Annotated in this window: 103 protein-coding genes and 1 tRNA gene (1 of these 104 cut by a window edge); 76 read left to right on the top strand and 28 right to left on the bottom strand. The window is 70.8% G+C overall.

Annotation, left to right across the window (positions count from 1 at the left end):
- The first annotated feature begins 97 nt into the window (after positions 1 to 97).
- Entirely contained in the window at positions 98 to 274 is a 177-nt protein-coding gene (locus WFI00_RS04725) for a hypothetical protein (RefSeq protein ID WP_336630327.1), read from the top strand.
- Here WFI00_RS04725 and WFI00_RS04730 read toward each other — a convergent pair.
- Positions 263 to 892, bottom strand: a complete 630-nt coding sequence (locus tag WFI00_RS04730; protein ID WP_336630328.1) for a TetR/AcrR family transcriptional regulator — start codon at positions 890 to 892, stop codon at positions 263 to 265. The two genes, WFI00_RS04725 and WFI00_RS04730, sit on opposite strands and share 12 nt — an antisense overlap.
- A 133-nt stretch (positions 893 to 1,025) precedes the next feature.
- On the opposite strand from WFI00_RS04730, the gene WFI00_RS04735 reads away from it, so the two are divergent.
- The 8 genes from WFI00_RS04735 (at position 1,026) to WFI00_RS04770 (ending at position 13,576) form a co-directional block, all read left to right on the top strand.
- Positions 1,026 to 3,269, top strand: a complete 2,244-nt coding sequence (locus tag WFI00_RS04735; RefSeq protein WP_336630329.1) for a beta-glucosidase family protein — start codon at positions 1,026 to 1,028, stop codon at positions 3,267 to 3,269.
- A complete protein-coding gene (locus WFI00_RS04740; protein ID WP_336630330.1) occupies positions 3,266 to 4,546 on the top strand; it encodes an MFS transporter in 1,281 nt (426 codons plus the stop codon). Before WFI00_RS04735 ends, WFI00_RS04740 begins: the two co-directional genes overlap by 4 nt.
- Before the next feature lie 273 nt (positions 4,547 to 4,819).
- Positions 4,820 to 5,830 carry a LacI family DNA-binding transcriptional regulator gene (locus tag WFI00_RS04745; RefSeq protein ID WP_336630331.1) on the top strand — a complete coding sequence of 337 codons (1,011 nt, stop codon included), beginning with the start codon at positions 4,820 to 4,822 and terminating at the stop codon, positions 5,828 to 5,830.
- Positions 5,831 to 5,990: 160 nt separating this feature from the next.
- A complete protein-coding gene (locus tag WFI00_RS04750; RefSeq protein WP_336630332.1) occupies positions 5,991 to 8,186 on the top strand; it encodes an alpha-galactosidase in 2,196 nt (731 codons plus the stop codon).
- The gene (locus WFI00_RS04755) at positions 8,183 to 9,133 is read left to right on the top strand and encodes a carbohydrate ABC transporter permease (RefSeq protein WP_336630333.1); all 951 of its coding nucleotides are present in this window, start codon (positions 8,183 to 8,185) and stop codon (positions 9,131 to 9,133) included. Before WFI00_RS04750 ends, WFI00_RS04755 begins: the two co-directional genes overlap by 4 nt.
- Positions 9,134 to 9,181: 48 nt before the next feature.
- On the top strand, positions 9,182 to 10,105 hold the full coding sequence (locus tag WFI00_RS04760) for a carbohydrate ABC transporter permease (RefSeq protein ID WP_336630818.1): 924 nt from the start codon (positions 9,182 to 9,184) through the stop codon (positions 10,103 to 10,105).
- A 71-nt stretch (positions 10,106 to 10,176) separates the two neighbouring features.
- Positions 10,177 to 11,541, top strand: coding sequence for an ABC transporter substrate-binding protein (locus WFI00_RS04765; protein WP_336630334.1), 1,365 nt, complete (start codon positions 10,177 to 10,179; stop codon positions 11,539 to 11,541).
- A gap of 103 nt (positions 11,542 to 11,644) precedes the next feature.
- Positions 11,645 to 13,576, top strand: a complete 1,932-nt coding sequence (locus tag WFI00_RS04770) for a phosphoenolpyruvate carboxykinase (GTP) (protein ID WP_442928298.1) — start codon at positions 11,645 to 11,647, stop codon at positions 13,574 to 13,576.
- A 12-nt stretch (positions 13,577 to 13,588) separates the two neighbouring features.
- Here WFI00_RS04770 and WFI00_RS04775 read toward each other — a convergent pair whose 3' ends face one another.
- Complete coding sequence (locus WFI00_RS04775) at positions 13,589 to 14,338, bottom strand: FadR/GntR family transcriptional regulator (protein ID WP_336630336.1); 750 nt, start codon at positions 14,336 to 14,338, stop codon at positions 13,589 to 13,591.
- 122 nt (positions 14,339 to 14,460) lie between these two features.
- Here WFI00_RS04775 and WFI00_RS04780 point away from each other — a divergent pair, with 122 nt between their 5' ends.
- Both WFI00_RS04780 and WFI00_RS04785 read left to right on the top strand, forming a co-directional pair.
- The gene (locus WFI00_RS04780) at positions 14,461 to 16,236 is read left to right on the top strand and encodes an L-lactate permease (protein ID WP_336630337.1); all 1,776 of its coding nucleotides are present in this window, start codon (positions 14,461 to 14,463) and stop codon (positions 16,234 to 16,236) included.
- Positions 16,237 to 16,282: 46 nt separating this feature from the next.
- Positions 16,283 to 17,545 (top strand): alpha-hydroxy acid oxidase, encoded by a 1,263-nt coding sequence (locus tag WFI00_RS04785; protein ID WP_336630338.1) that lies wholly within the window; start codon positions 16,283 to 16,285, stop codon positions 17,543 to 17,545.
- A 64-nt stretch (positions 17,546 to 17,609) separates the two neighbouring features.
- Here the strand turns inward: WFI00_RS04785 and WFI00_RS04790 are convergent, their stop codons facing one another.
- Positions 17,610 to 18,347, bottom strand: a complete 738-nt coding sequence (locus tag WFI00_RS04790) for a DUF1345 domain-containing protein (RefSeq protein ID WP_336630339.1) — start codon at positions 18,345 to 18,347, stop codon at positions 17,610 to 17,612.
- Positions 18,348 to 18,403: 56 nt separating this feature from the next.
- Positions 18,404 to 18,802 carry a ribonuclease inhibitor gene (locus WFI00_RS04795; protein WP_336630340.1) on the bottom strand — a complete coding sequence of 133 codons (399 nt, stop codon included), beginning with the start codon at positions 18,800 to 18,802 and terminating at the stop codon, positions 18,404 to 18,406.
- 54 nt (positions 18,803 to 18,856) lie between these two features.
- Here WFI00_RS04795 and WFI00_RS04800 point away from each other — a divergent pair, with 54 nt between their 5' ends.
- On the top strand, positions 18,857 to 20,353 hold the full coding sequence (locus tag WFI00_RS04800; RefSeq protein WP_336630341.1) for an SDR family NAD(P)-dependent oxidoreductase: 1,497 nt from the start codon (positions 18,857 to 18,859) through the stop codon (positions 20,351 to 20,353).
- Positions 20,354 to 20,393: 40 nt separating this feature from the next.
- On the opposite strand, the gene WFI00_RS04805 is transcribed toward WFI00_RS04800, so the two are convergent.
- Complete coding sequence (locus tag WFI00_RS04805; RefSeq protein WP_336630819.1) at positions 20,394 to 20,774, bottom strand: NUDIX hydrolase; 381 nt, start codon at positions 20,772 to 20,774, stop codon at positions 20,394 to 20,396.
- Between the two features lie 240 nt (positions 20,775 to 21,014).
- Here WFI00_RS04805 and WFI00_RS04810 point away from each other — a divergent pair, with 240 nt between their 5' ends.
- The gene (locus tag WFI00_RS04810; protein WP_336630342.1) at positions 21,015 to 23,936 is read left to right on the top strand and encodes an aminotransferase class III-fold pyridoxal phosphate-dependent enzyme; all 2,922 of its coding nucleotides are present in this window, start codon (positions 21,015 to 21,017) and stop codon (positions 23,934 to 23,936) included.
- A 62-nt stretch (positions 23,937 to 23,998) separates the two neighbouring features.
- Positions 23,999 to 26,158, top strand: a complete 2,160-nt coding sequence (locus tag WFI00_RS04815) for an HAD-IA family hydrolase (RefSeq protein ID WP_336630343.1) — start codon at positions 23,999 to 24,001, stop codon at positions 26,156 to 26,158.
- A gap of 183 nt (positions 26,159 to 26,341) precedes the next feature.
- On the opposite strand, the gene WFI00_RS04820 is transcribed toward WFI00_RS04815, so the two are convergent.
- Entirely contained in the window at positions 26,342 to 27,256 is a 915-nt protein-coding gene (locus WFI00_RS04820) for a DUF808 domain-containing protein (protein ID WP_336630344.1), read from the bottom strand.
- A gap of 126 nt (positions 27,257 to 27,382) precedes the next feature.
- Here WFI00_RS04820 and WFI00_RS04825 point away from each other — a divergent pair, with 126 nt between their 5' ends.
- The 4 genes from WFI00_RS04825 (at position 27,383) to WFI00_RS04840 (ending at position 31,041) form a co-directional block, all read left to right on the top strand.
- On the top strand, positions 27,383 to 28,888 hold the full coding sequence (locus WFI00_RS04825) for an MATE family efflux transporter (protein WP_336630345.1): 1,506 nt from the start codon (positions 27,383 to 27,385) through the stop codon (positions 28,886 to 28,888).
- A gap of 65 nt (positions 28,889 to 28,953) precedes the next feature.
- Positions 28,954 to 29,256, top strand: a complete 303-nt coding sequence (locus WFI00_RS04830; RefSeq protein ID WP_336630346.1) for a DUF427 domain-containing protein — start codon at positions 28,954 to 28,956, stop codon at positions 29,254 to 29,256.
- A gap of 34 nt (positions 29,257 to 29,290) precedes the next feature.
- The gene (locus WFI00_RS04835) at positions 29,291 to 30,088 is read left to right on the top strand and encodes an alpha/beta fold hydrolase (protein ID WP_336630820.1); all 798 of its coding nucleotides are present in this window, start codon (positions 29,291 to 29,293) and stop codon (positions 30,086 to 30,088) included.
- Entirely contained in the window at positions 30,085 to 31,041 is a 957-nt protein-coding gene (locus WFI00_RS04840) for a Gfo/Idh/MocA family protein (RefSeq protein ID WP_336630347.1), read from the top strand. Before WFI00_RS04835 ends, WFI00_RS04840 begins: the two co-directional genes overlap by 4 nt.
- A 58-nt stretch (positions 31,042 to 31,099) precedes the next feature.
- Here WFI00_RS04840 and WFI00_RS04845 read toward each other — a convergent pair whose 3' ends face one another.
- Positions 31,100 to 32,104 carry a ketose-bisphosphate aldolase gene (locus WFI00_RS04845; protein WP_336630348.1) on the bottom strand — a complete coding sequence of 335 codons (1,005 nt, stop codon included), beginning with the start codon at positions 32,102 to 32,104 and terminating at the stop codon, positions 31,100 to 31,102.
- A 115-nt stretch (positions 32,105 to 32,219) separates the two neighbouring features.
- On the opposite strand from WFI00_RS04845, the gene WFI00_RS04850 reads away from it, so the two are divergent.
- From WFI00_RS04850 to WFI00_RS04890, 9 genes are all read left to right on the top strand, one after another.
- Positions 32,220 to 33,608: an FGGY family carbohydrate kinase gene (locus WFI00_RS04850; RefSeq protein ID WP_336630349.1), complete on the top strand. Its 1,389-nt coding sequence runs from the start codon at positions 32,220 to 32,222 to the stop codon at positions 33,606 to 33,608.
- Between the two features lie 72 nt (positions 33,609 to 33,680).
- Positions 33,681 to 34,436, top strand: a complete 756-nt coding sequence (locus tag WFI00_RS04855) for a DeoR/GlpR family DNA-binding transcription regulator (RefSeq protein WP_336630350.1) — start codon at positions 33,681 to 33,683, stop codon at positions 34,434 to 34,436.
- A 282-nt stretch (positions 34,437 to 34,718) separates the two neighbouring features.
- The gene (locus tag WFI00_RS04860; protein WP_336642275.1) at positions 34,719 to 35,996 is read left to right on the top strand and encodes an ABC transporter substrate-binding protein; all 1,278 of its coding nucleotides are present in this window, start codon (positions 34,719 to 34,721) and stop codon (positions 35,994 to 35,996) included.
- 74 nt (positions 35,997 to 36,070) lie between these two features.
- The gene (locus tag WFI00_RS04865) at positions 36,071 to 37,015 is read left to right on the top strand and encodes a carbohydrate ABC transporter permease (protein WP_336630352.1); all 945 of its coding nucleotides are present in this window, start codon (positions 36,071 to 36,073) and stop codon (positions 37,013 to 37,015) included.
- Positions 37,016 to 37,017: 2 nt separating this feature from the next.
- Entirely contained in the window at positions 37,018 to 37,857 is an 840-nt protein-coding gene (locus tag WFI00_RS04870; protein WP_336630353.1) for a carbohydrate ABC transporter permease, read from the top strand.
- A gap of 44 nt (positions 37,858 to 37,901) precedes the next feature.
- Complete coding sequence (locus tag WFI00_RS04875; RefSeq protein WP_336630354.1) at positions 37,902 to 38,825, top strand: class II fructose-bisphosphate aldolase; 924 nt, start codon at positions 37,902 to 37,904, stop codon at positions 38,823 to 38,825.
- A gap of 123 nt (positions 38,826 to 38,948) precedes the next feature.
- On the top strand, positions 38,949 to 39,386 hold the full coding sequence (locus WFI00_RS04880; RefSeq protein WP_336630355.1) for a hypothetical protein: 438 nt from the start codon (positions 38,949 to 38,951) through the stop codon (positions 39,384 to 39,386).
- 90 nt (positions 39,387 to 39,476) lie between these two features.
- Positions 39,477 to 40,166, top strand: coding sequence for an acyl-CoA synthetase (locus tag WFI00_RS04885; RefSeq protein ID WP_336630356.1), 690 nt, complete (start codon positions 39,477 to 39,479; stop codon positions 40,164 to 40,166).
- Positions 40,163 to 40,495, top strand: a complete 333-nt coding sequence (locus WFI00_RS04890; protein WP_336630357.1) for an amino acid transporter — start codon at positions 40,163 to 40,165, stop codon at positions 40,493 to 40,495. The genes WFI00_RS04885 and WFI00_RS04890 overlap by 4 nt, the downstream gene beginning before the upstream one ends.
- 48 nt (positions 40,496 to 40,543) lie before the next feature.
- Here WFI00_RS04890 and purB read toward each other — a convergent pair whose 3' ends face one another.
- Positions 40,544 to 41,932, bottom strand: coding sequence for an adenylosuccinate lyase (gene purB / locus WFI00_RS04895; protein WP_336630358.1), 1,389 nt, complete (start codon positions 41,930 to 41,932; stop codon positions 40,544 to 40,546).
- A gap of 31 nt (positions 41,933 to 41,963) precedes the next feature.
- Complete coding sequence (locus WFI00_RS04900) at positions 41,964 to 42,470, bottom strand: low molecular weight protein-tyrosine-phosphatase (protein WP_336630359.1); 507 nt, start codon at positions 42,468 to 42,470, stop codon at positions 41,964 to 41,966.
- A gap of 161 nt (positions 42,471 to 42,631) precedes the next feature.
- On the opposite strand from WFI00_RS04900, the gene WFI00_RS04905 reads away from it, so the two are divergent.
- The gene (locus tag WFI00_RS04905; RefSeq protein WP_336630360.1) at positions 42,632 to 42,916 is read left to right on the top strand and encodes a hypothetical protein; all 285 of its coding nucleotides are present in this window, start codon (positions 42,632 to 42,634) and stop codon (positions 42,914 to 42,916) included.
- Between the two features lie 2 nt (positions 42,917 to 42,918).
- Positions 42,919 to 44,262 carry a hypothetical protein gene (locus WFI00_RS04910; protein ID WP_336630361.1) on the top strand — a complete coding sequence of 448 codons (1,344 nt, stop codon included), beginning with the start codon at positions 42,919 to 42,921 and terminating at the stop codon, positions 44,260 to 44,262.
- Here WFI00_RS04910 and WFI00_RS04915 read toward each other — a convergent pair.
- Positions 44,228 to 44,626, bottom strand: coding sequence for a phage holin family protein (locus tag WFI00_RS04915; RefSeq protein ID WP_336630362.1), 399 nt, complete (start codon positions 44,624 to 44,626; stop codon positions 44,228 to 44,230). The genes WFI00_RS04910 and WFI00_RS04915 overlap by 35 nt on opposite strands.
- A 67-nt stretch (positions 44,627 to 44,693) precedes the next feature.
- On the opposite strand from WFI00_RS04915, the gene WFI00_RS04920 reads away from it, so the two are divergent.
- Complete coding sequence (locus tag WFI00_RS04920; RefSeq protein WP_336630363.1) at positions 44,694 to 45,758, top strand: histidinol-phosphate transaminase; 1,065 nt, start codon at positions 44,694 to 44,696, stop codon at positions 45,756 to 45,758.
- A gap of 502 nt (positions 45,759 to 46,260) precedes the next feature.
- On the opposite strand, the gene WFI00_RS04925 is transcribed toward WFI00_RS04920, so the two are convergent.
- The 6 genes from WFI00_RS04925 to WFI00_RS04950 are packed head-to-tail and all read right to left on the bottom strand — an operon-like array spanning position 46,261 to position 54,120.
- Entirely contained in the window at positions 46,261 to 47,538 is a 1,278-nt protein-coding gene (locus tag WFI00_RS04925; protein ID WP_336630364.1) for a glucoamylase family protein, read from the bottom strand.
- Positions 47,535 to 49,265, bottom strand: a complete 1,731-nt coding sequence (locus WFI00_RS04930) for an ABC transporter ATP-binding protein (RefSeq protein WP_336630365.1) — start codon at positions 49,263 to 49,265, stop codon at positions 47,535 to 47,537. The genes WFI00_RS04925 and WFI00_RS04930 overlap by 4 nt, the downstream gene beginning before the upstream one ends.
- Positions 49,265 to 50,290 (bottom strand): ABC transporter permease, encoded by a 1,026-nt coding sequence (locus tag WFI00_RS04935; RefSeq protein ID WP_336630366.1) that lies wholly within the window; start codon positions 50,288 to 50,290, stop codon positions 49,265 to 49,267. Before WFI00_RS04935 ends, WFI00_RS04930 begins: the two co-directional genes overlap by 1 nt.
- Before the next feature lie 16 nt (positions 50,291 to 50,306).
- Entirely contained in the window at positions 50,307 to 51,293 is a 987-nt protein-coding gene (locus WFI00_RS04940; RefSeq protein ID WP_336630367.1) for an ABC transporter permease, read from the bottom strand.
- A gap of 3 nt (positions 51,294 to 51,296) precedes the next feature.
- Entirely contained in the window at positions 51,297 to 53,009 is a 1,713-nt protein-coding gene (locus WFI00_RS04945; RefSeq protein ID WP_336630368.1) for an ABC transporter substrate-binding protein, read from the bottom strand.
- A 49-nt stretch (positions 53,010 to 53,058) separates the two neighbouring features.
- Positions 53,059 to 54,120 carry a LacI family DNA-binding transcriptional regulator gene (locus WFI00_RS04950; protein ID WP_336630369.1) on the bottom strand — a complete coding sequence of 354 codons (1,062 nt, stop codon included), beginning with the start codon at positions 54,118 to 54,120 and terminating at the stop codon, positions 53,059 to 53,061.
- Between the two features lie 221 nt (positions 54,121 to 54,341).
- Here WFI00_RS04950 and WFI00_RS04955 point away from each other — a divergent pair, with 221 nt between their 5' ends.
- The 14 genes from WFI00_RS04955 to WFI00_RS05020 all read left to right on the top strand — a co-directional run bounded on the left by WFI00_RS04955 (position 54,342) and on the right by WFI00_RS05020 (position 70,318).
- Positions 54,342 to 55,922, top strand: coding sequence for an alpha-amylase family glycosyl hydrolase (locus tag WFI00_RS04955; RefSeq protein WP_336630370.1), 1,581 nt, complete (start codon positions 54,342 to 54,344; stop codon positions 55,920 to 55,922).
- Between the two features lie 354 nt (positions 55,923 to 56,276).
- Positions 56,277 to 57,407 (top strand): thiamine pyrophosphate-dependent enzyme, encoded by a 1,131-nt coding sequence (locus tag WFI00_RS04960; protein ID WP_336630371.1) that lies wholly within the window; start codon positions 56,277 to 56,279, stop codon positions 57,405 to 57,407.
- The gene (locus tag WFI00_RS04965) at positions 57,404 to 58,405 is read left to right on the top strand and encodes an alpha-ketoacid dehydrogenase subunit beta (protein ID WP_336630372.1); all 1,002 of its coding nucleotides are present in this window, start codon (positions 57,404 to 57,406) and stop codon (positions 58,403 to 58,405) included. Before WFI00_RS04960 ends, WFI00_RS04965 begins: the two co-directional genes overlap by 4 nt.
- A gap of 12 nt (positions 58,406 to 58,417) precedes the next feature.
- Entirely contained in the window at positions 58,418 to 59,797 is a 1,380-nt protein-coding gene (locus tag WFI00_RS04970; RefSeq protein ID WP_336630373.1) for a dihydrolipoamide acetyltransferase family protein, read from the top strand.
- A 462-nt stretch (positions 59,798 to 60,259) separates the two neighbouring features.
- On the top strand, positions 60,260 to 61,258 hold the full coding sequence (locus WFI00_RS04975; protein ID WP_336630374.1) for an ABC transporter substrate-binding protein: 999 nt from the start codon (positions 60,260 to 60,262) through the stop codon (positions 61,256 to 61,258).
- 89 nt (positions 61,259 to 61,347) lie between these two features.
- Positions 61,348 to 62,196 carry an ABC transporter permease gene (locus tag WFI00_RS04980; RefSeq protein WP_336630375.1) on the top strand — a complete coding sequence of 283 codons (849 nt, stop codon included), beginning with the start codon at positions 61,348 to 61,350 and terminating at the stop codon, positions 62,194 to 62,196.
- Positions 62,196 to 62,969, top strand: coding sequence for an ABC transporter permease (locus tag WFI00_RS04985; protein ID WP_336630376.1), 774 nt, complete (start codon positions 62,196 to 62,198; stop codon positions 62,967 to 62,969). The genes WFI00_RS04980 and WFI00_RS04985 overlap by 1 nt, the downstream gene beginning before the upstream one ends.
- A gap of 5 nt (positions 62,970 to 62,974) precedes the next feature.
- A complete protein-coding gene (locus tag WFI00_RS04990) occupies positions 62,975 to 63,790 on the top strand; it encodes an ABC transporter ATP-binding protein (RefSeq protein ID WP_336630377.1) in 816 nt (271 codons plus the stop codon).
- The gene (locus WFI00_RS04995) at positions 63,787 to 64,530 is read left to right on the top strand and encodes an alpha/beta fold hydrolase (protein WP_336630378.1); all 744 of its coding nucleotides are present in this window, start codon (positions 63,787 to 63,789) and stop codon (positions 64,528 to 64,530) included. The genes WFI00_RS04990 and WFI00_RS04995 overlap by 4 nt, the downstream gene beginning before the upstream one ends.
- Positions 64,531 to 64,605: 75 nt before the next feature.
- Positions 64,606 to 66,357, top strand: coding sequence for a dihydroxy-acid dehydratase domain-containing protein (locus WFI00_RS05000; protein ID WP_336630379.1), 1,752 nt, complete (start codon positions 64,606 to 64,608; stop codon positions 66,355 to 66,357).
- Entirely contained in the window at positions 66,354 to 67,736 is a 1,383-nt protein-coding gene (locus WFI00_RS05005) for an FAD-dependent oxidoreductase (RefSeq protein WP_336630380.1), read from the top strand. Before WFI00_RS05000 ends, WFI00_RS05005 begins: the two co-directional genes overlap by 4 nt.
- A 25-nt stretch (positions 67,737 to 67,761) precedes the next feature.
- Positions 67,762 to 69,105 (top strand): aconitase X catalytic domain-containing protein, encoded by a 1,344-nt coding sequence (locus WFI00_RS05010; protein ID WP_336630381.1) that lies wholly within the window; start codon positions 67,762 to 67,764, stop codon positions 69,103 to 69,105.
- A gap of 8 nt (positions 69,106 to 69,113) precedes the next feature.
- Positions 69,114 to 69,518 carry an aconitase X swivel domain-containing protein gene (locus WFI00_RS05015; protein ID WP_336630382.1) on the top strand — a complete coding sequence of 135 codons (405 nt, stop codon included), beginning with the start codon at positions 69,114 to 69,116 and terminating at the stop codon, positions 69,516 to 69,518.
- Positions 69,515 to 70,318, top strand: coding sequence for an SDR family NAD(P)-dependent oxidoreductase (locus WFI00_RS05020; RefSeq protein WP_336630383.1), 804 nt, complete (start codon positions 69,515 to 69,517; stop codon positions 70,316 to 70,318). The genes WFI00_RS05015 and WFI00_RS05020 overlap by 4 nt, the downstream gene beginning before the upstream one ends.
- Before the next feature lie 24 nt (positions 70,319 to 70,342).
- Here WFI00_RS05020 and WFI00_RS05025 read toward each other — a convergent pair whose 3' ends face one another.
- On the bottom strand, positions 70,343 to 71,374 hold the full coding sequence (locus WFI00_RS05025) for an IclR family transcriptional regulator domain-containing protein (RefSeq protein ID WP_336642276.1): 1,032 nt from the start codon (positions 71,372 to 71,374) through the stop codon (positions 70,343 to 70,345).
- On the opposite strand from WFI00_RS05025, the gene WFI00_RS05030 reads away from it, so the two are divergent.
- The 17 genes from WFI00_RS05030 to WFI00_RS05110 all read left to right on the top strand — a co-directional run bounded on the left by WFI00_RS05030 (position 71,373) and on the right by WFI00_RS05110 (position 88,825).
- Positions 71,373 to 71,966: a PadR family transcriptional regulator gene (locus WFI00_RS05030; protein WP_336630385.1), complete on the top strand. Its 594-nt coding sequence runs from the start codon at positions 71,373 to 71,375 to the stop codon at positions 71,964 to 71,966. The two genes, WFI00_RS05025 and WFI00_RS05030, sit on opposite strands and share 2 nt — an antisense overlap.
- A gap of 73 nt (positions 71,967 to 72,039) precedes the next feature.
- Positions 72,040 to 73,419: a protocatechuate 4,5-dioxygenase subunit alpha/beta gene (locus tag WFI00_RS05035; protein WP_336630386.1), complete on the top strand. Its 1,380-nt coding sequence runs from the start codon at positions 72,040 to 72,042 to the stop codon at positions 73,417 to 73,419.
- A 12-nt stretch (positions 73,420 to 73,431) separates the two neighbouring features.
- Positions 73,432 to 74,220 carry an alpha/beta fold hydrolase gene (locus tag WFI00_RS05040; RefSeq protein ID WP_336630387.1) on the top strand — a complete coding sequence of 263 codons (789 nt, stop codon included), beginning with the start codon at positions 73,432 to 73,434 and terminating at the stop codon, positions 74,218 to 74,220.
- A gap of 73 nt (positions 74,221 to 74,293) precedes the next feature.
- Positions 74,294 to 76,759 carry a phosphoketolase family protein gene (locus WFI00_RS05045; protein ID WP_442928299.1) on the top strand — a complete coding sequence of 822 codons (2,466 nt, stop codon included), beginning with the start codon at positions 74,294 to 74,296 and terminating at the stop codon, positions 76,757 to 76,759.
- 233 nt (positions 76,760 to 76,992) lie between these two features.
- Positions 76,993 to 77,931: a metal ABC transporter solute-binding protein, Zn/Mn family gene (locus WFI00_RS05050; protein WP_336630388.1), complete on the top strand. Its 939-nt coding sequence runs from the start codon at positions 76,993 to 76,995 to the stop codon at positions 77,929 to 77,931.
- Positions 77,928 to 78,791 (top strand): metal ABC transporter ATP-binding protein, encoded by an 864-nt coding sequence (locus tag WFI00_RS05055; protein WP_336630389.1) that lies wholly within the window; start codon positions 77,928 to 77,930, stop codon positions 78,789 to 78,791. The genes WFI00_RS05050 and WFI00_RS05055 overlap by 4 nt, the downstream gene beginning before the upstream one ends.
- On the top strand, positions 78,788 to 79,648 hold the full coding sequence (locus tag WFI00_RS05060) for a metal ABC transporter permease (RefSeq protein ID WP_336630390.1): 861 nt from the start codon (positions 78,788 to 78,790) through the stop codon (positions 79,646 to 79,648). Before WFI00_RS05055 ends, WFI00_RS05060 begins: the two co-directional genes overlap by 4 nt.
- 1,102 nt (positions 79,649 to 80,750) lie before the next feature.
- Positions 80,751 to 81,197 carry a Fur family transcriptional regulator gene (locus tag WFI00_RS05065; protein ID WP_336630391.1) on the top strand — a complete coding sequence of 149 codons (447 nt, stop codon included), beginning with the start codon at positions 80,751 to 80,753 and terminating at the stop codon, positions 81,195 to 81,197.
- Positions 81,198 to 81,285: 88 nt separating this feature from the next.
- On the top strand, positions 81,286 to 82,236 hold the full coding sequence (locus WFI00_RS05070; RefSeq protein WP_336630822.1) for a permease: 951 nt from the start codon (positions 81,286 to 81,288) through the stop codon (positions 82,234 to 82,236).
- Positions 82,237 to 82,303: 67 nt separating this feature from the next.
- A complete protein-coding gene (locus WFI00_RS05075; protein WP_336630823.1) occupies positions 82,304 to 83,125 on the top strand; it encodes a TIGR03943 family putative permease subunit in 822 nt (273 codons plus the stop codon).
- On the top strand, positions 83,115 to 84,530 hold the full coding sequence (locus WFI00_RS05080) for a hypothetical protein (RefSeq protein WP_336630392.1): 1,416 nt from the start codon (positions 83,115 to 83,117) through the stop codon (positions 84,528 to 84,530). Before WFI00_RS05075 ends, WFI00_RS05080 begins: the two co-directional genes overlap by 11 nt.
- Positions 84,527 to 85,333 carry a DNA-3-methyladenine glycosylase gene (locus tag WFI00_RS05085; protein WP_336630824.1) on the top strand — a complete coding sequence of 269 codons (807 nt, stop codon included), beginning with the start codon at positions 84,527 to 84,529 and terminating at the stop codon, positions 85,331 to 85,333. The genes WFI00_RS05080 and WFI00_RS05085 overlap by 4 nt, the downstream gene beginning before the upstream one ends.
- Positions 85,334 to 85,474: 141 nt before the next feature.
- Positions 85,475 to 85,711 carry a 50S ribosomal protein L28 gene (gene rpmB, locus WFI00_RS05090; protein WP_005051771.1) on the top strand — a complete coding sequence of 79 codons (237 nt, stop codon included), beginning with the start codon at positions 85,475 to 85,477 and terminating at the stop codon, positions 85,709 to 85,711.
- Positions 85,711 to 85,881: a 50S ribosomal protein L33 gene (gene rpmG, locus WFI00_RS05095; RefSeq protein ID WP_005051772.1), complete on the top strand. Its 171-nt coding sequence runs from the start codon at positions 85,711 to 85,713 to the stop codon at positions 85,879 to 85,881. Before rpmB ends, rpmG begins: the two co-directional genes overlap by 1 nt.
- A gap of 4 nt (positions 85,882 to 85,885) precedes the next feature.
- Positions 85,886 to 86,191 (top strand): 30S ribosomal protein S14, encoded by a 306-nt coding sequence (rpsN, locus tag WFI00_RS05100; RefSeq protein ID WP_336630393.1) that lies wholly within the window; start codon positions 85,886 to 85,888, stop codon positions 86,189 to 86,191.
- 263 nt (positions 86,192 to 86,454) lie between these two features.
- Entirely contained in the window at positions 86,455 to 86,733 is a 279-nt protein-coding gene (locus tag WFI00_RS05105; RefSeq protein WP_336630394.1) for an HU family DNA-binding protein, read from the top strand.
- 106 nt (positions 86,734 to 86,839) lie between these two features.
- The gene (locus WFI00_RS05110; protein WP_336630395.1) at positions 86,840 to 88,825 is read left to right on the top strand and encodes a cytochrome c oxidase assembly protein; all 1,986 of its coding nucleotides are present in this window, start codon (positions 86,840 to 86,842) and stop codon (positions 88,823 to 88,825) included.
- Between the two features lie 18 nt (positions 88,826 to 88,843).
- On the opposite strand, the gene WFI00_RS05115 is transcribed toward WFI00_RS05110, so the two are convergent.
- On the bottom strand, positions 88,844 to 89,941 hold the full coding sequence (locus WFI00_RS05115; RefSeq protein WP_336630396.1) for a hypothetical protein: 1,098 nt from the start codon (positions 89,939 to 89,941) through the stop codon (positions 88,844 to 88,846).
- 35 nt (positions 89,942 to 89,976) lie between these two features.
- Between WFI00_RS05115 and WFI00_RS05120 the strand changes: the two genes are divergently transcribed.
- Positions 89,977 to 91,362 carry an ATP-dependent DNA helicase gene (locus WFI00_RS05120; RefSeq protein WP_442928300.1) on the top strand — a complete coding sequence of 462 codons (1,386 nt, stop codon included), beginning with the start codon at positions 89,977 to 89,979 and terminating at the stop codon, positions 91,360 to 91,362.
- Between the two features lie 16 nt (positions 91,363 to 91,378).
- Here the strand turns inward: WFI00_RS05120 and WFI00_RS05125 are convergent, their stop codons facing one another.
- From WFI00_RS05125 to WFI00_RS05145, 5 genes are all read right to left on the bottom strand, one after another.
- Entirely contained in the window at positions 91,379 to 92,032 is a 654-nt protein-coding gene (locus tag WFI00_RS05125; RefSeq protein ID WP_336630398.1) for a biliverdin-producing heme oxygenase, read from the bottom strand.
- Between the two features lie 31 nt (positions 92,033 to 92,063).
- On the bottom strand, positions 92,064 to 92,900 hold the full coding sequence (locus WFI00_RS05130; protein ID WP_336630399.1) for a ChbG/HpnK family deacetylase: 837 nt from the start codon (positions 92,898 to 92,900) through the stop codon (positions 92,064 to 92,066).
- 14 nt (positions 92,901 to 92,914) lie between these two features.
- Entirely contained in the window at positions 92,915 to 93,763 is an 849-nt protein-coding gene (locus WFI00_RS05135) for a PRD domain-containing protein (protein WP_336630400.1), read from the bottom strand.
- Between the two features lie 91 nt (positions 93,764 to 93,854).
- Positions 93,855 to 95,765, bottom strand: coding sequence for a glucose PTS transporter subunit IIA (locus tag WFI00_RS05140; RefSeq protein ID WP_336630401.1), 1,911 nt, complete (start codon positions 95,763 to 95,765; stop codon positions 93,855 to 93,857).
- A 209-nt stretch (positions 95,766 to 95,974) separates the two neighbouring features.
- Positions 95,975 to 96,286 (bottom strand): DUF2470 domain-containing protein, encoded by a 312-nt coding sequence (locus tag WFI00_RS05145; protein WP_336630402.1) that lies wholly within the window; start codon positions 96,284 to 96,286, stop codon positions 95,975 to 95,977.
- Between the two features lie 105 nt (positions 96,287 to 96,391).
- Between WFI00_RS05145 and WFI00_RS05150 the strand changes: the two genes are divergently transcribed.
- Together WFI00_RS05150 and WFI00_RS05155 are read left to right on the top strand one after the other, a co-directional pair.
- Positions 96,392 to 97,645, top strand: coding sequence for a serine hydrolase domain-containing protein (locus WFI00_RS05150; protein WP_336630403.1), 1,254 nt, complete (start codon positions 96,392 to 96,394; stop codon positions 97,643 to 97,645).
- A complete protein-coding gene (locus WFI00_RS05155; protein ID WP_336630404.1) occupies positions 97,642 to 98,535 on the top strand; it encodes an EamA family transporter in 894 nt (297 codons plus the stop codon). The genes WFI00_RS05150 and WFI00_RS05155 overlap by 4 nt, the downstream gene beginning before the upstream one ends.
- 12 nt (positions 98,536 to 98,547) lie before the next feature.
- Here the strand turns inward: WFI00_RS05155 and WFI00_RS05160 are convergent, their stop codons facing one another.
- Together WFI00_RS05160 and WFI00_RS05165 are read right to left on the bottom strand one after the other, a co-directional pair.
- Positions 98,548 to 99,177, bottom strand: a complete 630-nt coding sequence (locus WFI00_RS05160) for a peptidase M23 (RefSeq protein WP_442928295.1) — start codon at positions 99,175 to 99,177, stop codon at positions 98,548 to 98,550.
- 44 nt (positions 99,178 to 99,221) lie between these two features.
- Entirely contained in the window at positions 99,222 to 99,893 is a 672-nt protein-coding gene (locus tag WFI00_RS05165; protein WP_336630406.1) for a metal ABC transporter ATP-binding protein, read from the bottom strand.
- Between the two features lie 54 nt (positions 99,894 to 99,947).
- Here WFI00_RS05165 and aztB point away from each other — a divergent pair, with 54 nt between their 5' ends.
- The 5 genes from aztB to WFI00_RS05190 all read left to right on the top strand — a co-directional run bounded on the left by aztB (position 99,948) and on the right by WFI00_RS05190 (position 105,406).
- Positions 99,948 to 100,814, top strand: coding sequence for a zinc ABC transporter permease AztB (aztB, locus tag WFI00_RS05170; RefSeq protein WP_336630407.1), 867 nt, complete (start codon positions 99,948 to 99,950; stop codon positions 100,812 to 100,814).
- 89 nt (positions 100,815 to 100,903) lie between these two features.
- On the top strand, positions 100,904 to 102,130 hold the full coding sequence (locus WFI00_RS05175; RefSeq protein WP_336630408.1) for an ABC transporter: 1,227 nt from the start codon (positions 100,904 to 100,906) through the stop codon (positions 102,128 to 102,130).
- Position 102,131: 1 nt separating this feature from the next.
- On the top strand, positions 102,132 to 103,070 hold the full coding sequence (gene aztC, locus WFI00_RS05180) for a zinc ABC transporter substrate-binding protein AztC (protein ID WP_336630409.1): 939 nt from the start codon (positions 102,132 to 102,134) through the stop codon (positions 103,068 to 103,070).
- A 39-nt stretch (positions 103,071 to 103,109) separates the two neighbouring features.
- A complete protein-coding gene (gene aztD, locus WFI00_RS05185) occupies positions 103,110 to 104,327 on the top strand; it encodes a zinc metallochaperone AztD (RefSeq protein WP_336630410.1) in 1,218 nt (405 codons plus the stop codon).
- A gap of 140 nt (positions 104,328 to 104,467) precedes the next feature.
- Complete coding sequence (locus tag WFI00_RS05190; RefSeq protein ID WP_336630411.1) at positions 104,468 to 105,406, top strand: PrsW family intramembrane metalloprotease; 939 nt, start codon at positions 104,468 to 104,470, stop codon at positions 105,404 to 105,406.
- Between the two features lie 52 nt (positions 105,407 to 105,458).
- Here the strand turns inward: WFI00_RS05190 and WFI00_RS05195 are convergent, their stop codons facing one another.
- Both WFI00_RS05195 and WFI00_RS05200 read right to left on the bottom strand, forming a co-directional pair.
- On the bottom strand, positions 105,459 to 106,391 hold the full coding sequence (locus WFI00_RS05195) for an ADP-ribosylglycohydrolase family protein (RefSeq protein ID WP_336630412.1): 933 nt from the start codon (positions 106,389 to 106,391) through the stop codon (positions 105,459 to 105,461).
- Positions 106,392 to 106,577: 186 nt separating this feature from the next.
- Positions 106,578 to 106,651 (bottom strand) — tRNA-Gly (locus WFI00_RS05200).
- A gap of 188 nt (positions 106,652 to 106,839) precedes the next feature.
- Between WFI00_RS05200 and WFI00_RS05205 the strand changes: the two genes are divergently transcribed.
- From WFI00_RS05205 to WFI00_RS05230, 6 genes are all read left to right on the top strand, one after another.
- A complete protein-coding gene (locus tag WFI00_RS05205) occupies positions 106,840 to 107,007 on the top strand; it encodes a hypothetical protein (protein WP_336630413.1) in 168 nt (55 codons plus the stop codon).
- Positions 107,008 to 107,225: 218 nt separating this feature from the next.
- Positions 107,226 to 108,212 (top strand): ABC transporter substrate-binding protein, encoded by a 987-nt coding sequence (locus WFI00_RS05210; protein WP_336630414.1) that lies wholly within the window; start codon positions 107,226 to 107,228, stop codon positions 108,210 to 108,212.
- Between the two features lie 147 nt (positions 108,213 to 108,359).
- Positions 108,360 to 109,196, top strand: a complete 837-nt coding sequence (locus WFI00_RS05215) for an ABC transporter permease (protein ID WP_336630415.1) — start codon at positions 108,360 to 108,362, stop codon at positions 109,194 to 109,196.
- Positions 109,193 to 110,017: an ABC transporter permease gene (locus WFI00_RS05220; protein ID WP_336630416.1), complete on the top strand. Its 825-nt coding sequence runs from the start codon at positions 109,193 to 109,195 to the stop codon at positions 110,015 to 110,017. The genes WFI00_RS05215 and WFI00_RS05220 overlap by 4 nt, the downstream gene beginning before the upstream one ends.
- Positions 110,010 to 110,813, top strand: coding sequence for an ABC transporter ATP-binding protein (locus WFI00_RS05225; RefSeq protein ID WP_336630417.1), 804 nt, complete (start codon positions 110,010 to 110,012; stop codon positions 110,811 to 110,813). Before WFI00_RS05220 ends, WFI00_RS05225 begins: the two co-directional genes overlap by 8 nt.
- Complete coding sequence (locus WFI00_RS05230; RefSeq protein WP_336630418.1) at positions 110,810 to 111,655, top strand: PaaX family transcriptional regulator; 846 nt, start codon at positions 110,810 to 110,812, stop codon at positions 111,653 to 111,655. The genes WFI00_RS05225 and WFI00_RS05230 overlap by 4 nt, the downstream gene beginning before the upstream one ends.
- Positions 111,656 to 111,682: 27 nt before the next feature.
- Here the strand turns inward: WFI00_RS05230 and WFI00_RS05235 are convergent, their stop codons facing one another.
- On the bottom strand, positions 111,683 to 113,383 hold the full coding sequence (locus WFI00_RS05235; RefSeq protein ID WP_336630419.1) for an AMP-binding protein: 1,701 nt from the start codon (positions 113,381 to 113,383) through the stop codon (positions 111,683 to 111,685).
- Between the two features lie 103 nt (positions 113,384 to 113,486).
- Between WFI00_RS05235 and WFI00_RS05240 the strand changes: the two genes are divergently transcribed.
- Positions 113,487 to 114,505, top strand: the 5' portion of a protein-coding gene (locus WFI00_RS05240; RefSeq protein ID WP_336630420.1) for a GH92 family glycosyl hydrolase. 2,494 nt of this gene lie beyond the right edge of the window; the window shows 1,019 of its 3,513 coding nt (coding positions 1-1,019); it begins with the start codon at positions 113,487 to 113,489; its stop codon lies beyond the right edge, outside the window.

Consider the following 114,505-nt stretch of genomic DNA (forward strand, 5'->3'; position numbering starts at 1 on the left):
GCCCGCCGGATCGCCCGCGGCTTCACCAACTACGACAACTACCGGCTCCGCATGCTCCTGATCGCCGGCGGACTTGACCCCCTCACCCCCACCTAGAATGCGCAGAGCCGGATACCTCGACCTGCCGGGCCTCGACCCCGCGGCGATCGCCGCAGGCTACGGCGTCGAGAGCCGCCGCATCGACGATCTGGACGAGCTGGAGGAGTTCGTGCGGGCAGCGGGCTCGGCCGACGGCCCGCGGCTCGCGGTCGTGCCGCAGCTGTCACAGCGCTGAGCCCTCCCGCGGCGCGGGGGAGACGATGTCCGCGGCGAGCTGATCCCACGCAGACGTCAGGTCGAGGTCGTTCTCCGAGCGCAGCCAGCGCAGCTGGAGCCCATCCATCAGCGAGAGCGTCGCCAGGGCGGCCCGGCGGGGGTCGGTGAAGCCAGCCGTCTGCGCGGCGCGTTCGAAGATGCCGAGGGCCCAGGACTCCCGACGCCGGAAGTAGGCGCTCGCGGGGTGGTCGGGATCGAGCGACTCCGCCTCGAGCGTGGCGTAGAGCCGGACGATCTCGGGCTGCCGCGCGTTGCGCTCGACCAGTGCCCGGCACAGGTCGGCGAGGGGAACCGGGAGCGGGTCGGCGTCGAGCGCCGCGACGTCGATGCCCAGGTTCGCGGCCAGAGAGGTCATGTCGACCTCGTCGCGATGCTCGAGGACCGCGATCAGCAGGCCGTCCTTCGAGCCGAGGTGGTAGAGGATGCCGGCCTCGGTGATCCCCGCGTGGGCCGCGATGTCGCGCAGAGCCGTCCCGCGGAATCCACGCTCGCTGATGAGCGCGGTCGCCGCCTCGAGGATGTCGGCGCGCCGCTCCGCCACGCTCTTGCGCGTGCGGCCGGTTCCGTGCGGTGCCATGACTCTCCTCCCGTGCGAGTGTAGGCGCCCCGCCGGCTCGCGTCGTCTCTTGCGGGGCGACCCGTCCGGCTTCTAGAGTACGTTACTGAACACTCATTTAGTGTTCAGTAACCTCGTTGAAGGAGACGGGACGATGAGCGAAGAAGCACGCACGACACTCGACCACGACGCGGACCTGCCGGCGCCCGCAGTCACCGCGACGGCCTTCCCCCGGGCGGTGGATCGCGTTCGGAACGGGGCATCGCCGGGTGTCGAGGCGGCCGCTCTCTACGCCGCGTTGACCTCGGACGAGAAGCTCGGCCTCCTCGACGGCGACGAGGACTTCTGGCCCGCCATGCGGAGCTTCGTCGAGGAGGGGTACAACCTCACGCCCTACGTCATGGGCTCCGCCGATCGGCTCGGAATCCCGGGCATCCGCTTCGCGGACGGTCCGCGCGGGTGCGTCGTGGGGTCCTCCACCGCGTTCCCCGTGTCGATGGCACGCGGCGCCACGTGGGACCCTGAGCTCGAGGAGCGCGTCGGGGTGGCCATCGGCCGCGAGATCCGGGCGCAGGACGGGAACTTCTTCGGCGGGGTGTGCATCAACCTGCCGCGCCACCCCGCATGGGGTCGCGCACAGGAGACCTACTCGGATCAGCCCGTCCTGCTGGGAGCCATGGGAGCGGCGCTCTCGCGCGGTGTGCAGCGCAACGCGATGGCCTGCATGAAGCACTTCGCGCTCAATTCGATGGAGAACGGACGCTTCACGGTCGACGTCACCGTCGACGAGGCCACCCTCCACGAAGTGTTCCTGCCGCACTTCCGGACGGTCGCCGCGGCCGGTGTCGCGTCGGTGATGAGCGCCTACAACTCGGTCAACGGCACCTGGGCGGGTCAGAACCCCCAGCTCCTCACCCGCACGCTCCGCGAGGACTGGGGCTTCGACGGGTTCGTCATCAGCGACTTCATCTGGGGTCTGCGCGACGCGGCGGACTCGCTGCGCGCCGGCCTCGACGTCGAGGCGCCGTTCCGGCAGCAGCGCGGCGAACGCCTGCGCGCGGCCCTCGACTCCGGCCGTGCGACCTGGGCGGACGTCGACCGCTCCGGGCGTCGACTGATCGCGGCTCTTCTGCGACACCACGCCCAGACCGAGCACGCCGCCGACGTGGAGGTCGCCGGCCCCGAGCACGTCGCGCTCGCCCGCGAGGCGGCGACGCGGGCCATCGTGCTGCTCAAGAACGAGAGCGTCACGGGCGGTGCCCGGCCGCTCCTGCCGCTCGAGGCGACCGCTCTCACCCGGATCGCCGTGGTCGGTGCGCTCGCCGACCGGGCCAACACGGGTGACCACGGCTCGTCCGACGTCCGTCCGCCCTTCGTGACGACGCCCCTCGCGGGCATCCGTGCGGCACTCCCCGGTGTCGAGGTCGTCGCGACGGGGGACGACCTCGACGAGTCGGCCCGCCAGGCCGCCGCGGCGGACGTCGCCGTCGTGGTCGTCGGCTTCACCGCCGAGGATGAGGGCGAGTTCCTCGACGGATCGCTCGCCCTGCGCGACGACCTCCGCGCCACCTATCCGGAGCCGCGGAACGACGCCGAGCGCGCCGACCAGGTCACAGTCGAGGCCGCCTTCGGCAGCGGCGTCAGCATGGTCGGTGCCGAGAGCGCCGGAGGCGACCGGCGCGACCTGCACCTGAAGCCCGCGCACGTCGAACTGATCCGGGCGGTCGCCGCGGCCAATGCGCGCACCGTCGTCGTGCTCGTCAACGCCGGGGCCGTCCTCGTCGAGGAGTGGCAGGCCGAGGTTCCCGCACTGGTCGTCGGGTGGTACGGCGGGATGGAGGCCGGCACGGCGCTCGCCGACGTGCTGCTCGGCCACGCCGACCCCTCCGGTCGGATGCCCTATCCGATCCCGGCATCCGCCGCCGACCTTCCGCCCCTCGACATCGACGCCACCGCGATCACCTATGACCGGTGGTACGGGCAGCGGCTCCTCCAGCGCAACGGCGTCGACGCGCTGTTCCCGCTCGGCTTCGGACTCAGCTACACGGAGTACGCGATCGACACGGTCGAGGTGGCCGACGTCGACCGCGACACCGGAACCGCCCGCGCCACCGTGACCGTGCGCAACACCGGCGGCCGCGACGGTCGCCACGTCGTGCAGGTCTACGGCTCGCGCACCGACGGAGACCGCCGCGGGGAGCGCGAACTGCTCGGGTTCCGGTCCGTTCCACTCGCCGCCGGCGCCACGGAGACCGTCGAGGTGGCCCTCGACCTCACCGCGCTCGGTGTGTGGGACGCCGCGGTACGGCGGATCGCCGTCCCCGCGGGCGGTGTCGTGATCGAGGCGTCCTCGTTCTGGGGCGACTCCGACGCAGCCGTGACGGAGGTGACCCTGTGAGCCCGACCGCTCCGGCGACCGCGGCGGGTGCCGGGTCGTGGTCCGGCGTCGTCACGGACGGCCAGCAGCCTCGCCGTCCCGTGCGAATCGGCATCGGGCTCGCCCTCGGCGTCGTGCTGTGGCTCGCGCCCTACCTGGGCGTCAATGCGGTACTTCTGCCCGCCAAGGTCGCAGAGCTCGACCCCGACGGCAAGGCGGGCGTCATCGCCCTGCTCGCCACGAGCGCGATGATCGTCGCGACGATCGCCAACGTGTTCTTCGGCGCCCTGTCCGACCTCACGCGGTCGCGCTGGGGGCGGCGGACGCCATGGATCGTCTTCGGCTCCGTGGCATCCGCCGTCATGCTCGTCGTGGTCGGCGCGATGCCGACGGTGACGCTCCTGGTGATCGCGTGGTGCGTGTACCAGTTCTTCCTCAACGCCATCGTGGCGCCCCTGATTGCGGTCATCGCCGATCGGGTGGCGCCGCGCCACCGGGGGACGATCGCGTCGATCTACGCGCTCGGCTACTCCGCGGGGCTCTACGGCGGGCAGATCGTCGGGGCGCAGTTCCTCGGTGCGCTGACCGTCGGGTTCCTGCTGATGGCGGTGCTGACGCTCCTGTCGGGACCGGTGGCGGCGTTCGTCATCCGCGAGCCGTCGAGCCTCGGGATGCCCCGACGCCGACTGGACCGCGACATGCTCCTCGAGAACTTCACGTTCCCGCGTCACCGCGCACGGGACTACTACCTGGCGCTGTTCGGGAAGTTCCTCGTCATGGCGGCGACGTTCGGCGTCTCGAGCTATCAGCTGTACATCCTCACGGACTACATGGGCCAGGATGAGGACGGCACGAAGGCCTACATCTCGCTCATCTCCCTGTGTCTCATGGTGACGGCGCTGCTCATGGCGGCGGTGGCGGGCCCGGTGGCCGACAAGATCCGGCGGATCAAGCTCCCGGTCGTCGTAGCATCTCTCCTGATCGCGGTGGGCGTGCTCATCCCCGCCTTCGCCGCGCAGCCGTGGACGCTCATCGCGTACGGCGTGATCGCGGGCATCGGCATCGGCGCGTTCAACGCCGTCGATCAGGCGCTGAACGTCGAGGTGCTGCCCAATCCGGGGACGGCGGCGAAGGATCTCGGCATCCTGAACCTGGCGAACACGGGTGGTCAGATCCTCGGCCCGCTGCTGGCCGCGGCGGCGATCTCGATGGCGGGCTACCAGGCGATCTTCCCGATCGCGTGCGTGCTGGCTCTCGTGGGCGCCGGGCTGATCACCCTGATCCGGAGCGTGCGCTGACGGCTCCAGGCCCCGCCCCGACGGCGTCGCCCCTCGGGGCGGCGCCGTCGCCGTGTCGAAAGCAAGCCGGACCGGACGTGCGGGGCCCCGGGGGGCGTCCGCACGGCGGTTCGGCCTGCTTTTCGCACGCCGAGCACCCCAGCCCAGGCCACTTGCCCAGCCCAGCCCACGCCCAGCACCGCCCCCTGCCCAACCCCCCCCGCCCCAAGTCCCCCAGGCCCGGACGGCTGACCCGACGACGCCGTTGAACAACGTTTGCACTACGGTCGAAGGGTGCCCACACCCCGCAAGCCGCCCGGACTGGTCGATGTCGCCGCCCAAGCGGGCGTGAGCGTCTCGACGGTGTCGCGCGTGCTGACGGGACGGACTCCGGTGAGCGAGAAGCTGCGGGCCAAGGTCCAGGCGGCCGTCGACGAGCTCGGCTACCGCCCGAACGCGGCGGCCCAGACCCTCGTCAGCGGAAGACGGTCCACCATCGCCGTGCTCGCGCGCAACACCGCCCGGTTCGGATACGCGGCGACCCTGCAGGGCATCGAGGAGGCCGCACGCGCCGCCGGCTACGTCGTGATGATCGGGGTGATCGAGTCGGGCGATCCCGGCGACATCGCCCGTGCGATCGACGTGACGCTGTCGCAGGCGCTCGCGGGCGTGATCGTGATCGAGTTCGACGAGGTGGGCGTCGCGACGCTGGAGGCGCTGCCCGACGTGGTCCCCGTGGTCGCCGCTGCGGGGGCGCGACGGAAGTCGGGGTCGTGCCCGCACGCCTTCCTGGACGACGAGGCCGGCGGGCGCGAGGCGACCGAGTACCTGCTCGCCCTGGGGCATCGCACGGTGCACCACGTCGCGATCCCGGCGACCCGCCGCCGTAGTGGGCGCGAGTGGGGGTGGCGCATGGCGCTCGAAGCGGCCGGAGCACCCGTGCCCGAGGTCGTCCAGGCCCTCTACTCCCCGACCTCCGGCTACGACGCGGCACAGGCGCTGGTCGACGACCCCGAGGTCACGGCCATCCTCTGCGGCAACGACGAGCTCGCGATCGGTGTCGCCCGGGCGCTCGCCGAACGCGGGCGACGCGTGCCGGAGGACGTCAGTCTCGTCGGCTTCGACGATCAGCCGTTCGCGCAGATGTGGGTGCCCGCCCTGACGACGGTGGCGCAGGACTTCACCGACCTCGGTCGCCGCACCTTCGGCCTGCTCGATGAATGGATGCGTACGGGCGAGCGGCCCGCGGACTCCGCGGTGCACCCCCGGCTGACCGTGCGGGAGAGCGCCGCCGCCCCGTCCTGAGCGCGCACCTCGTCGGTCCCCGCTCCTTCGTGACCCGGTGGATCGACCTCGGCGACGACCTTCTGACCAACGTTTGCAGATCGTCGCGTCGGCGTGCTAGCTTTTGACCAACGTTTGCAGGATCGCCGAGGACGGCCGACCTTCGAGGGGCGAAGAAGCTTTGAGTACCGCAGGAACCCACGCGCAGCACGCATCGGATGCAGACGGCACCGCCTGGCCGGAAGCGGTGCGACTGGCCGCCGCGGGTGTCGCGCTCGTGCTGGCCCTTCCGACGGACTCGCTGCCGGTCGTCACCCACTGGGGCGCCGACCCGGGCGCTCTGACCGACGCGCAGGCGGCGGTCGTCGCCGCCGCCGCACGCGCCCCGCGGGCGACGAACGGGGTGGATGTCGAGGTCACGGTCTCGGTCCTGCCGGAAGGCAGCCGCGGCTGGGTCGGGACGCCGGGGGTCGACGGCCACCGGGCGGGCGCCGCATGGTCGCCCCGGTTCATCCCGGCGGCGATCCGGACCGTCCAGACCGAGGAGGGTGGATTCGTCGAGGTCTCCGCGATCGACGCCGACGCGCTCCTGGCCGTGCGGCTGCTGATCGAGATGCTGCCGACCGGCATCGTCCGGCTGCAGGCGACGCTCACGAATCTGGGCGAGCGGGACTACTCGGTCGGAGCGGTGCAGCTCGCGATGCCGGTGCCGACGCGGGCGAGCGAGCTGTGGGACTTCGCCGGCCGCTGGGCGAAGGAGAAGGTCGTCCAGACCCGTCCGTTCACGGTCGGGACCCACGCGCGCGAGGGGAGGCACGGCCGCACCGGCGCGGATGCCGCGACGCTCCTCACCGCCGGCACCGCCGATCTCGGGTTCGCCTCCGGTGAGGGCTGGGGCCTGCACGTGGCGTTCAGCGGCAACCACCGCGTGATCGGCGAGCGGGCGTTCTCCGGCGAACGGCTCCTCCTCGGGGGCGAGCTTCTGCTCCCGGGCGAGGTCGAGCTGCGCCACGGCGAGCAGTATGAGACGCCCCGGATCTACGCGGTGTACGGCGCGGGGCTCGACGGGATCGCCGCGCGTCTGCACCGCCACCTGCGTGACCGCCCGCAGCACCCCCGATCGCCGCGCCCCGTCGTCATGAACGTGTGGGAGGCGGTCTACTTCGACCACGACCTCGAACGGATCCTGGACCTCGCCCGGCGTGCCGCCGCCGTCGGTGTCGAGCGCTTCGTCCTCGACGACGGCTGGTTCGGCGACCGCCGCGACGACACCGCGGGGCTCGGCGACTGGGTCCTGTCGGAGGAGGCCTGGGGTGACGGTCGCTTCCGCACGCTCGTGGACGGGGTGCGCGGGCTCGGCATGGAGTTCGGGCTGTGGTTCGAACCCGAGATGGTCAACCTCGACTCGGACCTCGCCCGTGCGCACCCGGAGTGGATCCTGCAGGTCGAGGGTCGGATGCCGGTCGGATTCCGCCATCAGCAGGTGCTCGACATCAGTCATCCGGGCGCGTTCGCCCGCGTGCGCGACCAGATCATCGCGCTCGTGCGGGAGTACGGCATCGACTTCATCAAGTGGGACCACAATCGCGACCTCATCGATGCGGGCTCCACGCGCACCGGTCGCGCCGGCGTGCACGCGCAGACGCTCGCGCTCTACCGACTCCTCGACGAGATCCGTACCGCGTGCCCCGGCCTCGAGATCGAGTCCTGCTCGTCGGGCGGCGCGCGCATCGACCTCGAGATCCTGGAGCACACCGACCGGGTCTGGGCCTCGGACTGCATCGACGCGCACGAGCGTCAGCAGATCCAGCGCTGGACGGCGCAGCTGCTCCCGCCGGAGCTCGTCGGCAGCCACGTCGGCGCCGAGCGGGCGCACACGACCGGGCGCCGCCTGGATCTCGACTTCCGCTGTGCGACGGCGCTCTTCGGACACTTCGGCATCGAGTGGGATCTCACCGAGGCATCCGACGCCGACACCCGCCGCCTGGCGGAGTGGGTCGCGTTCTACCGTCGCTCCCGCGCCCTCCTCCACTCCGGCACGGTGGTGCGCCGCGAACTGGAACAGGGCGACCTGTGGCTGCACGGAGCCGTCGCTGCCGACCGCACGGAGGGGCTCTACCTGGTCACGCTCCGCGAGCGACCTGTCACCTGGCCCGCGGGCCGCGTCCTCCTCCCGGGACTGCAGCGCGACGTCGACTACCGGCTCGTCGCGGCCGGACCGGGCTCGGACGCGCCGTACGACGAACGAGTCCATCCGACCTGGTGGACCGAGGGGATCACCCTCTCGGGCGCCGTGCTCGCCGACATCGGCGTGCACGTGCCCGCTCTCGGTCCCGATCAGGCGACGCTCCTGCACGTGAAGGCGGTCAGCTCATGACGACGACACCCGCCGCCCCCGCACGGGGCGCACGCCCGGCGCACGCCCCGCGGCGAGCCGCGGCGACCCGGCCCGCGCGACGCCGCGGCGACCTGCGCGTCGCGCTCCTGTTCATCGCGCCCGCTGCGATCGGGTTCCTGGCGTTCTATCTGGCACCCGCGCTGCGCGGCATCTGGTTCAGCTTCACCGACCAGAACCTCGTGGGCTCGGGCGACTTCATCGGCATCGAGAACTACCAGAAGATGATGGGCGATCCGCTCTTCTGGAACGCCCTGCTCGTCACGCTCTGGTACGTCGTGATCAACATCGGCGTCCAGACGGTCCTCGCGATCGGCATCGCGGTGCTCATGCACCGGCTCACGCGGTCGGCCCTGATCCGCGGCATCATCCTGCTGCCGTACCTCGTGGCCAACGTCGTGGTCGCCCTCGTCTGGTTCTGGATGATGGACTACTCGACGGGCATCATCAACGTGGTCATCGACGCCCTCGGCGGCGATCGGGTCGCGTTCTTCGGCAACGAGGCGCTGGCCATCCCGACGATCGCGCTCATCAACGTCTGGCGCTACGTGGGATACACGGCCCTGCTGATCTTCGCCGGGCTGCAGACGATCCCCAACGAGCTGTACGAGGCAGGCGCGCTGGACGGTGCCTCCGAGACTCGGATGTTCCGCTCGATCACGCTGCCGCTCCTGCGTCCGGTGCTGGCGCTCGTCCTCGTCATCACCGTCGTCGGATCGTTCCAGATCTTCGACACCGTCGCGGTGACGACGACCGGCGGGCCCGTCAACTCGACGCGGGTCATCTACTACTACATCTACCAGCAGGCGTTCGAGCGGTTCGACCTCGGCTACGCGTCGGCGATGTCCGTCTTCCTGCTCGTGGCGCTCGCGATCGTCGCGTACTTCCAGCTGAAGATCATGCGCTCCAACCAGTCGGACCTGGCGTGAGGAACCCCCATGACGACTCTGCTCACCCCCGCCGGCGACGGTGACACGATGACCGCGGCCGACCTGGCCGAGACCCCGCGCCCGGCGCCGCCGCGCCGCCGCATCCGATGGGGACGGATCCTCGCCTGGACGGCCCTGGGCGTCCTGCTCTTCGTCACCCTCTTCCCCTTCTACTGGATGCTGCGCACGGCGCTGTCCACGAACACGGCGCTCTACACGAACGCGGGCAGCCTCCTGCCGGTCGACTTCAGCTGGGGAGCCTTCCGCCGCGTCCTCGGCCTCGCCAGCCCCGCCGAGGCCGCCGCCGAGGGCGGGACGACCGGATCGATCGACTTCTGGCTGTACCTGCGCAACTCGGTGGTCGTGGCGACGGTCATCACCGTCGGCCAGGTCTTCTTCTCGGCGATGGCCGCGTACGCGTTCGCGCGGCTCCAGTGGAAGGGGCGCGACGCCGTCTTCTTCCTCTTCCTCACCGCGCTGATGATCCCGCCGATCTTCGTACAGCTGCCGAACTTCATCCTCATCCGCGACCTCGGCCTGCTGAACACCCTGGCGGGCATCATCCTGCCGTTCTTCTTCATGACGCCCTTCGCGATCTTCTTCATGCGGCAGTTCTTCCTCGGGATCAGCCGCGAGGTCGAGGAGTCGGCCAAGATCGACGGCGCCGGACACATCCGGATCTTCTTCCGCATCATCCTGCCGATGTCCACGACGCCGATCTTCACCCTCGCGCTGCTGACCTACATCACCGCGTGGGGCGAGTACTTCTGGCCGCTGCTCGTGGGCCGTGCCGACCAATCGCGCGTGCTGACGGTGGCGCTCGGCATCTTCCGGTCGCAGACGCCCCAGACCGGGCCCGACTGGGCGGGGCTCATGGCGGGCACCCTCATCGCCGCGCTGCCGGTCTTCGTCCTGTTCGTCCTGTTCGGCCGAAAGCTCATCGACAACCTCGGCTACTCCGGAATCAAGTAGCCCCGCCCCCGTCGTCGCCCGACCGGCGCCGAGTGCCCCGCACACCACCCGAGAAAGAGAGAGGTTCTGCAATGAAGAAGACACCGCACCACCGCGGTCGCGCCGTCGCGATCGTCGCCGCCGCCGTCGCCATCCCCGTCGTCCTGACCGGATGCGCCGGCTCGGGGGACGGCTCCGCGTCCGGCTCCGACGGGATCACCTACTGGCTCTGGGACTCGAACCAGCAGCCCGCCTACCAGCAGTGCGCCGACGCGTTCACCGCCGACACGGGCATCCCGGTCAAGATCGAGCAGTACGGCTGGGCCGACTACTGGCAGGGGCTGACCACCGGGTTCGCCTCCGGAACGGCGCCGGACGTGTTCGCCGACCACCTGTCGTACTTTCCGCAGTTCGCCTCGCAGGGCCAGCTGCTCGACATCGGCGACCGCGTCGAGAAGGACGGCATCGACCTGTCGATCTACCAGGACGGCCTCGCCGATCTGTGGGTCGGTCAGGACGGCCAGCGTTACGGCCTGCCGAAGGACTTCGACACGGTGGCGCTCTTCTACAACGAGAAGATGGCGCAGGACGCCGGCTTCACGCCCGAGCAGCTCGAGACGCTCTCCTGGAACCCGAAGGACGGCGGCACCTACGAGCAGCTCATCGCCGCCCTCACGGTGGATCAGAACGGTGTGCGCGGCAACCAGCCGGGCTTCGACAAGACGAAGGTCGCCGTCTACGGTCTGGCGCTGAGTGGCAACGGGCTCAACGCCTCGGGCCAGCAGACGTGGGCGCCCTACGCCCTGAGCAACGACTGGTACTTCGGCGACAAGACGCCGTGGACGACGGAGTGGAACTTCGGCGACGCGAAGCTCGTCGAGAGCCTCACCTGGTACAAGCACCTCATCGACGCGGGCTACATGCCGTCCGTCGACATCGCCCTGAGCGAGCAGGACCCGCTCAACGGATACCTCGCCGGCCGCTACGCGACCGTCACCGACGGCAGCTGGATGAACTCCTCCTACCTCGGGCAGAGCTCCGTGGCGACGAAGGTCGCACCGACGCCCGTGGGTCCGTCCGGCGAGCGCGCCAGCCTGTTCAACGGCCTCTCGGACGGCATCTGGGCCGGAACGAAGAACCCGGACACCGCGTGGAAGTGGGTGTCGTACCTGGCGTCGACCGACTGCCAGGATGTGATCGCCGAGTCCGCCGTGGTCTTCCCGGCGATCAAGACCTCGACGGCCAAGGCCGAGGAGGCCTTCGCCGAGAAGGGCTGGGACGTCTCGGGCTTCACCGTGCAGGTCGAGGACAAGACGACGGTGCTCCTGCCGATCGCCGACCACTGGTCCGAGCTCAACGACACCATGACCGCCGCCGTGGAGTCGTTCCTGAAGGGGACGGGCGACGCCGCGTCGCTCGCCACGGCGAACGACTCCGTCAACGCCCTCTTCCGCTGAGGCCGACGGCGTCGCCCCTCGGGCGACGCCGTCGTCGCCGTGTCGAAAGCAGGCCGGATCGGACGTGCGGGGGCCCGGGGGGGCGTCCGCAGGGCGATCCGGCCTGCTTTTCGCACGCCCGGGGCGCGTACGCGGCGCCGCGAGGCGGACCGTCGGCTTCCGTCCCCGGCGGCGGGCGGAGGATACTCGGAGCATGAACACACCGGAGTGGATCACCAACGAGGAACTGGTCGCGTGGGTCGGGCAGATGGCGCAGCTGTGCACGCCGGACGACATCCACTGGTGCGACGGATCGGACGCCGAGTACGAGGCGCTGTGCGCCGAGCTGGTGGAGGCGGGCACCTTCATCCGCCTGAACGAGCAGAAGCGTCCCCGCAGCTATCTCGCGCGCAGCGACGCGAGCGACGTCGCCCGCGTCGAGGAGCGCACGTTCATCTGCTCGCGCAGCGAGGAGGATGCCGGCCCCACCAACAACTGGATGGAGCCGCGCGAGATGATGGCGACCCTCCGCCCGCTGTTCGCGGGGTCGATGACGGGGCGCACCATGTACGTCGTCCCGTTCAGCATGGGGCCGCTCGGATCGCCGATCGCCCAGCTGGGCGTGCAGATCACCGACTCCCCGTATGCCGTCGTCAGCATGAAGATCATGACGCGCATGGGGCGTGCCGCCGCCGAGCAGCTCGGGCCCGACGGCGAGTTCGTCCCGTGCATGCACAGCGTCGGCGCTCCGCTGGAGCCGGGCCAGGCGGATGTCCCGTGGCCGTGCAACCCCGACGAGAAGTACATCGTCCACTTCCCCGAATCGCGGGAGATCTGGTCCTACGGATCCGGTTACGGCGGCAACGCCCTGCTCGGCAAGAAGTGCCTCGCCCTGCGCATCGCGTCCTCCATGGCCCGCGACGACCGCTGGCTCGCCGAGCACATGCTGATCCTCGGCGTCACGGATCCGCAGGGGGAGAAGACCTACGTCGCCGCGGCCTTCCCGAGCGCGTGCGGCAAGACGAACTTCGCGATGCTCGTCCCGCCGGCGCACTTCCAGGAGGAGGGGTGGAAGGTCACCACCGTCGGCGACGACATCGCGTGGATCAAGCCCGGCGACGACGGACGCCTCTACGCGATCAACCCCGAGGCGGGCTACTTCGGCGTCGCGCCCGGGACCTCCTACGCGACCAACCCGAGCGCCATGGAGTCGATCCGCTCCGACACGATCTTCACGAACGTCGCCCTCACCGACGACGGCGACGTCTGGTGGGAGGGGATGGGCGAGGCCCCCGCGCACCTGATCGACTGGCAGGGGCGGGACTGGACGCCCGCCTCGGGTACGAAGGCCGCTCACCCGAACTCCCGGTTCACCTCGCCCGCGATCCTGAACCCGGCGCTCGACGACGCGTGGGACGACCCGACGGGTGTGCCGATCAAGGCGTTCATCTTCGGCGGTCGCCGCGCCGGCACCATCCCGCTCGTCACGCAGAGCTTCAACTGGGCGTACGGGGTCTACATGGCCGCGACGATGGGGTCGGAGACGACGGCGGCCGCGGCCGGTCAGCAGGGCGTCGTGCGGCGCGACCCGTTCGCGATGCTGCCCTTCGCCGGCTACCACATGGGCGACTACATCAATCATTGGCTGGCCTTCGGCCGCAGCATCCGCAACCCTCCGCGCATCTTCCAGGTGAACTGGTTCCGTCGCGACGTGGACGGGAACTTCCTGTGGCCGGGCTTCGGCGAGAACATGCGCGTGCTGCAGTGGATCGTCGCCCGCTCGCGTGGGCGCGCGTTCGCGATCGAGAGCCCGCTCGGCTGGATGCCGCAGTATCAGGACCTCGACTGGACGGGGCTCGACTTCTCCGAAGAGGACTTCTTCGCGTGCATGGCGATCAACCGGCGCGACTGGACGGCAGAACTGCTCGATGTGGAGGAGCTGTTCATGAAGCTCTACACGCGCCTGCCCAAGGAGATGGAGATGATCCGGTCCCTTACGACGAGCGCGCTGTGGCGCTCGCCGAAGAACTGGGAGATGAACTCGGACCCGACCTGATCGGAGGCGGCGTCAGTCCTGCGGAGCCGCGAGGCCGAACAGGACCGACGCGGCGCGCCTGATGTGCGCTTCGGCGAGGTCGGCCGCGTGCTCGACCTCGTGCGCGTCGATCGCGGCGAAGATCGCCCGGTGCTCCGCCCGCAGCCGCGTGGACTCGCTCTGCCACTGCTCGGTGCGCTCGGCCGCGCGCAGGATGGGCACCTTCATCGCGCTGCGGATGGCGGCCGTCAGCGCGGCGGAGAGCGAGCTGCCCGAGGCCTCGGCGATCGCGAGGTGGAAGGCGGTGTCGGCCTCGTTGAACGAGTCGCGGGAAGCGTGCGGCTCGTCCATGCGGTCGAGGGCGGCGACCATCGCCGCGCGCGAGGCGGGGTCGAGCCGGCGGGCGGCCGACGCGGCGCTCGCCCGTTCGAGGATGACACGGGCGTCGGTCACGTCCTGGATCGTGAAGTTCGACAGAGCGACGTGCAGGCGGAGGAAGCGGGTGAGGGCTTCGCGGGGAAGCGCCGCGACGAAGGTTCCGGCCGCCGCGCCCGCCCCCGGCTGTGACCGCAGCACTCCCTGAGCCTCGAGGACGCGCACGGCTTCGCGGACTCCCGCTCGGCTGACCTCCAGGCTCGTGGCGAGCTCGCGCTCGGGCGGCAGGGCGTCGCCGACGTGCAGGGCGCCGGAGAGGATCCGATCCTCGATGGCCTCGATCACCAATTCGTGGGCGCGGGCCTTTTTCACCGGCTGCCACGGGGGGTCGGATGCGTCGTCCGTCATCGGATCCGCGCCGCCTTTCTGAATTCTCTTGACACCTTAGCGGTCTGTCGAATACCGTGCATTAGCGGTCTGACCTCTAAGAGGTTGATGTTTCGCACAACGGCGTACGAAAAGAGAACCCCGTGTACACACCCGAACTCGCCCCGGTCGGCGGCAGTCTGGCTCTGTCGGCCCTGGTCGCCAGCCTTCCGTTCCTCACGGTGTTCATCGCCCTCGGTGTCCTGCGCTGGAAGGCCCATTGGGCGGGCCTCACCGGACTCGCGGTGGCGCTGCTGGTCGCGGTCCTCGGATTCCGGATGCCCGTGGACCTCGCGCTCCTCGCGTCGACCCAGGGATTCGTCTTCGGCCTCTTCCCCATCATGTGGATCGTGCTCAACGCCATCTGGCTCTACGAGCTGACCGTCCGCAGCGGGCGCTTCGAAGACCTCCGCCGCGTGATCAACGCCCTCTCCGACGACCCGCGGATCCAGGCCGTGATCATCGCGTTCGGCTTCGGCGGGCTGCTCGAAGCGCTCGCCGGCTTCGGCGCCCCCGTCGCCATCACGGGCGTGATGCTCATGGCGGCCGGCTTCTCGCCGATGCGCGCCGCCGTGATCGTCCTGCTCGCCAACACCGCCCCGGTCGCCTTCGGCGCCATCGGCATCCCGATCATCACGGCGGGCGCCCTCACGGGCATCGACTACCGGCACATCGGGGCGATCGTCGGCCACCAGACGCCGGTCATCGCGGTGTTCGTGCCGTTCATCATCGTGCTGCTCGCGGACGGCTGGAAGGGCCTGCGCCAGACGTGGCCCGCGACCCTCGTCTTCGGCGTCGTGTTCGCCGTCGCGCAGTGGGTGAGCGCGACGTGGATCTCGGTCGAGCTCACCGACATCATCGCCTCGCTGGCCGGCATGGCCGCCGCGGTCATCCTGCTGCGCTTCTGGCGCCCCGCGGGAACCGAGCAGGCGCGCGAGCGGCTGCTGCAGGGCGCGGCCGTCGACCTGCTCGCGACCGAGAAGGCCGCGACGGGGAGCATCCGCACACGGTCCGGATCGCGCACCTCCGCCGCGTCGGGCGCCTCGCGATCGTCGGGCTCGACGGCGGCCGGGTCGTCGGCGCCGGTGCGGCCGGCGCCGACGGGACCCGTCCCGACGTCGGATGCCCCGCTGAACGCGCGCACCGTCTTCCTCGCGACCTTCCCGTACCTGCTCGTGATCGTGGTCTTCTCGCTCGCGAAGCTCGTGCCCGACCTCAAGGCGGCGCTCGGATTCACGGATGTGAAGATCCCCTGGCCGGGCCTGGACGGCCACATCCTCACGGCCGCCGGCACGCCCTCCAGCGCGACGGTCTACACCCTCCCGTGGCTCTCATCCGCGGGGAGCCTCCTGGTCCTGTGCGGGATCGTCGTCTCGCTCGTGTACCGGCTGCCCCTGCGTGAGGCGGCGCGCACCTGGGTGCAGACCCTCGTGAAGCTCCGCTTCTCGCTGCTGACCGTCGGCGCCGTGCTCGCGCTCGCGTACCTCATGAACATGTCGGGGCAGACGCTCACGATCGGCGCCTTCATCGCCGGGACCGGCGCGCTGTTCGCCTTCCTCTCCCCGATCCTCGGCTGGTTCGGCACCGCCGTCACGGGCTCCGACACGAGCGCCAACGCGCTGTTCGCGACCCTGCAGCAGAGCGCCGCCCTGAAGGCGGGCCTCGACCCGGCGCTGCTCGTCGCCGCGAACACGTCGGGAGGGGTCATCGGCAAGATGATCAGCCCGCAGAACCTCGCGATCGCCGCCACCGCCGTCGGGCTGGTCGGCCACGAGTCCACGATCCTCCGCCGCGTGATCTGGTGGAGCCTGGGCATGCTCGTCGCGATGTGCCTCCTCGTGGGCTTGCAGTCCTCCGTCCTGTCGTGGATGCTGCCCTGACCGGCCGTGCCCCTACCTCTCCCTCCTTCTCCTCGAAAGGACACCCATGTCGTCCGTGAAGCGTCAGCTGCCCAAGATCCCCGAGCTGCTCGAGCTCATGCAGTTCAAGAAGCCGGAGCTGGATGCGCGCAAGCGCCGCCTCGACGGCGCGCTCACGATCGCCGATCTGCGCGCGATCGCGAAGCGCCGCACCCCGAAGGCGGCGTTCGACTACACCGACGGGGCGGCGGAGGGCGAGCTCTCGCTCGCCCGTGCCCGGCAGGCGTTCGAGGACATCGAGTTCCACCCCGACATCCTGCGCCCCGCCGCCGATGTCGACACCTCGGTCGAGATCCTGGGCGGCCGCTCGGCGCTGCCGTTCGGCATCGCGCCGACGGGCTTCACGCGGCTCATGCAGACGGAGGGCGAGACCGCCGGTGCGGGGGCCGCGGCCGCCGCGGGCATCCCGTTCACCCTCTCGACCCTCGGCACCACCTCGATCGAGGACGTCAAGGCGGCGAACCCGCACGGTCGCAACTGGTTCCAGCTCTACGTCATGCGCGAGCGGGAGATCTCCTACGGCCTCGTCGAGCGCGCCGCCGCGGCCGGCTTCGACACGCTGCAGTTCACCGTCGACACCCCGGTCGCCGGAGCGCGTCTGCGCGACAAGCGCAACGGATTCTCCATCCCGCCGCAGCTCACGGTCGGCACGATCATCAACGCCATCCCGCGGCCGTGGTGGTGGATCGACTTCCTGACGACCCCGAAGCTCGAGTTCGCGTCGCTCTCGACGACGGGCGGCACGGTGGGCGAGCTGCTGAACGCGGCGATGGACCCCACCATCAGCTACGACGACCTGGAGGTCATCCGCGGCCTGTGGCCCGGGAAGATCGTCGTCAAGGGCGTCCAGAACGTCGAGGACTCGGTGAGACTGATCGACCGGGGCGTCGACGGCATCATCCTGTCGAACCACGGCGGTCGTCAGCTCGACCGCGCGCCCGTGCCGTTCCACCTCCTGCCCGAGGTGGTGCGCGAGGTCGGGCGGGACGCCACCGTCATGGTCGACACCGGGATCATGAACGGCGCCGACATCGTCGCCGCCGTCGCGCTGGGGGCGAAGTTCACCCTCATCGGCCGGGCGTACCTCTACGGACTGATGGCGGGCGGACGGCAGGGCGTGGATCGCACGATCGAGATCCTCCGTTCGGAGATCGAGCGGACGATGAAGCTCCTGGGGGTCTCGACCCTCGACGAGCTCGAACCGCGTCATGTCACCCAGCTGGAGCGGCTCGTTCCCCGCGGCGTGCAGCCCGGGGTCGTACGCGTCTGATCGGGGCCGGCTCGGACGCGGCGGGCGGCTGGCGAGGGGACCCGTCGCCCGCGACGGTGTGGGCTCAGGCCCCCGCGCCGAGGAACAGCACGGTGATCAGCATCGCGATGATCACCGTGTTGAAGGCGAAGGACACGAGCGTGTGCCCCGTCACGATGCGCCGGGAGCCCGTGTCCAGCAGCGACACGTCCGACGTCGAGAACGTCGTCTGCACCTGGACGGCGAGGTAGAGGTAGTCCGCGAAGAGACGGTCCGTGCTGTCGCCGGGAAAGCCGAGGGTCTGCGTCGAGGCGTCGTAGCGCGCGTAGTGGACCGCGTAGGCGACCACGGTCACCGACCAGGATGCGGCGACCACGAGGACGCTGAAGAAGACGGTGGCCGGCTCGCGCAGAAGGCCGGGCCACAGCGTGAAGGCGAGCACGGCGGCGATGGCGATGACCGACCACTGCACCGCGATCGTCGGCCCAGTGCCCGACACCGCCGCCTCGACCTGACCGAGCCGCCCGCGGGGCGTGCTCGCCGCCAGCAGGGCGCGCAGCCGCGCCGCGTCCGCGCGGCCGAAGACCCGGATGGTGTGCACCGTGTAGGCGATCGACGACACGGCGGAGAAGGCGAACAGGCACTGGGCGACGAGGTCGCCGAGCGGTTCGTGGCCGCGGGCGAGCACGACCACGAGGACCGTGATCCAGATCGCGTTGACACCGGCGATGAGTGCGGAGCCGAGACGGACGATGTCGAACGCCGAGCGCGGGATGCGCCCGCCCGCCGGTTCGGCGGGCTCGGCGGGCTCGGGGGTCGTCATGCGACCAGGATGCCAGACGGCTCGGCCCGCGTCAGCGACCCGCGACGCGGCGGCGTTCAGCCGAGCACGAGGCGGATACCGGGGTGGTCGGCGAAGACCCCGAGCACGAGGTCGTAGTAGGTCATACCCGTTCCGGCATCCAGCTCGTCGAGCGCCGCGCGGAAGCGCGCGGTGTCGAACACGTCCGGCCGATCGAGCTTGGAGAGGTAGTAGTCCCGGGTCGTGCTCACGCCCAGGACGTCCCGCAGGAGGACGTGATCGCGCAGCACCACGGTGGGCGCGTCGATCCCGGACAGCTCCCCGATGCCGCCGTAGAGGAGATCGTCCAGGGCGTCGAGGCTCGGTCCGAGGGTCCATTCCTCGTGCGGCATGAAGACGCGGTTCGCCTCGGCGTAGAACGAGGGGATGTCCGACACGCGGCTCCCCTCCACGATGAGGGTGCGTTCGGTGACCACGTCGTCAGGCTATCCGTTCGGGCATCCGTTCAGCCCCGCTCGGTACACTCTCCTGTGCCCGAAACGCCCTTCCCCTCCGACGCCGAGGCCGACGCCCCAGCCGCGTCGACCCCGATCGATCCGGCGGAGCTCGAGATCGCCCTGCGGGTGATCGCGGCCGCGGCGGACCTCGACCGCGAGGACCCGGCCTTCATCGCCCTGAGGCGCCAGACCGGCAAGCTCTACAAGGACGTCAAGCGGCAGGCGCGCAAGGACAAGCGGCAGCGGATCGCCGACGCCGATCGCGCCGTCGTCGCGGCCACCGCGACCGGCGCGCCCGACCGCATCGACGACGAGACGCGCGGGATCCCGCTCGCCACCCGTACCGCCGCGCCCACCGCGGGCGAGTTGATCAAGCCCCGCGCCTGCTACATCTGCAAAGAGCTCTACACCACGGTCGACGCGTTTTACCACCAGCTGTGCCCGTCGTGCGCGGCGATGAGTCACGAGAAGCGCGATGCGCGCACCGACCTCACCGGCAGGCGGGCGCTCCTCACGGGAGGTCGCGCCAAGATCGGCATGTACATCGCGCTGCGGCTCCTGCGCGACGGAGCGCACACGACCATCACGACGCGCTTCCCCCGCGACGCCGTGCGGCGTTTCAGCGCCCTCCCCGACAGCGCGGACTGGATCCATCGTCTGAAGATCGTCGGCATCGACCTGCGCGACCCCGCCCAGGTGATCGGTCTGGCGGATGCCGTGGCCGCCGACGGCCCGCTCGACATCCTCATCAACAACGCGGCCCAGACGGTCCGCCGCTCGACGGGTGCGTACAAGCCGCTGGTCGACGCCGAGCTCGCCCCGCTGCCCGCGGGCCCGCTCCCGGAGCTGCTGACCTTCGGCCACACCAACGACGCGCACCCGCTCGCGCTCGCGCAGTCGGTGTCGAGCCATCCGATCCTGGCCGCCGCGGCGAGGACGGCGGACGAGCTCACCGCCGAGGCGATGGCCGCGGGCTCGTCCTCGCTCGAACGCCTCGCGGCCGGGACGGCGATCGACGCGGGCGGACTCGTGCCCGACGAGAACCACATCAACAGCTGGACCCAGTCGGTCGACCAGGTCGAGCCGCTCGAGATGCTCGAGGTGCAGCTGGCGAACATGACGGCGCCGTTCCTGCTCGTCTCGCGGCTGCGCCCCTCGATGGCGGCATCGCCCGCGCGCCGGACCTACGTCGTCAACGTCTCGGCGATGGAGGGGGTGTTCGGCCGCGGATACAAGGGGCCCGGGCATCCGCACACGAACATGGCCAAGGCCGCGCTCAACATGCTCACGCGCACGAGCGCGCGCGAGATGTTCGAGACGGACGGCATCCTCATGACGGCCGTCGACACCGGCTGGATCACGGACGAGCGCCCGCACTACACGAAGGTGCGCCTCGCGGAGGAGGGCTTCCACGCCCCGCTCGACCTCGTCGACGGCGCCGCGCGCGTGTACGACCCGATCGTCCGCGGCGAGGCCGGCGAGGACCTCTTCGGCGTGTTCCTGAAGGACTACCGCAAGAGCTCCTGGTGAGGCCGCGCCCGGCGAAGCCCTCGTGCGGGCGGAGTCGGGCTCAGCGCTCCGGGAGGAAGTGAGCCGCCGCGAGCGGCGCCACCTCGATGTCGGACGCCTCGGCGCGGGTGATCCAGCGCAGTTCGGCGATCTCGGCATCCGGCACCGGCGTCTGGTCGCCGATGCCGACGCGGAAGACGTCGGCGACGACGGTGAAGCCCGGCTCGTTCGCGGCCTGCGCGCGGAACTCGCCGAGGGGTGCGAGCTCGTCGGGCGACAGGACGAGCCCGATCTCCTCCGCGAGCTCCCGGACGAGCGTCTGCGCGGGGGTCTCGCCCGCCTCGGGCTTGCCGCCGGGCTGCATGAAGGCGGTGGTGCCCGACTTCCGGACGAGCAGCAGTCGACCCGCCGCATCCGTGATGACCGCGGCGGAGACCCGGATCTCGCGCGCGGGCTGGGCGGGGGAGGCGGCTGCGGCGTCGTGGGCGGGGGCGGCGGGGTCGGCGGACACCCCCGCACGCTAACACCTCTCGCCGCGCCGTCGCGGACCGGTCGGAGTGATCGGAGGGTGCCGGCGCACCGGACGAACCGACCGGCGCGCCCGCGCCGCGCATCCGGCAGAATCGTCCTGCGCCGGGCGCCGATGGCGACGGCTTCGCCCTCACCCGAAGGACGCGCCCCGATGACCGAGAACTGGCTCCTCGCCCGACCCGATGTCGACCTCGCCGAGGTGCGCGCGCTCGCCCGCGACGCGTACGGCGTCGACGGTGCGCTGACCGAGCTCGGCAGCCAGCAGGATCGCAACTTTCTCGTGCGCTCCGACGCCGGGGCGGCGATCCTGCTGAAGATCTTCCACCCGACGGTGGATCGGGCCGCGGTCGAGCTCCACATCGCGGCGTCCGACCGGCTCCGGTCCGAGGGCGTGCTCACTCCCGAGGTCCTGCGCACGGCCGGCGGCGCCCGCACGACGTCGATCGCGTGCGACGGGGACGCCACCGCCCTCGTCGCGGCGTTCGAGGTCGTCGACGGCGTGCCGCTGTCCGACGTCACGGAGGCGGACGGCGCGCAGGCGGAGGAGCTCGGCGAGCTCGTCGCCGAGGTCGCGAGCGCGTTCGCCGGAATGGACGCCGAGGACACCGACCGGCAGCTGCAGTGGGAGCTCGGCAACGCCCTGTCCGTCGTCGAGCACCTGATCGGAGACCTGCCGGACGAGCGCAGAGAGCTGTGCCTGGCCGCCGCACGTCGCGCCGCGACCGAGCTCGCCGACGTGGCCGCCGACCTCCCGCGCCAGCTCATCCACGGCGACCTCACCGCCGACAACGTCATGCGCGATCGGCGCGGCCGGCACTGGGTCATCGATCTCGGCGACACGGCGACGTCGTGGCGCGCCGCCGAGCTCGCGATGCTGCTCGCCGACCTGTTGGGGCGCACGGGCGACCTGGCGATCGTGGCCCGGGCCGTCGCGGGGTTCGATGCGCGCACACCGCTGACGGACGACGAGCTGCAGGCGCTCTGGCCGCTCGTCGTGCTGCGCGGGGCGGTTCTCGCGGTCAGCGGGTGGAGCCAGCTGCGCATCGATCCGGGCAACGACTATGCACGTGAGCGCGTCGAGCACGAGTGGCAGGTGTTCGCCCGTGCGCACGGGCTCCCCTCGGAAGAGGTCGAGGCTCAGCTGCGGCTCGCCACCGGTCGGCCGCACCGGCGCGGCCTGGTGTACCGACCGGTCCTTCCGGACGGCGCCGAGGTGCTCGACCTCGGCATCCGCAGCCCCCTGCTCGACCGCGGTCGGTGGACGACCCCCGGCTCCGAGATCGATCTCGTCCGCGCCGCGCTCTCGCACTCCCCGGTCGCGGTCCTCCGCTTCGGCGAGGCCCGGGGGACGCGGGTGTCGACGGACGTGACCCGGCCCGCCGCGGCGCGCGCCCGGTGCGTGGATGTCTGGGCGCGCCCCGGATCCGCCGTGCGGGCCCCGTTCGCCGGCATCCTGTCGATCGTCGTCCCCCTCGTCGACCCGGCCTCCGCGGCGACGGGGGCTGAGGCATCCCCCGTCGTCGAGGTGAGCGACGGCGGCGTGGTCGTGCGCTTCGCGGGGCTCGATCCCGTCGCCGTCGCCGGCCCGGTCGAGGCGGGCGCCGTCCTCGGCCGGATCGCCGAGAGCGCGCCGGGACTCGGCCGGCTGCGCGTGACACGCCGCATGCGGGACGCCGCCCCCGACGCCGCGTTCACGACCGCGGACGGCGAGGCCGAGACGCCCGGCGCGACCGATCCGTCGCCGATCCTCGGCGTCGAGCGGGCCGCCGACCCCGTGCGGGCGACCCGCCGGGCGCGCCGGACCCGGGAGGCCGTGATCGGCGCCGCCGCGGAGCGCTTCTACGCCGAGCCGCCGCAGATCGAGCGTGGCTGGGGCGCGCTCCTGATCGACACGCGCGGACGCGCCTACGTCGATCTCGTCAACAACGTGTCGGCGATCGGGCACGCCCATCCCGTGTTCGCCGACCGCGTGGCGCGCCAGCTGCACCTGCTCAACACGAACTCGCGCTTCCTGTACGACGCGTACGCGCAGTTCGCGGAGCGCCTGATCGCACACGCCCCCGACCCGTCGCTCGACACCGTCATCCCGGTGAACAGCGGCTCTGAAGCGGTCGACCTGGCGCTCACCCTCGCCCGCGTCGCCACCGGACGCCGTGACGTGATCGCCCTGCGCGAGAGCTACCACGGCTGGACCAGCGCGGCCGACGCAGTGAGCACCTCGGCGTTCGACAACCCGTCCGCGGCCGCATCGCGCCCCGCGTGGGTGCACCTCGTCGACGCGCCCAACGCCTACCGGGGCCGCCACCGCGGGCCCGGTGCCGGCGCCGCCTATGCGGCGGAGGTCGCCGACCTCGCACGCGCCCTCGACGAGGCGGGGACGCCCGTGGGCGCCGTCATCTGCGAGCCGGTCCTCGGCAACGCCGGCGGGGTGATCCCGCCGGCGGGGTACCTCGCCGCGGTCGCCGACACCGTCCGTTCTCGGGGCGGGCTCGTGATCGCCGACGAGGTGCAGGTCGGCTACGGCCGCCTCGGCGACGCCTTCTGGGGGTGCACCCTGAACGGCGTCGTGCCCGACATCCTCGCCGTCGCGAAGGCCGCCGGCAACGCCTACCCGCTGGGCGCCGTGCTCACCCGGCGCGAGATCGCGGATGCGCTGGCGCGCGAGGGCACGTTCTTCTCCTCGGCCGGAGGAACCCCCGTGAGCGCCGTTGCCGGGTCGGCGATCCTCGACATCATCGATGCGGAGGGGCTGCAGGCCAACGCGGCCCGGGTCGGCCGCGTGATCGCCGACGGGGTGCGCGGGCTCGCCGACAGGCATCCCCTGATCGGCACCGTCCACGGGTCGGGGCTCTACCTCGGCATCGAGCTGGTCCGCGACCGGGAGAGCCTCGAGCCGGCCCGCGCCGAGGCGGCGGAGGTGTGCGAGCGGCTGCTCGACCACGGCTTCATCGTCCAGGCCGCATCGGAGCGGCAGAACGTGCTCAAGGTCAAGCCTCCGCTCACCCTCACCGAGGCCGACGCCCGACGTTTCATCGGCGCGCTCGACGCCGTCCTCAGGGGGATCGGGGACTGACCGCGCCCCTCGATGACGACGGGGACGTGCCCTCCGGCGCCGACGAACCTACAGTGGGAGGGATGACTTCCACGCCGCAGAACCCGCGTCCCGTGTCGTTCCCGCCGCTCGAGCGGCGCGCCCCCGAGGAGCTCGGCCTCCCGGCCCCGGCCCTGCTCGCGCTCGCCGATCGGCTGCAGGAGGAGGGCCTCGACCCGCACGCGCTCCTGATCGCGCGCGGCGGTGTGGTCGCGTTCGAGACGGCCTGGGAGCCGTACCGCCTGGATCTGCCGGCGCTCGTGTACTCGGCGTCGAAGACCTTCACCTCGCTCGCGATCGGATTCCTCGCGGACGAGGGCCGCCTCGGTCTCGACGACCCGGCCGGCGACCTCCTCGGCGTCGCGGACGCGCAGGCGATCACGGTGCGCCATCTGCTGACGATGAACACCGGTCACACCCCCGCGCAGATCGAGCGCATCGGCTTCGACCCCGCGGCGCTTCTGACGACGGCTCCGGAGCACGCTCCGGGCAGCCGTTTCGCGTACAACTCGCCCGCGACCTACACCCTCTCCGCGATCGTCACCGCGCTCACCGGCGAGCAGCTCACCGCCTACCTGCGACCGCGTCTGCTCGACCCGCTCGGGATCGGCGAGCGCTGGATGAGCTCCGAGCACGGGATCGAGCTCGGAGCATCCGGGTTCCACGTGACCGTCGAGGACCTGGCCCGCACGGCGACCATGCTCGGCGCCGGCGGAGCATTCGGCGGCGTGCAGGTGGTGCCCGCCTGGTACGTGGACGAGCTCAGCCGGCCCTGGTCCGACTCCGCCGTCTTCGACGGACCCCCCGCCGCAGAGGGCGAACAGGGTGACTGGGCGATGGGCTACGGCTACCAGGTCTGGCGGGGACGGCACGGGTTCCGCCTGGACGGCGCGGCCGGTCAGTTCGGTCTCGTGATCCCCGAGCACGACCTCGTGATCGCCTATCAGGGCGCGACCCTCGACACCCAGGCGACCCTGCGCGCCTTCTGGGCCTTCGTCGACGCCGTCGCCGTCGCCGAAGCGGCCGGGGGCGCCGCCGGGTCCGGTGGGGTCGGCGCCGGCGTCGACCGGCCTTCCGAACTCGTTTCCGCCGCGGCCGGGGAGGCCGTTCCCGCCCGCGACAGCTGGGGCGGGCGTGCTCTCTTCGCGCTGATGCGCGAGGCCCGGTTCGACACGGAGGGCCTGGCCCTCGCCGACGCCGGGGCCGGGGCGGATCCCGGGTGGGTTCTGACTTTCCCGGGCGTGGGTACGCTCGCGGTGACCACCTCCTGGCGCGCCGTCGTGTGCGAAAAGCAGGCTGAAGCCGCACCCGCCGGCGGCGGCGAGCCCGTGGAGGTCGATCCGGCCTGCTCGCGGGACGCCGAGCCGCGCTACCTCCGGCTCGCGACGCGCGGCGAGCGGCGTGGCGACGGCTCCGTGCTCGTCCACGTGGTCGACACCACCTCTCCGCACCGCGCGATCATCGAGCGCGACGTCGAGGGGCGTGTCGCGGCGGGGTGGCACATCCCCCCGCTCGGCGGCGGCTGGGACGCCCTCCGCGTGCCCGAGTCGGTGACCCGCGTCGTCGCGCCCGCCGCAGCGCTCCTCCTCGACATGGACGGCACCCTCGTCGACTCGCACGCCGTGGTGGAGCGGCTCTGGACCCAGTGGTCCCTCGATCACGGTGTCGACCCCGAGCGGACGCTCGCGGTGATCCACGGGCGGCAGGGCCAGGAGTCCATGGCGATCCTCCTCCCGGACCGCCCGCACGAGACGAACATCGCCGAGAACGCCGCGCTGCTGGCCGCCGAGACCGCCGAGACCGCCGGCGTCGTGGCGATCCCCGGAGCGGCCGAGCTCCTGGCATCCCTCGAACGCGACGGCGTCCCCTACGCGCTGGTGACCTCGGCGACGATCGAGCTCGCGACCGCGCGTATGCGGGCCGCCGGGCTGCCGCTGCCCCCGGTCGTGATCGCGGCGGCGGATGTCGAGCGCAGCAAGCCCGACCCCGAGGGCTTCCTGGCGGGGGCGGCGGCGCTCGGCGTCGACCCTGCGCGCTGCATCGTCGTCGAGGACTCGGCCAACGGCATCGCCGCGGGTCTCGCCGCAGGCATGCGCGTCATCGGGGTCGGCCCCCACGCCGCCGAGGCGTCTCCGACCTGGGTCGCCCCCGATGCCTCCGCCATCCACGTCTCCGCCGGCGCCGTCCGCATCTCCCTCTGCTGAGCCCCGCCCCGGCGCATCCGTGTCGCTTCTGGTCGCTCTGGCGGGTCCGAAGCGACGGTTCGTGACACGAATCCGGGCGCGCGGCGACCACGCGCGACCCCGAACCTGCGAGACGGATGCCGCAGGGGCTGCACCTGGGGCGGGGAGCGCCGCGCGGCCCGCGCCTCACGCGCGGGGCGAGGATCAGTGCTCGCCGGGCTGCCGGTGGCCCTCGCTGAAGCTCAGGCTCTTGCCGAAGGCCTTCCCGATGATCAGGGCGACGCCGACGATCACGAGGCCGATCGCGAGACCGGCGACGGCGGACACGAGGGTGTCGCCCACCCAGACGACGACCGGCCCGGCGGGCTCGAGTGCGTGCTCCACCGCGTGCAGCAGGTCGACCGGCGCGTGCCAGCCCACCTCGCCGAGGTTGGCCAGCACGAGGTGACCGCCGACCCACAGCATCGCGACGGTGCCGACGATCGAGATCACCCGGAAGACGCCCGGCATCGACCGCACGATACGCATCCCGGTGTGCCGCACCCGGGATGACGGGCTCTTGGCCATCCGCAGGCCGATGTCGTCGATCTTGACGAGCAGGGCGACCGCGCCGTAGACGAGGGCCGTCATGGCGAGGGCGATGACGGCGAGCACCGCGAGCCGCAGCCAGAAGTCCAGGTCGGGGTCGACGTTCGACAGCCCGATGAGCATGATCTCCGTCGAGAGGATGAGGTCGGTGCGGACGGCTCCGAGCACGAGCCTCTTCTCGTCGCGCCCGCCCTCGTCCTCGGGGCCCGCGTGGTGGAATCCGAACCACTCGAGCACCTTCTCGGCCCCCTCGAAGCACAGATACGCGCCGCCGACGATCAGCAGCCACGGCAGCACCCACGGGGCGAACGCCGTGAGCAGCATCGCGAGCGGGATGATGATGAGGAACTTGTTCGCGAGCGACCCGAGCGCGATCCGCCCGACGACGGGCAGCTCCCGCGCGGGGCTCAGGCCCTGCACGTACTGCGGGGTGACCGCGGCATCGTCGATGACGACGCCGGCGGACTTCGCGGATGCCTTCAGGGCGGCACTGAGGATGTCGTCGACGACGGCGAGCAGACCCACGGACATGCGTGCAACAGTACCGGCCGCCGAAGCGGCGTCTGCGCGACTTGCGCGGCCCGAATCGATTCGATACGGTGGACCCGTGGCGCTCCGTCGGGGGGCGCCCTTCGTCGTTTCCCGAAGAGTCTCCGCATGTCCCGCACCCTCACCACCGGAAGCCCCTGGCGGGTCATCCTCGCCTTCTCCGTGCCGCTGCTCATCGGCAACGTCGTCCAGCAGCTCTACCAGTTCGCCGATGCGATCGTGGTGGGCCGCCACCTCGGCGTGGACGCCCTCGCCGCCGTCGGCGCGACGGGCAGCCTCCTGTTCCTCCTGCTCGGCTTCGCCTGGGGGATGACGAGCGGCTTCGCGATCCCGACGGCGCAGGCCTTCGGCGCGCAGGACCACGCCGCCGTCCGCCGCTCGGTCGCGGCGGGCACGATCCTCACCGTCGCCACCACGGTCCTGCTCACCGTCGTCGCTCCGCTTCTCTCCGAGCCGGCTCTCGTGCTCCTGCAGACCCCGCCGCAGCTGCTCGCCCAGGCGACCGTGTTCGCCCAGATCAGCTTCCTCGGCGCGGGCGCCATCATGGGGTTCAACTACCTCTCCGCGATCATCCGCGCGATCGGCGACTCCCGGACGCCCCTCGTGTTCCTCACGATCTCGTGCGCGCTGAACGTCGCGCTCGTCGTCACGATGGTCGGGCCGCTCGGCTGGGGCGTGGCCGGTGCCGCCCTCGCCACGGTCGTGGCGCAGGCGGTCTCGGTCGTCCTGTGTCTCGAGTACGTGCGTCGGCGGGTGCCGGTGCTGCACGTCGGGCGCCGCGACTGGCGCGTCACGCGTGCCGAGCTGGCCGAGCACCTGCGCCTCGGTCTGCCGATGGGATTCCAGGCGTCGATCATCGCGATCGGCACCCTGACCGTCCAGGTCGCCCTGAACACGCTGGGTGCGGATGCCGTCGCGGCGTACACGACGGCGTCGCGCGTCGACGGGCTCGCCGTCGCGCTCCTGCAGTCCCTCGGCCTCGCCGCGTCGATGTACGCCGCGCAGAACCTCGGCGGTCGCCGCCCCGATCGCATCCGTCGCGGCGTGCGCCAGGCCATCTGGATGGCGCTCGCCGTCGGAGCGGTGCTGGGCGTGCTCATGATCACCCTCGGCGCGACGCTCGTGCGCCTGTTCGTCGGGGATGCGGCTCCGCAGGTCGTCGACATGGCGGCCCTCATGCTCCACATCAACGGAGTCAGCTACTGCGCCCTCGCGGTGCTGTTCATCCTCCGCGGCGCGCTGCAGGGGCTCGGATCCACCGTGATCCCGACCGTCACGGGCATCGTCGAGCTCGCGATGCGGGTGGGGGCCGCGGTCGTGCTCGGCCATGTGCTCGGATTCACCGGCGTCGTGTGGTCGAACCCGCTCGCGTGGATCGGAGCGTGCGTGATCCTGGTGCCCGCCTACGTCCGCGCCCACCGGAGGCTCGCCCGGATGCCCGTCGACCCGCGGGAGGTCACCGCCACGACCACGTTCCCCGTGATCGGACCCACCGACGGGTCGATGGCGGTGGACGCCGTCGTCACCGCGTCGGTCCCGGTGGTCTCCCGGCCGCGCGCGGGCAGACGCGCCCGCGTGGGCGGCGGCGGCCACCGCACCCGCTCCCGGGGGTAGCCTGGCGTGGTCGGCGGGCGCCCCGCCCGACCGCAGACGGGACGACCGCCCACGAGGAGGCAGCCATGAGAGCCGTTCTGGACGACATCGTGATCGCGGAGGCTCCGCGCGAGGAGCTCCTGTCGATCGAGGGCAACTGGTACTTCCCGCCGTCGAGCGTGCACGAGGAGTACCTCGTGGCCTCGCCGACGCCGTACACCTGCCCGTGGAAGGGCGAGTGCCAGTACTTCACGGTGAGGGCGGGCGGCCAGGAGCTCGCCGACCGGGCGTGGAGCTACCCCCACCCCTATCCGTCGGGAATCGAGCGCGTCGGCGCGGACTTCTCCGACTACGTCGCCTTCTGGAAGGAGATCCGTGTCGTCGACTGATGCCGTGACCCCGGCGGTGGCGCAGCTCACCGAGATGCCCGAGCCGCAGTTCATCATGGTCGGCGACGGGCTGCGCATCGCGACCTACTCGTGGACCCGTGACGACGGACTCGACGACCCGGTCGTGGTGGTCGTCCACGGGTTCGCCTCGAGCACGAAGGACAACTGGGTCGCCACGGGCTGGGTGCGCGATCTGCTGCGTGCCGGCTACCGCGTCATCGGGCTCGACCAGCGCGGGCACGGCGCGAGCGACAAGCCGCACGATCCGCACGACTACGACCTGCGCCAGCTCGCGGGCGACGTGGAGAGCGTCCTCGACACCTACCTCGTCGACGAGGCGCTCTACGTCGGGTACTCGCTCGGTGCCCGAGTCGGGTGGGAGGTGATCCAGGACATCGCGCACCGCATCCCCCGCGCGGTGCTCGGCGGCGTGCCGGACGGCATCCCGCTCGCGCGCCTCGACATCGGCCAGGTCCGCGCGCTCGTCGAGCACGGCACGCCGGTGACGGATGCCGTCACGCAGAACTACATCCGCCTCACCGAGCGCGTTCCCGGCAACGACCTGCGGGCGCTCCTCGCGATCGCGGGCGGCATGCGCGACTCGAAGACGATCGACCCCGACCCCGATCCCGCGCACGCCCCGCAGCAGCCCGTCCTGTTCGCGACCGGGTCGCTCGACGCCATCATCGACGGGTCGCGGGCGCTCGCCGCCGCGTGTCCGCAGGGCCGGTTCCTGGAGATCCCCGACCGGCATCACTTCAACGCACCCGGCTCGCGCGTGTTCCGGGCGGATGCGATCGCGTTCCTCGGCGGGGAGCGGGGAGCCGCATGATCCGGCTCGCGACGATCGGCTCGAGCGCCATCACCGAGAGGTTCGCCGACGCCGTCGCGCGCACCGAGGGCATCCGCATCGACGCCGTCTTCTCCCGGGACGCCGAGCGTGCCCGCGCCTTCGCGGATCGACTCGGCGTCGCCGGGGCGAGCGACGACCTCGACGCACTCCTGAGGTCGGGCACGATCGACGCCGTCTACGTCGGGTCGCCCAACGGGGCGCACGCCGCGCAGGCGCGGGCGGCGATCGAGGCGGGAGTGCACGTCTTCCTCGAGAAGCCGGCGACGCCGACCTCGGCGGAGTTCGCCGATCTCGTCGCCGCGGGCCGCGAGAACGGCGTCGTCGTGTTCGAAGGCATGCGCAACGTCTACGATCCGGGCATGGCCCTCGTGGCGAGCCTCCTGCCCGAGGTCGGCCGGGTCCGTCTGGTCTCGTTCGGGCAGTCCCAGTACTCGGCGCGGTACGACCTGGTCCTCCGCGGCGAGACGCCGAACATCTTCGACCCCGCTCTCGCCGGCGGCGCTCTCTTCGACCTCGGCGTCTATCCGCTTAGTGCGATCGTGCACCTTTTCGGAGCGCCCGAGTCGGTCGTCGGCTCCACCGTCACGATCGCGACGGGCGCCGACGGTGCCGGCGCGGCGGTCCTCTCCTACCCCGAGCTCGTGGCGCAGGTCTCCTTCTCGAAGATCGGGTTCTCCGCGCGCCCCAACGAGATCCAGGGCGAGCGGGGGACCATCGAGATCGACGAGATCACCGCTCCGCGCGAGGTGTCGGTGACCCTCCGGGACGGATCCCGCACCGTGCACGCGGTCGACGGCGACGAGAACAACATGGTCTACGAGGTCGCGCGGTTCGCGACTCTCGTCCGCGGCGAGGCGGATCCGTCGCCCGACCAGGAGCGCAGCCTCGCGGTCCTGCTGGCCGTCGAGGCGATCCGCCGTTCCGGGCTCTGACCGGTCCGGGACGACGGGCGGCCGTCGGGTGCGGCCGCCCGTCTGCCGGGGGGAGTCGTCAGGACAGCGGAAGCGCCGCCGGGCGGCGGAACGGCACCGGGACGTAATCGCCGCTGCGTCCCGCCTGCCCGAACACGACCATGCGCTCGGCGACCATCTCCGACATCGCCTGGCGCCCGGCGGAGGCCGCGGGTGCGGGGTCGGCGCCGAGCTTGTCGGCGAACATGCGCTGACGCATCGCGGCCGAGTACGCCATGTGCGAGTCCATCCCCTGGTTGATCTTCGTCACTCCCAGCTGCGTGGAGCGTGCCTTCTCCTCCTCGGGGACGCCCCACGACTCCGGGAGCCCGCCCCCGTGGGCGTTGATGATCTCGCGCAGGTGCGCCGGGAGCGAGGAGGACCCGTGCATCACCAGGTGGGTGTTCGGGATGGTCGACGCGATCTCGGAGATGAGGTCCATGTGCAGCACCGATGCGTCGGGCGGCGTGAGGAACTTGTACGCGCCGTGCGACGTGCCGATCGCGACCGCGAGCGCGTCCACGCCGGTGCGCTCGACGAACTCCTTCGCCTCCTGCGGATCGGCGAGGACGATCTCCGCGTGCGACGCGCCGTCCTTCGAGCCGCCGATCGTGCCGAGCTCGCCTTCGACCGACACGCCGCGCTCGCGCGCGTAGTCGGCGACCTCGATCGTGAGGGCGATGTTCTCGTCGAAGGAGTTGACGCGCCCGGTGGCGTGGTCGATGCTCCCGTCGATCATCACGCTCGAGAATCCCGCGTCGATCGCTCGCCGGCACGCCTCGGGCGTCGGGCCGTGGTCGAGGTGGACGACGATCGGCACGTCCTCGTAGTGGTCGACGGTGCGCAGCATCAGGTCCCAGAACAGCTCGTCGGAGGCGAAGGCGGATGCTCCGACGATCGTCTGGACGATCACGGGGGACTGGGTGCGACGGGCCGCGTCCAGCACCGCCTCGACCTGCTCGATGTCGGTGACGTTGAACGCGCCGATGCCGTAGCCGCCCGCCCGCGCGTGGTCGAGGGCCTGACGGAGTGTGATGAGGGTCATGGTCGTGCAGCCTTCCGCTTGATCGAGACCTCCCAAACAATAACAGAACGAGACTCATTTACTTTCTTTTTGTTTCGGTTTTCTCGACAATGGGCGCAAGAGACAGGGAGGCGCTGTGGATCAGCAGGTCGTCGTGGGGATCGATTTCGGAAGCTCGCGGATCAAGGCGGCGGCGTATCGTCGCGACGGCCGCGTCGTCGGCGCGCTGTCGGCCGCGACGCCCCTGGCCGTCACTGCGGAGGGGGACGACTTCCTCGTCCTGCGGATGCTGGAAGAGGCCGCATCCCTCGTGCGCGGTCTGGACCTGCCGCGCGGCGCGGTCGCCGGCGTCGGACTGAGCTCGATGGGGGAGGTGGGAACGATCCTCGCCGACGGCGTGCTCGCGGACATCGCGTTCCCGTCGTGGTACGACGGCCGTGGTGCGGAGGTCGTCGCCCTCCTCGAGCGACGCTGGGGCGCGGATGAGCTTCGCCGCGCCACCGGAAACCACGCGCGTCCCGCGTCGACGGTCGCCAAGCTGGGGCATCTCGCCGGTCGGGAGCGACTGCCCGAGGGGATGTTCCTCGGGCTCTGCGGCGCCTTCGCGTGGCAGCTGACCGGCAGGCCCTGGCAGGAGGCGGGCTTGGCCGTCACGAGCGGCGTCTACGACGACGGCCGTGCGGGCTACCTTCGGCACGTATGGGAGGACGCGGGACTGAGCGGCATCGAGCTGCCGCCGGTCCGCCCGGCGGGCCATGCGGAAGCCGCATCCACACCGCTCGCACTCGACCTCGGACTCGCGGACGGCGCGCCCGTCGTCATCGCGGGGCACGATCACCCCGTCGCGGCCGTCGGCGCCGGAGTCCGCCGCGGGGAGGTGGCGGACTCGATGGGCACCGGCGAGGCTCTGATCGCGGTCGTCGACGCGGCCGACGACCCACGTCACCGCGATGCCGCTCTCGCCGCCGATCCCTACATCTCCTTCGAGGTGTGGCCCCCCACCGGTGAGCCGCTCGTCGTGTGGGAGCGGATGCGTCCGGGGCTGGCCATGCGCTCCTTCGTGGAGCACTCCGGGACCGATCGCGCCAGCCTCGAGGCGCACGCTCCGGCGAGCGCGTCGACCGGTGCCGTCGATGAGGCGGTGTCACTGGCGCTGGAGCGCGGCGAGGACGGCGGGCTGGCGCCCACGGCGGCGTCGTGGGCGGCGATCATCGAGTACTACGTCGCACTCGCGAACCGGGGCCAACGGATCGTGCGGGAGATCGCCGGCGCCGCCGGCCCGACCGTGCTGACGGGAGGGGGGCTGCGATCCCCGCGGTGGCGACGCGCCAAAGCGCTGCGGGGGCGCGCGCCGATGGTGGTCTCGACGATCGAGGAGACGGTCACGCGGGGCTGCGCCGCCATGGCGGGCGCGGCGGCCGGGTGGTGGACGGACGCACAGTCGATGCCGGGCGCCGAGCGCGTCTCGATCGGCGTCCATGCCGTCGCCGACATGGACGCGGCGGTCGCCCGCATCGGTAGCTGAGCCGACAGAAGACGCGGAGATCGAAAGGCGGACGGCTCCGGGTGGATCCGATCCGGGTGATAGTGTCGCCTCGTGTTCGCATCAGAGCGTCGGGCGGCGATCCTCGCCACCATCCTCGAGCACGGGAACGCCCGCACGGCGGACCTCGCCGCGGGGCTCGGCGTCTCCGAGGTGACGATCCGCAACGACCTCGAGGTGCTCGAGCGGCAGGGGCGGGTGGCCCGCGAACACGGTGGTGCGACCTTGCCGGAGGCGCCGATCGTCGGCTTCGACGCGCGGGTGTCGCAGGCGGTCGAGGCGAAACAGCGGATCGCGGCGGCGGCGGCTCGCCTCGTCACCGACGACATGACGATCATCCTCGACTCCGGGACGACGATCTTCGCGCTCGCCCGGCAGCTGCCCGCCGTCTCGGACCTCGTCGTCCTCACGCCCGGCATCAATGTGGCCCTCGCCCTGATGGACGTGTCGGGCATCGAGGTCCGGCTGCTGGGCGGACGCCTCGTGCCGCGCATCTCGGCGACCGTCGGCTCGGTCCGTCAGCAGGGCCTCGCGGGGGAGATCGCCCACATCGCCTTCCTCGGCGCGGGGGGCATGGACCTCGACCACGACGTCGTCGAGGGCACGATGGACATCGCCGAGTCGAAGCGGTCCCTCGCGGCCGCCGCGCGCAAGCGCGTGCTGCTCGCCGACTCGACCAAGTGGTTCAGCGTCGACCGGCACAAGGTGATGAACGTCTCGGGATTCGACATCGTGATCACCGACTCGGACATGCCCGACGAGGTCCAGGATGCCATCCGCGCGTCCGGTCCTTCGCTGATCGTGGCCTGAGCGCGCGCCCCGTCGCGGGCGCCCTCACCCGCCGAGCGTGCGGCGTCGTCGTGCGCCCGCCGCCCGCATCCGCCGGCTCTGCACACCGCGGCGACGCGGCTCGGTCGATGACCGTGACGTAAAAGATATGAAAAGAAAGCCTTATGCTTTCGTTTACTGTCGTATACAGTGGGCGACAGCCGCTCCGGCGGTGGTGGCGGATCCCCACTGCAGGGTCGCCAGAGGAACAGCACGACCACGGTGACATCCCGGGACGTGTCCATCTCAATGAGGAGAGGCAATATGAAACGCAAGGTGCTGGCGCTTGCCAGTCTGGGTGTTGCGGCAACGCTGGTTCTGAGCGGATGCACGGGTGGTTCGGGCGGTTCGGGCGGAGCGTCCGATGCGGGCGGCGACGTCACCCTCGACTTCAGCCAGTGGTGGGAGGTCGAGCTCAAGCCGGGCGTCATGCGCGACCTGATGGATCGCTTCGAGGCGGAGAACCCCGGCATCAAGGTGAACCTGATCTCCAACCCGTACTCTGCGACGGTCGATCTGCAGACCGCGGGCGCCGCGACCGGCACTCTCGCCGACATCGTCGCGATCAACGGTGCGAGCGTCTACGACCTCAAGACGCAGGGCGCCATAGCGAACCTGTCGACGCTGATGGACGACGCCGGCTTCGACCCCTCGGAGCTCGTGAGCAACGACCAGATCGACGGGGCGACCTACATGGTGCGCGCGCTCAACTTCGTCTACCCGATGTACTTCAACACGGATCTGCTCACCGCCGCCGGGGTCACGAAGATCCCGACGACGCGCTCGGAGTTCACGGCCGCGGCCGCGGCCGTGACCAACCCGTCGAACAACGTCTACGCGTGGTCGCTCCCGATCAACGTGCAGTCGCCGGCGGGCTTCGACTCGCAGGCGTGGCTGTGGGCCGCGGGCGGACGCTTCCTCAAGGACCGCCAGCCCGACTTCGAGACGCCCGACGTCAAGGACACGCTGTCGTTCCTGCAGGCGCAGTACCAGGCGGGCTACGTCGCCCCCGGGGCGTTCACGCAGAAGGAGGAGAACAAGGTCGAGGAGTTCACCGCCGGGCGCAACGCGATGATGATCGCATCGCTGGCGCACATCAACGGCATCCGCCAGTCGAACCCCGACCTGCACTTCACGATCGGAGCCGTGCCCACGGCGGACGGGTACACCGGCAAGCAGGGCATCGCCGGTGCGAGCTGGGGTCTCGGCGTCGCCGAGAACAGCGAGCACAAGGATGCGGCGTGGAAGCTCATCCAGTGGCTGGTCAGCACCGACATCAACTCCGAGCTGGCCACCGACGCGACCGGCTTCCCGGGGAACAAGAACTCCGTCCCCGGCTTCGTGGAAGGCGATGAGCTGTTCCAGAAGGCGTTCGACGTCTACAGCAACAGCGAGCTCGTCACCGAGCTCGAGGGCCTGCCGAAGGCGCTCGACCTCAACCGCAACCTGAACGAGAACCTCGTGAAGCTGCTGGAGGGCGACCAGAACGTCGACCAGACGGCCACCGCGCTGCAGGACTACTGGACGCCGATCCTCAAGTAGCAGGTCCGCACCGTCCGAGGGTCCGCCCGCAGCATCGCGGCGGGCGGACCCCCATCCCCCCGTGAGGAACAACCATGACCTCGACATCGACATCGGCACCGGTGGCGCCGGCGAAGGCGCCGACGCGACCCGGTCAGCGACGTCGGCGGGCGCTCGACAACGTCGCCGCGTACTCCTACATGTCGCCCACGCTCATCGTGATGTCCATCATGATGGCCGTCCCCATCGTGCTGGTGTTCGGCTACTCGATGCTCAGCAACGTCGTCACCGAGAAGAACCCGACGTTCGTCGGTCTCGACAACTTCGTCACGCTGCTCACCGACCCGGCGTTCCTGCAGGCCATCGGGAACACCCTCGTCTTCACGGTGATCTCGGTGTTCTTCCATCTCGCGCTCGGCCTCGCGTTCGCGCTGCTGCTCAACAGCCGTCTCATCCCGCGGTTCGCGACGACGATCTTCCGCACGATCTACATCCTGCCCTGGGTCTTCACCGCCTCGATCGTCGTGATCCTCTGGCAGCTCATGCTGAACCCGAACGGCGTCGTCAACTACCTGCTCGAGTCGATGCACCTGATCGACCACAAGGTCGAGTGGCTCTCCGATCGCGACCTCGCTCTCGGCACCGTGATGTTCATCAACATCTGGGCGGGCTACCCGTTCTTCATGGTCAGCATGCTCGCCGGCCTCCAGGGCATCTCGGCCGATCTCTACGAGGCCGCCAAGGTCGACGGCGCCGGAGCGGTGTCCCGATTCCTGCACATCACGATCCCGCAGCTGCGTCCGATCATCATCGCGATGGCGATGCTCGACTTCATCTGGAACATGCAGCAGTTCTCGATCGTGTGGCTCGCCACCGGCGGCGGCCCGGCCAACGCCACCGAGACGATCGCCACGTACACCTACAAGCTCGCGTTCTCGAAGTACGAGTTCGCCCTCTCGTCCACCAGTGGAGTGATCCTGTTCGCCATCTCGATGATCGTCGCGCTCGTGTACGTGCGCCACCAGACGGCGAGGGACTGACCATGTCGCGCTCGACCCGTCGCCTCATCGCCGCGATCGCGGTCTTCGTCGCCCTGCTCATCGGAGCGTTCTACGCCGGATTCCCCGTCGTGTGGATGATCTCGAACTCCGTCAAGCCCAACACGGAGATCTTCGCCTACCCGCCGAGCCTGATCCCGCAGACGTTCACGTGGGACGCCTACGTGTCGGTGGTCACCGACCCGAAGAAGATCCGCTTCTTCGTCAACAGCTACGTCGTGTCCGCCGGCGTGGTCGTGTTCACGCTGTTCGCGGGCATCATGGCCGGCTACGCCCTGAGCCGCTTCGACTTCCCGTTCAAGAAGACGCTCAACTCGGTCATCATCTCCGTGCAGGCCGTGCCTCCCATCACGCTCCTGATCCCCTACTTCGGCCTGGTCGTCGCGCTGCGCCTGTACGACACCTACTGGGCGCTGATCCTCACCTACATCGTCGCGACCATCCCGTACGCGATCCTCATGATGACCGGGTACTTCAACACCATTCCGCGAGAGCTCGACGAGGCGATCAGGATCGACGGCGGCGGTACTCTGCGCACGCTCTGGCAGGTGCTGGTCCCGGTCGCCACCCCGGGCATCGTGTCGGTCGGCACGTACACGTTCATGGTCGCGTGGAACGAGTACCTGTTCGCGCTCGCGCTGACCAAGAACGGTGACATGCGCACCGTGCCGGTCGGCATCCAGCTGCTCATGGGCGAGCACTCGTTCAAGTGGAGCGAAATGATGGCCATGAGCGTTCTGGGATGCCTCCCCGTGCTCATCGTCTTCATGCTGTTCCAGCGGCAGTTCGTCGGTGGGATGACCGATGGTGCGGTCAAGAGCTGATGTCCCCCCACTTCTTCATCACCCCTCAGGAAGGCAGTAGATAGATGCTCGTCAGCGGAAAGCACATCGTGGACACGGCGTACCGGCACGGGTTCGCGGTCCCCGCGTTCAACATCAGCGACTACGGGATGCTGCGCGCGGCCCTCGCCGCGTGCGAATCGGCGGGCTCGCCGATGATCGTGTCGATCCACCCCGCCGAGTGGGAGCTGATGGGCGACGAGTTCCTCGCGTCGACCATCGCGCTCGCGCGGGCCGCCGCGATCCCGGTGGCGATCCAGCTGGACCACGGCGCGACGTTCGAGCAGGTGATCGGAGCGATCCGCCTCGGCTTCACGTCGGTGATGATCGACGGCTCGCTCCTGCCGTACGAGGAGAACGTCGCCCTCACGCGCAAGGTCGTGGAGGCGGCGCACATCGTCGGGGTGTCGGTGGAGGGCGAGATCGGCACGATCGGCCCCCGGGACCCGAAGACGGCGGAAGAGCTGGCCGACATCGTCTACACGACCCCCGAGCAGGCGGCGCGGTTCGTCGCCGACACCGGCGTCGACTACCTCGCCGTGGCGGTGGGAACATGCCACGGCGTGTATCCGGCGGGTGTGGCGCCCAAGATCGAGGTCGACCTCGTCGCGCGTCTGCGGGACGCGACGCCGGTCCCGCTCGTCCTGCACGGCGGCTCGGGCGCTCCCGACGACGAGGTGTCCGAGGCGGTCACCCGGGGCGTGGCCAAGGTGAACATCTCCGCCGACATGAAGCTGGCGTACTTCGCGCGGTTGCGCGAGGTGCTCGAGGATCCTCGTCAGCGTGAGCCCCACGACATCTACCCGCCCGCCCTCGAGGCCGTCGAGGACGTCGTCCGCCACAAGGTGGAGGTCTTCCGCGCCGCGGGGGGCGCGCGTCACTACGGCCTGCAGACGGAGGCGGCGCCGGCGGCTCCGCGCTGGGAGGGCGCGCCCGTCCTGGAGCACTGAGTACCGAGCGCGGACGCGGCGATCGGCCTAAGGTGATCCGCAGGGATGCCCGCGCTGTGCGGGCATCCGTCGTCGCCGGTCCGCGCACGGCGCCCGGCGACACGACCTGCGAGGAGTGTCCAGATGGCCGACACGGGCAACGGATTCAGCGCCGAGGAGCGCGCCGCGATGGCGCAGCGCGCCGAAGAGCTGCGCTCGACGAAGGGCCTCAAGGGGGCCGCGAAGCTCGCGCGCGAGCTCGAGGCGTGCGCCGAGGCGATCGACGCGCTCGCCGGCGTCGACGGCGAGCTCGCCCGGGCGGTGCACCGCATCGTGGTCGAGGAGGCTCCGCACCTGGATCCCAAGACCTTCTACGGCTTCCCGGCGTACGCCGCCGACGGCAAGGTCGTCGTGTTCGTGCAGCCGGCGTCGAAGTTCGACACCCGATACCCCACCGTGAACTTCACGGAGGATGCGCATCTCGACGACGGCGACCTGTGGGCGACCTCGTTCGCCGTGGTCGCGGTGACACCGGCCGTGGAGGACAGGGTGCGCGATCTCGTCCGGGCCGCGGTCGCCTGACGGCGGCCACCCCCTCCGGTCGAGCGTGGCCGCCGGGGGGACGACCTAGACTGGGAGGGTTCCGTTTTCTCCTGCCCGGATGAGCCTGCCGTGACCGACGTCGCCTCCCGCACCTTCGAGGTGCGCCACCTGCAGCTCGCGCGCGCCCTGCTCGCGGCGATGGCGGCGGTGATGATCACGTTCTCGGCCGATCACTCGGCCGCCGTCGGGCTCGCGGTGTTCAGCGGATTCGCGATCGCGACGGGTCTCGTCCTGCTGCTGGCCGCCTGGCTCGTGTACCGGCCCGGATCGCGCGCAGCCGCGGTGCTCCTGGGCGTCGTGTGCCTGGTCGCGGGCATGGTCACGGGCATCCCGCCCCTGCGGACGACGGCGCTCTTCTTCGTCGTCGTGATCACGTGGGCCGCGATCACCGGCGTCGCCGAGCTCGTCGCGGGGCTGCGCGCCCGCCGCACCGGTGACCCCACCGCTCGCGATGCGATCCTCATCGGCGCGGTGACGATCGCCCTGGCGATCGGCCTCCTCCTCGTGAACCCGGCCTACAGCCTCGAGTACGTCATCCGCGAGGCCGGCCCGAACGGGACGAGCTACACCCTCACCGGCATCACGATCGGCGTCGGCGTATTCGGCGGGTACGCGGCCATCGTCGCCGTGTTCCTCGGCATCGCCGGCTTCTCGCCGCGCCGCGCCCCCGGGGTTCCCGTTCCGGAGGCCGCGAGTGCGGTCATCGACCCTCGTCCCGCCGGCGCAGCGCCGACCCCGCCCGCAGGAGAGACCGCATGAGCGATCATCGCCCGACCCGACGCGACCTGATGAAGCCCGTGCAGCTGCTCGGCTTCGCGTTCGCGGCGGCCGCCTTCGGCGGGATCATCGCGCTCGTCTCGATGGGGTTCTTCCAGGACCTCGGCGGGGACGCGCGCGCACAGGTCGTCGTCGTCTCGCTCGTGGTTGCGGGGATCTCCTTCATCGCGACCCTCGTGATCATCGCGCTGCTGATGCTGGCGGTCGATCCCGCGCAGGTCACCAAACCGGTCGACCGTCCCGTGCTGATGGACGGCGAGACGCCCGACCCGGACGCTCCCCGCTCCGGGACCCCGCGCCGCGGGCACTGACCGGCGATACCGGCGCGCGGACGCGAGGACGAGAGGTCCGCCCGGGCGTCAGAGCTCGTCGACGAGAGCGTCGGCGAGACCGATGTACGTCGCGGGCGTGAGCGCGATGAGCCGCGCCTTCGCGTCGGCGCCGATGTCGAGACCGTCGACGAACGCGGCGAGCTCCGGCGCCCCGACGCGGCGTCCACGCGTGAGGTCCTTCAGGAGGGCGTAGGGGTCGGTGATCTGCGAGCGGCCGGCGACGATCTCGGCGCGCACCACGGTCTGGATGGCCTCGGCGAGCACCTCCCAGTTCGCATCGAGGTCGGCCAGCAGCACGTCGCGGGCGAGCAGGATCTCCGTGAGGCCCCGCTGCAGGTTGTCGAGGGCGAGCAGCGAGTGACCGAAGGCGACGCCGATGTTGCGCTGCGTCGTCGAGTCGGTGAGGTCGCGCTGCATGCGGCTCGTGACGAGGGTGGTCGCCAGCGTCTGGAACAGGCCCCCGGCGATCTCGAGGTTCGCCTCGGCGTTCTCGAAGCGGATGGGGTTGATCTTGTGCGGCATCGTCGACGACCCGGTGGCACCCGCGACGGGGATCTGGGCGAAGAAGCCCATCGAGATGTACGTCCACACATCCGTCGCGAGGTTGTGCAGGATGCCGCCCGCGTGCCGCACCCGGTCGTAGAGCTCGACCTGCCAGTCGTGCGACTCGATCTGGGTCGTGAGGACGTTGAACTGGATGCCGAGGCCCTCGATGAACGACCGCGACAGCGCCGGCCAATCGACGTCCGGGGCGGCGGCGAGGTGCGCCGACCAGGTGCCGGTCGCTCCGGAGAACTTCGCGAGGTACTCGCCGCCCTCGATCTGCGCGGCGACGCGCTCCAGACGCCACGCGAAGACGGCGATCTCCTTGCCCATGGTCGACGGCGTGGCCGGCTGTCCGTGGGTGCGCGACAGCATCGGCGCATCGCGGTGCTCGCGGGCGAGGTCGCCCAGGGCGCCGATCACGGCGCGCAGCTTCGGCAGCCACACGTTCTCGACGGCGCGCCGGACCGTCAGGGCGTACGAGGCGGAGTTGATGTCCTCGCTCGTGCAGGCGAAGTGGGTCAGCTCGGCGACGGCGTCCAGCCCGAGGGACGACAGCCGGTCGCGCACGAGGTACTCGACGGCCTTGACGTCGTGACGCGTCACCGCCTCCTTCGCGGCGAGCCAGTCGATCTCCGCCTGACCGAACCCGAGATAGAGGGCGCGGAGGGCATCCTTCTGCGCATCCGTCAGCGGCGCGGAACCGAACAGCGACCGGTCGGTGAGCGCGATGATCCACTCCACCTCCACCTCGACCCGCGCGCGGTTGAGTCCCGCCTCGGACAGGTAGTCGGCGAGGCCGGCGACGGCGGCGCGGTAGCGGCCGTCGAGGGGGCTCAGCGGCTGCGGGGGAAGCGAGGTGGCAGAGGTCAAGACGCGGGCTCCGATCGGTGACTGCGGGCGCTCAGGACGTCGGACGGATCGCGGGTTCGAGTTGCCGGAAGAGCGCCCGGCTCGCACTCTCGATCATAGCGAGCACCTCGTCGAACATCTGCGGGCCGCCGTAGTACGGGTCGGGCACGTCCAGGGCTCCGTCGGCGGACTCGTCGAACGAGAGGAGGAGGGCGAGCTTGTCGGCGTCGTCCGAGCTTCGCGCCCAGCTGGTCAGGATCCGCTCGTGCGAGCGGTCCAGCGCGACGATCAGGTCGTGGCGGTCGAAGTCGTCGAGCGAGAACTGCCGTGCCCGGTGGTGCTCGCCGTCGTAGCCGCGTCGGGCCAGCGCATCGATCGTCCGGGCATCCGCTCGCTCGCCCACGTGCCAGTCGCCGGTCCCCGAACTCGTCGACGTGACGTACGCGTCCAGACGCGCACGCTCCGCGAAGTCGCGGAACACGATCTCCGCCATGGGGGACCGGCAGATGTTGCCGGTGCACACGAAGGCGACGCGGAAGGGCTCGGCACGACGTGGCATCCCCTCATTCTGGACGAGTCGCGGTCGTGAAGGATAGGTCCTCCCGATATGTCCGGCCCGTTCCGCGCGTCTCCTCCTCCCCGACGGCGGTCTCGCCCGAACCGTCCACCGATCGCGGGATCGCCCGCCCGTGCGCCGGGGTGAGCGGGCAGGGTCGGAACATGGACCCGCCGCACGACCCCGCGACCGCCGAACGGATCGACGCGGCCCGACGGCTCCTGGAGGATGCCCGGGGCAGGGGCGTACTGCTGCGCGACCGCATCGCGTCCCTGTCCGAGGCGACGGCCTGGCGGGCACGGGCCATGGAACGCTTCCGCGAGGGGATGGCCTGCCTGGAGGACGACCTCCTCCGGATGCTGCGGGGGATCGACGCGGCGGAGCGCGATCTCGGGCGGCCGGGAGGTGTCGGCGACGTCTCGGCACTGTTCGGGAGCGGGGGAGGGTAGGCGTGTCGGATGACACCGGTTCGACGGCCGAGGGCGACCTCGAGATCCGCAGCGGAGGGATCGTCGTCGTCGACACGGCGACCCTGCGGTCGGTGGCGGCGGGACTGCTCGCCGCCGCCGCGGAGTGCGGCGACGTGCGCGAGATCCTCGAACGAGCGCGCTGGGCGCTCGGGGAGTCGGGGGTGTGGATCTTCCCGCCCGGCGGCGCCGCCGCGGACGCCCAGGACCGCTGCCGTCGCCTCGCCGCGGATCTGCACACCATGGCCGACACGTACGAGGTGGCCGAGCTGCTCGCCGCAGCCGCAGCGGCGGACGCCGGGGGCGACGCCGGGCTCGCGCGAACGATCCGCTCGCGCGCCCGTGCGATCGTCGCGGCCGATCCGGCCATCGCGCTCCGGCTCGCCGCGGCGACGGTGACGTGGCGGATCGAGACGGCGGCCGCTCTCGGCGATCAGTACCGCGCGCCCGGGTCGATCGGGGCCTCCTCGCCGTGGGGTGCGGATGCGCTGGCCTCCCTCGGCGTCGGCGCGGTCGGGCTTCTGGGACTCGGCGCCCTCCCCGCGGGCTCCCGGCTCACCGGACCCTCCGCGTCGACCCACGTCCGTCGCCTCGGCGGCGGTCGCACCACCGCGCCCACGTCGCTGACGCAGATCGTCGACCGCATCCCGCGCGGCGAGGGCCGCGTGCGCGTCGAGCGGTACACGATGGACGGCGGCCGTCGGCGGTTCGTCGTCTACGCCGCCGGCACCGCGCCCGGCGGGCCGGCCGAGGAGGCCTGGGACGCCCGGTCGAACATCGAGCTGTACACCCGGACGCGGAGCGCGTCGTTCGACGCGACGATGGCCGCCGCCGCGGAGGCGGGGGCGCGCAGCGGCGATCGCGTGATCCTGGTCGGCTACTCGCAGGGTGCGATGGTGACCTCGTTCGTGGCGCTCTCCGGAGAGTTCGACGTGCCGTTGCTGATCACGTTCGGCGACCCGGTCGAGGCGGCGGTCGACCCGGGCACGCTGAGCGTCGCGGTGCGCCATCTCGATGACCCGATCTCGGCGCTCGCCGGGGGAGGCCTCGACACCGGCACGGGCGCCGCCGGGAGCTTCGTCGCCTCGCGGGCATCGCCCGGGACGGCCTTCGACGGCGACGGGATGTGGGGGCAGCACGGCCTCGACGCCTATCGGGACACGGCCCGCCTGCTGGATGCGTCGGGTGATCCGCGGATGGACGCCGTCCGCGCCCGGTGGGGTGAGCTCGCGCGGGCCCGATCCGTCGAGGCGTTCGTCTACGGTGCCGCACGCGGCACCGCGCCCGGGAGGGCTAGCGGCGGCGCGACGTCTGGGGGCGCAGGATGATCCCGAACACCCAGTTGATCAGCGAGATCAGGAGGGCGGCGACGACGGCGAGCCAGAAGTCGCCCACGCTCAGGCCCCAGCCCCACCATCCCGTCGACCACGCGGTGATCCACAGGAGCAGGCCGTTGACCAGGAGCGAGATGAGGCCGAGGGTGAGGATGTAGAGCGGGAACGCGACGACTCTGATGACGGTGCCGATCACCGTGTTGACGAGGGCGAACACGGCCCCGACGGCGAGGAGCGTCAGCACGAGCTGAAGGGTCTCGCCCGGCGGGAACGGGGTGACCACGACCTCCAGGGCCGTGATCAGGGTCACGACCCAGATGGCGAAGGCGTTGACGACGACGCGGACGATGAATCGCATGGTGCGCCCAGTCTCCCACGGGACGCCCCGGGCGTCACGGGGCGTCGGTCATCCGTAGACTCGCGGTGTGACCGATCTGCCCGTCCGCATCCGTCCCGAGATCGCCGCGCTGCCCGCCTATCGGCAGGGCAAGCAGGCCGGCGACGACGCGTTCAAGCTCTCCAGCAACGAGAACCCGTTCCCCCCGCTGCCGAGCGTCGTCGCCGCCGTCCAGTCCGCGATCGCCTTCAACCGCTATCCGGACGCCTCGTCGCCGCGACTGCGGGCGCGCCTCGCGGAGCGCTTCGGGGTGTCCGACGATGCCGTGCACATCGCCGCCGGGTCGGTGTCGATCCTGTTCCAGCTCGCCCAGGCGACGAGCGGGCCGGGCGACGAGATCCTCTTCTCGTGGCGCTCGTTCGAGGCCTACCCGGGGCTCGCGGTGGTCGCCGGGGCGACGGCGGTCACCGTGCCCAACACCGCCGGAGGCGCCCACGACCTCGAGGCGATGGCGGACGCCGTCACCGACCGCACGAGGCTGATCATCGTGTGCACGCCGAACAATCCGACGGGCCCCACCGTGACCCAGGCGGGTTTCGAGGCGTTCCTCGCCCGTATCCCGACGGATGTCCTGGTCATCCTCGACGAGGCGTACACGGAGTTCGTCACCGACCCCGACGCCGTCGACGGGCGCACGATCGTCTCGGCGGGGCATCCGAACGTCGTCGTGCTCCGCACGTTCTCGAAGGCGTACGGACTCGCCGGCCTGCGCGTCGGCTACGCGGTCGGCCACCCCGGCATCCTCGCCGCGGCGCGCAGCACGGGCATCCCGCTGTCGGTGACGGCTGCGGCCGAAGAGGCGGCGCTCGCCAGTCTCGACGCCGAGGACGAGCTGCTCGAGCGCGTGCGCGACATCGCCGGGCGGCGTGACGCCCTCGTCGCGCGGCTGCGCGAGACCGGGTGGGATGTCCCCGACGCGCAGGGCAACTTCGTCTGGCTCCCCGCCGGGGACCGCGCGCTCGAGGTCGCCGCCGCGTTCGAAGAGGCCGGGCTGATCGTGCGGCCGTTCGCGGGCGACGGCGTGCGCGTCTCGATCGGCGAGCACGAGGCGATCGACGACATCGTGCGTGTGGCCGCTCTCACCGCTTCCTGACCCGCGCCCCCGGGGGTCTGCTCTGGGTGGGTTTCGCCCTGGTGGGTTTCGCCCTGGTGGGTTTCGCCCTGGTGGGTTTCGCCCTTCGGGTTCGGGGTCGCGTCTGGTCGGTGTTCTGCCCGAATGGCGACCTGAGGCGACCCCGAACCTGCGCGGGGGCGACCACAAGCGACCCCGAACTTGCGGAGCGCCCGGTCTGATGACCACACGTCACCCCGAACTCGAACGGGGTGACCACACACGACCCCGAACCTGTGGGGTCTTTCCCTGGGGGGCACAAGTCAAGTTCGGGGTCGCGTCTGGTCAGTGTTCTGCCCGAATGGCGACCTGAGGCGACCCCGAACTCGGATGGGGGTGACCTCAGGCGACCCCGAACCGGGGCGGGGTGACCTTATGCGACCCCGAACCTGCGGCGCGCGACCCCGACCCCACCCCGACCACGGCCCCGAGCCACCCCGACCCCGAGCCACACCGACCCCGACCCCTGCCCGCGGCCCCGCGGTCACGCGCGCGTGAATCCGAGGCGCTCGGCGCCCCGGGCGATCCAGGGATGCCCGGCGAAGGCGTCCCAGACGAGCGTCGAGCCCAGCGCCGCCGCCCCGAGCAGGGCGGTCGCGCCCTTGTTGAGGCCGTAGCGCGGCGCCGCGTACCAGGGCGTCTCGCCTTCGAGGTTGATCCCGTCGGTCGCGCCCCACTCGTTCCAGGCATCCGGATGCTCGTCGCGCAGCACCCGGAGCGCGGGTGCCACGGCCTCGGGGGCGAGCGCCAGCGCCCCGAAGAGCGAGACGGGCGGCACTGTGCCGTCGCACCGGGGCTCCTCCGCCGACGGGCGGGCGCCGTTGACGACGTATCCGCTCGGTCCGAGCCCTGCGGCCGGACCCCAGAGGCCCGCTGCGAACGTACGGAAGCGCCCGGCCTCGTCGGCGCACCACGCCCGGGAGGCGAGCGACGCCTCGCGTGCGTTGCGCCACCAGTCGCGCCCGTCGAGGTCGCGCACGCGCTGGAAGGGGTAGAACGCGAGGGGGAAGTGATAGGTGAACAGCGTCCCGCCGGGCTCGTAGACGCATTCGTGGCCGCCGTACTCGCCGACGGGCTTGTCGAAGCCGCGCCACAGCGCCTGCGCGAGCTCGGCGGAGACGTCCGGATGCCCGGCGGCGAGCAGATACATCGGCAGCTGCTCCGCCGTCATCGACCAGGCGCTCACGAAACCGCCCTCGTCCGCGCCGTCGGCGTAGTCGTCGCCGCTGCTCTCGACCCACGCCATCCTCAGGACGGTCCGGCCGTCGCGCTCCGCACTGAGCCAGCGCCAGTCGATGCGCTCGAGAAGCCGGTCGGTGCGTGCGGACACCTCGGCGTCGTCGAGGATGGACGCCGCCGCGACGGCTCCGCACAGTGCCAGCGCCGTGTCGATCGTCGAGTACTCCGACCCCCCGCGGCGCGCGCCGGTGTCCGCGTCGACGAAGTGGGCGAGGAAGCCGTGGTGCTCGGGCACCGACTCCTCGAGGGTGCGCAGCGTGCCGCGGACGCGTTCCAGGACGGCCGTCCGGGTGAGGATGCCCCGTTCGATGCCGACGCACCATGCGGCGAGCGCGAACCCGGTGGCGGCGACGGTGGCGACCCCCGGCAGATCGTCGCGGTCGAGCACGAGGCCGCAGCCGGGGCTGCGGGGGTCGGCGGTGGCGTGCTCCCAGAGCCACCGGATGCTGGCATCCACCTCTGTCTCGGTCAGGGTGCGGATGTCGGCGGGCAGGTCGATCTCGACGGAGACGTCGGTCGTCATGCGGCGGTCCTCTTCTCGAAGGGGTTGGGGATGGCATCGCGCAGCTGCCGGGTGTACTCCGCGCGGGGGTTGTCGATCACCTCGTCGGCGGGCCCCGACTCGATGAGCTCGCCGTCGCGCAGCACGAGCGCGTGGTTGGCGAGCGTCTTCGCCGAGAGCAGGTCGTGGGTGATGTAGAGCATGCCGACGCCGTGGTCCTTCACGAGCGACTGCAGCACCTCGAGGATCTCGGCCCGGATCGAGACGTCGAGGCTCGCGATCGGTTCGTCGGCGATCACGAGGCGCGGCTCGGCGGCCAGAGCCCGCGCGATGACGACGCGCTGGCGCTGTCCGCCGGACAGTTCGTGCGGCAGCCGGCCGAGGAAGCGGCCGGCGGGAGTGAGGCCGACGTCCTCGAGGAGGCTCGCCGCGCGTTCGATCGCCTCGCGCGGGCGCACGTTCAGGAAGTTGACGAGCGGCCGGGACAGGGCGTAGCCGACGGTGAGGGTCGGGTTCAACGCGGCGTACGGATCCTGGAACACGTACTGCACGTTCCGCTGGTACTCCCGGGCGAGCCGGCCGTGCAGGCGGGTGATGTCGTGCACGCCCCCGCCGCGCTTCTCCCGGGCGTGATAGCGGACGGTGCCCGAGCTCGGGCTGTCGATCCGGGTGAGGATGCGGGCGATGGTGGACTTCCCGGATCCTGACTGGCCGACGAGGGCGGTCACCTCGCCTTCGGCGAGCGTGAACGACACGTCCTTCACGGCGTCGACGTACTCGGTTCGCAGGCCGTGCCGCTTCTCGAAGCGCCGGTTCAGTCCCTCCACCTCGAGCACGGGCGGGTGCGATGTCGGCGCCTCCGCGGTGACCTCGCGGGGCCGCTCCAGCTCGGCGCCGGCGTAGCCCGGCACGTCCTCGCCCAGGAGCTCCGCATACGAGCCCACGAGATGGATCGAGTACGGATGCCGGGGGCCGCCGCCGCCCTCGCCCGTGTCGACCGCCGCCGCCGCGCTCATGTCCTCGACGATCTCGCCCTCGTACATGACCGCGATGCGGTCGGAGAAGTCGAGGAGGGTGCCCATGTCGTGGGTGATGAGGATGGCTCCGAAGCGCTCGCGCTCCTGCAGCTCGCGGATCTTGTCCAGGATAGACTTCTGCACGACGACGTCGAGACCCGTGGTCGGCTCGTCGAACAGCACGAGCTGCGGGCGCAGCGCGAGGGCGAGCGCGAGGTTCACCCGCTGCCGCATCCCTCCGGACAGCTCGTGCGGGAACATGTCGAGGAATTTCGCGTCGACGCTCACGAGGTCGAACAGCTCCTCGGCGCGCTGTCGCGCGGCCTTCCCGTCGGCGCCGTCGTGCTCGTGCAGGACGTCTTCGAACATCCGCCGCACCCGGACGACGGGGTTCAGGGAGTTCATGCTCGACTGGAACACCGTCGAGACGTAGCTCCAGCGGAGGGGCCGCAGCGCGTCGTCGTCCATCTCCGTGACGTCGGTGTCGCCCCAGCGGACGCGGCCGCCGACGATGTGCCCCGGGCTGCGCAGGAGCTTCAGCACCGCCTGAGCGAACGTGGTCTTGCCCGACCCGGACTCGCCGGCGAGTCCGACGAACTCGCCGGGCGAGACCTGCAGAGAGGCCTTCTTCACGGCATCCACCGGCGCGCCGATCTTCGGCGTGTACCGGACGGACAGGTCCTCGACCGAGAGGACCGGCCCCGTGCTCGGGGTCTGGTTCCGGATGTCCATCACTTCTCGTCCTCTCGCAGGTGCGGGTTGCTGAGCATGTCGACGCCGAAGTTCACGAAGGTGAGGGACGTCATGAGGAGCGCCAGCATGATGCCCGGCGCCACGAGCCAGATCCACAGGCCCTGCACGAGCGCCCCGTTCGCATTGGCCTGGGCGAGCATCTGCCCCCAGCTGACCGTGTTCGGATCGCCGAAGCCCATGAACGACAGCCCGGCCTCGGCGGCGATGGCGCCGGTGGCGGCGCCGATGAACCCCGACACGATGAGCGAGGACATGTTGGGCATGATCTCGCGGAACACGATCCGGAGCATCCCGTCGCCGCCGAACCGCGCCGCGGTGACGTACTCGCGGTTGCGCATCGAGATGATGAGCGAGCGCATCTCCCGCGACGCTCCCGCCCAGCTGGTGATCGCGACGACGAAGACGAGCAGGAGCAGCCCGCGGGTCTCGCTGTACGCGACGATCACCATCATGAGGGGCAGGACGGGCACGACGAGGGCCAGGTTCGTGAGGAACGACAGCCCGTCGTCGAGGGGCGACCCCTCCGTGTACCCGGCGATGAGGCCGATGACCAGGGCGATGAGGATCGTCGCCAGGCCGCCGAGCACGCCGATGGCCAGGGAGAGCCGGGTGCCGTGGACGAGCTGGGCCCAGATGTCGTAGCCGAGCGAGTTGGTGCCCATCCAGTGCTCCGGGCTGGGGTCCTGCACGGGCGCGAAGCTCGCATCGGTCGGGCTGTGCATGCCGATCACGTCGGCCAGCAGCGCGATCAGCAGGAAGGCCGCGAGCATGAAGATGCCGATCCGGGCCTTCCGGCTCGACCAGATCACCGCGTACCAGCGCGGAGGCCGGACGATCGCGACGACCTCGCTCGTGGAGGCATCCTCGCCGGTGACGCGCCGACGATACGTGCGCGTCGGACGGGTCATCGGGTTCTCGTCGTCGGGAGCGCGGTCGAGCCCGACCTGGGCGACGACTTCGGGCGGCAGCTCGGACTGACGCGGCATGGAGTTGTTGTCGGACATCCCTGTCACCTGCCTTTCAGGCCTTGGCCTTGCGTGCGCGCGGATCGATGAGCGGATAGAGGAGGTCGACGACGAAGTTGGCCGTCAGGACGATGACGATCGTGGCGAAGAGGATCGCCTGCATCAGCGGGAAGTCGCGGTTCGAGGTCGCCTCGCCCATGAGCCTGCCCATGCCGGGGTAGTCGAACACCGTCTCGATGAGGATCGATCCGCCCATCAGCACCCCGAGCGACAGCGCGAAGCCCGTGATGACGGGCAGCAGCGCGTTGCGGGCCGCGTAGCCGATGGCGAGGGTGCGCTCCTTGAGGCCGGCCGCCATGCCCAGGCGGATGTAGTCCTCGCCGAGGACCTGCACCATCGTGTTCCGCATCGAGAGGATGAACCCGATCGGCGCGGTCACCATGAGGGTGAGGGCGGGGAGGAAGCCGTGCGAGATGACGTCGGCGATGTGGAGCGGCGTGAAGCCCTGCTCGGTGTAGCCGTAGCCGCCGGACGCGGGGAACCAGCCGAGTGTGTAGGCGAAGACGAACAGCACCATGAGTCCGATCCAGACCGACTGCAGGTTGCCGATGAACGTCGAGCCGATCGAGATCGAGGTGTCGAAGCGACTGTTGCGCTTCCAGGCCGCGACGGCGCCGAGGAGGGTCCCGAGCAGGAACGACAGCACCTGGGTGAGCCCGACGAGCACCAGGGTCCAGGGCAGCGCCTGCCCGATCACGTCGACGACCGGGTACGGGAAGTAGGTGAACGAGATCCCGAAGTCGCCGCGCACCAGCTGCCCCAGATACTTGCCGTAGGCGACGAAGATGTTGTCGTCTCCGTAGCCGAGCATGGTGCGGATCGCGGCGACCTGAGCCGGGTCGACCTCCCCCTTGCCGCTGATCTGGCGCACCATGATCTCCGCGGGGTCGCCGGGCTGCAGGCGCGGGATGATGAAGTTGAGGGTGGCTGCCGCCCACAGGGTCAGCAGGAAGTAGCCGGTCTTGCGCACGTAGTACTTCACGGCTCAGTCCTCTCCCGACGTCGATCCGCCGTCGCCCGCGCTGTCCGCGGTGCCAGGAGGCCGAAGCGTCGTCGCGAGGCGCAGCAGCTGGTCGACCGGGTAGGGGTTGTCCTCGCTCGGCCAGCCCACCGCGTTGTCGGTGCGATAGATGAGGCGGCTGGGGGCGTACTGGAGCGCGATGTAGGGGAACTGCGTCATGAAGACGTCGATCACCTGGTCCTGGATCTCCTTCGCGCGCGCGGGGTCGGTCGTGTTGGCCCATTCGGCGACGAGCTCGTCGACGGCGGGGTCCGCGAAGCGCGACCGGTTGAGCAGCAGCTCTTTGTCGTGCGAGATCTGTGCCGAGTTCAGCCGCGATCCGAGGTCCTTCGCGCGCTGGCATCCGCCGCCGACGAAGTCGAGCAGCATGTCGAAGTCGCCCGACCGCTGCATCCCGTCGACCGCGTTCGGATCGGTCGCGACCATCTTGGCCTGCACGCCGACCGCGCGGAGGTTCCGCACGATCACGTCGGCCATCGCGATGAAGTCCATCCAGCCCGCCTGGACGCTGAAGACGAACGAGAGCGGCTGGCCGTTCTCATCCACCCGCCAGCCGTCGGCGTTCTTGGCATAGCCCGCCTCGTCGAGGAGGCGGTCGGCCTCCGCCGGGTCGTAGGGGATGAACTCCCGGCCCTTCCACTTCTCCGGCACCTCCGCCTCCTGGAAGGGGAGGAGCAGCATCGTCTGGCTGGCGGGGCTCATGATGCCGAAGCTCGCCCGCTCGGCGATGGCCTCTCGATCGATGGCATACGCGATCCCCTGACGGAAGGCCGGGTCGCTCAGCACCGGGCGCTCCGTGTTGATCGCGATCACCGTCGAGGCGTCCGGCGGGAAGAAGAAGTGCGCGTTCTCGGGGTCGGCGGCCACGATCGAGCGAGGCGGGTTCGGGATGTCGCCGCGATAGAGGTCCAGCGCGCCCGAGCGGATCTTCAGCGCGCCCGAGTTCGCGTCGTACTGCCCTTCGAGGGAGATCTGCTGGATCTTCACCTCGTCGGCGTTCCAGTAGGTCGCGTTGCGCTCCAGCACGAGGCGGCGTCCGTTGTAGGCGGCCGGGACGAACGGCCCCGTGCCGATCCCCTCGGTGTCGATGAACTGCGTGGGATCGCCCTGGTCCGCGTAGATGTGCGCGGGGAGGATCTTCGTCGTCTGCAGGATCTCGTCGGTCTTGGGCACGGCGGGCCCCGCGAAGCGGAACTCGACCGTGTGGTCGTCGAGGGCGGTCACCGCTTCGGCCGGTGCGCCGAAGTAGTCGCCCCACAGGCCGGCCTTGTCCGCGGCCGGGAACTCCTTGCCCGCGGTGAACGTGTAGACGACGTCGTCGGCGGTGAACGGCTCGCCGTCGCTCCATGTCACGCCGTCACGCAGGTGCACGACCATGCGGTCGGTGCCGTCCCACTCGTACGAGGTCGCGAGGTAGGGCACGGCGTCGCACGTGAACCGGTCGCGGATCATCAGCGGCTCGTACACCCAGGTCTGCACCGTCGCGTTCGGGGACAGGTAGTTGTAGTTCTTGAGGCCCTGCACCGACCCGCCGGCCTCGGAGGGCATCCGCAGCTCGGGGATGAATCCCTCGGGGGCGTCGGGCGGGGCGCCCAGCCCGACGTTCGCGCAGGCGGAGGATGCCAGGACGGCGGCAACCGTCAGGGCGCCCACGACGACTCTCGTGCGCTTTCTCATCGGAACCTCCTCGTTCCTTCGGGGCCGGTCGGCGTCGACCGGCGGGTTCTCAGCGGTCCGCCTCCTGCGGTGGGGCGGATGCGTCGGTCTCCGTGCATCCGCACGATTCGCGGATGACCAGGCGTGTGGGCAGCACCGTGCGCTGCGGGAGACCGCCGTCGTCGGCGAGGGCGTAGGCGGCGGCGCGCGCCCCCAGGTCCTCGATGGGCTGGTGGACGGTGGTCAGGCGGGGAGAGGCGATCTCGGCGAGGGCGTGGTCGTCGAAGCCCGTGATCGCCACGTCCCGGGGGATCCGGTGGCCGAGCCCGGGGAGCGTCGCCAGCAGGCCGATCGCGAGCTCGTCGTTCGCGCAGACGAGCGCATCCGGGAGCACGCCCGCGTCGTGGAGCTCGCGCGCGGCCAGCCCCCCGGAGCGGACGTCGAGGCCGAGGCGCAGCGGCTCGCCCGCCTCGACGAGGTCGTGGGCGGCGAGCGCGTCGGTGAAGCCCTCGTATCGCGCCGCGGTGTCGGGCGAGCCAGCGGGCTCGCCGACGAAGCGCAGGCGTCGATGCCCGTGGATCTCGATCAGGTGGGCGGTGAGCTCGGCGGCGGCGGTACGCCCGTCGACGGCGACGGTGGGGATGCTCTCGTGGTCTCCGGCGACCAGGACGACCCGCCCCGCGGAGGCGAGCGCGGCCAGCTCTGTCGCCGGCAGCGTGCCGCCCGCGATGATGAGACCGTCGGTGCGTTCGGCGAGCTGACGGACGGAGGCCGCCGCATCCGGGCGCAGGTGGGTGCCGAGGACGTTGATCGCGACACCGCGCTCGACGGCGACCGACTCGGCTCCCTCGATCAGGGCGGCGAAGTACGGGCCGCCGAGACCCGGCAGCACGATGCCGAGAGTGTTGGTGCGCCGGTAGGAGAGGGCCCGGCCGAGCGCCGACGGGCGGTAGCCGAGGCGATCGATCGCTTCCTGTACGCGCTCCTTCGTGGCGCGGGTCACGCGGGGGTCGTCGTGCGTCACGCGGGAGACGGTGGCGACGGAGACGCCCGACGCGCGGGCGATGTCGCGGATCGTCGGCTTGGTGCCGGGCGCGGAGGGGGAGCCGGGGGTGGGGGTCGGGTCGTCCATGTCGCCTCCTCGCGTGGGGTCATCGTGGCCGTCGGGGGGAATCCTCCGCCAGGGGTTGACGGGGCTCTGCCGAGCGGGTTCCGGGGTCGTTCCGGATGGCTTCCGGAATCGTTCCGATCGGATGTAACCGGATACATTGGCCACGATAGCTCAATGTAACCGGTTACATCAAGTAGTCTTCTCGGACGGCGCCGCAGGACGGCGATGGCGAGGAGGCGACGATGCACCCGGAGAAGACCGCGACGAGACTCGATGAGCTGGTGCTGTACCAGGTGTACCCGCAGAGTTTCGCGGACGCCGACGGCGACGACATGGGCGATCTCGACGGCGTCGCGGCGCGGCTCGACTACCTCGCATGGCTCGGCGTGGACGCGGTGTGGATCTCGCCGTGCTTCGTCTCGCCGATGCGCGACGCCGGCTACGACGTCGCGGACTTCTCGCGCATCGACCCGCGCTACGGCGGCGATGCCGCGCTGGACCGGCTCGTCGCCGAGGCCGATCGCCGCGGCATCGCGATCCTCCTCGATCTGGTCGCGGGGCACACCTCCGACACGCATCCGTGGTTCCGATCCGCGTGCGACGATCCGACCGATGACCGCTACGTCTTCAGTCCGGACCCGCACGCGGGATTCGTTCCGGTCGACGGCGCACGCGGAGGCTTCTACCGGCCGAACTTCTTCGCGTTCCAGCCCGCGCTGAACTTCGGCTACGCCCGACCCGATGCGACGGAGCCCTGGCGTCAGGGCGTCGACGCCGACGGCCCGCGACGCAACCGCGATGCCCTCGTGGACATCGTCACCGGCTGGTACGACCGCGGCATCAGCGGGTTCCGCGTCGACATGGCCGCATCCCTGGTGAAGGACGACCCCGGGCACGTCGAGACGGCGAAGCTGTGGCGAGACGTGCGCGGCAGGATCGAGCGGACCCACCCCGGCCGGCTCCTCGTGTCGGAGTGGGGCGACCCGGCCCGCGCCGTGCCCGCGGGCTTCGACGTCGACTTCTTCCTGCAGTTCGGGGGCGACGACGACGGTCTGCCGCTCAAGTCGCTGTGGAACGACGGCGCCGGCACCGTCCACGACGCGTGGGAGCCGCGCGTGCCGTGGGCGGATGCCTCGGGGGCGGGCGACGCCGGCGACTTCGTCGCGGCCTGGCGCCGCGCGCACGATGCGATCGAGGCATCCGGCCGCAGCGGCGTGGTCGGCCTGCCGACCGCGAACCACGACTTCACCCGACTGGTGAGCGGGCCGCGCAGCGCGGACCAGGTGCGTCCGGCGCTGCTGCTCGCCCTCACCTGGCCCGCGCTGCCGTGCATCTACTACGGGGACGAGATCGGCATGCGCTACGTGCCCGATCTCCCCTCGCTCGAGGGCTCGTCCCTCGGCCCGCGCTACGAGCGCGCGGGGTCCCGCACGCCCATGCAGTGGGGCGCGGTGCCGGATGCCTGGCCGCCGGCATCCGCCTCGCACTACCTCCCCGAGGACCCCGACCCCGCCCGCCCCACGGTCGCCGCCCAGCTGGCCGATCCCGATTCCCTCCTGTACTTCGTGCGCGAGGCGATCGCGCTCCGCCGTCGCGATCCCCGCCTCGGCGCCCGCGGGGTCGTCGACGTCGTCTCGACGGGCGCGCCCTTCGTGTTCCGTCGGGAGGGGCTGCTCGTGGCTCTGAACCCGGCGGGCGCCGCGCGTGAGGTCGCCCTGCCCGCGGGGGCGCCCGCCGAGATCCTGCTGTCGTCGTCGGCTGTGCTCGACGGCGGCACCCTGCGCCTGGCCCCCTTCGGCTGCGCCGTCGTGGACCTGGGTTAGGGGGTCTCGCCCCCGCGGGGGGCCTCGCTCTCGCTCTCTCTCGCCCGCTCTCGCCCTCGCTCTCTCTCGCCCGCTCTCGCCCGCAGGTTCGGGGTCGCATCTGGTCGGTGTTGCGCCCGGGTGGCGACCACACGCGACTCCGAACCCGTGGGGAGGCGACCTCACGCGACCCCGAACTCGCGGGGTGGCGACCACAGGCGACCCCGAACCTGGGGGAGAGGCGGGCCGAGGGCCGAGGGCCACGGGCCACGGGCCAAGGGCCAAGGCCCAAGGGGCAAGGGCCAAGGGGGAAAGGTAGCCCGCACGCCGCGCCTCATGCAGACCCGCGCATGCACGCGGGTCTAGCGTGGAGGGATGACCACGCCCGACGACCCGGCACTCGTGCGCGTTCTGGCCTCCGACGGGACGTTCGCCCCCACGGCCGAGGCCGAGCGCTACCTGCCGCTCATCGATTCCCTCACGGATGCGGACCTCGAGACGTTCTACCGCGACATGGTGGTCGTCCGGGCGTTCGATCGCCAGGCCACGAACCTCCAGCGCCAGGGCCAGCTCGCCCTCTGGCCCCCGTCCTTCGGTCAGGAGGCGGCCCAGGTCGGATCCGTGCGCGCCGCCCGCCCGCAGGACCACCTGTTCCCCTCGTACCGCGAGCACGTCGTGGCCACCACCCGCGGCGTCGACCCGATCGACATCATCCGGGTCATGCGCGGGCTCACCCACGGCGGATGGGACCCGACCGACCCGAAGAACGGCAACACCCACATCTACACCCTCGTCCTGGGGTCGCAGACGCTGCACGCGACGGGGTTCGGGATGGGCCTCGTCTTCGACGGGAAGTGCGGCACCGGCGATCCGGAACGCGACACCGCCGTGATCGTCTACTACGGCGACGGAGCCTCGAGCCAGGGCGACGTGCACGAGGCCATGGTCTTCGCCAACACCTACCGCACCCCGCAGGTGTTCTTCCTGCAGAACAATCATTGGGCCATCTCGGTGCCCGTCGCGACCCAGTCGCGGGTCCCGCTGCACCGTCGGGCGGCGGGGTACGGGATGCCCTCGGTGCTCGTCGACGGCAACGATGTGCTCGCCAGCTACGCGGTCTCCAAGCTCGCCCTCGACGAGGCGCGCGCGGGAGAGGGACCGCGCGCCATCGAGGCGCTCACCTATCGGATGGGCGCCCACACGACCAGCGACGACCCCACGAAGTACCGCACCTCGGGCGAGGAGGAGTCGTGGGCGCGTCGCGATCCGATCGCCCGCATGCGCACCTATCTCGAAGGGCGGGGAGCGTCGGCGGCGTTCTTCGACGAGACGGATGCCGAGGCCGCAGCCTTCGCCGACGACGTGCGCGTGCGCACGAACGAGCTCGGCGGCCTCGAGGCATCCGCGATGTTCGCGCACGTCTACTCCGAGCCCCATCCCCTCGTCGCCGAGCAGGAGCGCTGGCTCGCCGACTACGAGGCGTCGTTCGAAGGGGGTGCCGCATGAGCACCGCATCCAACGCAACCGGCACGGTCGCGATGCCGTTCGCCAAGGCGCTCAACGCGGGACTGCGCGCGGCGATGGCGGCCGATGACCACGTGCTGCTCATGGGAGAGGACATCGGCAAGCTCGGCGGCGTCTTCCGCGTCACCGAGGGGCTGCAGGCCGAGTTCGGCGACCGACGGGTCCTCGACACCCCGCTCGCCGAGTCGGGCATCGTCGGCACGGCGATCGGACTCGCCATGGCCGGGTTCCGTCCCGTGATCGAGATCCAGTTCGACGGCTTCGTCTTCCCCGCGTTCGACCAGATCACGACGCAGCTCGCGAAGCTCACCAACAGGCTCGAGGGCGCGGTGTCCTTCCCCGTCGTCATCCGCATCCCGTACGGCGGCCACATCGGGGCCGTCGAGCACCACCAGGAGAGCCCGGAGGCGTACTTCGCGCACACCCCGGGTCTGCGCGTCGTCTCGCCGTCGACGCCGAACGACGCCTACTGGATGATCCAGGATGCGATCGCGTCGGCGGATCCGGTGATCTTCCTCGAGCCGAAGGCCAAGTACTGGCTCAAGGGCGACGTCGACACGGCGCAGCGCGCACTGCCGCTGCACGCGTCCCGCGTGGTCCGTCGCGGAACCGACGTGACCCTCGTCGGCCACGGCGCGATGGTGACGACGCTGCTGCAGGCGGCCGCGCTCGCCGAATCCGAGGGCACCAGCTGCGAGGTCGTCGACCTGCGCTCCCTCTCGCCCATCGACTACGGTCCGATCCTCGACTCCGTGCGCAGGACCGGGCGCATGGTCTACGCGCAGGAGGCGCCCGGCAACGTGTCGGTCGGATCCGAGGTCGCGGCCACCGTCATGGAGCGCGCGTTCTTCGCCCTCGAGTCGCCGGTGCTGCGCGTGTCGGGGTTCGACGTGCCGTTCCCGGCCGCCAAGCTCGAGGGCACGTACCTGCCCGATGCCGACCGCATCCTCGAGGCCGTCGACCGCGCCCTCGCCTACTGACCGGAGAACCGCATGAGCACGCAGACCTTCCACCTGCCGGATGTCGGCGAAGGGCTCACCGAGGCCGAGATCGTCCAGTGGCACGTGGCGCCCGGCGACACGGTGGCGGTCAACGACGTCCTCGTCGAGATCGAGACCGCCAAGTCCCTCGTCGAGCTGCCGTCGCCCTTCGCCGGGACGGTGGGCGAGCTGCTCGCGCCCGAGGGCGAGACGGTCACGGTCGGAGCCGCGATCATCACGATCGCGGGGGCCGCGGCGCAGCCGGATGCCGCGTCGGGCCTCTCCGCGCACGGCGAGCCGGCCGCCCCCGCCGAGGACGATGCCGCCGGCGCCGTCCTCGTCGGCTACGGCACGGGCGGTGCCGTCTCGTCGCGGCGCAAGCGTCCCGCCGAGCGCGGCGCGGCCGTCCGGGCATCCGTCGGCGTCGTCGCGAAGCCCCCGGTCCGCAAGCTCGCCCGCGACCTCGGCGTCGATCTCGCACAGGTGACGCCCAGCGGTCCGGCCGGTGAGGTCACGCGCGACGACGTCGTGGCCCACGCCACCCAGGCGAGCGTGTTCCGCAACATCGCGACCCCCGCCGCCCCCGCCGTGCGTGAGCACACCATCCCCGTGACCGCGGCTGCCGGGGCGGAGGTCCGGTCGACGCCCGCGCCGGCGACGACCGCCGCCCGTCCGCACGGCGCCGACGACCGCGAGGAGATGATCCCGGTCAAGGGCGTGCGCAAGGCGACGGCGTCCGGCATGGTGCGCTCGGCCTACACGGCTCCGCACGTGTCGGTGTGGACCGACGTGGACGCGACCCGCACGATGGAGCTCGTCAAGCGCCTCAAGGCGTCGCCGGACTTCGCCGACATCAAGGTCTCGCCGCTGCTGATCATGGCGCGTGCCGTCATCTGGGCGTGCCGTCGGACGCCCCTCGTCGGCGCCGCGTGGGTCGAGGGCGAGAACGGATCGGCCGAGATCCGCGTCCGCAACTACGTCAACCTGGGCATCGCCGCCGCGACGCCGCGGGGTCTGCTCGTCCCGAACATCAAGGACGCGCAGGATCTCAGCATGCGGGGCCTCGCCCAGGCTCTCGAGAAGCTGACGCTGACCGCCCGCGAGGGCCGGACGTCGCCCGCGGATCAGCAGGGCGGCACGATCACGATCACGAACATCGGCGTGTTCGGGATGGATGCCGGGACGCCGATCATCAACCCCGGCGAGTCGGGCATCGTCGCGATGGGCACGATCCGCCAGAAGCCGTGGGTCGTCGACGGCGAGGTGCGCCCGCGGTTCGTCACGACCGTGTCGGGATCGTTCGACCACCGCGTCATCGACGGCGACGGCATGAGCCGGTTCATCGCCGATGTGGCGTCGATCCTCGAGGAACCCGCACTCCTGCTGGACTGAGACGGGGCGTCCCTGAAGATCTGCGCTCCCTCCTGACGCCGCGTCGGCCGCCTGAGGTCGGTCGAGACCCGCGGAGATGATCCGGCGGCCGACTGCAGATCCGGGTCGGTGCTGCGTCGGATCGATCGCCTGCGCGCGACGCGAGACTCAACGGAACGACGGCGTCGTCCTGACCGTCGCGTCGACCCGCCTTTGCTCGTCCGTCGGCGAAGCGACCCCGTTCTTAACGGACCGTGTGTAAAGAGAGCCGGACCATCGGTCGATGTCGCCCCCCGCCTCGCTCACACGCAGACCCCGGATGCGCGCCTGGGGTCATTGAGGCTATCCAGGCCGGCGAATCATCGATCGCGAAGTGAACGCCTTGCGGGCAACTGTACGCTTAGTGTACATTTCGATGGTCGGCACATAGTGTCGGCTGACGCGGCTTCGGTCGCGAGACCCCTATTCAAGGAGGAATAGAGAGTGAAGCACCCGAATCGCAGACTCCTGGCCGGCGCAGCGCTCATGGCCGCGGCGTCCCTCATGCTCGCCGGATGCGCCGGTACCTCGTCGAACGGACCGGCATCCGGTGATCCGCTCGAGAAGGTCACGATCGAAGTGGGCGTCGTTCCCGTCGTCGATGTCGCAGCGATCTACCTCGGCGTTCAGGAGGGCCTCTTCGAGGAGCAGGGCCTCGACGTCAACATCAATGTCGGGGCGTCCGGCGCCGCAGTGATCCCGTCCGTGGTCTCCGGCCAATACACCTTCGGCTTCAGCAACATGGTGTCCCTGCTCCAGGCGAACGACCAGGGTCTGCCCATCAAGATCATCGCTCCGGGTTCGGCGTCGACCGCCAAGGAAGGCGCCGACGTCACAATGATCGAGGTCGCTCCCGACAGCGGAATCGAGCGTGCCCGCGATCTGGAAGGCAAGAAGGTCACGGTCAACGCCCTCAACGGCCTCGCCCAGATGCTCGCGTCCATCGCGATCACCGAAGACGGCGGCGACCCTGCCAAGGTCACATGGGTCGAACTGCCGTTCCCGGACGAGCTGCCCGCCCTCCGTTCCGGACAGGTCGATGCGATGGTCGGCTCCGAGCCCTTCGGAAGCGCGGCTATCGCGGAGGGGTTCAGAGCCATCTCGACTCCGTACCTCGCCATGTCGGACGAGTCGATCGTGACGAGCGCCTACTACACCTCGGATGCCCAGCTCGCGGCCAACCCCGAGCTGTTCACGCGCATCGGCGCCGCTATCTCCGCGTCGCTCGAGTTCGCGAGTGACAACCCCGATGCCGTGCGGAAGATCGTGCCCGAGTTCAGCGGACTGTCTCCCGAGCAGGCGGAGGGCATCACGCTGTGCACGTTCCGCCCGGACCTTCCGGAGGAGTCGATCGACCTCTTCGCGAAGTACACGCGCGAGTACGGAATCGTCAAGAGCGAGGTCACGTACGACGACCTCGTCTGGAGCGAGGTCCCGCGCTAGACAGTGCTCCGTCCGTCGGACAGTTCAGCGGTACGTGCCGCTCCTCGAAAGCTCGGAGAGCGGCACGTACCGCAAGAGAAGGAACCCACATGACAGCAACGATGCAGTCGACGGCGACGAGTGCGACACCCGACGCCCGCTCCCGCTCTCCGCGTCGCGCGGACCGCGGCCTCCTGAGCCGACTCAATGCGCTCACCGGCTTCGTGCTCCTGATCGTCGCCTGGGAGCTCGTCGCCCGCGTGGGCCTCATCGACCCCCACGTCTTCGCTCCGCTGAGCGAAATCGTGCTGCGCCTCGGGCAACTCGCCACCACGCTCGAGTTCTGGGGCATGATGATGAGCACTGTCCGCACCTGGGCCCTCGGCCTCGCGATCGCGGTGGTCGGCGGCTTCGTGCTCGGACTGCTCATCGGGCTCATCCCGGGTGCTCGCGCGTTCACGCACTCGACCATCGAATTCCTTCGGCCCATCCCGTCGGTCGCGCTCGTTCCCGCCGTCATCCTGCTGGTCGGCGGCGGATTCCAGTCCGGCCTCATCCTCATCACCTACGCGGCTCTCTGGCCGATGCTGCTGCAGACGCTGGCCGGACTCGATGACGTGGACCCTGTTGCACGCGAGACTGCCCGCAGCTTCCGCTTCGGCCGGTGGATGACGGTCACGGACCTCGTGTTGCCCTCGGTGCTGCCCCACCTCTTCACCGGGTTCCGCATCTCCGCCTCGATCGCGCTCGTGCTCGCGGTCACGAGCGAGATGGTCATCGGCACATTCGGTCTGGGGCAGGGCATCGCCCTCGCCCAGAGCGCCGCTGACACCACCAAGATGTACGGCCTGGTCATCGTCGCCGGCCTCCTCGGCGTCGCAGTGAATCTCGGCACACGCACCCTCGAGAAGCGTGCTCTCCGCTGGCACGCCACCGTCCGGAATGCAGAGGCCGCCTGATGACGACAGCCCTGAAACGCGCCACCCTCGTCGTCGCGCTGCCCGCACTGCTCTTCGCGCTGTGGTGGTTCACGAGCGCCGGATCCACGAACTTCTTCCTTCCGCCGCTCAGCAAGATCGTCGAGAGCTTCGGCACCCTCTGGCTGGGGCCGCGTTTCTTCACCGACATCGTGCCGAGCGTCGGAAGGCTCCTGCTCGGCTACGCCATCGCCGTCGTCGTGGGCGTCTCGCTCGGGACCGTCCTCGGGCTCAACGCGCGGGTGAGGCAGGCGGCCGAGCCGGTGCTCGAGTTCTTCCGCGCGATCCCGCCGCCGGCGCTCGTCCCGATCTTCCTGCTCGTCATCGGCATCGGCGACGAGACGAAGCTCGTCGTGATCGCGACCGGCGCCGTGTGGCCGATCCTGCTGAACACCGTCGAGGGCGTGCGCGGCTATGACAGGGTGCTGAGCGACACCAGCGCGACGTTCGGCATCCGCGGATGGCGCCGCCTCAGCGAGTTCATCCTCCCGGGAGCGCTTCCCAACATCGTCGCGGGGATGCGCACGGGTCTGTCGATCGCCATCATCCTCATGGTCATCAGTGAGATGTTCGCGCCGACGACGGGCCTCGGCGCGTCGATCATCCTCGCGCAGCGCAGCTTCGCGATTCCCGACATGTGGAGCGGCGTTCTCGTGCTCGGTCTCATCGGATTCGCGCTCGCGATGCTCTTCCGACTCTTCGAACGCCGGGTGCTCGGTTGGTATGAGGGCCTCAAAGGCCTGGAAAGAGGGTAGTCACAATGCAGACGAACACTCGGATGGCGCAAGCGGTCGTGGAAGTCGACCATCTCAGGAAGGTCTACGAGTCCCAGGGCCGCCGCGTCGAGGCGATCGGCGACCTGGACTTCACGGTGCAGCGCGGCGAGTTCACGTGCATCGTCGGGCCGTCGGGCGCGGGCAAGACCACACTCCTGAAGTGCCTCGCGGGTCTCCTCGCGCCGACATCGGGCTCCGTGACCGTGGCGGGGACGAGAGTCGACGGGCCGCCTGAGGCGATGGCCGTCGTGTTCCAGGAGTACGGTCGCAGCCTGTTCCCCTGGAAGACCGTGCGCGGAAACGTCGACCTCCCACTGAAGACGAAGAAGCTGCCGAATGCAGAGAGACGGGCCCGCGTTGCCGACGCTCTCGAAGCCGTAGGACTGACGGATGCAGCCGACGCCTATCCGTGGCAGCTCTCCGGTGGGATGCAGCAGCGTGTCGCGATCGCCCGCGCCGTGGCGTACCAGCCCGAGGTCCTGCTCATGGATGAGCCGTTCGCGGCCGTCGATGCGCAGACCCGCGCCGATCTCGAGGATCTGTTGCGCCGGCTGTGGGCCGACCGCGACCTCACGGTGATCTTCGTCACCCATGACATCGAAGAGGCCGTGTACCTCGGGCAGCGCGTGCTCGTGCTCTCCTCGTCGCCGACGTTCGTCCTCGACGACGTGCCGGTGCCGATTCCCGAGCCGCGCGATCAGGCGACGACGCGTGTGACGCCCGAGTTCGGAGACCTCCGCACCCGCGTCTACGACGGCATCCAGCGAGCGAAGACGAACGCGAAAAAGGTGTCGGTATGACCCCACTGCCGCGCACGTGGCACGGCTCTGCCGAGGGCCCCGCGCTCGTGTTCGTCAACTCCCTCGGCACGACGCAGTCGATGTGGGACGGGGTCCTCGAGCAACTCGGCTCCGGGATGCGCGCGCTGACCTACGACCTGCCGGGTCACACGGGCGGTGCGATCGAGCCGTTCACTTTCGACGATCTCGTGGCGGAGTCGATCGCAGTGATGGACTCCGAGGGCGTACGCGCGGCGACTCTGGCAGGTGTCTCCCTCGGGGGCGCCATCGGCATCGAGATCGCGGCGCGTCGCCCGGATCTCGTCGAAGGACTCGTCGTGGTGAACGCTCCGATCCGTCAGGCGTCGTCGTCGTTCTGGACAGAGCGCGCCGACACCGTCGAGCGCGAAGGTCTCGCTGCTCTTTCTTCGGGTCTCCGGGAACGGTGGTTCCCGGAGGGGGGAGCGGGGACTGAAGCCGTGGTCGCCGAGTTCGCCGCGCTCGACCCCGCAGGATACGCCGCAGCGTGCCGCGCACTCGCTGATCTCGACGTCACCGCAGCGGCGCAGGCCGTGACCCTACCCACCCTCGTCGTATCCGCCCGTGACGATGCGTCGGTGGCTCCGACGAACTCCGACGAGCTCGCGGCCTCGATTCCCGGTGCCGTGCTCGAAGTTGTCGATGAGGGCGGCCACCTGCTGCCGGTGACCCGGCCCGGACTGCTCGCGGAGTGGCTGATCTCCGCACTGCACGACCGCTGACGCGGCAACCTCATCACCCCTACTTGGACAGCACGTGCTGACGCACGGCGGGCAATCGCACGGAAGGCATACGAAATGCACATCCCCACCTCGGAACTGCGCAGCAACTTTCCGGTCGATTCGATGCGCGCGCTCACTCGCCGAGCCGAGTGGAGCGCCCTCGGAATCCCCGCGGAGCACCTCGACCGCCCCAAGGTCGCGATCGTCAACTCCTCCAACGATCTGGCCGCGTGCTACGCCCATCTCGATGACATCGTGCCCGTGCTGAAGGAGGAACTGCGGGCGCTCGGCGCGCTGCCGTTCGAGATCCGCACGACGGTCCCCTCGGACTTCATCACGAGTGTCGGCAAGGCCGGGCGCTACATCCTGCCGACCCGCGATCTCGTGGTGAACGACATCGAGGTGGTGGTGGAAGGCGCCCAACTGGACGCGATCGTCGCGCTGAGCTCGTGCGACAAGACCACGCCCGCGCACCTCATGGCTGCCGGCAGGCTCAACGTGCCGACGATCATCATCCCGTGCGGCTATCAGCACAGCGGCCTCGCCGATCACGGCGGGGCCGACATCGAGGACGTCTTCCTCACCACCTCGTTCCCTTCCGCCACCGGCGGCGACCAGGCCGCTATGGAGGCGCTGGCGGATGATGCCATCCTCGGCCCCGGAGTCTGCGCGGGACTGGCCACCGCCAACTCGATGCACGTCGCCGCCGAGGCACTCGGCATGACGGTCCCGGGAGCGGCTCCCGTCCGTGCCAACAGCGAGCGGATGTGGGACACCGTCCGCCGGTCGGCCCGCGCCATCGTCGAGGCGATTGATCGCGATATCCGCCCGCGCGATGTGATCACAGCATCTTCGGTGCGAAACGCCGTTGTGGTGATGCTGTCCGTCGGCGCATCGATCAACTCGATCAAGCACCTCCAGGCTGTGGCGGTCGAGGCCGGCGTCGACATCGACGTGTGGGAGGCGTACCGCGAACTGGGGCGGAAGGTGCCGCTCGTCGCGTCGGTGCGACCCAACGGCCCCCATCTCATCGAGCAGTACGAGGACGCGGGCGGCGCCGCCACGACGCTGCGGGAGCTGCTGCCGTTCCTCGACGGCGAGCACCAGACGATAACGGGTCAGACCGTCGCCGAGCGCGCCGTCGGCGCCGCCCCGGCGGACGGCATCGTCATCCGCCCGACCAGCGATCCGTTCTCGACCCGCCCGTCGATCGTCGTCGTGCGGGGCACGCTCGCCGAGGAGGGTGCGGTTCTCAAGCGGCCCATTCCCGACCTGGGACCGTACACGTTCACCGGGCCCGCTCGGATCTTCCACTCGCGTGAAGAGGGGATCGCGGCGATCTCGAACCACGGTATTCAGCCCGGCGACGTCGTCGTGCTCCGAGGGCTCGGCCTCGTCGGCGGGCCGGGGATGGGCTTCGTGTCGGCGTTCATCTTCGCGCTCGCCCGGTCGGGGCTCGGCGACAGCGTCGCGTTCATCACGGACGGGCAGTTCAGCGGTCTCGCCAACACCGGCATCATGGTCGGCGAGGTATCCCCCGAGGCCGCGACGGGCGGCGCGATCGGCCTGATCCGCGACGGCGACCCGATCGCGATCGACCTCGATGCGGGCACCATCGATGTGCTCGTCGATGCTGCCGAACTCGCCGCGCGACCGGCTTTCGTCCCTGTGCGCGAGGCGCAGGTGGACACGACGGGATGGCTCGACGTCTACCGCGAGACCGCGCAGTCGCTCCGCTGCGGGGCCGTGCTGTGCGCTCGACCCGGGAACACCGGTGCGTGTGCCGCTCAGGATCTGAAGAACACGAAGGAAGGAGCGGCCTCATGACCGCCCACAACAACACCATCGACCTCCCGGCATCTCGCGTCCCCGTCATCGGGGAGTACGACGTCGTCGTGATCGGCGGTGGGCCCGCCGGCCTGATGGCCGCCGTCGCCGCCTCGCGAGCCGGACGCTCGACGCTGCTCGTCGAGCGCTATGGCTTCCTCGGCGGCGCCAGCACGATGGGTGGTCTCTCGACCTACTGCGGGATGCACGCGCGCGTGCACGGCGAGGACCGTCAGGTCATTCACGGCTACGCCGACGAGCTCCTCGATCGCATCGACTCCATGGGCGGCTTGAACGCTCCGCACCTCACGATCGAGGACAAGATCCAGGCGATCGCCTTCGACATATCCGTCGCGAAGAAGGCCGCCGATGATCTCGTGATGAGCGGGGGCGGCGAACTGCTGTTCCACGCCATGGCGACGGGTCTCGTGATGAAGTCCGAGACCGAGATCGAGGCCGTGATCCTCGAGTCGAAGTCGGGGCGCCAGGCGGTGCGCGGCCGAATCTTCATCGACGGCTCCGGCGACGCGGACCTCGCGGCCTGGGCCGGCGTGCCCTACGAGGTGTCGGAGAAGCTGCTCTACCCGTCACTCATGTTCCGGATCAACGGCGTCGACCCGGTGGCGGCGGGCGCAGCATGGCGCACGGTCGGCCGGCTCATGGTCGAGGCGGAGACGGCGGGTACCCACACGTTCCCCCGCAAGAAGCCGATCGTGCGTCCGCAACGCAACCCCATCGAGTGGCGGTCGAACCTCACCCAATTGAGCAACTCGGACGGCTCGCCGATCGACGGCACGGACGTGCGCCAACTCACCTACGGCGAGGTGCAGGGGCGCCGGCAGTCGTTCGACACCTTCCAGTTCATCAAGCAGGTGACGCCGGGGTTCGAAGACTCCTACATCGTCGACCTCGCCCCGCAGATCGGTATCCGGGAGACCCGCCGCATCATCGGGACGTACCAGCTCGATGAATCCGACATCCTCGACTGCGTCGACTTCGACGACACGATCGGCGTCAACGGATGGCCGGTCGAAGCCCACGTCGAGGGCGACGTGACCTTCCGATTCCCGAACGCCGAGGACACCCGCGGCTTCAACCAGTTGCCGTTTCGGATGATCGTGCCTCAAGGCGTCGAGAACCTCTCCGTCGTCGGTCGTTGTGCGTCCATGACGCAGTGGGGTCAGTCCTCTGCCCGTGTCTCCGGACCCTGTTTCGCGATGGGTCAAGCAGCCGGGACGGCGGCAGACATCGCTCTCGCCGCGGGCGTCGCATTCGGCGACGTCGACGTGCCCGAGCTCCAGCGTCGGCTTGTCGCCGACGGGGCGTACCTGGGTACCGACCTCGCTCCCGACCGCATCCGCGCCTCTGCGGGCCTCTGATCCTCCACGACGAAGAAGGAAAGACATGCCGACCCAGCTCGACGCCCCGGCCTTCGAGGCGTTCGCCCCCCATCGCCCTCCGTCCAGTCCTCACGGCAGCATCCGGCTGACCGACGCTGAGCTCGCCATGGCCGACGGCAGCAAAGGCGAGACCGTCGCCGCGGCCATGGACCTGCTCGTGCGCTACGCCGATATCCTCGGCGCCGAGCGGTTCGTAGAGACCGACAACGTGTGCGGCGCGAACATCTACGGACCTCGGCACAGCACAGTGCTCGGGTCGGGAGATCCGGCGTCCCTTTTCTCCGAGTTCTCCCTGGACTCCAGGAAGGTGCTCGACGTCACGCCTGTCGTGACCCATGCGTGTCAGCTCATCGGCCCGCGCGATCATCTCGAGTGGGAGTTGCAGGGGCTCGACGCGGCGACGAACGAAGAGATCGTGCGCAGCGAGGAGTACCTCGCATCTCTCGGCGTCAGCATCCTCAACACCTGCACGCCGTATCAGGTCGGAAACGTGCCGACCCGCGGGGAGCACTGCGCGTGGATGGAGTCGTCGGCGGTGCCGTACATCAACTCCGTGCTCGGCGCGCGTACGAACACCGAGGGCCGGGAGTCGACCGCGGCCGCGATGCTCACCGGCCGTATCCCCTACGTGGGTCTGCACGTGCCGGAGAACCGATTCGCGACCCACCTCGTGACGAGTGACATCCCCGTCGACTCCATGTTCGACTGGAGCGTCTTCGGCTATCACCTCGGCACGCTCATGCGCGATGACATTCCCGTCATCTCCGGGATCCGCGGGCCCGTGGACCCCGTCAAGCTCAAGCAGTTCGGCGCCGCGGTCAACTCGTCGGGCGACGTCGAGCTGTACCACATTCCCGGGGTGACGGCCGAGGCTGTGAGCGTCGAGCACGCCCTCGACGGCAAGGCGCCGATCGAGGAGATCCGCTTCACGCAGAAGGACTACGATCGCGTCGTCGAGCACCTCAACTCGACCGCGACAGGGGACGACATACAGTTCGTGATGATCGGCTGTCCGCACGCCTCGATGGACCAGATCCGTGAGGTCGCCCGGATGCTCGAGGGCCGCAGGGTCCACTCGACGGTGCGCCTCTGGATCTACACGCCGTCGGCGACGCGGGAGATCGCCCGACGCAGCGGCTGGGTCGAGACGATCGAACGCGCCGGCGGGAAGGTCATGGCCGACACGTGCCCCGCGATCGGGCAGTTCGTTCCGCCGGGGACTACGCGTTTCGCGACGGACTCCGCGAAGCAGGGTCACTACCTTCCGGCGATCATGAAGGTGGAGGGCCGCTTCGGCACGACGGCCCAGTGCATCGACGCGGCTATCACGGGGCGGTGGGCTGCGTGAGCATCCACATGGCTCGCATGCTCATCGGGGGAACCGCCTCGGGCGAAATGCTCGTCTGCACGAGTCACATCCCCGGCTGGGGAGGAATCGACTACCGCTCCGGCGCGATCGTCGAAATCGGCCACCCGCAGTTCGGTGAGAGCATCGCCGGGCGCATCCTCGTGATGCCCGGGGCCAAGGGGGCCTCGGGCTGGTCGGGCAACTTCCATCTCGCGCGGGTCAACGGCGTCGGACCCCTTGCCGTCGTCACGCGCGACCTCAACACGAAGCTCGCCGGCGGTCTCGCGATCCTGGGCGTCCCCGCGCTGATCGACGTGCCGGACGACGCGTATCGTGAGATGGAAACGGGACGGTGGGCGACGGTGAGCGACGGAGTACTCCTCCTCGGAGAAGATGCTCGGGTGGACGCATGAGCGGCGAGCTCGAGGGACGCACGATCCTCATCACCGGAGCCGCGAGCGGCATCGGTGCCGCGTACACCGACGTGAGTGCACGCAACGGCGCCAGGCTCGTCCTCATCGACCGCGATGGGGAGGGGGTCGAGGCGAAGGCCGCCGCCCTCCGCGCAGGAGGCAGCGAGGTCGCGACGTTCTCCGCCGACATCAGCGATCCCGCACAGGTCGACTCTGTGTTCGACGAGATCCAGGCCCGATTCGAGGTCGACGGTGCGTTCCTGAACGCCGGTGTCAACGGCACCGTCTCGCCGCGTCTTCCGGACGGCGAGATCGATGTCGCGTCGCGTGAGATCTGGAATCGCGTGATCGGCATCAACCTCGACGGCTTCTTCTACACGCTGCAGCGCACCGCCGGAATGATGAAACCTCGTCGTCGCGGGACGATCGTCGTCACCGGGTCCACCTCGGGTGTGCGAGCGGAGCCTCTCATCGGATACGCCTACATCGCGTCCAAATCGGCCGTGCACGCCGTCTCACGTCAGGCGGCGCTCGAACTTTCGAAGTACGGCATCCGGCTCAACGTGATCGCCCCGGGGTCCTTCCGCACCAACATCGCGGGACCGGGCACCCCCGACCCGGCGAAGGTCGAGATCTGGAACAGGGGAATCCCGCTCGGACGCCACGGCGAAACCCCGGAACTCGAGGAGCTGGCGTTGCTGCTGATCTCCGAAGCGCGTTCGTCGTTCATGACGGGAGGCGTCTATGTCGTCGATGGCGGTGCATCGGTGCTGACGCAGATCACCACCGATCTCCTCTGATCGGTCACGGCCCAAGAGCTGCGTTCACCGATGTGAGAGGTTCTTCGGGGGATGCGGGTTGCCCAGCTGGAAGATGCGCGAGATCTCATCGGCCGTCGTCGTCAGAAGCGGAACCCCCCGCTCGATGAGTTCCGCAATGCTCATCCGGGCGGTCGTCGAGGTCGTGCCGAGCGCGGCGATCGGGACGCGGTCGAGCAGGATGGGCACGGCGATAGCGATCATGCCCGCATCGAGTTCCTGCGCACTCGCTGCGAAGCCGTTGACTCGGGCGGCCGCGGCCCGGGCACGGATCGCGGAGGGCTCGACGACGGTCTGCCCCGTGTAGGAATCGAGACGGGCGGCGGCGAAGAACGAGGCGAGCTCAGCCTCGTCCAGGCCGCCGAGCAGCACGGAGCCGAGCGCCGTCGCGTGTGCGGGTAACCGGGTCCCGATCTTGATGCCGTCGGGAACGATGCGCTCCACTTCGGCCCGCGCGAGCTGCACCACGTCACCGCGGTCGTAGATCGCGATGTTGCACGTCTCGCCGAGTTCATCCGACAGGTCTCGCAACAGGGGCTGGGCGACCTCCGCGAGGGAGGTGTCGACGAAGTACCCCGAACCGATCTCGAGCACGCGGGGCGTCAGCACCCAAGTCGAGCCGTGCTGCTCCGTGTAGCCCAGCGACTCCAGTGTCAGCAGCATCCGGCGAACGGTCGGACGCGACAGCTGTACGGCTTCGGCGATCTCGGCGATCGACAGCTCACGTCGCTTTCTGGAGAAGGTGCGAAGCACGAGGAGACCGCGCTCCAGGCTCCGCACAACATCTCTCTCGGAGTGCTCGGTGGACGCCACTACCCGACAATATCGAACAATGGCCACTGAGCGTACAACGATGGCGACGACGATCGTGGCCCGCGCCAGGGCGGCGTCCAGTTCGTCAGACAGTGGGCAGTGATCGACTAGTCTCACCACGTATCCGCACCGTCTATCCGCGCCGACGTCGTCGACAACGCGAGCGGCGCGTGGTCGCGAAAGCTCGCCGCACGCAGGTAGCGGGAGCGTGTGAAGGAGGACCATGAGTCTGCGATACGCCCTGTTGGCGGTTATCCGGATCGGACCGCTGTCGGGTTATGACCTCCAGAAGCACTTCAGCCAGTCGGTCGGGCATGTGTGGCACGCCCCCGACTCCCAGATCTACCCGGAACTGCGCAAGATGGAGGCGGAGCGCCTCATCGAGGGGGAGAATCAGGCTCGTGGTCAGCGCGGGACGCGACGTCTCTATCACGTGACCGACGTCGGGGAACAGGCGTATCAGGAATGGATGACATCTCCTCTGGAGTACCAGCGGGTTCGCGATCCGGCCCATCTCCGCGCCGCCTATCTCGAGACGACCACTCCGGACGCCGCGCGGGCCTTCCTGTTGCGCCATATCGAGCAGTGGCGGGGCGAGCTGGCCCAGTGGGAGGGCGAACTCGTCCAGATCGCAGCGGTATCGAACCCCATGCTGGTGCGTCGGATTGCGACCATCGATTCCGAGGTGGAGCGGGAGCGGGCCATCGCTTTCAAGCGATTCACGTATGAAGGCCTGGTCGAGCGCGCTCGGGGTGAGATCGCGTGGGCGCAGCGCGGACTCGAGCTCGTCGACGACCTGTACGGCCGAGTTCCATAGATCGCTCAGGTATTTACCTATTGCCGTTACCTATGATGTTAGGTAAATTGAGAGCTCTCCAAAGGAGGAGTACATGGCTCTCGATAGGTCATACAGGGACATCCCGGGCACGACGGTCTTCGATGCCGATCAGGCCCGGAAGGGCTTCCACCTCAATCAGTTCTCGATGTCGCTGATGAAGCCGGAGAACCGGGAGCGTTATCTCGCCGACCGGGAGGGGTACCTCGATGAGTGGCCGCTGTCGCCGGCGCAGCGTCAGGCGGTGCTCGACCTCGACTTCAATGCCATGATCACCGAGGGTGGCAACATCTACTTCCTCGTCAAGATCGGCTCTGCGCAGGGCCTGAGCGCGCAGCAGATGGCGGGCTCGATGACGGGGATGAGTGAGGCTGCGTATCGGGACATGATGATCGGTGGTGGTCGCCGTCCCGAGGGTGTGCGCCTCAAGGACCTCGACGGGTGGACGCCGCCGTCGAACGAGAAGTCCGAGGTGATGCGTCCGGATGCTCCGGCGCGGTTCACGTCGGCGCTGTTCACGTCGCATGTGCCGGCGATCGGTGCGGCGATGGATCTCGGTAAGACCGAGGAGCCGTATTGGAAGAAGGTGTTCTCGGGGTATGAGTGGACGCGGACGTGGGCGAAGGAGAACACGCCGGATGTCATCATCCTCGTGTACAACGACCACGCGACGGCGTTCGATTCGAACATCATCCCGACGTTCGTGCTCGGGACGGGGTCGCACTATCCCGTCGCGGATGAGGGGTACGGCCCCCGGCCCGTGCCGGATGTGAAGGGGTATCCGGAGCTCGCCGCGCACATCGCGCAGTCGGTGATTCAGGACGACTTCGATCTGACCTTGGTGAACGAGATGGTGGTGGACCACGGGTTGACGGTGCCGTTGTCGCTCGTGTTCGGGGATGTGGAGGAGTGGCCGTGCCGGGTCATCCCGCTGCCGGTGAACGTGGTGCAGTATCCGGTGCCGTCGGGGCGCCGGTGCTACGAGCTGGGCAAGGCGATCCGTCGTGCGCTGGACAAGTGGGACGGTGAGCCGCTGAACGTGCAGATCTGGGGCACGGGTGGGATGAGTCACCAGCTGCAGGGGCCGCGCGCGGGCCTGATCAACGAGGAGTGGGACAACGCGTTCCTCGACCACCTGATCAACGACCCGCTGGGTCTGACGGAGTGGCCGCACATGGAGTACGTCGACGAGGCGGGCTCGGAGGGTATCGAGCTGGTCGACTGGCTGATCGCGCGCGGCGCGATGGACGACCAGTTCGGCGGCGGGGCGCCCGAGGTGAACCACCGGTTCTACCACGTCCCCGCATCCAACACCGCCGTCGGCCACCTCGTCCTCGCCAACCCCACCGCCGTGCGCGAACGCGCTGCAGAAGCTACCGACCAGGCCGCGCCCTTCGAAGCCACGTCGGTCGCACGCTCTCTCTCGAAAGGCTAAGGCTCCTCATACATGAACGACAGACGATCTGCCCTCGTCCTTGTACACGGCGCCTGGGGCGGCGCATGGGTGTGGCGGCGAGTGCTCGAGCCACTACGTGCCGCCGGACACGAGGTGCACGCGGTCACCCTCACCGGGGACGGGGACCGCGCGCACCTTCGCCGTCCGGACATCTCGCTCCGTACCCACATCGACGACGTGCTCGCACTCGTCCACGCCGAGGAGCTCGACGATGTCGTGCTCGTCGGTCACAGCTACGGCGGAATGGTGATCACCGGCGCAGCAGCAGCCTTGGAGGGGGAGCGGCCGGGGCGGGTGACCGGCCTGATCTATGTGGACGCGATGGCGCCGTACTCGGGCGAGGGATGGGGAGTCGGTCACGCCCCTGATGTAGCCGCTGCTCGCCTCGCCCTGGCTGCTCAGCACGGGAACGCTCTTCCGCCGCCCGATCCGTCTCAGGGCTTCGGCCTCGACGCTGCCGACGCGGAATGGCTCCGTCGGCGCCACGTGGCACACCCGTTCGGAATGTATCGCGAGCCTCTCGAATACGACGAGGAGCTGCTCGCCGCCGTCCCTCGGCAATTCATCGACTGCAATCACCCCGGGTATCCGAACATCGAGCCGATTCGCCGACGTGTGCGGGAGACGCCGGGCTGGAATGTCGCCGTGATCCCGACCGGCCACTTCCCCATGGTGACGGAGCCCGAGGCTCTGGTGCACAACATGCTCTCGTTCATGGACGGTCGCACTCGGGGCGGGGAGGTCCTGGCGCGATCGCGTCGCGTGGTGAGTCCGGACTGATCACGACCGTTCCGGTTTTCCCCGGTCCTCGGGCTTGCCGGGGCGACGGGCGGGTGTCAGTCTGTTTGTTGTGATAGGCAACATTTCGACACAGCCCTGGAGTGCATCCGACCGTCCGGCGTCGGCGGAGGAGCTGCGCACGATCGACCTGTGGTGGCGCACCGCCAACTACATGAGCGTCGGCCAGATCTACCTGAAGGACAACCCGCTGCTGCGGGAGCCCCTCACCCGTGACCACGTCAAGCCTCGCCTCGTGGGGCACTGGGGGACCACCCCCGGGCTGACCTTCATCTACGCGCACCTCAACCGAGCGATCGCCCGGCGGCTGCAGCCGACGATGTACATCATCGGTCCGGGGCACGGCGGACCGGGACTCGTCGCGGCATCCTTCCTCGACGGCACCTACACCTCGACCTACAACAGCATCTCGAATGACGAGGCCGGGCTGAAGCGGCTGTTCACGCAGTTCTCGTTCCCGGGCGGCATCCCCTCTCACGTCGCCCCCGAGACGCCCGGCTCGATCCACGAGGGCGGCGAGCTCGGCTATGCGCTGTCGCACGCCTACGGCGCCGCATTCGACAACCCCGACCTGCTGGTCGCGGCCGTCGTCGGCGACGGTGAGGCGGAGACGGGACCGCTCGCCACCAGCTGGCACTCGAACAAGTTCATCGACCCCGCGACCGACGGTGTCGTGCTGCCGATCCTGCACCTCAACGGCTACAAGATCGCCAACCCGACGGTGCTCGCGCGCATCCCCGAAGACGAGCTCGTCGCCCTCATGACCGGGTACGGTCACAAGCCCTACGTGTTCACCGCGGGCTTCGACGACGAGGACCACCTCTCAATCCACGGGCGGTTCGCCGCGATGCTCGACGAGGCCCTCGACGAGATCGCCCGCATCAAGGCCGAGGCCGCGACGAACCCCGGCATGGACCGCCCCGCGTGGCCGATGATCGTGATGCGGACGCCCAAGGGCTGGACCTGCCCGCCGGAGATCGACGGCAAGCGCACCGAGAACTCGTGGCGCGCGCACCAGGTGCCGCTCGCCTCTGCGCGCGACACCGACGCGCACCTGAAGGTGCTCGAGGGATGGCTGCAGTCGTACCGCCCCGAGGAGCTGTTCGACGAGGCCGGCGCGCCACGGCCCGAGGTGACGGCGCTGACCCCTCCGGGCGACCTGCGGATGAGCGCGACGCCGCACGCCAACGGCGGCCTGCTCCTGCGCGACCTCGTGCTGCCGGACTTCCGCGAGTACGGCGTCGACGTGCCCGACCCCGGAGCGACGATCGCCGAGGCGACCCGCGTGCTCGGCGGATGGCTCGAAGCGGTCATGGCCGCGAACCTCGACAACTTCCGTGTGTTCGCGCCCGACGAGCTGGCATCCAACCGCATCCAGGCCGTGCTCGACGTCACCGACAAGAGCTGGAACAACGGCCTCGACAGCGACGACGAGCACCTCGGCAAGCGGGGCCAGGTCGTCGAGATGCTCTCGGAGCACCAGTGCCAGGGGTGGCTCGAGGGCTACCTGCTGACCGGCCGGCACGGTCTGTTCACGTCGTACGAGGCCTTCATCCACATCGTCGACTCGATGTTCAACCAGCACGCGAAGTGGCTCAAAGTGTCGCGCGAGCTGCCGTGGCGGCGTCCGATCGGAAGCCTCAACTACCTGCTCTCCAGCCACGTCTGGCGCCAGGACCACAACGGCTTCTCGCACCAGGACCCGGGGTTCATCGACCACGTCGTCAACAAGAAGGCCGAGGTCGTGCGGGTCTACCTGCCGCCGGACGCCAACACCCTCCTGAGCGTCTACGACCACTGCCTGCGCTCGCGCGACTACGTCAACGTCGTCGTCGCCGGCAAGCAGCCGCAGGCGTCGTGGCTCACGATGGACGAGGCGGTCGACCACTGCACGCGCGGTGCGGGCATCTGGGAGTTCGCCTCCAACGTCCCCGCCGGGGAGGAGCCGGATGTCGTGCTCGCCGCGTGCGGCGACGTGCCGACGCTCGAGGTGCTGGCGGCGATCGACATCATCCGCGAGGAGCTGCCCGACCTGAAGGTGCGGATGGTCAACGTCGTCGACCTCATGCGCCTGCAGCCCGAGTCGGAGCATCCGCACGGCATGAGCGACCGCGAGTTCGACCAGCTGTTCACGACGGACAAGCCGATCATCTTCGCGTACCACGGCTACCCGTGGCTCATCCACCGGCTCACGTACCGTCGGAACGGGCACGCGAACCTGCACGTCCGCGGGTACATCGAGGAGGGCACCACCACGACGCCCTTCGACATGGCGATGCTGAACAAGATGGACCGCTTCTTCCTCGTGCGGAAGGTCATCGAGCGGGTACCCGGGCTCGCCTCGAAGGCGGCGCTGCTCAGCCAGAAGCTCGAGGACCAGCGCATGGCGGCCCGCCGCTACGCCCGCGAGACGGGGGAGGACCCGGTCGAGATCCGCGACTGGACCTGGCCCGACGCGCGCGGCGCGGTGGACGCCTCCGCCGTCAGCGCCACGGCGGCCACGGGCGGCGACAACGAGTAGCCGCAGCGCCTGACCGTTCCGAAAGCAGGCTGAACCGGCGGCTGTGCCGCCAGGCGGGGACCCGACCCCGTGTTCAGCCTGCTTTCGGCGCGTGCTCGGGGTTCACGGCAGGGTTAGCCCGCGCGTCGGCTCGGCTCGGCTCGGGGCGGGGCGGGGCGGGTCGGCTCGGGTCTCCGTCCGGCGGCATGGGTCTGAATTTGATAACGATTATCAACACGCTTACGATGGAACCCATGAAGCGACCCGTCGTCCTCCTCGCCGCGCTGTCCGCGGTCTCCGCCCTAGCACTCGCCGGCTGCTCGAGCAGCGGCGACGCCGCACCCTCGGCCTCCGGATCGCCCGGGGGGCCCATCACGGTCGTCGCGTCGACCAACGTGTACGGCGACATCGCCAAGACGATCGGCGGCGACCAGGTCGAGGTGACCTCGCTCATCGCGGACGAGAGCAAGGATCCGCACGACTTCGAGGCGACCGCCACCGACCAGCTCGACATCAAGGACGCCCAGCTGCTCATCGAGAACGGCGGCGGCTACGACCCGTTCATGGCCTCCCTGAAGGATGCCGCGGGCTCGGATGCCCCCCTGATCAGCGCCGTGACGTTCTCGCCCGAGTGGACGGGCAGCGACCCGTCCGACGCGGTGGAGGGGTTCAACGAGCACGTCTTCTACGACCCGCAGACGATCGCCGCGGTCGCGGACGAGATCGCTGACCAGCTGGGCACCCTCGACCCGGCCGATGCGGCGACGTTCACCGCGAACGCGAAGGAGTTCCGCGCCGACATCGACGCGAAGGTGACGCCGATCCTCTCCGAGATCGCGGCGGCGCACACGGGTGCCGAGATCTTCGTGACCGAGCCGGTTCCGCTCTACCTCGCGGAGGCCGCGGGGCTGAAGAACGTCACGCCGCCCGCCTTCAGCGAGGCCGTCGAGGAGGGGCAGGACGTTCCGCCCGCGACGCTGCTCGACGCGCTGACTCTCGTCGGGGGAGGGTCCGTGAAGCTCGTCTTCGTCAACGCCCAGGCCGCCGGCGCCGAGACGACCCAGGTCGAGAGCAAAGCCGCCGAGGCAAACGTTCCCGTCATCAAGGCATCCGAACTCCTCCCCGAGGGCGAGAACTACGTATCCTGGATGACCGACATGGCCACCCAGATCAAGACCGCGTTGGGTTCGTGATCCCGACGCCCACTCCTCCGCTTCGCATCCAGGCCGCCGCGCTCTCGCGTGGCGGCCTGGAGCTGTGGCGCGGCCTCGACCTCGAGGTGGCGCCCGGCGAGCTGGTCGCCGTGCTCGGACCGAGCGGCGCCGGCAAGACGACCCTCCTGCGCGCCATCCTCGGCCTCGAGCGGCTCACCGCCGGGACCATCGAGACGTTCGGAGAGCGCGTTCAGCGCGCCGGCAACCGCCGGATCGGGTACATCCCGCAGCAGCGACCCCTTCCCCGCCACACCGCGATGCGAGGGCGCGACCTGGTCCGCCTCGGCGTCGACGGCCACCGCTTCGGGCTCCCGCTGTCGAGACGCGCCGACCGTGCGCGCGTGGACGCCCTCATCGACGCCGTGGGCGCGCGAGCGTTCGCCGACCGCCCGGTGGGCTTGCTGTCCGGCGGCGAGCAGCAGCGGCTGCGCGTCGGTCAGGCGCTCGCGGACGACCCCGGACTGCTCCTGTGCGACGAGCCGCTCACGAGCCTCGACCTCGCGAACCAGCGGGACGTGATCGACCTCATCGACCGTTACCGGATGCGCAGCGGCGCCGGTGTGCTCCTCGTCACCCATGACATCAACCCGGTCCTCGAGAAGGTGGACCGGATCCTGTACCTCACGGGCGGCCGTTTCACCCTGGGCCGACCCGACGACGTGCTGACCTCGGAGACCCTCAGCGGCCTGTACGGCACGCCCGTCCACGTCGCGCGGGTCGGTGGACGCCTCGTCGTCGTGGGCGCGCCCGACTCGCACGCAGAGGAGCACCATCACGGCGCCGACGCGGTCTCGCTGGAAGCCTCGGCATCCGGCGCGCAGGGCGGAGCGCGCCGATGAACTGGGACGACGTGGGCAACGCGCTCTTCGGCGGGATGTCGCGCTACGGCGACATCCTCGCGCTCGTGCAGAACTCCGTCTGGGCGGGCGCCGTGCTCGGAATCGTGGGCGGGCTCATCGGCGTGTTCGTGATGCAGCGCGACATGGCCTTCGCCGTGCACGGGATCAGCGAGCTGTCGTTCGCGGGTGCCGCCGCAGCGCTCCTGTTCGGCGTGGACGTGGTGACCGGGTCGATCGTCGGATCGCTGGTCGCCGCGGGACTGATCGGATGGCTCGGCGCGCGCGCCCGCGACCGCAACTCGATCATCGGCGTGCTGATGCCGTTCGGCCTGGGGATCGGGATCCTCTGCATCTCGCTCTACAGCGGGCGCAGCGCGAACCGGTTCAGCCTGCTCACGGGACAGATCGTGTCGGTGCAGAGCGACCAGCTGTCGGTCCTCATCGTGCTCGGCGCGCTCGTGCTCGTCGCGCTGCTGATGATCTGGCGTCCCCTCACATTCGACTCGCTCGACCCGCAGTCCGCTGCCGCGCGGGGGGTGCCGACGACGGCGATCTCGTTCGCGTTCATGATCCTGCTCGGACTCGTCGTCGCGGTGGCCGTGCACATCATCGGCGCGCTCCTCGTGCTGTCGCTGCTCGTCACGCCCGCCGCCGCCGCGATGCGGATCTCCAACGGGCCGCTCGCCGTGCCCCTGCTCGCGGCCGGCTTCGGCGTGACGGCCGCGGTCGGCGGCATCCTGCTCGCGATCGCCGGGACCCTGCCGGTGAGCCCCTACATCACGACCCTCTCGTTCCTGATCTACCTCGTGTGCCGGGCGATCGACGGAGGCCGTCGCCGCGGAACGGTCGAAGCCTAGTTCCGCTGGAGCCGGGCGGGCGCCGGGGGCGGGGGCGTGCGTGCGCCGGGGCGAGGTGGGCCGGCACGTGATGGGCGGGGTTCTCGAGCGGTAGATCGACTCGTACGGTGGGGGCCGCGACGTGCCCCGTGTGGTCGGGGCGCCGCGTTCGGGGTGGCGTTGCCGCGTTCGGGGTCGCGTGCTGCCGGATTGGGTGCCGCTGGTCGGGTTCGGGGTCTCCTGTGGTCGCTTCGAGGTGCGCGAGGCGACGACGCGCGACCCCGAACCGGGGAGGGGTGACTAGGCGCGACCCCGAACTAGGAGGGGATGACCGGATGCGACCCCGAACTGGGGAGGGGCGTGAGTGCGACCCGGACCGGGTAGGGGGGCGGGGGGAGGTGGTTTTGAGGAGGTTGCGAGTCCTGGTGGGTTGTCCGTGGTCGGTGGTCGGTGGTCGGTGGTCGGTGGTCGGAGGTCGGAGGTCGTGGCGTCGTGTTCGGGGTCGCGTGCTGCCGGGATGCCTCGCCGCCGGTCGGGTTCGGGGTCTGCTCTGGTCGCTTCGGGGCGGGCGAGGCGGCAACTCGCGACCCCGAACCTGTGAGGGGTGACCACATGCGACCCCGAACTTGGAAGGGGTGACCACACGCGCCCCCGAACTGGGGAGGGGCGTGAGTGCGACCCGGACCGGGTTGGGGGGTGAGGTGGTTCTGAGGAGGTTGCGAGTCCTGGTGGGTGGTCCGAGGTCGTGGCGTTGAGTTCGGGGTCGCGTGCTGCCGGGATAGGTGGCCGCTGATCGGGTTCGGGGTTTCCTGTGGTCGCTTCGAGGTGCGCGAGGCGGCAACACGCGACCCCGAACTTGGAAGGAGTGACCACACGCGACCCCGAACCCGCGTGCCGACCCAGGCGGGGTGACCACACCCGACCCCGAACCTGCCTGCCGACCCAAGCTGGGCGACCACACGCGACCCCGAACCTGCGCAGCCCACTCCGCCGAGCCCACCCCGCCAAGCCCACCCCGCCAAGCCCGCCCGCCCGCCCGCCGCCAACCCCACCCCGGGAGGGGTACCGGTCGGGATCGCGCTCTCCCAGCCAGCTCCGAAGCCCCGCGGGTAGGATTCAGGGCATGGCCCAGCGCAACACCTGGCAGCGCGACCGCGTGCGCGCCGCCCTCGGCGACGCCCCGGGCTTCGTCAGCGCGCAGGACCTCCACGCGGTGCTGCGCGAGGACAACACCGGCATCGGCCTCGCCACCGTCTACCGCGCGCTCGCGACGCTCGCCGCCAGCGGCGAGGCCGACCAGCTGCAGAGCCCGGACGGCGAGGCGATCTACCGCGCGTGCTCCACCGCGGGTCACCACCACCACCTGATCTGCCGATCGTGCGGACGCGCCGTCGAGATCGAGGCCCATGAGGTCGAGGCCTGGGCGCAGCGCACCGCCGCCGCCCACGGGTTCACCCGGGCCGAGCACGTCGTCGACATCTTCGGGCTGTGCGCGGAATGCTCCGCACGGGAGGCCGCCGCGCGCGAGGCCGCCGCACCCGCGGCGTCCCCGTCGGAGACCGGTGACTGACCGGGCCCTCGCACCGCGCACCGCGCGCCTTGAGCGTGATCCGCGGGTCGCCCGTGGCCTCCGCCGCGGACTCGCGCTCGGTCTCGGCATCCTCGTCGTGGCCGCGCTCGTCGTGCTGGCGCTGCTCTCGCCCGGACCGGCGCTGCCGACCCGGCTGCAGGACGGGCTGACCCTCGCCCTCAGCGTGCTCATCGAGTCGATGCCCTTCGTGGTGCTCGGTGTCCTGCTGTCGATCGTCGTGCAGGTGTGGGTGCCCCCGGGCGCCATCGAACGGTGGATGCCCCGTCGCGCGTGGGCCCGCCGCATGGTGCTCTCGCTGCTCGGCATGCTCGTGCCCGTATGCGAATGCGGGAATGTGCCCTTCGCCAGGGGTCTCATGATGCGCGGGTTCACCGTGCCCGAGACGCTCACGTTCCTGATCGCCGCCCCGATCGTGAACCCGATCGTGATCATCACGACGCACCAGGCGTTCGGCTTCGACGACGGTATCCTCGTCGTGCGCCTCCTCGGCGGCTTCGCCGTCGCGAACCTGATCGGATGGCTCTACAGCAGGCATCCCGACCCGGACGGATTGCTCACCGAGCGCTTCGCCGCGACGTGTGCGTTCGCGCAGGAGCCGGATGCCGCGCGCGGCCTCGACCGCGGACGGCGCAGCCTCGCGCAGTTCGTCGTCGAGTTGCGGGCGGTCATGCCCGCGCTCGTCATCGGGTCAGCCCTCGCCGGAGCGGTGCAGGTCCTCGTTCCCCGGGACGCCCTCCTCGCCATCGGCTCGAACCCGGCCCTGTCGATCGTGGCGATGATCGTGCTCGCGATGATCGTGTCGATCTGCTCGAACGTCGACTCGTTCTTCGCGCTGTCGTTCGCCTCGACGTTCACCCCGGGGTCGATCGTCGCGTTCCTGCTGGTCGGGCCCCTCGTGGATGTGAAGATGCTCGCCCTCCTGCGCACGACGTTCCGCTCGAAGGTCCTCGTCGGGCTCGTCGCCATCGTCGTGCTGTTCGCCGTCGCCGCCGGATCGGTGGTGAACCTCCTTGCCTAGGACCGCATCGCCGAGGACCGGATCGCCGAGGACCGCATCGCCGAGGACCGCATCGCCGAGGACCGGACTGCGCGGATTCTCCGGCTCGCGACTGCTCGGCGTCGGCCTGGCCGCGGGACTGTCCGCCGTGACCGTGGCGCTGTGGCTCACCGGCCGCCTCGGGCTCTACATCAACCCGCAGTCGAACTGGTTCGCGGTGTCGATGGCCGTGATCGCCCTCGTCGGCTGCGCGGTCAGCTTCCTCCTTCCGCGGGGGGCCGAGACGGACCACGGGCACGACCACGGTGACGCGGACCACGGGCACGACCACGGCGACGCCGACCACCCCCACGATCACAGCGGAACGGACCACGCGCACGGGCACGGTGACCACGATCACGCGCACGCCCACACGGGTGGATGGGGTGTCGCCGCGACGGTGACCGGGGGCATCCTCGCGACGGGTTTCGTCGCGGCGGTCGTGCTGACCCCGCCGGCCACGCTGTCCGCCGAGCTCGCGATGCAACGCGACACCGGCACGCCGCCGCTGTTCCAGGGCGCCGACACGGTCGCCCTCGCGAACGTGGGCGACACCTCGACCTTCGGCGTCGGCGAGTGGGCGAGCGTCTTCGCGACGGCCACCAACCCCGAGGCCTTCGACGGCAGCCAGGTGACGCTCACCGGCTTCGCCACGCCGAACGACGGCGGGTTCTCGCTGACCCGCCTCGTGATCACGCACTGCGTCATCGATGCGCAGCCGGCGAGCGTCGCGATCGCCACCCCGGATGCCGTGAGCACGGGCCAGTGGGTGACGGTCACCGGCACGATCCGCGACGACGGCGGGCATCTCGCGGTGCACCCCACGTCCGTCGAACGGATCGCGGAGCCGAAGGATCCGTATGAGTACTGACGCCGACTCGCGCCGCGCGCGCACCCGTCGGCGGCGATCGCGCGCGTTCCTCGGGGCGTTCGCCGTCGTCGTCGCCGTGCTCGGCGTCGTCGGTCTGGTCGGAGCCGCCGTCACCACGGCGCAGGGTCCGCGCGTGACGCGGACGAGCATCGATCCGGATGCCGCGATCGGCTCCGCCGGATCCCGGATGATCTTCACGACGACCCAGTCGCTCGCGAAGGTGACGGCCGACCAGGTCACCGTCACCCCGTCGACCGCGTTCACCGTGGACACCTCCGGGCGCAGCGTCGGCGTGCGATTCGCGCAGCCGCTCTGGGACGACACCGACTACACGGTCACGATCTCGGGGGTGACGGGGCTCGGCGGCGGTGCGGCGACGACGATCACGCACGAGTTCACCACGCCTCCGCTGCAGTCGTTCATCCTGCAGCGCGGGCAGGGCAAGGACACGGTGTTCCGCACCGATCTGCGGGGCGATGCCGCCGTCCCCGTGTTCTCGGATCCCCAGATCGAGGACTTCCGCGCGGCGTCCGGCCATCTCGTGGTCTCGACGATGGACAGGGAAGGACACTCCCACCTGATCGTCACCGACCTCGACGGCGGCAGCACCCGCGAGCTGCCGCTGCCGGGCACCGGCACGGTGTCGAACCTGCAGAGCGCGGATCGCGGCAACCTGATCGGCTACACCTTCACCGACGCCTCCGTCGGCACGCCGGGCGCCCGAGCGAGCGTGCTGTACACGGCGTCGCTCGCCGACGCGCAGGCCGCCGATCCGCCGGTGGCGATCACCCGCACCGGAGGCGAGTCGCGCGTCGACGACTGGCGGTTCGTCCCCGGCACCGACAGCCTGCTGACCCTCACCTTCGACGGCGCGCTCACGCTCGTCTCCCCGTCGGGCGGCGATCCGGTCGCGCTCGGCAACGCCGTCTCGATCACGGGCATCGCGCGGGGCTCGACGACCGTCGTCGTCGACAGGCTCGACGGCCCGGTCGCGATCGACCTCGCCACCGCGAAGGAGGCGAACCTGCCGAGCACCGACGCCGGACTCGGGCAGGTGAACAAGGTCATCCCCCTCGCCGACGGCGGGACGCTGCGCGTGCTGGCGGAGCTCGACGGTTTCACCGTGCGCTCCACGACGGTCAACATCGTCGACACGGCCGGCGCGGCACGGCCGGTGTTCTCCATCGATCCGCGGGACACCCTCATCGAGACGTGCGTCTCGCCCAGCGGTCGCTATGCCGCCTTCCTCGTCGCGCCCGACGCCGTCGACAACCCGTACGACGGACACGTGCTGCCGCTGCCCGAGAAGCTGCAGACCCATGTCGTCTCCCTCGCCGACGGGCACGAGCAGGTCGCCCTCGCTGGCTTCGACATTTCCTGGTGCCAGACCCCGCCGCGCCCATGATCCACACGCAGCCGGACGCGTCGCGCCCCTGGACGGCGGGGCTCGTCCCCGCGACGCGTGCGGCGCTGGCGGGGCTTCCGCTCGAGGTCGCGCCGCGGCTGCTCGGCGGTGTCCTCGAGGTGACCGTCCTCGAGGCGACGGCGAGCGGCGCGACCGTCCTCGAGGCGACGGCCCGCGGGTCCTCCCGGAGTGCGCCCGAAGAAGCCGGGGAGACTGTCGCCGTGCGGATCACCGAGGTCGAGGCGTATCACGGCGCCGGGACCGGCCCCGTGCCCGATCCGGGCTCGCACGCCCGCATGGGCCCGACGATGCGCAACGCCACGATGTGGGGCGAGCCCGGCCATCTGTACGTCTATCTCAGCCACGGCATCCACTCGTGCGTGAACGTGGTCTGCGGCCCCGCGGGTACGGCGGGCGGTGTGCTCCTGCGTGCCGGTGAGGTGATCGCGGGCTCCTCGGCCGCCGCCGCACGCCGTCCCGCGGCGCGGACGGAGCGCGACCTCGCCCGGGGGCCGGGGCGACTGGGCGACGCGCTCGGCCTGCGGCATCCGATCCACGACGGCATCGACGCGGTGACGGGATCGCCGCAGGCGGGCGCGACGGCGCGACTGTGGCTGCCCAGCGCTCCGCCGGAGACCGCGACGATCTCGTCGGGCCCTCGTGTGGGGGTCGCCGGCGTCGCCGGCACGGATGCCTTCCCGTGGCGGTTCTGGATCGCGGGCGACCCCACCGTGTCGCCGTTCCGCTGGGGCCGCGGAGCACAGGACGCGGACGCGTCGACACGTTCGCCCGTGCTAGACTGACTCTTTGTCTGCGCGCACTCCAGCACGCAGTTCGTATCCCACCCACCGATTCCGGCAGCAATGCCGCGATGAGGCGTGGGGTGCAGACAAGGGATCTTGGGTGAGGCCGTCCGGCCTCACGGTACAGAAGGAGTAATCACCATGGCAGCAGTGTGCCAGGTGACCGGAGCGGTTCCCGGCTTCGGTCACAACATCTCGCACTCGCACCGTCGGACGAAGCGCCGCTTCGACCCGAACGTGCAGAAGAAGACCTACTACGTTCCTTCGCTTGGTCGCAAGATCACGCTGAACGTCTCGGCCAAGGGCATCAAGGTCATCGACGCCCGCGGCATCGAGTCGGTCGTGAAGGACCTGATCGCGAAGGGTGTGAAGCTCTAATGGCGAAGAAGGCTCAGGACGTCCGTCCGATCATCAAGCTCCGGTCGACCGCCGGCACGGGGTACACCTACGTGACGCGCAAGAACCGTCGCAACAACCCCGACCGCATCGTGCTGAAGAAGTACGACCCGGTGATCCGCAAGCACGTCGAATTCAGAGAGGAGCGCTGATCTCATGGCCAAGAAGAGCAAGATCGCGCGCAACAACCAGCGCGAAGAGGTCGTCGCCCGCTACGCCGAGAAGCGTGCCGAGCTGAAGAAGACCCTCGTCGACCCGAACGCGACCGACGAGTCCCGCGAGGCCGCCCGCGTCGGACTGCAGAAGCTGCCGCGCAACGCGTCGCCCGTGCGCCTGCGCGGCCGCGACGCCATCGACGGTCGCCCCCGCGGCTACCTGTCGAAGTTCGGCATCTCGCGCGTCCGCTTCCGCGACATGGCGCACAAGGGCGAGCTGCCCGGTGTGACCAAGTCGAGCTGGTAAGCAGCGACACCGATCGACGGCCCGTCCCGCGAGGGGCGGGCCGTCGTCGTCCCCGCCTCGCGCGCGCCGAATCGCGGTCACAGCAGTCACATCCGTCACCGTCTGAGGGCGACACGCCGGTGAAGATGACGAGAGAAGACCGGAAATCCGCGGAATTCCGCGGTTCGTGGGTATATTCGGGACCGGTCCATCCGACCAAACCGGGCGCTCGCCCGGTCCGTTGTAATCGAAGGCGGCACACGCTGCCCTCTGGAGGAAACCCCATGGCTATCACCAAGACCGAGCTCGTCGCCAGCATCGCCAGCGCCACCGGCGAGAGCCAGGCCACCGTCGGCCGCGTCGTCGACGGTCTGTTCTCGGCCGTGTCCGAGGCCGTCGCCAAGGGCGAGAAGGTCACCATCCCCGGCTTCCTGTCGTTCGAGACGGTCGCCACCGCCGCCCGCACGGGCCGCAACCCCCAGACCGGTGCGGAGATCAAGATCCCCGCGGGCAAGCGCGTCAAGGTGACCGCCGGCTCGAAGCTCAAGGCCGTCGCGAAGTAATCCCGCTCGGACCTCACGAAGGGGGATGCCTGCGGGCATCCCCCTTCGTCGTGCCGCCGTCCTCCGCCGTGGTCGATGTCCCGCCGGTGGCACGTAGGCTGGACGCGTGCACTCCCGAGGTTTCCGGGTCGCAGGGCCTGCGATCCTCGTCGTCGCTGCGTTCGCGGCGCTGATCGCGGGTCTCGTCTACGGCGGAGGTGCCGCACCCCAGCTGCTGCGCGATCCGGGTCCGGTCGTCCGGTGGGGGCTGCCGGGCGCGACCCTGGCGGTCAATCTGTCGGCCGCGGGAATGATCGGCGCCCTCGTGCTGGCGCTGTTCGCCCTGCGGGCCGGCTCGAAGCCGTTCGACAGGGCGCTGGACGTCTCCTCGGCGTCGGCCGCCGTCTTCACGGTGTCGAGCGCTCTGGTGGCCTTCCTGACCTTCCTCAACATCTTCAGCGCGACCCCGAGCGCCGGCGCCGAGTTCGGGCAGCAGCTCGGGCGCTACCTCGTCGAGACCGACCCGGGTCGCGCGTGGGCGCTCACCACGATCGCGGGCGCCGCACTCACCGTCCTCACCTTCGCGGTCCGCGGGTGGACGCCGACGCTCGTGGTCGCGGTGCTGGCCGTCGCCGCCCTCATCCCGATGGCGACCCAGGGCCACTCCGGCGACGAGTCGGGCCACGACACCGCCGTCGTCTCGCTCACCCTCCACATCATCGGCGCCGCCGTCTGGCTCGGCGGGGTACTCCTGCTCGTCGCCCTGCGCGGGCAGCTGGAGCGCGCCGAGATGGCCGACGTCCTGTCGCGGTACTCGTCGCTCGCGCTCGTGGCCTTCGTGGTCGTCGCGCTGTCGGGCGTCGCGCGCGCCATCGTCGGCGTCGTCGCCCTGCAGAACCTGCTGTCGCCGTACGGGGCGATCCTCGCCGTCAAGGTCGTGGCCCTCCTCGCGATCGGAGCGCTGGGGGCGTGGTACCGCCGGGGGCTCATCGCCCGGTTCCGGTCGGATGTCTCGGGCCGCGCGGCCCGCCGGTTCTGGGGACTCATCGCCCTGGAGCTCGCCTTCATGGGCATCGCGAGCGGAGCCGCCGTCGCGCTCTCGCGCACCCCTCCGCCCGTCGACACGCGGCTGCCCCCGGTGCCGAGTCCCGCCGAGGTGCTGACGGGGTCCCCCCTGCCGCCCGAGCTCACCCCCCTCCGGTGGCTGACGACCTGGGATCCGGACGTGCTCTGGGCGTTCGCCGTCGCCTTCGGGGCGTTCTTCTACCTCGCCGGGGTGTGGCGCCTGCACCGCCGGGGCGACCGATGGCCGATCTACCGCACCATCCTGTGGCTGTGCGGTCTCGCGGCGCTGCTGTGGGTCACCAACGGCTCGGTCAATGCGTACCAGGACTACCTGTTCAGCATGCACATGGTGGGGCACATGCTGCTGTCGATGGCGATCCCCATGCTGCTCGTGTTCGGCGCACCGGTGACCCTGGCCTCGCGCGCCATCGCGAAGCGCACCGACGGCACGCGGGGCGGGCGCGAGTGGATCCTGTGGGGCGTGCACACGCCGTTCGCGCGCGTGATCACGCATCCGCTGTTCGCCGCGGGGATGTTCATCGGGTCGCTCTGGGCGTTCTACTACACCGACCTGTTCCGGTGGAGCCTGTACGACCACCTCGGACACGAGTGGATGATCGCGCACTTCCTCATCTCGGGCTACCTGTTCGTGCAGTCGCTCGTCGGCATCGATCCGGTTCCCTATCGCCTCCCGTACCCCTTCCGCCTGCTGACCCTCATCGGGGTCATGGCGATGCACGCGTTCTTCGGCATCGCGATCATGATGTCGACCGGCCTGTTCGTGGCCGAGTGGTTCGGCTCGATGGGCCGGACGTGGGGCGAGGCCCCGCTGGCCGACCAGTACACGGGCGGCGGCATCGCCTGGTCGATCGGAGAGATCCCGACGCTCGTGCTGGCGATCACCGTCGCCATCCAGTGGAGCCGGTCGGACGAGCGTGCGCAGCGGCGCTCGGACCGTCACGCCGACCGCACGGGCGACGCCGAACTGGACGAGTACAACGCGCGGCTCGCGGACCTCGCCGCTCGCGACGCCCGCTCGCACCGCTGAGGCCGGACGCCCGGGTGGTCAGGACCCGTCGGTGACCTGGATGGACGCGGTGCCGTCCGGCAGGATCGTCACGGTGCCGCCGATGAAGAACGGCACCGCCTCGTCGAGATGACGGACGCTGCCGTCGTAGATCGACCTGATCTCGACGTCGATGTGGGCGGCCGCGGCCGCGCGCTGGATGCGCCAGTCCGCCCCCTCCGGCACGAGGGCGACCTCGGGCTGCTGCACCATCGACCAGGTCGGCGGGCTGACGATCCGGTTCTGCACGACCAGGCCGAAGGGACACCCGGTGGGCTGCAGCACGTCCTGCGTGGCGCACGCGGTGAGGAAGGTCTCGACCTGATCCTGCACAGCCTGCCGGAACTTCTCCGTCGCCGACGCCTCCACGTCGACGGGGATGCTCGCCTGCGGGGTGTCGGAGAGGACGGCGACCCCGGGCGTCGCGGCGATCGGCGTGTCGATCGAGATCGAGTACAGGCCCGGCGAGAACACCAGCAGCGACACCGGGACCAGCGGGTCGGCGTTCACTCCGGCGGGGGAGACCTGCCGGGTGTCCACCTCGAACCCGTTCACCGAGAACTGGCGCGCGCCGCGCACGGTGAGGTCGATCGCCGCGAGGGGGCTCGACGCGAAGCGCCACGTCGGGGCGACGCCGACCCATCCGGCGCGTTCCACCTGGAAGCGCGTCCTCGCCTCGTGCGGTCCGGCGGAGTAGCGCACCGTCACGGTGGTGATGCCGTCGGGGCCCTCGACCGCGTCCTCGACCGTCGCGTCGGTGAGCTGGCCCAGGGCGTCCCGCCGCAGCAGCGCTTCGCTGGCGTCGACCGGCAGCCCCGAGGCGCGCAGCTGCGAGGAGTCCACCGAGACGCCGGGCAGGGCGAGCGCCTCGGCGGCCTGACGGTGGCTGAGGAGGTCGAGGTAGCGCGACACGAAGGCGGACGGGCTGTACAGGTCGCGATAGAGCACGATCCCGGTCGCCGTGAGGGCTCCGGCGAGCAGCACGCCCACGATCGTCAGGGCGGCGAGATCGACACCGAGCGAGCGGCGACGGCGGCGTGGGGGACGTCGGGGGCGCGGTGCGGCATCCCCCGCCGCGCCCTCATCCACCGTCTGCACGGACCCAGTCTAGGAAACCGAGCCTGATGGCTAGCATGGTGTCGGTGAGCATCCCCTCTCTGTCGCGTGAGCAGGAGGAGCTCTTCCGCCTCATCGAGGACACCCGCGAGCACGTGTTCGTCACGGGTCGGGCCGGTACGGGCAAGTCGACGCTCTTGCAGCACCTCGCGTGGAACACCGACAAGCAGATCGCCGTCTGCGCGCCGACCGGGGTGGCCGCGCTCAACGTCGAGGGGCAGACGATCCACTCCCTGTTCCGGCTGCCGATCGGGCTCATCGCCGACAGCGAGCTCGAGCAGCCCGAGCCGGCGCGCAAGATCCTCAACGCGATCGACACGCTCGTGATCGACGAGATCTCGATGGTGAACGCCGACGTGATGGATGCCATCGACCGCTCGCTCCGGCAGGCGCGGCGGCGCCGGTCGGAGCCGTTCGGCGGCGTGCAGATCGTCATGTTCGGCGACCCGTACCAGCTCTCTCCGGTGCCGCCGCGCGGCGACGAACGGCGGTACGTCGACGACCACTACCGTTCGTTCTGGTTCTTCGACGCCCAGGTGTGGGCGGGCCCGCGGCCGGACGGCGGCGCCATCCGCTCCGACGGACTGCTCGATCTCGGCCGGGTCGGGGCGCCCCTGAACATCCGGGAGCTGCGCGAGATCCATCGTCAGGCAGACGACGGGTTCAAGGCCATGCTCAACGCCGTGCGCTACGGCGTGGTCACGGCCGACATCGCCGCGACGCTCAACGCCGCGGGCGCCCGCCCCGTGCCCGAGCCGGTCGACGGCGAGCCCCCGATCATCACCCTCGCCACGCGCAACGACATCGTCAACCGGATCAATCAGCGGCACCTCGACGCGCTCGCCGGTCCGGTCCAGACGGCGCGGGCGGACATCTCCGGGGACTTCGGGCGGGGCGATGCCGGGTACCCCGCCGACACCGAGCTGCAGCTGAAGGTGGGGGCGCAGGTGATGTTCCTACGCAACGACATCGGGTACGGCGGCGACGGGCCGCGCTGGGTCAACGGATCGATCGGCACCGTCACCCGGATCGCCGGCGGGACGGTCCGGGTCGAGCTCGACGGCGAGGAGCACGACGTCGAGCCCGCCGTGTGGGAGAGGTTCCGCTACGCGTACGACCCCGCGACGCGCAAGCTCACGCGCGACATCGTCGCGGAGTTCACGCAGTTCCCGCTGCGGCTCGCGTGGGCGGTGACGATCCACAAGTCGCAGGGCAAGACCTACGACCGCGCCGTGATCGACCTCGGCTCGGGCGCCTTCGCGCCGGGGCAGACGTACGTGGCCCTGTCGCGGCTGACCTCGCTCGACGGACTGTATCTGACCCGGCCGCTGCGGCCGAGCGACATCCTGGTCGACGCCGACGTGCGCAGGTTCATGGCCGCGGTGCGGGCATCCGGCTTCTGACCGCGGATGCGGCCGGTCAGGCCGCGCGGGCGGCCTTGGCGATGGCGAGATCGACGAACAGGTCCGTGTTGAGCTGGTACGCGTACAGGACCTCGTCGATGACGCGCTCCGCTTCCGCGGCATCCCAGGGGGCGGCGTCGAGCTGGTCGCGGTACACGTCCTTGAACGCGGCGGGGTCGGCGATCTCGTCGAAGACGTAGAAGCCGATCCCGTTCGTGCCCAGGTCGAACTGCTGCGCCATGAGCCTGCCGATGAACTGGCCGCCCGACAGGTCGCCGAGGTAGCGCGTGTAGTGGTGCGCGACGAAGCCGCCGGGCCAGCCGTCCGCGACCTCGCGGATGCGGGACACATAGCGCTGCGTCGTCGGAAGCGGTTCGATCCGCTCCCGCCAGTCGTCGCCGATGAGGTACGACAGGTCCGCTTCGAGGGCGGGCAGGCGGGTGAGCTTCGGGGTGATGAAGCGCGCGGCGACCGGGTCGTCCTCCATCTTCGCGGCGGCCGTTTCGAGCGCGTCGTAGATGAACCAGTGCTGCGCCACGAGGGCGACGTAGTCCTCGCGCGTGCCGCGCCCGCGCATCAGATCGGCCATGAACCCGGCGTGCTCGCTGCCGGAATGGGCGGCGCGGGAGCGCTCGCGCAGAGCGGTCGAGAAGGAGGTGACGTCGGTCATGACCCTCAGCATAGCTGAAACTAAGGCTCACCTAAACTGAAGGTTCGGTGAGAACCGCCTCCACGAAGATCCCCGCGTCCGTGAAGCCCACGACCTCGACGCCGTTCTCCTGCAGCGCGGCCTGCGCCGCGGGAGACGTGACGAGCTCCAGATCGCGCGCGCGGATGACGGAGTACGTGCTGAGGGCGAGGAGCTCGGCGTCCACGTACCCGGGGTGGACGATCAGCAGGCTCAGCTCGTGACGCAGGATCTCGGGCAGCAGTCGGTCGATCGCCCCTACGGCGTCCGCCTCCGCCTGCGCCTCGAGGGGGAACGGCTTCGCGTACCAGTCGTTGGGCAGGAGCGGCAGGCCACCGGTGCGGTAGAGGTCGTCGACGAACGGCACGCCGAGCTCCGCCGCGAGCGTGCGGACGACCTCGTCGGTCACGGGCGAGACGAGCGAGTGGTGGTGCAGGTAGGCGGGCGGGCGATCCATGAGATCGACGAACCGTGCCACCTGTGCCCGGCCCTCGGCGAGCGCCTCGCCCGCATCGAACGGCTCGGTGGCGAACTCGGTGAACACGGCGTCGCCGCCCACGACGCCGTACCGGGTGCGGATCTCGCCGGAGCTGCGGAACGCGCCCGTGCCGGTCACGAGACCCGGCACGGCGGAGGGCGGCAGCAGGGGGCGTCCGGTCACGAAGTTGACGTCGAGACCGACGTCGACGGCCCGCCGCTCGCGCAGCCGGGCGGCGGCGAACGGGGCGTCCGGCCGGTTCGTGAACATGCCGGTGGCGCGGACGATGCCGTCGTCGATCGCGTCGAGGATGCCCAGGGTGGTGGCGTGGGTGATGGCGATGTCGTCGGCCTGGACGATGAGGCGGGTCATGGGTCTCCTCCGGATCAGTCGGCGGCGCGCTGCTGCTCGTCGCGGAGGGTGATCAGATGCAGGAGCAGATAGATCCGCTCCTCGTCCGTCACCCCCGCGGCGAACGAGGCGTCGAGGTAGGCGCCGATCCGCGTGGCGCACGCGTAGACGGCGGGATTGTCGGCGATGAGCGCCTGGTAGTAGTCGTCGGCGGCGCCGTGGTGGGCCCGGTGCCGGGTGAGGCGCTGCACGACGAACTTGATGTGGGTGAGGAAGCGCGCGCTCGCCGTCGTCGACCCGTCGACGTCGATGCCGAGGTCGTCCCGGACGATCTCGATGATCGCGCGGATCGTGGTGCTGAGGGTCATCGCGCGGGACGGATCGCCGATCAGCCCCGCGTTGACGAGGTGCAGCGTGACGAACCCGGCCTCGTCGAGCGGAAGCTTGCGGCCGAGCTCCTCGTGGACGATGTCGAGGGCGTGCAGGGCGATCGCGAACTCGGTGGGGTAGGTCATCTTCGTCTCCCACAGCATCGAGTTGTAGAGGGGGATCCCGTCGTCGATGCGCCGGATCGACTGGGCGAGGTGATCGGCGAGTCCGACCTCGACGGCCGGGGGCAGCTCGACGCCGTAGGTCTGGGCGAGCATCTCCGAGACGCGCGTCGTCGCTCTCAGCACCGGGAAGGGCACGTCGAGCAGGACCCGGAAAGCGCCGCTGCGCAGCGCGCCGGTGAGATGGAACTCCCGTTCGACGCGGGTCTCGTCGACGGCCTCGCCCTTGCCGGCGAGGTAGCCGACGCCGGCTCCGACGAGGATGACGTCCTCGCCCTCCGCGTCGACGGCGCTGACGATGTTGTTGTTGAAGATCTTGGTGATGGTGCGCATCGGAACTCCCGTGAGGTCGCCGGCTGCCGCCGGCGGACCGGCCCGAACGGGGCGGCCGGTTCGGGCCGGCCGCCCCGCTCGAGCCGGCGGCTCATGCCGCGGGGCGGACGGTGAACAGGGGGTCGCCTTCGGCGGCCGGGCCGGGTGCCCCGAGGTCGACCCGCTGGTCGCTCCCGAGGTTCGTCACGATGACGGGGGTCAGGAGGGAGTGCCCGGCGGCGGTGATCGCCGCGGCGTCGAACTCGAGGAGCAGCTGCCCGGCCTCCACCCGCTCCCCCTGCGCGGCATGCGCGGTGAAGTGCCGGCCCTGCAGCGTGACGGTGTCGATCCCCACGTGGATGAGCAGCTCGGTGCCGTCGTCGGCGCGCAGCCCGATGGCGTGGCCGCTGGCCGGCGCGGCGACGACGGTCCCCGCGACCGGCGCCACGACGCGTCCGGAGTCGGGCGCGATCGCGACGCCGGGGCCGATCAGGCCGCCGGAGAAGATCGGGTCGGCGACGTCGGCGAGCGGGACGACGGTGCCCGCGATCGGCGCGCCGACCGTGAGGGTGCCCGCCCGCACTCCGGTGCCCACAAGCCCGCGGAAGCCCGCGCCGGCGGCGGGAGCCGCGGCATCCGCCGCCTCGTCGGTCGCGACCGCCGTCGCGCCGCGCTTCTGGTACCCCCACACCTGGAGCAGGACGACCGGCACCGCGAGCCCGACGATCAGCGCGATGACGGCGCCGATGACGGGCTCGAGAAGCGGGAGGGCGAGGATCGGCGCCGGGCTGAACCCGATGGCGTGCACGCCGAAGACGCCGAGGACGAGGCCGGACGCCGCGGCGCCGATCATCTCGATGACGAGCACCCGCCGGTAGGGGAGGACGAGGCCGTAGAGCGTCGGCTCGGTGATCCCGCCGATCCCGACGGAGATCGTCGCGGCGGCCGCCGTGTCGCGCAGCTTCCGGTTGCGCTGACGCGCGGTGAGGATGAGCATGCCGAGCGCCACCCCGAACATCGAGTACTGGTAGCCGAAGGCCGCGCCGAGGATGACGCTGCTGCCGGAGGCGAGCTCGACGAGGGCGATCGAGATCAGCGCCCAGTGGATGCCCATCGCGACGAGGAAGATCCACAGGGCGGGCACGAGCACGTAGAAGACGAAGGGGGCGTTCGTGCTCAGCCAGGCGAGCGCTTCGCCGATCCCGTTGCCGACGACCACGCCGATCGGTCCGAAGACGAGGGCGGTCAGCGGCACGAGCAGCAGCAGCTCGAGGGTCGGGACGAAGACCTGCTGCAGGGCGCGCGGCAGGACCCTCTTCAGCAGGCGGTCGAGGCCGGCCAGGGCGAGCGCCATCAGCAGGGCCGGGAACATCGAGCTGGCGTAGGAGTAGAGGAAGAGCGGCAGACCGAACGCCTGGACCTGCGAGCCCTGCTCGCCGATGGCGGTGAACGCGGGGTGCAGGAGCGCCGCGGCGACCGCCGCGCCGACGAACGGGTTGGCGCCGAGCTTGCGCGACGCGGTGAAGGCGACGAACAGCGGCAGGAAGTAGAACACCGCGTTGCCCGCGGCCGTGAGGACCGCGGCGGTGGGGCTGTCGGCGGGCAGGACCCCGAACTGCGTGAGCAGGAGCACGAGCACCTGCACGAGGGCGGCACCGGTGATGGCGGGGATCAGCGGCTGGAACGTCGCGCCGAGGAAGTCGAACACGGCGTCGAGGGGGCGGCGCGTGCCGCCGGTCGCGGCCTGCGACTCGTCGAGCGCGGCCCAGCCGGGCAGACGCACGAGGCTGTCGCGGACGCGGTCGACGTGGGTGCCGATGACGACCTGCACCTGGCCCCCGGCCTTCACGGCCTGCAGGACGCCGGGGGTGTCGGCGAGGGCGTCGAAGTCGACCCTGCTCTCATCGCGCACGACGAAGCGCAGGCGGGTGGTGCAGTTGTGCACCGAGGCGACGTTCTCGGGGCCGCCGACGAGGTCGCCGACGGTTCGGGCGAGAGACGCATCCGTGTCCGTGTGTGCCACGGGATTCTCCTTCATTGGATGACCGGAAGTCTCGCCTGCCCGGCCCGGGATTCGGGCCCCGGAAACGCAAAAAGACCTCGCACCGCGATCACGCGGTGGAGGTCTCGCCTGCCGAGCAGTAACAATCCTCACGGGGCTGGGAAGCCCCGCGGCGCAATTATCCCGAGGAGGCGGCGCGGTGTCAACACCGCGCCGGTCCGGGGCCGTCCTCAGTCGTGCGGGCGGGCGTCGACGCCCAGGCGCGCACACGCGGCGTCGTAGAGCGCCACGATCTCGCGGCGGACCTCGGGGCGCTCGGTGATCTCACCGCCCGGCCACGGCACGCGGATGACGTCCTCGGCGCCGTCGGCGGTCACGACGTGCCACTGCCCTGCGGAGCCGTCGAAGGTCGTCATCGTCGCCGAGATCACGTCCGGGATGGGCGAGAAGGCGCGCGCGATGAGCAGATTGTCGTCGGAGTGGTCGCGGTTCATGTGGCCCAGGACGCCGGTGAGCGTGGCGTCGTCGAAGGTGTGCGGCATGAGTCCCACCCTATTGATTGCGACCTTCGTCTAGCGGTGGGGCCGGGCGGCCAAGGGGCTCGGAGATCGTCCTCTACGCTGTAGGGGGAGGACCGGGGGATGGGAATGACGCGACCGCATCGCATGCGCCGGTTCGCTGCGGCAGTGTTCGCGATCGCGGTCGCCGCCTCTGTCGTGGCGTGCTCGCCGGAACGGTCCGGCGATCTCGACCTCCCCGCGCAGGTCGACGGATCGTTCCCCGCCGAGGCCCAGCAACAGCTGCAGGCCGCGGTCGACCGTGCCGTCGCCGCGTCCGGTGCCTCCGGCGCGCTGGTCGGCGTCTGGGCGCCGTGGGCGGGCAGCTGGGTGGCGGGCACCGGAGCCGTGGCGCCCGACGGCGCGGCGACGTCGACGGACGCCGCGTTCACCGTCGGGAGCGTCACGCGGGCGATGACCTGCGACGTCCTGCACGGACTCGCCGCGCAGGGGACCGTCGGGCTCGACGACCCGGTCGGCCAGTACGTGTCGGGCATCCCCGGGCACGAGAGCCTGACCCTCGAGCAGCTGTGCGACTCGACCGCGGGGCTCGCGCCCTTCGGTCCGTCGCTCGCCCCCCGCTTCGCCGCGACGCCGGAACGCTCATGGAAGCCGCGTGAGCTTCTCGCCTACGGCACCGGCGTCACCACGACCGGCACTCCCGGGACGGTGTTCGCCGACTCGGACACCGGCTACGTCCTGCTCGGACTCGCCCTGGAACGCGCCTCCCACCGGCCCGCGGCGGATCTGCTCCAGGAGTTCGTGTTCACCCCCATGGGGATGCCCGCCAGCTCGCTGCCCACGGCGCCGCCCACCGACATCGCGGGGCTCTGGACGCCCGACGGCGAGGACGGCAAGCCCGCGTGCGCCGCTCCGGTCGAGGTCGGGCCGCTCTCCCCGAGCGCCGGCTTCACCGCGGCGGGCGTCGTCTCCGACCTCCGGGATCTCGGCCGGTACACCCAGGCGCTCGCGATGGGCGCCCGTGCCTACGACGCTCCGGCGCGCTTCGGGGACCCGCTGCCGGCGACGCCGGACGCGCCCAGCTGGTTCACCGCGACGGGCGGGGCCTACCAGGCGGGCACCCTGATCGGACAGTACGGCGCGACCCTCGGCCATCTCACGGCCGCCTTCGCCGATCGCAACACGGGGATGACCGTCGTCGTGACGCTCAACAACTCGCGCGCGTCCGACGTCCTCGTGCGGAGCCTCGCCTGGCAGCTCGCGGCGATCGCCTCGAAGATCCCTGCCGCGGCGGGCCAGACCGCGCCCGCGGCGGGTCTGCCCTGGACGGTCGACGACATGGCCGGTCAGATCGCCGGCACCGCCGTCTGCCCTCTCCCGTGACCTCGGCGGCCTCGCCGCCGGAACGTGCGGGCGGTGCGGGATCGGCGGTCGTGCTGGTGGTGGCGGGCCTGACGTGTCAGGAGGTGGGGGCCTCGATCGCCGTTCTGCTGTTCCCGCAGACGGGCCCCCTCGGCATGGTCATGCTCCGGCTCGTGTTCTCGGCGGTGATCCTGCTCGCGGTCGCCCGCCCGCGACTGCGGGGACACGGGCGGGGCGACGGGGCCGCGGTCATCCGGTTCGGGCTCGTGCTGGCGCTGATGAACGGCGCGTTCTACCTCGCACTCGAGCGACTCCCCCTCGGCGTCACGGTCACGATCGAGGTGTTGGGGCCGCTGACGCTCTCCATCGTCGCGAGCCGCCGCGCCTCGGCGTGGGCCTGGGCTGCGCTCGCGCTCGCGGGCGTCGTCGCGCTCGGGGGCGGGGGCTGGGACCGGCTCGATCCGCTCGGGGTGGTGTTCGCCCTGCTCGCGGCGACCGCGTGGGCGTTCTACATCCTCTCCTCGGCTCGCGTGGGAGCGGCGTTCCCGAAGCTCGAGGGGCTCGCGCTCGCCATGACGGTGGGCGCGATCGCCGCCCTGCCGTTCGGCGTGCTGGATGCCGGCGCCGTGCTCCTGCGCCCCGAGATCCTCGGCCTCGGGGCGGCCGTCGCACTGCTGTCCTCGACCCTCCCCTATGCGCTCGAGCTCATCGCGCTGCGCCGCCTCGCCGCCTCCGCCTTCGCCATCCTGATGAGTCTCGCTCCCGCGACGGCCGCACTCGCCGGCTTCGTCCTGCTCGGTCAGGAGCTCTCCTGGCTCGAGGTCGCCGGGATCGCACTGGTCATCGCGGCCTCCGTCGGCGCCGTGCGCGCGGCGAGCCGGGCGAGGCGGCCGGCCGAGCCCGTCGCCTGAGCCCCGGCATCCTCAGCGGCAGGAGTCGAACAGCTGCGCGTCGTCGATCGCGGTCACGAGCTCCTGCGCGCGCGGCCAGTACGGCGCGTAGTGGTGCGGGTCGCGATTGATCTGCACGCGGTGTGCGACGATCGTCGGCTCCAGGCGGGAGCGTTCCGGCTCCGGCACCTCCTCGACGAGGGCGCCGTAGAACAGCGACGCCGCGGTGCGCGGATCGAGCCGCTGTTCGCGGGTGCCCCAGCCGTCCTGCTGCTGGAACAGGCCGATCGAGGTCGTGGGCGTGCCGTCGGGGTTGCGGACCCCGCTCGTCTCCCAGTCGCCGTAGTCCAGATTGCGCAGGCCCGACTCGCCCATCGCGGTCATGACCGCCAGCGTCTCGTCCCGGGTCGACAGCCCGGCATCCCTGCCCGCGGCCATGATCGTCCGGGCGTTGTCGAGCTGCTCCGCGTCGTAGTCCGCGAACACCGCGCACCGCACGGCGGCGTTCGCGGCCTGGACGAGGGCGAACCCGCCGATGCCGACCGCCACGACGAGCACCGCGGCTATCGCCAGGGCGGCGGCGCGGCGCCGTCGGAGGACCGCCGCGCGCCCACGCGGACGCCCGCGCCTGCGTCGCGTCCGTCGTCTGCCCACCCGTGGCATCCTGCCACCCCGACCTGACGATCGACCGAGGAGGCGCGTCCCGCTCAGGACCGGGTGACGGCCACGATCCGTCCGCCGTCCATCGACACCCGGCGGTCCGCGTCGCCGATCACCGCGGCGTCGTGCGAGACGCAGACCACTGCGGCGCCCCCGTCCGCCTCGTCACGCATCACGGTGCGGATGCGCGCGCTGCTCGCGCGGTCGAGCCCCGTCGTCGGCTCGTCGAGCAGCAGCAGCCGCGGGCGCCCGGCGAGGGCCTGCGCGAGCAGCGCCCGTTGGCGCTGCCCGCCGGAGAGCTCGCCGAACGGACGGTCCGTGAGAGCGCCGAGGTCCATCCGGTCGATGGCCTCGGCGATGACGCGCCGTCGATCGGCGCGCCGACGGACGCGCGGTCCCCGTCGCCCCCAGGTCCCCGCGCGGACGATGTCCCGGACCGTGACCGGCAGGCCGTCGGGCACCTGAGCGCGCTGCGGGACGAAGGCGACCGCCTCCGGCGCGGCGACGTGACCTCCGACGGAGGGGTCCCGGGCTCCTGCGATGACCTCCAGCAGGGTCGACTTGCCGGCTCCGTTGGGTCCGGTGATCACCGTCAGCTCCCCGACCTCGACGTCGAGATCGACGTCGAGGATCGCGGGGACACCTCGGAAGGAGACGCCGACGCCGCGCAGACGCGCCGCGACGGCGTCCATCGGGCGCACCGCGGGGAGGGAGGTCATGGGTCCAGTATACGAGTTTGAGAATCGTTCTCAATAAAGCTACTGTCGAGCACCGTGACCTTCTCCGACTCCCCGTTCGTGCCGCTGGCGACCGAGTTCTTCGCCCGCGCGCTGATCGGGGGTGCGCTGGTCGCGGTGCTCTGCGGCGTCGTGGGCACGTGGGTCGTCATCCGCGGCATGGCGTTCCTCGGCGAGGCGCTCGGGCACGGGATGCTGCCGGGGGTCGCGTTCGCGACCGTCGCGGGGTTCCCGGTCCTGCTCGGCGGCTCGCTCAGCGCCGTCGTGATGAGCGTCGGTGTCGGCCTGCTGCAGCGACGTGGACGCCTCTCGTACGACACGAGCATCGGGATGCTCTTCGTCTCGATGCTCGCGCTCGGCGTCATCATCGTGTCGCACTCGGGGAGCTTCGCGACGGACGTCTCCGCGATCCTCTTCGGAGAGATCCTCGCGATCGGCCCCGGCGACCTGGTCGTCCTGGCGGGGGCGACCGCCGTCGGGCTCGCGGTCGCCGCGTGCGCGCACCGGTCCCTCGTGGTCCTCGCGATCGACACGCGCGTCGCCGCGACCCTCGGCCTGCGACCACGGCTCGCGCAGGGCGTCCTGGTCGGCCTCGTCACCCTCGCCGTGGTCGCGTCGTACCAGGCCGTCGGCTCGCTCCTGGTCGTCGGCCTCCTGCTGGCGCCCGCCGTCGCGGCGGCGCAGTGGACGACACGCATCCCGACGCGCATGGTGCTCGCGAGCGCCCTCGGCGTCCTCGCCGTCGTCATCGGTCTCTACGTCTCTTGGTACGCCGCGACGGCGGCCGGCGCGACCGTCGCGGCGTCGGCCATGGCGCTCGCCGGGCTGTCCTGGCTCGCCCGCTCCGCTCGACGCGTCGGCCCCCGGATCGCGGTCCCTCGGTCGGCCGTCCCCCCGGCCTGATCGGCCATCGCATCCCATCGACCACCTGCCCCGGCACCCCTTGTCACGCCCCTGCCCGCCCCGTGCGCTGCACACATCGAAAGGCCCCCGTGTCCTCCCGTCTCCCCACCCTCCTCGCCCTCGCGCTCTCGAGCGCGCTGCTCGCCGGCTGCGGCACGGGCGGTGACGCCGATCCGATCGAGGAGACCTCGGCGGGCGACGCGCACGGCGCCCGCGCGGACGCCGTGGAACTCCCCGAGCCTCCGCTCGCCCTCGCGATGATCGAGCCCTCGGGAGGGGTGACACAGCTCGACCTGCTCGACGAGTCGGTCGAGGACCTCGGGGAGATCGGCCGGCCCTCGTCGATGCACAGCGACGGCCGATACCTGTTCGTGGGCACCGACACCGGGCTCGACGTCGTCGACAGCGGCCGGTGGACGTGGGACCACGTCGACCACTTCCACTACTACCGCGCCGAGCCGCGCAGCCTGGGTTCGGTGGCCGGCGAGGGCCCCGTCGCCGTCGCGACGACCACGCAGTCCACCTCGGGGTCGACGGGTGTGTTCTTCGCGGGCTCCGGGGAGGCCGTCCTGCTGGACACGGAGGCCCTCTCCCGCGGCGAGCTGATCGAGCGCTTCCGCACCTCGGGGGCGCCGCACCCCGGCATGGTCGTGCCCGTCGGGCCCTTCGCGCTCGTGACGGAGGCGCAGGACGGCGAGCCCGACCGCGTCGCGGCCTACACGCAGACGGGCTCGCCCACCGGCGTCGTGGAGCAGTGCCGGTCCGCGTCCGGCACCATCACCACGCGGGTCGGAGCGGTCGTCGGGTGCGCGGACGGCGCTCTGCTGGCGAGCGTGACGGAGGGGTCCCTGACCATTGAGCGCATCCCGTACCCCGACGGGAGCACGGCGCCGGCGGCGACGCGCTTCGCGAACCGGGAGGGGCGCCCCGTCGTCGCGGCGCTCGCCGGGTCGGAGGCCGTCTGGCTGCTCGACACCCGTGCCCGCTCGTGGACGCTGCTCCCCGCGCCCGCCCCGCTCGCGGCGGTCACGGCGGTCGACGACGAGGCCGACCACGTCCTCGCGCTCGCGACCGACGGACGGCTCTTCGTCCTCGACGGCGCCGGCGGGGGTGCGGTCCTGGCCGTCACCGAACCCCTCACATCCGGGGCGGCGGGCGGCCCGCCCTCCGCGCTCCTCGCGGACGACCGGCGCGCGTACCTCGCGGCGCCGGACCGCTCGCGGGTGTACGAGATCGACGTCGCCGACGGCGCGCGGATCGCCCGTACGTTCGACACGGCCGCGCCCCCGTCCTTCGTCGCCGAGACGGGGCGCTGAGATGGACCGGATCCGTCGCCGCACCGGACTCTCCGCCGCACTCGCCGCGGTGGTCGCCCTCGTCGCCGGGGCCGGCCTCGCCGGGTGCGCGGGCACCGCCTCGCCCGACCGCCCGCTCGTCGTGGTGTCGACCAACATCCTCGGCGACGTCGTCGGTGAGATCGTCGGCGACCAGGCCGAGGTGCTCGTTCTCATGAAGCCGAACGCCGATCCGCACTCGTTCGAGATCTCCGCACGCGAGGCCGCGCGGCTGCGCTCGGCGGACCTCCTCGTCTCCAACGGGCTGGGGCTGGAGGAAGGGCTGCAGAAGCACCTCGACGCCGCGACGCGGGAGGGCGCGCGCACCTTCGTCGCCGGTGAGGCGATCGACGTCCTCGCGTACACGGACGGGGATGCCGCGGGTGCACCGGATCCGCACTTCTGGACCGACCCGGCGCGGATGCGCACGGTCGTCGATGCGCTGGAACCCGTGCTCGCCGCCACCCCCGGCATCGACGCCGCCCGCGTGCGGGCGGGCTCCGACGCCTACCGCGACCGGCTGCGGGAGCTCGATGCGGAGATGGTCGCCGCGTTCGAAGCCGTCCCGCCCGCGCAGCGCGCGCTCGTGACGAATCACCACGTCTTCGGATACCTCGCCGATCGGTACGGCTTCTCCGTCGTCGGGGCCGCGATCCCGGGCGGGACGACGCTGGCCGCCCCCTCGGCATCCGACCTCGCCGACCTCGTCGCCGCGATGGAGAGGACGGGCGTCCGCACGATCTTCGCCGAGTCCTCCGCGCCCGACCGGCTGGTCCGGGCGCTCGCCGAGGAGGCAGATCTCCAGGTCGACGTCGTCGACCTGTACACCGAGTCGCTCACCGACGCCGACGGCGAGGCGCCCGACTACCTGACCATGATGCGCGTCAACACCGAGCGCATCGCCCGCGGTCTCTCGCCCTGAGCGACCGCCCCCGAAAGAAGAAGAGAAAGAGGACGTCCCATGCACAGATCCCCGTCCGGCCGGACCGCCGTCGCGGCCCTCGCCGTCGGAGTCGTCGTCGCGATGGCGGGATGCGCGGCACCCGGCGGCACCGCATCACCCGAACCGACCGTGAACGCGACGGCCGCGGGCCCCGCGGCGAGCGCGAGGATCGCCGTCTCCTACGCGGGCGGCATCCGCGTTCTCGACGCCGACACGCTCGGAACCGTCGCCGATGTCGCCACGGAGGAGTTCACCCGCCTCAACCCCGCCGGTGACGACCGGCACGTCATGGTCACGACGAGTCGCGGCTTCCAGGTCCTCGACACGGGGGCGGGCGGCGCGGGCGAGCCGGTGCTCACCGATGTCGTCTTCCCCGCGGAGAAGGCGGGCCACGTCGTCCGGCACGGCGGGAAGACCATCCTCTACGCCGACGGCACGAGCGACACGACCGTGTTCGAGACCGCGGCGCTCGCCGCATCGCCCGGCGTGCTGCCGGAGGTGACGGTGATCCCCGGTGTCGAGGCCCACCACGGCGTGTCCGTCGTGCTCGAGGACGGCACCTTCCTCACGACCGTCGGCGGGGCGGCCGGTCGCACCGGCATCGCCGTGTCGGACGCCTCCGGGGCGCCGGTGGTCCAGAGCGACGCGTGCCCGGGCATCCACGGCGAGGGGACGGCGAAGGACGAGGCCGTCGTCTTCGGCTGCGAGGACGGAGCCCTCGTCTACCGCGACGGAGCCGTCGTCAAGCTCGACGCCCCCGACCAGCCCTACGGGCGCATGGGGAACGCCTACGTGAGCGAGACGAGCCCCCTGGTCGTCGGCGACTACAAGAGCGACCGCGATGCGGAGGGATACCTGCTGTCGGCCGTCGCCCTCATCGACACCGACGCCTCGACGCTGCGCGTGGCGGAGCTGCCCGAGGGTGTCCGCTACACGTTCCGCGACGTGGCGCGCGGGCCCGGCGACCTCGCCTACATCCTCGCCACCGACGGCTCCATCCATGTCCTCGATCCCGCCACGGGAGCGATCACCCGGAGCATCCCCGTGATCGCGCCGTGGCAGGGACCGGTGCAGTGGCAGGACCCCCACCCCGCGATCGTCGTGTCGGGAAGCACCGCCTACGTCACGGAGCCCGCCGCGCAGAGCATCCACGCCGTCGACCTCGGCATCGGCGCGATCGTCGCGACCGGCGAACTCGGGATCGCACCGACCGAGATCGCGGTGGCGGCCGGCTGATCTCGTCTCCGAACGCCCTTCCGTCCCCGGACGGGAGGGCGTTCTCGGCGGGTCGCGACGGAAATCTCGTGCATCCGGGAGTCGGCTCTGCCATAGTCATCCCGACAGCACACTCGGTTACCCCCCGAACCGGAGGACATGTGAACACCGTCGACGACAAGGCCACCCCGCGCGCCCGCACGCAGCCCCCACGGCGGAAGGAGCACCGCAGGACGCATACGGCGGCCTTCGTGATCGGTGGCTTCCTCGTATGGGTGTACCTGGCGGTGGTCGTCCTGCATCTGCTGCGCAACGAGATCATCGTCCCCGCCTGGATCTTCATCGGTGCGGCACTCGTGCCCGCGACGCTGATGTGGGTGATGACGCACCGGCTGCGGACGACGGACACCGTGACGGCGAGTCAGCTCGTGTTCGCGTCCGTCGTCGGTGGCACCCTGGCCCTCGCTCTCGGCTCCACGCTCGACCAGCTCGTCGGGATGATCCCGCAGGACCACCCCAACGGCGGCAACGGCGTGGTCTCCCTCGCGCTCGCCGGGTTCGTCGAGGAGTTCGCCAAGGGCCTGCTCATCGTGGTCGTCGGGTGGAAGTTCGCCAAGTCGACGCGCAATGGCCTGTTCGTCGGCGGTTCGGTCGGACTGGGCTTCGCCGTGCTGGAGACGATGGGCTACATCACCGAGTTCTACCAGGGGGTGCATCCGCTCGCCACGTCCGCGTTCATCGCGTTCGAGCGGGGGATCACCGCGCCGTTCGGGCACGTGCTGTGGAGTTCGCTGCTGGGCGCCGCGCTGTTCGCAGGCGCCGCGCGCACGGGCCGGTTCCGCCTCACCTGGGCGGTGCTCGGCACGTACGTCGGAGTCGCCCTGCTCCACGGCGCGTGGGACAGCACCTCGCCGATCGTGTCGGCGTTGACGGGCAACGCGATCCTCGCCGGCTTCGCCGAGATGGGCGGCGCCGTCGTCACGATCCTCGTCGGCGGTCTGGTCTGGCGGCACGTCGCCCGCCGCTCGCCCGCCCCGCCGCTGCCCGCTGCCGCGCCCGGGAGTCCGACGGGCGCGTCGGCACCCGCCGTCACGCTCTGACGCGACGCCCGCCCTCGGGCGACCGTGACCGCGGCGACGTCCGCCCGGTCGGTCACCGTCGAGCGCTCTCCGCGAGGCGGGCGAGGCCATCTCGATCCAGCCCGGGGTGACCGTGCAGGATCGCCACCTCGTCGGTCGGCAGGTCTCCGAGTCCCCACACGGCCCCTGCGAGCGCGCCGGCGATCGCGGCGACGGTGTCCGAATCCCCCGAGCGCACCGCGAGGTCGACGCATCCGCGTGTCGTCGACGCGTGGGAGAAGGCGCTCCGGGCGGCGCGGAGCGCGTCGACGCTGTAGCCGGAGTTGGCGACGTCCCAGGGCATGAGGTCGGCGTCGGCGTCGCGCTCCAGGCGATCGCGCCACACCCCGCGCCGCTCGGGAGGAAGCGGCGCGAGGCGGCTCTCGAGTCCACCGTCGCGCTCGCCGCGCAGCGCCCGGGCGATGGACACCGTCCAGATCACGCAGGACTCCTCGGAGTCCTCGCCCGGATGCGTCAGGGCGGAGACGGTGCGGGCGACGGCCGCGATCTCCTCGTCGGGGCGATCCTGCAGGGCGATGGCGACGGCGTGCGTGCGCATGAGCGAGCCGTTGCCGCTCGACCCGGTGCTCTCGAATGCGCGCCGGGCCGCCGCCCGGGCGAGCACCGCCACCGCGGCGTCGTCGTCGGACGGACGCACCCGGTCGCGCACGTCGCGGATGACGCGCGCCGTCTGATTGCCGATGTCCTTCGTGACGAGCGCCCACTCCATCCAGCGCCGGAAGATGTACCCCTGCGCCTGGTCCGATGCCAGGTCGAGGCCGCGCGCCGCCGCCTCGAGGATCGGGATCGCCATGGCGGTGTCGTCGGTCCACTCGCCGCGTTCCCACGTCTCGTTCGCGTGCATCTCGATGGCCCGCGGCGGCATCACGATGGGGATGAACTCATACGGGGCGCCGAGGGCGTCCCCGTAGGCCGATGCGAGGGCGACATCCTGTCCGGTGGTCATGGTGTCCATCATGGTCGCCGGGTCGTCTGTTGTCTGGACGGAGGGGCGGCGCCTCGGCATCCCGTTCCGAAAGCAGGCTGCACCGGCAGCAGCCTCGTCGGCCGGAGACCCGACAGTGGATCCAGCCTGCTTTCGCGACGTAGAGACCTGCGGCGTGGCCGTGTCGGGGGAGGGAACAGGTGGAGGTGGAGGGGCTGACGGGAATCGAACCCGCGCTGTCTGCTTGGGAAGCAGAAGTTCTGCCATTGAACTACAGCCCCGCACCCCGCCGGACGCGGAATTACGCGGTCGGCTGAGGTGTGATCAGCCTACCCGCTGCGCGCGGGAAGGCCAAAGTCGCCGGTTGCTCATCGGTACGCCGCCGTGCGGGCCCGCGCGCCGCTCCGCCGACCGCGGCAGGATGGGAACACCCCGCCCGCAAGACGGGCAGACGACGAAGGAGGCACCCGTGTACGGAGAGAAGCCGAGCAGGAAGCAGGAAGAGGAGCTGGTCGAGCTCGCCGAGCAGCAGGCCGACGACGCCGAAGACGTGACGGAGATCGACGACGCGTCGGTCGACCCCGACGAGAGCCTCGAACGGGAGGAGGAGCCCACGCGGGGCTCCGGCCTCGACTGAGCGCCGACGGCCTCGGCGACGCCGGTCGGGCGGAGGCGAGCGCGACGGACGCGGCCCCCGCCCGACGCGACATTCACAATAATCGTGTCGATCGTTTGAAAAGTATTGACTTTCGATTCCTCGCGCCGCACCATGGGACCGTCAGCACGACGGCGTGAGGATGCTCGACCCGCACGGGATCTCTCGCCGCCGACCCGCACACCACGAGAGGCCCGTCAATGAAGAAGAGTCTTGCCACGCTCGGCGTCCTCGCCGCCGCAGCCATCGTCCTGACCGGATGCACCGACTCCGCCGCCCCGCCGGCGGCCAGCCCGACCGGGGGCGGCGACTCCACCGGAGAGCTCACCACCGTCCGCGTCGCCGCGCTCCCGATCGCCGAATCCGGCGCGCTGTGGGCCGCCATCGACGAGGGCATCTTCGCCGAGCACGGCTTGAAGGTCGACGTCGTGCCCGCGCAGGGTGGCGCGAACGCGATCCCGGCGCTGCTCAGCGGTGACATCCAGTTCGCGATCGGCCAGCCCTTCGGGCCGATCCGGGCCGATCTGCAGGATCTCGGAGTCGCCATCATCGGCAACTACGCCAACAGCCTCGCCACCGGCGACGACGTCAACGCTGTCGTCGTCCCCGCCGGCTCGGCCATCACCCGCCCGGCGGACCTGGCCGGCAAGAAGGTCTCGGTCAACACGATCGGAGCCGCGGGAGACCTCACGATCCGCAAGGCCGTGCAGGACGACGGCGGCGACCCCTCGACGATCGAGTTCGTCGAGGTCGCCTTCCCCGACGTCCCCGCCCAGCTCGAAGCCGGGACGATGGACGCCGCGTGGGCGCCCGACCCGTTCCGCGGCATCGTGGTCAACAACGGCGGCGCCTCGATCGTGCAGCCCTACCAGGCGACGATCCCGGGTCTGACCGTGCTCACCAACATCACGACGCAGAAGCTCATCGACGAGCAGCCCGAGCTGGTCGCGTCGTACGCGGCGGCGATGACCGAGGCCCTCGAGTGGGCGTCGGGCAACGAGGAGGCGGTGCGCGAGGCGATCGCGACGAACCTCAAGATTCCGGCGGAGGCCGCGGCCGGCATCACCCTGCCGACGTTCACCTGGGACCTGTCCAAGGCCGGGATCACCGACCTCGGAGCCCTCGCCGTGCAGTTCGGCTACATCGCCGCCGAGCCCGACTACACCCGCCTCATCCAGCAGCAGTGACCCCGCGGCGGGGAGCGGCCGGCCCGTCCGGTCACCGCTCCCCGCCTGCGACGGCGTGATCACCGCCCCGTCGAACCCATCCTCCGTCGCGCGCGCCCGCGCGTCGCTCCTCCACGCCCGCCACCGCCTTCCCGAACGGACCCGCGTATGGCCATCGCCGACCCCCCGACCGCCGCCGCACCGGCGCGCCCGCGCACCGCGCGGCAGCTGCGCTCGCTGCGCAAGACCGCCCTGGGTGTCGCCGGCATCGTCGGTTTCCTCCTGACGTGGCAGCTGCTCCCGACGATCGGGATCGTGGACGCCCGCTACTTCCCGACCGCCACCGCCACCCTCGCCCAGCTCGCGCAGGAGATGCGCGACATGGAGTTCTGGCGCAACGTGGGCCGCACCCTGACCGCCTGGGGGATCGGACTTCTGATCGCGACGGTGCTCGCGACGGTCCTCGGCACCGTGATCGGCCTCGTGCCCTTCCTGCGGCGCGCGACCCACACCGCCGTCGAGTTCCTGCGCCCGATCCCGTCGGTCGCCCTCATCCCGCTCGCCGTGCTGATGTACGGCTACCAGATCCAGGCGGCGCTCATCATCATCGTCTTCGCGAGCTTCTGGCAGGTGTTCATCCAGGTGCTCTACGGCGTCGCCGACGTGGATGCCGTCGCGCGCGACACGGCGCGCAGCTTCGGACTCTCCCGCGGATCGCGCATCGTCAACCTGGTCTTCCCGACGGCGCTGCCCTACCTCATGACGGGTCTGCGCCTCGCCGCGGCCGTCGCGCTGATCCTCGCCGTCACCGCCGAGATGTTCATCGGCAACCCCGGGATCGGGCGGACCATCATGCTGGCGCAGAATGCGGGGCAGTGGACCACGGTCTACGCGCTCGTCGTCGTGACGGGCCTGCTCGGACTCATCGTCAACCTCGTCTTCCGCGCCATCGAGCGACGCTCGCTGCGCTGGCATCAGTCCGTCCGGGGGGAGGAGGTCCTGTGACCCTCTACACGAGCACCGTGATCACCCCGCGACGGCGGTCGCGGGTGTGGGCGAAGCTGGCGCAGAGCACCGCGTTCGCCCTCGGCCTGCCGATCCTGCTCCTCGTCGTCTGGGGGCTGTCGGCCACCGTCGCTCCGGCGAAGTTCTTCCCCGGTCCGGCCGCCATCCTCCAGGCGTTCGTCTCGACCTGGGTCGGACCCGCGTTCCTCACCGACGTGCTGCCGAGTCTCGGACGACTCGCCCTCGGCATCCTGTTCTCGATCCTCGTCGGCGTGGTCGCCGGCACGGTGGTCGGGCTCACCCGCTGGCTGCGCGAGCTGCTGGAACCCGTCCTCGAGTTCTTCCGCGCGGTGCCGCCGCCGGTGCTCATCCCCATCGTCGCGGTGCTCATCGGCGCGAACGACGGGATGAAGGTCGCCGTGATCGTCGCCGGAGCCGTCTGGCCGGTGCTCCTCAACACGATCGAGGGCGTGCGCGCGACGGATGCCGTCATGACCGAGACCAGCCGCTCGTTCGCCCTCACGCGGGTCGAGCGCCTGCGCTACCTGACGCTTCCGGCGGCGAGCCCCCGCATCATGGCGGGCGTGCGCCAGTCGCTCTCGATCGCGCTGATCCTCATGGTGATCTCGGAGATGTTCTACTCGTCGTCGGGTCTGGGGTTCAAGATCGTCTACTTCCAGCGCAACTACCTCATCGCCGAGATGTGGAGCGGCATCGTCCTGCTCGGCCTCATCGGCATCCTGCTCGCGACCGTCTTCACGGTCGTGGAGCGTCGCGTTCTTCGTTGGTACCACGGAATCAAGGAGGTGGAGCGTGCCTGAGACGCTTCTCACTGTCGAGCACCTGCGCAAGGTCTACGAGTCGTCGACCGGCAACGTCGAGGCGATCGGCGACATCGGCTTCCGCATGGACGCGGGAGAGCTCGTGTGCATCGTCGGCCCCTCGGGGTGCGGCAAGACGACGCTCCTGAAGTGCATCGCGGGGCTGCTCAAGCCCACGTCGGGCACCGTCGAGCTGAGCGGACGCCGCGTGACCGGACCGCCGCCGAACATGGCCCTCGTGTTCCAGGAGTACGGCCGCAGCCTGTTCCCCTGGCTGACCGTCCGCGGCAACGTCGAGCTGCCGCTGAAGCACAAGAGCCTCAGCCGCGCCGAGCGCGACCGGCTCGTGGACGACGCGCTCACCGCGGTCGGTCTCGACCACGCCTCCGGCAGCTACCCGTGGCAGCTCTCCGGCGGGATGCAGCAGCGCGTCGCGATCGCGCGGGCCGTGGCCTACCAGCCCGAGGTGCTCATCATGGACGAGCCGTTCGCCGCGGTCGACGCCCAGACGCGCGCCGATCTCGAGGACCTCGTGCGTGCGCTCCACCGCGAGCGCGGCATGTCGATCCTCTTCGTGACGCACGACATCGACGAATCGGTGTACCTCGGCGAGCGCGTGATTGTGCTCTCGAAGTCGCCCACGTGGGTCCAGGAGGACCTCGCGATCGACCTCGCCCCGGAGCGCGACCAGATCACCACCCGTGCATTGCCGCGCTTCACCGAGCTCCGCACGCACGTGTACGAGCAGATCCAGCGTGCCAAGCGCGGCGAAGCGGTGCGACCCTCGGCGGCATGAGCGAACCGGGCGCGCCGGCGCCGGCGCGCAAGCCCCGCCAGCTGCTGCTGTCGTTCTTCGGCGAGTTCGTGTGCGACCGCGACGTGCGCGCCCCCGTGCGCACGAGCGCGCTCATCGGAACGCTCGAGAGCGCGGGCGTGGCACCCTCCGCGGTGCGCACGAACCTCGATCGGATGGTGCGCACGGGGCTGCTCGTGCGTCGCCGCCTCGGGCGCGAAGTGGGCTTCGAGCTGACTCCGCACGGCACGGCGGTGCTGCGCAAGGCATCCGCCCGTGTGCACGGATCGGCGCCGTTCGATCCGCAGGGCGAGGGCTGGACCCTCGTGTCGTTCACCGTTCCCGAACAGCTGCGCGACCAGCGACATCGACTGCGCGCGGCGCTGACGTGGTCGGGCTTCGGGGTGCTGCGCGACGGTCTCTGGATCGCGCCCGGCAAGGTCGACCTCGCCGATGTGACCGGTGCGATCCTGCCCGAGCTGCCGGCCGGGTCGGTCAACGCGTTCTCGGCGACGGAGCTCGACGGCTTCCCGATGAGCGAGGTCGTGCGGGTCGCCTGGGACATCGCGGGCATCCGGTCCGCCCACGAGCGGTTCCTCGACCGCTGGGCGCGCGACGACGCGATGGACGGGATGCCCCCGGTCACCGCACGGACCGTGCTCGTCGCCGACTGGCTCGCCCTCTTGCGCGTGGACCCGCGGCTCCCGCGCGCCTACATGGATCCGGACTGGCCCGCGGACGCCTCCCTGACCCTGTTCCGGCGGCTGCGTCGCCGGGAGGACATCGCGACCGCCGGAGAGCTCCTCGCCGGCGGAGTCCGGAACCGGTCAGCACGGAGCCGATGAGCCGGGAGCCGATGAGCCGGGAGCCGATCAGCCCTTCAGGCCGCGGAAGTCGCTCTCGCGGAACTCCGTCTCGATGCGCGACCCGGCGTGCTCGATCTCGCGCTCGCGCAGCTCGACACGGCGGATCTTGCCGGAGATGGTCTTGGGCAGCTCGAAGAACTCGACGCGGCGCACCCGCATGTAGGGCGGCATGTGCTCGCGGGCGTGCGCCAGGATCGACCGCGCCGTCTCGGCGTCCGCCGTCGCCGATGCGCTCAGATGCACGTACGCCTTCACGACGTTGAGGCGCACGTCGTCGGGCGCGCCGACGACCCCCGCCTCCGCGACGGCGGGATGCGTGAGGAGGATCGACTCGACCTCGAAGGGCGACACCTTGAAATCGCTCGCCTTGAACACGTCGTCGGTGCGCCCGACGAAGGTGAGGAACCCCGCGGCGTCGCGCGTGGCGACGTCGCTCGTGTGGAAGAGCCCGTCGTGCTCGACCTTCGCGGTCCGTTCCGGCTCTCCGACGTATCCCGGCGTGAGGTTGAGCGGACGGACGGGCATCGTCGGCAGGCAGATCTCGCCCTCATCCGACTCCCGGCCCGTGACGGGGTCGATCAGCACGATGTCGTTCCCCGGCAGCGGACGGCCCATCGAGCCGGGCTGCAGGGCCACCCCGGGGGTGTTGCCGATGACCGCGGTGAGCTCGGTCTGGCCGTAGCCGTCGCGGATCTGGATGCCCCACCAGCGCTCGATGGTCGCGATGACCTCGGGGTTGAGCGGCTCGCCCGCCGACAGCAGCTCGCGGAGGGCCCGCGGGCGCTCCTCGAGGGAGGCCTGGATGAGCATGCGCCACACCGTCGGCGGCGCGCAGAAGGTGTTCACCCCGGCGCGGTCGAGCTGACCGGCGAGGGCCACCGGGTCGAACCGCGTGTAGTTGTAGACGAAGACGGTCGCCTCGGCGATCCACGGCGCGAAGAAGAGGCTCCAGGCGTGCTTGCCCCAGCCCGGTGCGCTGATGGTCATGTGCACATCGCCCGGGCGCACGCCGATCCAGTACATCGTGGAGAGGTGGCCGACGGGGTAGGTGAGGTGCGTGTGCTCGACCATCTTGGGGCGGGAGGTCGTGCCCGACGTGAAGTAGATGATCGAGGTGTCGGTCGAGTCGACGACGATCCCCGGCGCGGCGTCGCTCGCCGTGTCCGCGTCGGCGAAGGTCCGCCACCCGTCGCGTGTGCCGCCGACGACGATCCGCACGAGACCCGGGTCGAGCTCGTCGAACTTGGCGGCATCCGTGTCATCGGCGATGACCGCGCGGATGTCCGCCCGCTCGATGCGCTCGGCCAGGTCGTCGGGCCCGAGCACCACGGAGGTCGGCAGCATCACGGCGCCGATCTTCAGGATGGCGAGCATGGCCTCCCACAGCTCCATGCGGTTGTCGAGCATCAGCATGACGCGGTCGCCGCGGCCGACGCCCTGGGCGGTGAGCCAGTTCGCCACCCGGTTCGATCGCCTCCGCAGCTCGTCGAAGGTGACGGAGGCCTCGCTGCCGTCCTCCTCCGCGATCCGCAGGGCGACGCGCTGGTTCCCCTCGGCGATGCCGTCGAACCAGTCCACGGCCCAGTTGAAGTGGTCGCCCACGTCGGGCCACGCGAAGCCCTCGCGGGCGGCGTCGAGGTCGTGGGAGTGGCGGAGCAGCAGGTCGCGCGCATCACGGAAGGCGATGCCGGCGGGGGAGAGGGTCATGGTGGTTCTCGATCTGCGCCGCGGGGCCGCCGCGCGTCGTCGCCCAGTCTAGGAGCGACGGGGGTGAGCCGTGCCTACGATGAGACACGCGAAAGGGGAGCGGATGAGGCGGCGGATCGGTCGGCGGGGCCCCGACCGGCGGCACGCCCCCGCGGCACGACCCGGGGTCGGGTTCACCTCTCTCGCCGCGGTCCCCTACGGCGTCACCCGATCGGGCAGGCGCGACCTCTCGGCCGCGTTCCCGGCGCTCGTGGGTACGCAGGTCCGGTCGGGGATGGAGCTTCACTACGCGATCCTGCCCGAGTGGGGTGAGGGCACGTGCGCCCTGCGTGCCCTCGTCGACCGGACCCTGATCGACCGTGCTCGACGGTTCTGGAGAGGGGCGGCCCAGCGCGCCGGGAGGATCCTGGGCGGGGTTGGCGCCGAGGAGGGGGCCGGTCGTCGGGAGCGTGGGGCTGGTGGTGACCTCCAGGCCACAGGGGACGACACCGATCCCACGGCTCCGACGACGGGCACGGCTCCGGGGCCGGCAATCCCGACGGGCACGGCTCCGGGGCCGACGGGCACGTGGTTCGCCGACGCGGTCGCGGTGGACCTGGTGTTCACGGACGGCGGGCGGCTGAGCGAGCTGCGCCCCGTCGACCAGTACGGCGTCGGGCTCGATCCCCTCGCGCAACACGTCGGGGCGATGGCCCATCCCGACCAGTGGCATCTGGTGCGCGTCGGGCTGGACGCCGCGGTGGGGCGCACGATCGCCCGCGTCGAGCTCGTGTTCACGGCCCCCCGGGCGAGAGGACGAGGGGGCGTGTCCGCCGCCGGCTGGGTCGACGCGGTCGCCCTGGCGCCGGTGCCCCCGCTCCCCGGACGGCCGTCCGAATGGGTCCGCACCCGGCAGGGCACCCACTCCAGCGACATGCTCTCGCGCGGCGGCTGCGCGCCCAGCGTGGGCGTCCCGCACGGGTTCGTCAGCGGCATCCCGGTCACCGACGCCGGAGAGATCGGGTGGCCGTACGCCTGGCACGCCGACAACGGGCCCGACAACAGGCCGGCGATCCAGGCGTTCGCCACGTCGCATCTGCCGAGCCCCTGGATGGGCGAGCGCGGGGCTTTCCAGATCATGCC

It is taken from the genome of Microbacterium sp. MMO-56 (genome assembly GCF_037146215.1).
Classification (GTDB): Bacteria; Actinomycetota; Actinomycetes; order Actinomycetales; family Microbacteriaceae; genus Microbacterium.

What these genes read in the sequence shown, in the direction of transcription:
- WFI00_RS04845 (WP_336630348.1), bottom strand. Translation starts at nt 32,104, where the DNA reads ATGACCCTCATCACACTCCGTCAGGCCCTCGACCACGCGCGGGCGGGC.
- WFI00_RS04860 (WP_336642275.1), top strand. Translation starts at nt 34,719, where the DNA reads ATGAAACGCAAGGTGCTGGCGCTTGCCAGTCTGGGTGTTGCGGCAACG.
- WFI00_RS04815 (WP_336630343.1), top strand. Translation starts at nt 23,999, where the DNA reads ATGACTTCCACGCCGCAGAACCCGCGTCCCGTGTCGTTCCCGCCGCTC.
- aztC (WP_336630409.1), top strand. Translation starts at nt 102,132, where the DNA reads ATGGACCGGATCCGTCGCCGCACCGGACTCTCCGCCGCACTCGCCGCG.
- WFI00_RS05235 (WP_336630419.1), bottom strand. Translation starts at nt 113,383, where the DNA reads ATGACCCTCTCCCCCGCCGGCATCGCCTTCCGTGATGCGCGCGACCTG.
- WFI00_RS05050 (WP_336630388.1), top strand. Translation starts at nt 76,993, where the DNA reads ATGAAGCGACCCGTCGTCCTCCTCGCCGCGCTGTCCGCGGTCTCCGCC.
- WFI00_RS04970 (WP_336630373.1), top strand. Translation starts at nt 58,418, where the DNA reads ATGAGCACGCAGACCTTCCACCTGCCGGATGTCGGCGAAGGGCTCACC.
- WFI00_RS04785 (WP_336630338.1), top strand. Translation starts at nt 16,283, where the DNA reads ATGTCGTCCGTGAAGCGTCAGCTGCCCAAGATCCCCGAGCTGCTCGAG.
- WFI00_RS05165 (WP_336630406.1), bottom strand. Translation starts at nt 99,893, where the DNA reads ATGACCTCCCTCCCCGCGGTGCGCCCGATGGACGCCGTCGCGGCGCGT.
- WFI00_RS05020 (WP_336630383.1), top strand. Translation starts at nt 69,515, where the DNA reads ATGAGCGGCGAGCTCGAGGGACGCACGATCCTCATCACCGGAGCCGCG.
- WFI00_RS05060 (WP_336630390.1), top strand. Translation starts at nt 78,788, where the DNA reads ATGAACTGGGACGACGTGGGCAACGCGCTCTTCGGCGGGATGTCGCGC.
- WFI00_RS04790 (WP_336630339.1), bottom strand. Translation starts at nt 18,347, where the DNA reads ATGACGACCCCCGAGCCCGCCGAGCCCGCCGAACCGGCGGGCGGGCGC.
- WFI00_RS04765 (WP_336630334.1), top strand. Translation starts at nt 10,177, where the DNA reads ATGAAGAAGACACCGCACCACCGCGGTCGCGCCGTCGCGATCGTCGCC.
- WFI00_RS04930 (WP_336630365.1), bottom strand. Translation starts at nt 49,265, where the DNA reads ATGGACATCCGGAACCAGACCCCGAGCACGGGGCCGGTCCTCTCGGTC.
- WFI00_RS04915 (WP_336630362.1), bottom strand. Translation starts at nt 44,626, where the DNA reads ATGCGATTCATCGTCCGCGTCGTCGTCAACGCCTTCGCCATCTGGGTC.
- WFI00_RS04870 (WP_336630353.1), top strand. Translation starts at nt 37,018, where the DNA reads ATGTCGCGCTCGACCCGTCGCCTCATCGCCGCGATCGCGGTCTTCGTC.
- WFI00_RS04990 (WP_336630377.1), top strand. Translation starts at nt 62,975, where the DNA reads ATGCAGACGAACACTCGGATGGCGCAAGCGGTCGTGGAAGTCGACCAT.
- WFI00_RS04880 (WP_336630355.1), top strand. Translation starts at nt 38,949, where the DNA reads ATGGCCGACACGGGCAACGGATTCAGCGCCGAGGAGCGCGCCGCGATG.
- WFI00_RS04755 (WP_336630333.1), top strand. Translation starts at nt 8,183, where the DNA reads ATGACGACGACACCCGCCGCCCCCGCACGGGGCGCACGCCCGGCGCAC.
- WFI00_RS04730 (WP_336630328.1), bottom strand. Translation starts at nt 892, where the DNA reads ATGGCACCGCACGGAACCGGCCGCACGCGCAAGAGCGTGGCGGAGCGG.
- WFI00_RS04965 (WP_336630372.1), top strand. Translation starts at nt 57,404, where the DNA reads ATGAGCACCGCATCCAACGCAACCGGCACGGTCGCGATGCCGTTCGCC.
- WFI00_RS04900 (WP_336630359.1), bottom strand. Translation starts at nt 42,470, where the DNA reads ATGCCACGTCGTGCCGAGCCCTTCCGCGTCGCCTTCGTGTGCACCGGC.
- WFI00_RS04830 (WP_336630346.1), top strand. Translation starts at nt 28,954, where the DNA reads ATGAGAGCCGTTCTGGACGACATCGTGATCGCGGAGGCTCCGCGCGAG.
- WFI00_RS05130 (WP_336630399.1), bottom strand. Translation starts at nt 92,900, where the DNA reads ATGACCCGCCTCATCGTCCAGGCCGACGACATCGCCATCACCCACGCC.
- WFI00_RS05035 (WP_336630386.1), top strand. Translation starts at nt 72,040, where the DNA reads ATGGCTCTCGATAGGTCATACAGGGACATCCCGGGCACGACGGTCTTC.
- WFI00_RS04925 (WP_336630364.1), bottom strand. Translation starts at nt 47,538, where the DNA reads ATGACGACCGACGTCTCCGTCGAGATCGACCTGCCCGCCGACATCCGC.
- WFI00_RS04820 (WP_336630344.1), bottom strand. Translation starts at nt 27,256, where the DNA reads ATGTCCGTGGGTCTGCTCGCCGTCGTCGACGACATCCTCAGTGCCGCC.
- WFI00_RS04955 (WP_336630370.1), top strand. Translation starts at nt 54,342, where the DNA reads ATGCACCCGGAGAAGACCGCGACGAGACTCGATGAGCTGGTGCTGTAC.
- WFI00_RS04825 (WP_336630345.1), top strand. Translation starts at nt 27,383, where the DNA reads ATGTCCCGCACCCTCACCACCGGAAGCCCCTGGCGGGTCATCCTCGCC.
- WFI00_RS05195 (WP_336630412.1), bottom strand. Translation starts at nt 106,391, where the DNA reads ATGACCACCGGACAGGATGTCGCCCTCGCATCGGCCTACGGGGACGCC.
- WFI00_RS04810 (WP_336630342.1), top strand. Translation starts at nt 21,015, where the DNA reads ATGACCGAGAACTGGCTCCTCGCCCGACCCGATGTCGACCTCGCCGAG.
- WFI00_RS05085 (WP_336630824.1), top strand. Translation starts at nt 84,527, where the DNA reads ATGATCCACACGCAGCCGGACGCGTCGCGCCCCTGGACGGCGGGGCTC.
- WFI00_RS04725 (WP_336630327.1), top strand. Translation starts at nt 98, where the DNA reads ATGCGCAGAGCCGGATACCTCGACCTGCCGGGCCTCGACCCCGCGGCG.
- WFI00_RS05015 (WP_336630382.1), top strand. Translation starts at nt 69,114, where the DNA reads ATGGCTCGCATGCTCATCGGGGGAACCGCCTCGGGCGAAATGCTCGTC.
- WFI00_RS05150 (WP_336630403.1), top strand. Translation starts at nt 96,392, where the DNA reads ATGACGCGACCGCATCGCATGCGCCGGTTCGCTGCGGCAGTGTTCGCG.
- WFI00_RS05080 (WP_336630392.1), top strand. Translation starts at nt 83,115, where the DNA reads ATGAGTACTGACGCCGACTCGCGCCGCGCGCGCACCCGTCGGCGGCGA.
- WFI00_RS04985 (WP_336630376.1), top strand. Translation starts at nt 62,196, where the DNA reads ATGACGACAGCCCTGAAACGCGCCACCCTCGTCGTCGCGCTGCCCGCA.
- WFI00_RS05120 (WP_442928300.1), top strand. Translation starts at nt 89,977, where the DNA reads ATGGTGTCGGTGAGCATCCCCTCTCTGTCGCGTGAGCAGGAGGAGCTC.
- WFI00_RS04890 (WP_336630357.1), top strand. Translation starts at nt 40,163, where the DNA reads ATGAGCGATCATCGCCCGACCCGACGCGACCTGATGAAGCCCGTGCAG.
- rpmB (WP_005051771.1), top strand. Translation starts at nt 85,475, where the DNA reads ATGGCAGCAGTGTGCCAGGTGACCGGAGCGGTTCCCGGCTTCGGTCAC.
- WFI00_RS05105 (WP_336630394.1), top strand. Translation starts at nt 86,455, where the DNA reads ATGGCTATCACCAAGACCGAGCTCGTCGCCAGCATCGCCAGCGCCACC.
- WFI00_RS04980 (WP_336630375.1), top strand. Translation starts at nt 61,348, where the DNA reads ATGACAGCAACGATGCAGTCGACGGCGACGAGTGCGACACCCGACGCC.
- WFI00_RS04775 (WP_336630336.1), bottom strand. Translation starts at nt 14,338, where the DNA reads ATGACGGACGACGCATCCGACCCCCCGTGGCAGCCGGTGAAAAAGGCC.
- WFI00_RS05010 (WP_336630381.1), top strand. Translation starts at nt 67,762, where the DNA reads ATGCCGACCCAGCTCGACGCCCCGGCCTTCGAGGCGTTCGCCCCCCAT.
- WFI00_RS04935 (WP_336630366.1), bottom strand. Translation starts at nt 50,290, where the DNA reads ATGTCCGACAACAACTCCATGCCGCGTCAGTCCGAGCTGCCGCCCGAA.
- WFI00_RS05025 (WP_336642276.1), bottom strand. Translation starts at nt 71,374, where the DNA reads ATGGTCCTCCTTCACACGCTCCCGCTACCTGCGTGCGGCGAGCTTTCG.
- WFI00_RS05135 (WP_336630400.1), bottom strand. Translation starts at nt 93,763, where the DNA reads ATGCGCACCATCACCAAGATCTTCAACAACAACATCGTCAGCGCCGTC.
- WFI00_RS04995 (WP_336630378.1), top strand. Translation starts at nt 63,787, where the DNA reads ATGACCCCACTGCCGCGCACGTGGCACGGCTCTGCCGAGGGCCCCGCG.
- WFI00_RS05000 (WP_336630379.1), top strand. Translation starts at nt 64,606, where the DNA reads ATGCACATCCCCACCTCGGAACTGCGCAGCAACTTTCCGGTCGATTCG.
- WFI00_RS04735 (WP_336630329.1), top strand. Translation starts at nt 1,026, where the DNA reads ATGAGCGAAGAAGCACGCACGACACTCGACCACGACGCGGACCTGCCG.
- WFI00_RS04905 (WP_336630360.1), top strand. Translation starts at nt 42,632, where the DNA reads ATGGACCCGCCGCACGACCCCGCGACCGCCGAACGGATCGACGCGGCC.
- rpsN (WP_336630393.1), top strand. Translation starts at nt 85,886, where the DNA reads ATGGCCAAGAAGAGCAAGATCGCGCGCAACAACCAGCGCGAAGAGGTC.
- WFI00_RS04960 (WP_336630371.1), top strand. Translation starts at nt 56,277, where the DNA reads ATGACCACGCCCGACGACCCGGCACTCGTGCGCGTTCTGGCCTCCGAC.
- WFI00_RS05030 (WP_336630385.1), top strand. Translation starts at nt 71,373, where the DNA reads ATGAGTCTGCGATACGCCCTGTTGGCGGTTATCCGGATCGGACCGCTG.
- WFI00_RS05040 (WP_336630387.1), top strand. Translation starts at nt 73,432, where the DNA reads ATGAACGACAGACGATCTGCCCTCGTCCTTGTACACGGCGCCTGGGGC.
- WFI00_RS05160 (WP_442928295.1), bottom strand. Translation starts at nt 99,177, where the DNA reads ATGCCACGGGTGGGCAGACGACGGACGCGACGCAGGCGCGGGCGTCCG.
- WFI00_RS05230 (WP_336630418.1), top strand. Translation starts at nt 110,810, where the DNA reads ATGAGCGAACCGGGCGCGCCGGCGCCGGCGCGCAAGCCCCGCCAGCTG.
- WFI00_RS04840 (WP_336630347.1), top strand. Translation starts at nt 30,085, where the DNA reads ATGATCCGGCTCGCGACGATCGGCTCGAGCGCCATCACCGAGAGGTTC.
- WFI00_RS04760 (WP_336630818.1), top strand. Translation starts at nt 9,182, where the DNA reads ATGACCGCGGCCGACCTGGCCGAGACCCCGCGCCCGGCGCCGCCGCGC.
- WFI00_RS04865 (WP_336630352.1), top strand. Translation starts at nt 36,071, where the DNA reads ATGACCTCGACATCGACATCGGCACCGGTGGCGCCGGCGAAGGCGCCG.
- WFI00_RS05065 (WP_336630391.1), top strand. Translation starts at nt 80,751, where the DNA reads ATGGCCCAGCGCAACACCTGGCAGCGCGACCGCGTGCGCGCCGCCCTC.
- WFI00_RS05145 (WP_336630402.1), bottom strand. Translation starts at nt 96,286, where the DNA reads ATGCCGCACACCTTCGACGACGCCACGCTCACCGGCGTCCTGGGCCAC.
- WFI00_RS04950 (WP_336630369.1), bottom strand. Translation starts at nt 54,120, where the DNA reads ATGGACGACCCGACCCCCACCCCCGGCTCCCCCTCCGCGCCCGGCACC.
- WFI00_RS04945 (WP_336630368.1), bottom strand. Translation starts at nt 53,009, where the DNA reads ATGAGAAAGCGCACGAGAGTCGTCGTGGGCGCCCTGACGGTTGCCGCC.
- WFI00_RS05125 (WP_336630398.1), bottom strand. Translation starts at nt 92,032, where the DNA reads ATGACCGACGTCACCTCCTTCTCGACCGCTCTGCGCGAGCGCTCCCGC.
- aztD (WP_336630410.1), top strand. Translation starts at nt 103,110, where the DNA reads ATGCACAGATCCCCGTCCGGCCGGACCGCCGTCGCGGCCCTCGCCGTC.
- WFI00_RS05005 (WP_336630380.1), top strand. Translation starts at nt 66,354, where the DNA reads ATGACCGCCCACAACAACACCATCGACCTCCCGGCATCTCGCGTCCCC.
- WFI00_RS05210 (WP_336630414.1), top strand. Translation starts at nt 107,226, where the DNA reads ATGAAGAAGAGTCTTGCCACGCTCGGCGTCCTCGCCGCCGCAGCCATC.
- WFI00_RS04835 (WP_336630820.1), top strand. Translation starts at nt 29,291, where the DNA reads ATGCCCGAGCCGCAGTTCATCATGGTCGGCGACGGGCTGCGCATCGCG.
- WFI00_RS05215 (WP_336630415.1), top strand. Translation starts at nt 108,360, where the DNA reads ATGGCCATCGCCGACCCCCCGACCGCCGCCGCACCGGCGCGCCCGCGC.
- WFI00_RS04875 (WP_336630354.1), top strand. Translation starts at nt 37,902, where the DNA reads ATGCTCGTCAGCGGAAAGCACATCGTGGACACGGCGTACCGGCACGGG.
- rpmG (WP_005051772.1), top strand. Translation starts at nt 85,711, where the DNA reads ATGGCGAAGAAGGCTCAGGACGTCCGTCCGATCATCAAGCTCCGGTCG.